Genomic DNA, 115,343 nt, shown 5'->3' with positions numbered 1-115,343 from the left:
GTCTAATTCTTCTATTCCTTCAACTACCTCTTCTACTTCTAGTGCTTCTTCTACAGCTTCATCAACTGTTTCTTCAGCTTCTTCTAGTTCTTTTTCAACTACTTCTTTAACTTCTTCTGCATCTTCAAGCTCTACAGTTTCTTCCTCTTCTGAGTAACTACTTGCCTGTAGAAGCTGTATCATGTACTTGTAGAAGAATAAAGTGTTGATCATTACGAAGTATTCTATGCCGATATTAGGATTTGCTTCCTTACTTGCTTCAAAGGCGTCCATTATACTCTTGTATATTAGATCCTTTGTTTCCTTTTGTATTCTTATAGTTAAATCTATTAGTACAAAAGTATCTTCAACAAGTATTGGTCTTGCAAGTATATAATCACCTACATTGAATTCTCCTAAAATCTTAGAGTCAAGTGTATTGAATTTTCTATTTGAGAATACATCCTTGATTATTACTTCTCTTCCATTTATGCTATCTATTTCAAACATACTTGGATAAGAATTTACACATCCATAAATTATCTGTTTTTCATCATTAGTAAATCTTTTATTATTTGCTACATATACAGCAGGAGTCATCTCTCTTCCTATAGCATAATCATATGAAAAATATGATGCAAAGAATCTATTTGCTACCATATTGTTTTCCATATTTTCATCAAAGAAAGCCTTTCTTGCTTCTTCTTCATATTTGGCAAACTTTTCATCGCCTACTATTAATTCTTCTAAGTAACCACTTAGCTTTATAATTGCACCTGTGTACTTTTTATCAATTTTTTCTTTCTTGCTGTCAAGAGCCTGCTTATTCAGCATTTCAACTTTTTCTTCTCTGTCCTTATTCATACAGCAATTTTTATATTTTTTTCCACTTCCGCAGTAACACTTATCATTCCTTTTTAACATACTTATTGCTCCCTAATATTAGATTGTATTACTCATAATAATACGATTTCTCTATTATTATACGAGTTAACCCTGTGTCTTTGTCTTTACACAGTGCTTTTATTATATCATATATATTAAGGATTGAAAACACTAAACTAGAGCTATTTTCAAAATATGTTAACTAATATGCTATATTCATCTACATTTTTGATTTTATCATAGCGTATTTTATTAATTAATATGTTAAAACCAGTTTTATCCATATCTTTTATTATTTTTCTAAAGTCGCTAATTGATGAATTAAGGACTATTGTATAGGCTTGACTATTTGAAGAATTACTTCTTTCTATCCTTTTAACAGAATCATTTTTGGAGATTTCTTCACAAAACGCTATAGCCTTATCCCTATTCCCCTTAACTTTGCTATTTTGAGAAAAGCTATCTATTTTTTCATTACTTTCATCTTCATAGCCTTCTTTATCTTGCCTACCATTAGCTTTACTATTTGTCTCACCTTCATCAAAAGAATCCTTTTTGTTAATGGAAATTTCTTGATTTTCAAGTAATTCAATTTGATTTTTCAACTCTTTATTTTTATCTTTTTCAATAGCTAAAACATTTTTCTTTAAGAAAAAAATTGAAAACAAAATCAACAGTATAATAAATATCTTTTTACTATTCATAATTAAATCTCCTCTCAAGCACCTTTTAACCCTTTGTTTTTCAGCTTTAAGTTTTGATTTTAATTTTTAAAAAGTAAAGTTTTATTTTTTTATCTGCATTTTCTTTCTTATTTTCCGCCTCTTTTTTGGCATTTTTCCCTACTTCCATCTTGCTATCTGACTTATCTTCTTGAGATTTATCCTGAGTATTATCTTCTTTTTTACTTTCTTTTGAGTTTTTTTCAAATTTTCTTCCCAGAGTTTCATCTTCCTTTTTATTATCATTTTCTTTTATTTCAGTCGAAAGATTTTCTTCATCTGAAATACTTTCTTCTGAAATATCTTCTGCATATATTCTAAAATTTATTTTATCTTTCTTATTTTCTTTACCTTTTTCTTTCCAGCTACAAATTTTACTATTTTCTTTGTTATTATTTTTTTGCCATCTTTTACTTTTATTACTTTTTTGCTTTTCACTGTTTTCCCAGATTTTATTAGCTTCTTTTTTATTACCTTCTTTGAAGGCTTTTCCTTTATTGTCCTGATTAATTTCTTCTTTGGTGTTTTCTTGATTATTTTTTTCTTTCCCGGTTTCTTTATTACTTTTTTCATTTTCTACTCCTATGCCATATGTATTTTCTGCTTCTTCCCTTGATACTATATCTGTTTTGATATATTCTATTTCTGCATTTTTGTTAATATCCAAGTCCAAAATCTCACTTACTTCTTTTCTACTTGGAAGTAAAAATTCTATTTCCATATTATTCTCATCTGCTGTCAAAGAAATTACAGAGGATCTACTTTTTTCTATTTCAGATACTAATTCTTCTATATTTACACCGTATATATTACCAAAGCCCTTAACTGCTTTTTTATCTATCTTTTTATTTTTTATTACTCTTTCATAATTTGCTTTTTCCAGTTGACTTTCAAGAACTTTGTTGGAAAATGCGTATCTAACTGATAAAAACACAGTAAATAATAAAACTATAGATAAAAATATAATTATTTTCTTATATAATTCAGAAAAATAATTGTCCTCTAAAAAATTATGTAATTTATTTTTACCTAGTTCTATTTCTAATAGTTTTTCTTTTTCTATTAAAATAGGTTCTCTTAGGCTATTTTCCAATATTTCACACTTGATATTATCATAATCTAAAATGAGTGCAGACTTTTGTTTTTTAATATGGTTTATAAAATCTTTATCTACTGCATCATTTCTTACTACAATAGATTCTTCAAGTCCATCTTTTCCCATTCTGCTATACAATAGGTCTTTTTTCCTAAACTCTATAATATAATCTATATTTGAATTTACTTCCTTTTTCCATAGATTTTCTATTAGAGAATAGTCTGTATATATTCCACTGCACTTTATTTTAGATATTGCTTCTATCTTTTTAAATAGATCTACATATACTCTTGGAAAAATTTCTACCTTTTCCTTTGCAAACTCTCCCTCTGAAACAGATGACTTTCTTTTTACAATTATATTATCTTTTAAATTGAAATTTCCAAACTTCTTCATATCTATATTAAGTACAGCTTCAAGATCTTTTTGAGATGACCTTTTTAGAAGTTCTACTTCTCTTAACATATTTTTCTCTGTTTGAATTATTCCAACTATATTTTTAATTTTATACTTTTCTTCTATAAGTCTTATTTTATCACAAATTTCATAGCATACTTCATTTATGGCATAGTTATTTTCTTTTTCCTTACTCTCTAGGGGATAGTATCTCTCCATTTCAATTTCAAGCTTATTTTTATTTATTTTACATAGAAAAATACTAAAAACTTCTGTTTCTATTTTTATATAAAGTTTACGAAGCACTACTATCCCTCCTAATATTTTATATTTTTTTATTGCTTTTTTATTTTAAACCAGCGTTTTTATTCTTGCTTTTTATTAACGTTTTTTTAATTATTACTTTTACTATTACTTTTTGTTATTATTTTAAACCAGCAAGTTCATTCTTATTTTTTGTTATTCTCTCTTATTTTTAATTAGCAATTTTATTCTTGTTCTTTTTCTTCTTTTGGATAAAAAGTTTTTGCTCCTACTTTGACTTTTAGGTCATCATCTCCTGTTTCAATACTAAATTTTTCCCCTTTTTTGCTTTGAACTTTTGGTATTCTATCAAGATATTTATTCTCTTTTAATTTTTCTGTGCTTGTATAGATTCCCTCATCATCGCCATTTTCTTTAGATAAATAGGCTGCTGTAGCTATTACAGAGGCATTTGCATAGTCCGCATTTTCTCTGGCTATCTTTTGAGCACCGCTATATTTAAGAGCTACTATACTCGAAAGTATTCCTATAATAGTTACTACTATTACCATTTCTATTAGTGTAAAGCCTTCACTCTTATGTTCATCTTCATTAATTTTTTCCCTATTTTGCCTAGAAATTTTTATATTTCTATACTTACTTTTTATGTTTTTTATATATGCTTTCATTGACTTTTCCTTTCTAATAAAATATTCATGGCATTTAAAATTTTCTTTTTTTATCTCTTTCTTATCTATTTTATTTTTTATTATCTATTTCTTTTTATTTCCTTTTTCTTTTTTATTGTTATACTTTTTATATTTTCTAAGATATGCTAGATATTACCCCCAACATTGGATAGATTAAAGATATCATTAATATTGCAACTATAATTCCCATAATTATTATCATTACAGGTTCTATCAATCTTATGAATCTGTCTATTTCTTTGTCTAGCTCATCTCCATAAAAAACGCTAATTTCCTTTAGACTATTATCAAAATTTCCTGATTCTTCTCCTGATTTGAGCATAGATATAAAGCTTTGTGGAAATATACCTGCCGCCTGAAATGACTTGCTTAGAGGATTTCCTTTTTCAATATTCTTTGCAACTATTTTCATTTTTCTTTCTGCATAGGAATTTCCTATTGTTTCCCTTGTAATTTCCATTGCTTCTGTAATATGTATTCCACTTCCTAATAATATAGATAAAACTCTCGCTACTTTTTCTGATATTATCAGCTGATTTATTTCTTTAAGCTTGAATATTTTAAATTTCATCTCATCTAAGAACATCTTTGCCTTTATATTCTTTTGAAAGCTTCTAACAATTATATATAGGATAAAGGCAATAGTTAGGTAAATATATATAAAATTATTTTTTAGTAAATCCGATATTTTAAATATCATTTTTGTCCATATTGATTTATTTAAAGTTTCAAAGTCAAATGCCTCTTTAAAGTCAGGAATTACAATTAAAAATATTATATTTAATGATATAAATGATATTGCTAGCAGTATTAGAGGATATATAGAAACATTAATTAATTTTGATTTTATCTTGTCCTCTCTTTCATAATACTGAGCAAGTCTATCAAATACATAGTCTATTTCACCACTTCTTTCGCCTGCATAAATCATATTAATAAAGAACTTGGGAAATTTGTTTGTAAGAGCAAAAGACTCAGTAAGATTTTTTCCTTTTTCTATTGCTTTTTCTACTATGCTTATAGTGTAGGCACTTTTGTTTTCTGATGATTCTATTAGAGTTTCAAATATAGATATAATATCGCAACCAGCCTTTAACATTCCAGAAATCTGCCTAGACATTATTTTTATATCTTTATCGCTCATCTTTCTCTTTTTAACTATTGAAAAGGAACGATTTCTAGTAAGCAAATCTTTTACTTCATTTAACCTCTTATTTTTATTATTAAATTTAGTGACAAAAATACTTTCTCTAAGTTTCAATATGTTTTTATATGTATTTAAGAGCTTTTTATTTTCAACAATCTTCTTTACAACCTTGGCTTTCATTCCTTTAAAATTCTCCCATTCTTTTTTGCTATTTTTTCTATTAACTTTTCATCACAAGAAGATTTTATATATTTTTTGATTTCATCATCTATGGTAAGTATTTCATAGACCAACTTTCTAGACTTTTTATCCTTTGAATCTTTTTCTTTTATTAATTTTTGATGTACTATTGCTGTTAGAGATGCTGTTATTTTATATGGCTCTAGCCCCATGTCTTTTAACCTTGTAATAGCCGATACAGCATTGGAAGTATGAAGGCTTGTAATTACTAGATGACCTGTAATAGAAGCTCTTACAGCTATTTGAGCCGTTTCTTTGTCTCTTATTTCTCCTATTACTATGCAGTCTGGATCTTGCCTCAATATAGCTCTTAAACCATTATCAAATCTCAATCCTGCTTTGCTATTTACGGGAATTTGATTAACTCCATCTATCATATACTCTACTGGATCTTCAATTGTCGTAATATTTATGTCTCTGTTTTTTATTTCATTGATTATTGAATATACTGTTGAGGACTTTCCACTTCCCGTAGAGCCTGTAATTATTAGCATTCCACTTTCTTTGTTAATTGCTGAATCTATTGTTTCGATAGCTTTTTCTGAAAATCCCAGTTCCCGTCTATTTTTAAAGAAATTATTTCTATCTAGTATTCTCATCTCTATTTTTTCTCCATAAACTACTGCTATGGAGCTTAATCTTATATCAATGTGGTAATCTTTGTTTTCAACTGTAAACCTTCCATCTTGTGGCAATCTTTTTTCTGTAATATCGCAACCTGCCTTTAATTTAATTATTGTACTTATTTCTAAATACTCTTTATTAGAATATCTTGCAAACTCTATTAATTCTCCGTTTACTCTTTTTCTTACTCTAGCATAATCTTTATAGGGTTCAATATGTATATCACTTGCCCTACTGGCTACTGCATCATCTAATATGTTTTCAAAAATTATCTCACCTCTATTTTTTTCATATTCTGCACTTCTATAATATTGGGCAATATTTTCCAAAATAGCATCTTTTTTACTTATTTTAACTTTGACATTTCTAGCCGACATAATTTTTAGTTCATTTATCAGCGATAGATTAAATGATTCCATCATAACAGTTAGGGTGTTTTCTGTTGCATCAAGTGGAAATACCTTCTTGTCATAGGCATATTCTTCTGGAATTATATTAGACAATATCTTATCCATATACTCATCTCCTTTTTTCAAAAATAATATAGCCAAATATTTTATTAAGTAAGCCTTAAATTTTTCTAGTTCTAAATATGAGCCTGCTTCAATTGATTTTTCTTCTATTGTTTTTGACTATATTTTTCATAGATATAAAATTAAAAATAAATTATTATTTTTTAAAATATATACTATTGCTATTTTTTTCATTAAAAATATATATTATTATCTCTTTATTTTTTCCTCAATGAGTTTTTAAAGGAATTTTTGAGTAAATAATCTTTTAGAGTGTCATAAATACTATTTTTAACATATATTTCTGTAATACAATTTGATTTTAAAATGAATTTTCTAGATTTGATTTTCTTTTTTCCTTGTGTTAAAATACAAACAAATTAAAAAGTAGAAGTTTTAATTTTAGTTGTAGATATTTGTATGTATGTTAAAGGAGTGATTATAATGTTAGAGAATTACGATGAAATGGCACATGAAGATGATTACATGATAGACGAAGAAGATTATTGGGATGATGACTATTATGGCGAAGATTTCTAATAAGATATAAAAAAGGAAGCTAAAGAGCTTCCTTTTTTATTTAAATTATATTTATTTTATTGTAATTTCTTGAGATAAAATGCGACTCTTTATGAGTGTATTTTCTTATTTATTATTATATTTATTGTCGACAATACTATGCATACTATCAAAGCCAAAATTAAATATGGATATATAAGTTTTTCAGAAATAGATGTTGAGTGAAGGGCGTATCCTAAAGCTCCACTCCATACTATCGCTATAAGACCTGCAAGTGCAAGTGTCTTTCTTGAATTTCTAAAAGCCTTAATTGTTATTATTAAATATAGAACAATTAATACTATAACTACTATCGTAATTAATTTTATATTTTCAGGTGTCAGATACTTACGTGTATATTCACATTTTTTAAAATATAGATGATGGTTTACACCAGCTTTTTTATATGCAAGCTTTTCTAAATAATTCATTGCCCCAATTAATACGACTTCAATAGCTAGAAATACTCCAAACAAAATATTTGCTAGTTTTTTCATAAATTTGCTACCTACTTCTTAGGAGTTCCTGTTTCTATTGGATAATGTGCATTTGACCAACCGATCCATCCATCTGAGAATAGAGATGTGTTGTTCATACCCATTACCTTAGAATACCATAGTATTTCTGCTGCTCTCCATCCACTACCACACATAAATGATAGATGGTTTGAAGTATCTATATTGTCTTCTTCCCACATACTTAGTATTTCATTTTCATTTCTCATAGTTTTATCAATATTTCTATAATAACTCATTGAACTTGAATTCTTTACACCTGCGTGTCCAAATACTGCTCCTGGTATTCTACCTTTTCTCTTGTGGTAAGAGTATCCAGTAACATCACCTATATATTCTCCCCAAGTTCTGTTATCTACAAGAGTAAAGTCCTTATGCTGATCTTTATTTGTCATAATATCTTTTATTTTGTCAAGTGAATCTATAAGTTCAGGTCTAGCAGGTACTTTTACACCAAATTCTTTTTCTGGAGTTGGCTTGTTTTCACCCTTTTCAAGATCATATCCTAGATAATTCCACTCTACAAGTCCACCATTCATTACTCTTACATCCTTTACTCCTAAGTAGTCACATATTACTGCAAACCTTGAAGCTGCCATTGGTTCTGGACTTGTTGCTATTACACAATCTTCTGAAGTTATTCCTGAATCTAAAAGAAGTTTTTCAAGAGTCTTATCGTCTGCTAACTTCCATTCTGTATCCCCTTCTTTGTTTTCCTTAGGTGGTTCAAATGAGTCAGTGTTTATATGAACTGATGTTGGAACGTGTCCGTCCATATATCCTGATTCCTTATTATCTCCCCATCTTACATCTACTATCTTTATCTTCTTAGCATCTGTAAATCCTTCTGGAGTCTTTCCCTTTACTATTTCATTTACAACACTAGGTGCTACTAAAAGCTCATAATTCTTGTATGAATCTAGCTTTTTGTCACTATCGTTGATCCATTCTTTAGCATCGTATTTCTTTGTATTTTTGACTCCCTTTTTAACTAGGTACTGAGCTACTTCGTCTGCATCTTTACCATTTATATCATAAACAATAACATTTTTATCTGGAGTTAAGCCCTTTTGTTCCATCGTTATATCAAGAACTTTTTCTCTTGATCTGCCTTCAAGATTTTCTTTTTCATCATACTCACTAGTTAACCACTGAGCAGAGAAATCAGAACTTCCTGGGAGATGTCCACCTCTTTTTGCTCCTTCTACTGCCCATCCATTGTAGGCATCGTTGATTCTAGCATCAAGTACTATACTCTTGCCATCTTTGTCATTAAGAGCTTTTTCTACATCTTCAGTACTTGCAGTCTCAATTTTAACATCCTTAGAGTCATCTGCCTTCTTTTCTGTACTTCCACAACCTGCAAGCAAAGTTACAGCTGCACAAATACTCAGCGCAACCCCAAGTTTTTTCTTGAATTTCATAATAATTCCAATCCTCCTATTAAATTTTATATATTTCTATATGAGTATAACATAATATTGAATAGCTTTTATATTGATTATATCTATGTCTACATAATAATATATTGTTTTTATTTATAGATGTTTCTTTATTTATATTTTTTTATATTTTTTTATATTTAGTTTATTTTATATACTTATTTTTATTTTTTTATTAATATATTAGGTGTTTTATTTTTTAATAAAAAAAGTTTTTTTAATTTTTTTTACTAAAAATCCCTGCTACATTATAAAAACAAGAAATAAATAATTATTTTCACACTTTATATTATTTTATTAAGAATGATTATTATAAATCTATCCTTTACTTTTTAAATCAAATAAAAAACAGCACCATATAAGTGCTGTTTTTATTCTTTTATAGCTTTAATTCTCTATATTGCTATTATTTTCTTCTGTTGTAATTTTATATCCATGTGATTCATATTCTTCTACTATTTCATCCCATAGATTTGCTATTCCTATTTTATCTGACGCAGATGTAATTACTACCTTATCATCCGGATTCATTTCTAACTTATTTCTGATTATAGAAATGTGCTTCTGATAGTTTCCTCTTGAAATCTTATCAGCCTTTGTAGCTACTACAATACAGTTATAACCAAAGAATTTGATCCAGTCATACATCATCTTGTCATCATCTGTTGGTTCATGTCTTACATCTACCAATAGAAGTATAGAGCAAAGTTCCTTTCTATCAGAAAGGTATCTTTCCATTACTTCTCCCCACTTGTCCTTCTCAGATTTTGAAACTTTGGCATATCCGTATCCTGGAAGGTCTACAAAGAAAAATTCATTATTTATTAAATAAAAGTTGATTGTTCTTGTTTTTCCCGGTGTCTGAGAAGTTCTGGCAAAGCTCTTTCTATTCAAAAGCCCGTTTATAAGAGATGACTTTCCTACATTTGAACGCCCTGCAAGTGCTATTTCTGGTATTCCATCTACTGGATACTGACTTCTGTTTACTGCACTCATAGTTATTTCAGCGCTCTTTACCTTGACTTTAGCATCTCTTTCTTCTTTTGCTTTATTCTTTCTTGTATATGGATAAGGTCTTTGTCCATCTTTCTTGAACTTTTTCGCCTTTGCTTGTCTTGCTGTTTTTTTATTTTTATTATTACCCACTATTTCCTCCTATTTTTCTAGTAGTGCTACATCTAGAACTTCCTGCATTTTTTCTACTAAAACAAATTCTATTTCTTTTCTTACATTTTCAGGAATCTTTTCTAGATCAGATTCACAATCCTTTGGAAGTATAATCTTTCTAACTCCCATTCTGTAGGCTGCAAGCACCTTTTCTCTTACTCCACCTACTGGAAGCACTCTACCTCTTAAAGTAATTTCTCCTGTCATAGCTATATTACCTGGTACTGGTCTATTTGTAAGGGCAGATATAGTGGCAAGTGTCATAGTAATACCTGCTGAAGGACCGTCCTTTGGAGTTGCTCCTTCCGGTATATGTATATGAACGTCTTTCTCCTTGTAGAAGTCGCTGTCTATTCCCAACTGGTCTGCAATAGATCTAATGTATGAAATACCTGTTCTGGCAGATTCTTTCATTACATCTCCCATCATACCAGTAAGAACTATATTTCCTTTTCCTGGAAGTACACTTACCTCTACTTCAAGTGTTACTCCACCTACTGAAGTCCATGCAAGTCCATTTACTACTCCGACCTGTGGATTTAGATCAAGTGGATCTTCCTTGAACTTTTCACTTCCTAAATATTTTACTACTTGTTCTTTTGTAAGATTTATAGCCTTTAGATCTGGATTTTCAAACATTTCCTTTACTACTTTTCTACAAATCTTAGCTATTGTTCTTTCAAGTTGTCTTACGCCTGATTCTCTTGTATATCTACTAATTATAAACTTAATTACATCATCATCCATTGTAATAAAGTCTTTTGCAAGTCCATTTTCTTTTAATTGTTTCTTTAGAATATATCTCTTTACTATTTCTAGCTTTTCTTCTTCTAGATAACCTTCTATTTCTATTACTTCCATTCTGTCATATAGAGGTCTAGGTATCTGTCTTAGATCATTTGCTGTTGTAATAAACATTACCTTTGATAAATCAAATGGCAATTCAAGATAATGGTCTACAAAGTACTTATTCTGTTCTGGATCTAGTACTTCAAGCATTGCTGAAGTTGGATCTCCCTTAAAGTCACTAGACATCTTGTCTATTTCATCAAGAAGTATTACAGGATTCTTTGTTTTCGCTTCCTTGATAGCATTAATTATTCTACCTGGGATAGCTCCTATATATGTTCTTCTATGTCCTCTAATTTCAGCTTCATCTCTTACACCACCAAGTGAAATTCTTACAAATGGTCTACCTAGAGATCTTGCTACTGACTTGGCTATAGATGTCTTACCTACCCCTGGAGGTCCAGCAAGGCATATAATAGGTGCCTTTAAATTCTTTGAAAGCTTTCTTACAGCAAGGTATTCTAATATTCTTTCCTTGACATCATCAAGCCCATAATGATCCTCGTCTAATATCTTTTCTGACTTCTTAATATTGAATCTATTTCTTGACTCCTTATTCCATGGAAGTGAGAATATTACATCAAGATAGTTCTTTGAAACATTGTAGTCTGGTGAACCCAATGGAGTTCTTTCAAACTTTTCTATTTCTTTTTCTATCTTTTCATATGTTTCTGGATCTATTTTTAATTTTTCAAGCTTTTCTCTATATTCATTGCCCTCGCTTCCATCAGGAGTATCTCCTAGCTCCTTCTGTATAGCCTTTAACTGTTCTCTAAGATAATAGTCCTTCTGTATCTTATTCATCTGCTTTCTTACGTCTAGACTGATTTTCTTGTCTATCTTTATTACTTCTATTTCCTGAAGCAAATATTCATAAAGAAGCTTCATTCTTTCCTTTATATCAAGTGTAGTTAAAACTTTTTGTCTATCTGTAAATTTAAGGAAAAGACTAGAAGCTATAATATCTGTTGACATTGAATACCCCTGTGCATCAGATATTTCCATAGATGCGTCAGTTGGCAAATCAGCAGCTATACTTAGATATTCTTCAAAGCCCTTTGAAAGTCTTCTTGAATAAGCTTCCAAGTATAAATTATCTTCTTCATCAAATTTGCTTTCATCAAACTCTATAGGTGTAATTTCTCCTACCCAAGCGTCGTTTTCATCTATTCTCATAGATTCTAGCTTGGCTCTTCCTATACCTTCTACCAATACTCTTATGGAAGATTCTGATGTTCTCATAACCTGCTTGATGCTACATATTGTACCTATTGTATATAAATCTTCTACACTAGGTTCTTCAAGTGTTGCATCAAACTGACTTGCTAAAAATATCTTTTCATCATTTATCATTGAAAGTTCAAAACTCTCTATTGAGTTAAGTCTTCCTATATCAAATGACTGAAGTATACATGGTGAAATTGATATTCCTCTTAGAGGTATCATAGGCATCTCCACCTTTTCCTTGTATACTATTACTCCATCCTCTGATCTTGAAACCTCATTTGTTTCTTCACTTACTTCTTCTTTTTGATCATTTATTTCTTCTGCTACTTCTTCGAATAAATCGTCAAGCAGGTCTTTAACGTCTTTATCGTTTGTTTTATCTGTCATAAGCTCTCCTTTCCATTGCAATAAATTGCAAGTTGTTCATTTATTTCCTTATATTCAACAGGAGCTTTTATTTTTATTAACCCGTTGAATAGTATTATACTATAATAATCTTAAATTACTCTATTCTAAAATATAATACCTTTGACTTTTTAACAGTTTACGAGCATTTTCAGAGCTTTTTCTGAAATTGTAGATTTCCATTGTATAAACTATTATATATATGTGTATACCTAAATTCAACAACTTTATAGCAAAAAAAGCAAATTAATCTACTTTTTTTGCAAATTTCTACTTCTTATTGCTTTTTTTATGTATTTTCGCTGATATTATATACATTTTTCTCTTTCTAAAGCAATTTATTCTTATGTAAATTTTTATTTTCTGAAATGGAATTCTTAAAATAAAAATAAAAAAAAGTGGTAAAATTTACCACTCTTTTTTATGTAATTTCTAATGTGTTTTATGATATTGGTTCGTCGTTTACTATTTCATGAACGTCGTTGTATACAACTAATGGTTTTGCACCATCTTCTATACATTCTTTAGTTACAACTACCTTTTCTACATTCTCAAGAGAAGGTATCTCAAACATTGCATCCATAAGAGAATGTTCTATTATACTTCTCAGACCTCTTGCACCTGTATTTCTTGCTATTGCCTTTTTAGCTATAGCTCTAAGTGCATCTTCTTCAAATTCTAGTTTAGCATCATCATATTCAAATAACTTTGTATACTGCTTTACTAATGAGTTTTTTGGCTCAGTAAGTATCTTCACTAGAGAATCTTCATCTAGTAAGTCTAATGTTGCTATTACTGGTATTCTACCTATAAATTCTGGTATTATACCAAATTTAAGAAGGTCATCAGGGATTACTTTTGAATAAAGCTTTCCTAGATCCATATCAGCCTTGCTTTCTATCTTGGCACCAAAGCCTAGAACTTTTTCATTTCCACGCTTCTGTACTATCTTTTCAATTCCGTCAAAGGCACCACCTAATATAAATAATATATCAGTTGTATCTACCTTTAAGAATTCCTGATGAGGATGCTTTCTTCCACCTGTTGGAGGAACGTTAGCTACTGTACCTTCAAGTATTTTTAGTAATGCCTGCTGTACTCCTTCACCACTAACATCTCTAGTTATAGATGGGTTATCAGACTTCTTTGAAATCTTATCTATTTCATCTATATATATAATACCCTTCTGGGCTTTTTCAATATCAAAATCTGCCGCCTGTACTAGCTTTAGTATGATATTTTCAACGTCTTCACCGACATATCCTGCTTCTGTAAGAGATGTTGCATCAGCTATTGCAAATGGTACATTTAGTATCTTTGCTAATGTCTGAGCCAACAATGTCTTACCTGAACCAGTTGGTCCTAACAATAGGATATTACTCTTTTGTATATCAATGCCTTCAGTGTTCTTTTTGCCACTGTATATTCTCTTGTAATGATTGTATACCGCAACTGATAAAGCCTTCTTGGCACTCTTCTGACCTATTACATAGTCATCAAGTATTTCCATTATTTCCTTTGGCTTTGGAAGACCACCTTCAAGTATTTCTTCACTTTCATCAATTTCTTCCTTGATTATTTCGCCGCATAACTCTACGCATTCATCACATATATATACACCTGGACCAGCTATTATTCTCTTTACTTGGTCCTGACTTTTTCCACAAAATGAACATCTGTACTGCTTGTTTTCCTGCTTTGTCACTCTCTCACTTCCTTCCACTTACATAGTATCGCATAAGCGATTATTTTTAATTATGTAGTTTACGGTAATACTGCATACATCAAATTTTAGTAATTAATATTACCTTTTTATTTCTTAATTACATTATAACACTACTGTAAAGTTTTTACAGTCTGTTTGTGATTACTTCATCTATTAGACCAAATTCCTTAGCCTGTTCTGAAGTCATAAAGTTGTCACGTTCAGTATTTTCCTTAACTATATCTAAAGGCTGACCTGTTCTTTCAGCTAAAATTTCATTTAACTTTTTCTTTGTATCCAATAAGAACTTAGTATGTATTTCTACATCTGTTGCCTGTCCTCTTGAACCGCCTAAAGGCTGGTGAATCATTATTGTACTATTAGGAAGGGCAAATCTCTTTCCTTTTGCTCCAGCAGCTAGAAGGAATGCTCCCATTGATGCCGCCATACCTATACATATTGTACTTACATCTGCCTTTATATACTGCATTGTATCGTATATTGCCATACCTGCTGTTACACTTCCGCCTGGAGAATTTATATATAGGTGAATATCCTTATCAGGATCATCTGCCTCTAAGAATAATAACTGAGCTACTACCAAGCTAGCAGTTGCATCATTTACTTCATCTCCTAAAAATATGATTCTATCTTTTAAAAGTCTTGAGTAGATATCGTATGATCTTTCACCTCTACCATCTTGTTCTACTACATATGGTACTAATGCCATTTTTGCACCTCCAATTCGCAATTTTAGATAAAGACCACAAAGTTTGTGGTCTTTATCAACATAATTATATAATACTATTTTTTCCTAAATATAACCTATACTAAATATAAGATATATGAATATTTTTAAATTATTATAAAAGTCTTTGGAATAATCTTAAATAAGAGTATTTTACTTAACTTTCTAATATTGACTAAAATAAAAATCAGATATTACTTTACTGTTGCAGCATCTAGTAGCATTTCAACAGTCTTTTCGTTCTTTAATCTGTTCTTTATTCCGTCTAGTTCAGCTTCGCCTAGAGCTTCCTTTATCTTAGCTACTTCCATGTTGTACATCTTAGCGAAGTTTTCCATATCCTTTTCGATATCTTCTTCTGTTACTTCAACATTTTCAAGTTCAGCTATCTTTTCTATTATTAAAGTATTCTTAACAAGATTTTCAGCTTCTTCTCTTCTAGCTTCTCTTATTTCGTCTATGCTCTGACCTGATAATTCAGCAAACTTTTCTAAAGACCATCCCTGATAGCTTAACTGCATGTTTATTTCATCTAACTGTCTGTCTATCTGGCTTTCTACCATTGACTTAGGTATTTCTATTTCTACCTTTTCAGCTATAGCGTTAACTACTGCATTCTTCATTTCGTCCTTAGCTTCTGAATCAGCCTTTTCCTGAAGCTTAGCCTTTATATCATTCTTTAATTCTTCTAAAGATTCAAATTCAGTTGTGTCCTTAGCGAAGTTGTCATCTAATTCTGGAAGTTCCTTCTTCTTTAGATCATGTACAAGAACCTTGAATACTACTGGCTTACCAGCTAATTCTTCTGCTGGATAGTCTTCTGGGAAAGTAACGTTTACGTCAAATTCTTCTCCAACTGGCTTTCCTATCATCTGTTCTTCAAATCCTGGTATAAATGAACCTGAACCAACTTCTAGTGAATATCCTTCAGCAGTTCCACCTTCAAATGCTTCACCATCTAAAGTTCCAGCAAAGTCTATATTTGCTATTAGTCCGTTTTCTACTGGTCCTTCTACTTCTACCATTCTAGACTGCTTTTCAAGAAGAGCATCTAATTCATTCTTTATTTCTTCTTCAGAAACTTCTTTTTCTATCTTTTCTATTTCTACACCCTTGTAGTCTTCTATTGTAAATTCAGGCTTAACATCAACATCAGCTGTTAAAACTATTGTTCCGTCTTCCTTTATTTCCTTGATGTCTAGCTGTGGCTGGCTTACTACATCTATTTCTAGAGCATCTATTGCCTGTGGGTATACTTCTGGAAGTACTATATCTAGTGCATCATTGAAAAATACTCCCTTACCATAGTTAAGTTCTATTATCTTTCTAGGTGCCTTACCCTTTCTGAAACCAGGTATATTGTATCTTGATTTAGTTTTATTGTATGCCTTATCTATAGCCTTTTCAAACTCTGCACCATCAACTAATATTTCGAATTTTACAGAATTACCTTCTTTTTTTATTAATTCAGCTTTCATAAAATTTTCCTCCTAAGTTTAATGTTCTATACTATTCTTTTAATTGTCATTATATAAAAACACAATTCAACCATTTAATTATACTATAAAACGCTTGAAATTGCACCCATTTTTACAAAAATCTAGCATTTCTTTAATTGTTTTTAGCTTTTTTATTAACACTAATAAACATAAAAATACAAATCAATGATTATTGCTTTCATAATTTTTCACAATATCTGTACTTACTTAATTACAGTCTATGTTATTTTTTATTTTATTGCAAATTTTTGTCAAAATAAATAAACTTTTAGTCTGTTTACAAGTAATTATTATTTATTATATAAATCTGTATTCATAGTTATAATTTCCATTTTCTATATCCATAATTATAAAGCTTCTGTCTCTTCCATCTCTGGGCATAGAAAGGCTTCCTGGATTAATAACTTCTACCCCATCAATAATTTGATTTTCCTTAATGTGAGTATGTCCGAATATAGTTATTTTTGCTCCTCTTTCCTTTGCTTCTTCTGCTATTGTCTCTAATCCATATTTTACCCCATAATGATGACCATGCGTTAAAAATATTGTTATGCCCTCACATTCAAGGTCAAGCTCTGTTTCAACATTATCAAAATCACAATTCCCAGCTACTGCAATAACTGGAATTCCTGTCTTTTCCTTAAAGTATATGGAGTCTCTAAAGTTATCTCCTGCATGAAGTATCAATTCTATTTTTTCTTCTTTGATAATTTTTATTGCACTATCCATATATCTTTTCACTCTGTGCGAATCTGATATTACTGCTATTTTCATTATTTCTCCTTTCATTATTTTATACTTATCTTTTTTCTAACCTTTTATATATTTTAGACAAATACTTTCATATTCCAATTTGCAAAAATAGTGTAACTATATAGTTACACTATTTTTAGATCCAAATTTTCTATATATAAATAACTCTTATTTCTAATTTATATTCACAACTTGCTTTAAAAAGAATTATCTACTCTAAAATCCATTGATAAAGCTATATTGTTCTTGATTTTATTATATTTTCAAGTTGTATTTTCATTTTTTCAAGAGCCCTAGATCTATGGCTAAAACTATTTTTAACCTCTATTGGAAGCTGACCAAATGTATAGTCGTATCCTTCAGGTATAAACATACTATCATATCCAAATCCATTTTCGCCCTTTTCTTCCATTGCTATTTTTCCATCAACTACACCTCTTGAAATAAGTTCTTTTCCATCTGGGAATACAGCTGCTATTACACATACATATCTAGCAGTTCTTTTGCTCATAGGTGTATCACCAAGTTCTTCAAACATCTTTTTTCTGTTATCTTCATCCGTTGCATTTTCACCTGCATATCTAGCTGAGAATACTCCAGGTCTTTTTCCAAGAGCATCAACTTCTATACCTGAATCATCTGCTATTGCAATTTTTCCAGTCTTTTTAGCTATTGTTCTAGCCTTAATAAGAGCATTATGCTCAAATGTTTTTCCGTCTTCTATTATTTCTATACCATCAAGACCTACATCTTTTAAAGATTCAATCTTAAAATCTATATCCTTTAAAATAGTGCCTATTTCTTCTAGTTTGTGTGCATTTCCTGTAGCTATTACTGCTTCTCTCTCATATTCGCAACCAATTGTAGCATCTGCTACTTCTCCAAGAACTTTTCTCTGAATTCTCATAAGTTCTTTATTTCCCTTTTCAGCATATTCAAGAATTTTTACAAGCTCTAACTTAGTGAAAGGTCTTTCTTCACCAGTTCCCTGTATTTCTATAAATTCTCCACGATTGTTCATTACAACATTTGTATCTACTTCTGCATTAGAGTCTTCATCGTAACATATATCTAGTCTTACATCCCCGTCTACTACACCGACACTTACTGCAGCAAGCATTGTATCCATAGGCATTTTCTTGATGTCTTTGTGCTTGTATAAAGTATATAGAGCATCTGCTAGTGCCACATATGCACCTGTTATTGATGCAGTTCTTGTACCACCGTCTGCCTGTATTACATCACAGTCTATCCATATTGTTCTTTCTCCAAGTGCAGATAGATTCACTACTGATCTAATGGCTCTACCAATTAATCTCTGTATTTCCTGACTTCTCCCGTCTACCTTACCCTTGCTTGAGTCTCTTCTCTTTCTTTTTTGTGTAGCGCTTGGCAACATAGAATATTCTGCACTTATCCAACCACTTCCAGCACCCTTCAAAAATGGTGGTACTCCTTCTTCTACAGTAGCTGTGCATATTACCTTTGTTTCACCAACTTCTATAAGCACTGACCCCTGTGAGTACTTAGTAAAGTTTCTAGTAATTCTCACATTTCTTATTTCATCAAATGCTCTATTATCCGGTCTTTGACTTCCTGCTATCTTGTTCATTCTATCCGCCCCTATCTAAAATTATAATCTTTCACTTTATTTTACAGGGGTGCAATTTGCATCCCCTTTTTATACATAACTAATAATACTCTATCTTCATAAATTTTTTAATACTTTTTATAAAATTTATATGAATTTTATTTGAAATGTTACTTTAACATATCTTCAACTTCTGCTTGCTTCCTTAAATCCAACATAGCTTTAAAAGTATCTTCATCAATTACTTTTACTCCTAGCTTTAGAGCCTTGTCTAACTTAGAGCCTGCTTCTTCTCCTGCCAGTACAAATGTAGTAGATTTGCTAACGCTTGATGTAGCCTTTCCACCTCTTGCTTCTATTAGCTCTTTTGCCTCATTTCTCTTCATTGTAGGAAGAGTTCCTGTTAGAACTATTTTCATTTTATCAAATATTTTTTCTATATCGTTGTATTTTTCGTGATCTGATTCAAAGTTCAAACCTGCTTCTCTAAGCTTTTCTATAGTTTCAATATTTTTCTTTTCTTTAAAGAATTTCACTACACTGTCGCTCATAACTTCTCCAAAATCATCTATCTTTAGAAGTTCTTCTCTATCTGCTGACATTATTTCATCAAGATTATTGAAGTTTGCTGCAAGTTGCTTTGCACCTTTTATACCTACAAACTTAATTCCCAAACCATTTAATAATCTCCAAAGTTCATTTTTCTTTGATTTTTCTAGGGATTTCATAAGATTGTCTACAGACTTTTCTCCCATACCTTTAATTGGAATTATTTTTTCTGGATCCATGTAATAAAGGTCTTCTATTTTTTCTATAATCTTCAATGTCAAAAGTGTAGTAATGGTAGATTCTCCCATGCCTTCTATATCCATTGCATCCCTTGATACAAAGTGTATTATTCCTCTTCTTATCTGGGCTGGGCAAGATATATTAATACATTTTACAGCGGCTTCTCCTTCAATTCTTACAGTTTCTTCGCCACATACTGGACAAGTCTTTGGCATTGTAAATTCCTTTTCATCGCCCTTTCTATCTTCTTTAGAAACTTCTAGAATCTGAGGAATTATTTCTCCTGCCTTTTGAACTATTACCATATCGCCGATTCTAATATCTCTTTCTGCAATATAATCTTCATTGTGAAGAGTTGCTCTACTAACTATAGTACCTGCTAATCTCACTGGTTCAAGAATCGCAGTAGGTGTAATAGTACCAGTTCTTCCTACCTCGACTACAATATCTTTTAACTTTGTCTTTTTCTTTTCTGCTGGGAACTTGTATGCTGTTGCCCATCTAGGACTCTTGGCAGTAAAACCTAGTTCTTCTCTCTGTGCTATTGAATCAATCTTTATAACCATACCATCAATATCAAAGCCCAGCTCACCTCTATGCTCAGTCCAGTAATTTATATGATCTATTACTTCCTCAATACTTTCACATAGCTTATAATCTTCACTTACTGTAAAGCCTAGTTTTTTCAAGTATTCAAAAGAATCGCTATGTCTTTCTATTCCCAATTCTTCTATATTCTCAAGATTGAAAATAAATATATCTAATGGTCTTTTGGCTGTAAGTTTTGAATCTAGCTGTCTCAAAGATCCTGCAGCAAGATTTCTAGGATTAGCATAAATCTGTAAGTTGTGTTCTTCTTGATATGCATTTATATTTTCAAAGTTCTCCTTTGAAATATATACCTCACCTCTTACAACAACTTCCCTTTCTTCATCAATCTTTATAGGTATTGATTTTATTGTTTTGATATTTGCTGTTACATTTTCACCTACATAACCGTCACCTCTAGTTGCAGCAACATCTAAATATCCATCTCTATAGGTAAGTCCTACTGAAAGTCCATCTATCTTGAACTCTACAACGTAATTTACCCTGCCTGAAGCAGACTCTCTAACTCTTCTATCAAAGTCTCTTATTTCACCTTCAGAAAATACATTTGAAAGGCTAAGCATAGGTCTTTCATGAGTATACTGCTCAAACTTAGAAAGTGCTGCCCCTCCTACTCTTGAAGATGGAGAATCCTTTCTCTTCAATGAAGGAAACTTATCTTCTAGGTAAATTAATGACTTCATCATTCTATCGTATTCATAGTCCGTAATTTCCGGATTATCTTTATTGTAATAAAGATCACTGTGATAGTTTAACTTATCTATTAAGACTGTTATTAACTCTTCAGCCTCTTTTTCATTCCACTCATTGCTTACTATATTATCATAATTTAACTCCAACATAATCTTCTCCTCAAAATTTCTCTTACCTTTCATTTTATCATATCCGTCTACTCTATTTCCATCTTTAAAAGTATTAACTACTTTAAATATACATAAGTTTTCTATACTTTAGCTTTTTAGCCTTATTTTATATATAGTCAATTTGCAATAGATAGAAACAAGAACTTTCTATTTATTTTATATTTTAATATTAAATCTTGTTTATTGTGTAGTTTTTAAATCTTGTTTGTCGAAGAGTTTATTGGATAATTTAAATTCCTGCTATTTTTTATTTTTGAAGATTACTTTTGAAATATATTATATCAATAAGTCTTTTGACCTTTAATTTTCTAGTTGGAGTTTATTTTCACAAAAAAATGCTTCCACATTTGTGGAAGCATTTTGAGTTAAGTAAATATTAGTGAATAGTTATTCTAAAAATCCAGATTTTATTACATCATCTGCATTTGTCGTTGATTTCATTCTTTTTCCGTCCATTATATCTATTATCGTTCCTTCTTCATCAATTAGAAAAGTAGTTCTCACTACTCCCATTGATGTCTTTCCGAACATCTTTTTTTCTTTCCAGACATCGTACATCTTGATAACTTCTAAATCCTTGTCAGACAGAAGAATAAATGGAAGCTCATGCTTTGCTGCAAAATTGCTGTGTGACTTCACTCCATCTTTACTAATTCCTATTACTTCTGCACCTTTTTCAGTTATTTGAGGGTAATTATCTCTGAAGTTACATGCCTGTTTAGTACAGCCCGGTGTATTATCCTTAGGATAAAAATAAAGTATTATCTTTTTACCTTTGTAGTCTGATAAAGAAACTTCCTTACCATCCTTGTCTGGTAATGTAAAATCCGGTGCCTTGTCTCCTATTTTCATATAATCCTCCTCTTAATCAATCATTATACTTAAACAATTATAATCAAATATAGTTGAATTAAAATACTTCCTGTATTGTATTAAGAATATACCCATTTAATCTAATTTTAATTATAATATTAAATTCTTTTAAAATTAGATTACTTCTGATTTTCCTTTGCTAGCATATCTCTTATTTCTACTAGAAGTTCTTCTGATTTAGTAAGTGCAACTTCTTCAACAGTTTCTTCTTCAGGCTTTGCAACCTTGCTCTTCAAACTGTTTATAAGTTTAATAAAAATAAATATAGAAAATGCTATAATTACAAAGTCAATCACTGATTGCAGGAATGCTCCGTACTTAAACTGTGCATTTCCTATTTGTAGCATAAGACCAGATACATCTGTCCCACCTGTTATAATTCCGATAAATGGTGTTATAATATTCTCAACTAATGATGATACTATCTTTGAGAAAGCACCACCTATTACAACACCGACTGCCAAGTCTATTACATTTCCTCTCATGGCAAATTCTTTAAATTCAGCTATAAATTTTTTCATATAATTTTATTCTCCTTTTTTATTATATTTATATATATACACATCTTTTTGAATATCTAAACTCAAAAATTCATTTTTAAAAAAATTATTCTTTTTTTGCGGTTATTTTTCTAATTTTTTTAGTAAAATATAGTCTTTTAACTTATATTTATATGATTTTCCACATTGTATTCATTTTATTATATACTTTAATTTTCAAAAGTTATTTCCATTATTACTAAGTTTTGTAAATCTTTTTAATTATATATTTGCATCCTCACTTTCAATATACCTTACTAATTTCTTGCAAAATAAAAAACAGCCAAGTGCTTTTAACTCTAGCTGTTTTCTATATTGTCTGTTGAATTTTTTCTTAAAAAACCTCTATATTAAAGATTAGTTTTCTTCTGTATCGTCTTCATGCATAACAAAGAACTCTTCGTAAAGTGCCTCGCTCATACTTTCTGCTGTGGCTTCTTCTAAATATGGAGCTCTGTATGTCTTCATATATAGTAAAATAGGACCGTTTATCTTGTACACATCTAGTTCTACTTCTTTTACTTCATTTTCTTCATCATTCATAATTTCTCTATACTTGAATAAGAATGTTCCTATTTGTAGTCCGTCCATTCTATATTCTTTGATATTGTATTCCTGTTCCATAATCCACCTGCTTTAAAAATACTATTACTAAGCTTCTGGCATCTCCCAATTGTGATGTACATTCTGTACGTCATCATCATCTTCTAAAGTATCAAGAAGCTTTTCCATTGACTTGATCTGTCCTGCTTCATCAAGAGCAGTTGTAGTTTGAGGTATTAGCTTTACATCAGCTACTACAAACTTGTATCCTGCACTTTCAAGACCATCTCTTACTGTATTGAAATCTTCAGGTGCTGTAACTACTTCAAATCCATCTTCATCTGTTATGAAGTCTTCAGCTCCTAATTCTAATGCTGCTTCCATAAGTGCTTCTTCTTCAGCATTTTCATTTGATATTAGTATCTGTCCCTTTCTATCGAACATAAATGATACACATCCTGGAGTACCAAGATTTCCATTATTTTTATCAAAATAATATCTTACGTTACCTGCTGTTCTATTTTTATTATCTGTAAGTGTTTCAACTATTATAGCTACTCCACCAGGTCCGTATCCTTCATAAGTTATTGATTCATAATCTTCACCTTCGCCAGCTCCTACACCCTTTTTAATAGCTCTATCTATATTATCATTAGGCATATTATCAGCTTTAGCCTTAGCTATTGCAGCCTTTAACGATGCGTTGTATTCTGGATCACCACCGCCTTCTTTCGCTGCTACTGTTATAGCTCTTGCGTGTTTTGTAAAGACGTTAGCTCTAGCTGCGTCCTGCTTACCTTTTCTTGCTTCAATATTGTGTATACGACCCATACTTTTTCACTCCTTATTATTTTATCGTCAGTGCTTTTTGCACTTGAAAATTTATGTAATATGTACTCTGTACACTGTGCCTTTAGATATATGTGAATTATTTTATTCACAAAAACCCCCAAAGCTTTATGATTTCCCTATCACAACAGTATATTTTATCATATTTCTATATATAAGTAAATATTTTGAATTTATCTATTCAAATATCGGTGGCTTTGGAGCTGGAACTCTCTTGTGTTCACTAACTCTATGAAGTCTCTCTATTATTTCAAGATCTCTTTCTGGAACTTCATCTCTCTTGCCTTCAACTACCTTATCTATATAAGCATAAGTTGTACCCATTTCATTTTCATCAGTTTGACCTTCCCATAAACCTGCTGAAGGTGCTTTGTTGATTAAATCTTCATGTATCCCTAGTTCCTTAGCCCATTCATATACTTCATACTTTGGAAGATTAGCTATAGGAAGCATATCTACTCCACCATCTCCAAACTTTGTAAAGTAACCTGTATAAAGTTCTGCAGCATTATCTGTACCTGCTACTAAATACCCTAGATTATTTGCAACTGTATATAAAGCAGACATTCTTATTCTAGCTCTTAGATTTGCATCTGTCATCTTCATTGATTCTTTGTTTAAAAGTTCTTTTTCATTTAATTTTTCTTTTACCTGATCAAGAACCATTATTTGTGGCTCATCAAGATTTAATTCAATATATTCTATATTGCATCCATTGATTACCTTCATTCCATCTTCTTTATCTTGTGGATTGCTTTTTATATTCATAATTACACCCATTGAATTATCTGGGAATGCTTCTTTAATAAGATATGCGACAACTGCTGAATCTATACCACCAGAAACCCCTACTGCAACTCCCTTACAGTGAGCTTCCTTTACCTTTTCTCTAATCCATTCAACTGTCTTGTTGATTTTTTCTCTTCTTGTTAACATATGACTACTCCATTTCCTTTTCTTATATATTTATATTTTTTATAGTATTTTTTCTATTTATATTATTTTTATATCTTAATTATATTTTCTGATACGTTATAATATTATCTTTTCTACTAGATTACTTCTATATTATCTTCAACTTCTTATATATTTACAAATCGAATCTATATTAGACCTGTATACTTAAATCAAAATCAATTTTACAATAAAATCTTACCGTCCATTACCGATAAATAGAATTCTTCTTTTTCCCTTATTTCAGCTGTTGCACTTGTTATTTCTGTGATTAAAGATGACAATGTCTCTAATCTTTCCTTTTCACAATATACTATTATATTTACACTATCTGTATACTCTATATCTTTTACAGTATACTCTCTGTTTGCTAGTTCATTTTGAATCTTGCCAAGTAGGGTATAATCAACTGAAATATCTACTTCTATAAATGGCTTTTTTTCTACTATTTTTCCAGCTTCTAGACCTATTTTTGCACCCTTTGTGTAGGCTCTTACTAGACCACCTGCGCCCAACTTCACTCCACCAAAATATCTTGTAACAACTACAACTACATTTCTTAGATCTTCTTTTTTAATTACTTCCAATGTAGGTATACCAGCAGTCCCCTGAGGCTCACCGTCATCGCTATATCTTTGAATATTCATTGTTTCACCTATGGTATACGCCCAGACATTGTGGGTAGCATCCTTGTATTTAGATTTTATTTCGTCTATGAATTCCCTTGCTTCTTCTTCTGTCTCTACTGGCTTTACATGACCTATAAATACAGATTTCTCAACTGTGAATTCGTCTCTCCCAAATTCATGAAGTGTTCTATATGATTGCACACTTTCACCTCCAAGTTTTATTACCTGTTTTTTATTATATCATACTTTAAGTGGTTTCCCATATATCTAAACATAAAAAGTCCCTCTGTCAAAGTGACAAAGGGACATACATATCTCTATAATTATTCAGCCTTCTTATAATTTTTATATTTTTTGTATGATACATCTACTAAAGACTTTTCTTTGCTGTGAGTCAACATTTCTAGAGCATCTGTTACTCTATAGAAACCTCCGTCTAAAAACTCTTTACTTATTTCAGATGCATCACTATCAGCTTCCATTACATACCACATTATAGCATTACAAACTCTTTGATTTCTGCTTCTTGAGAAGAATTCATATATAGTATCTCCTGCAATATCGAGTATTTTTACATCAGAGCCAGTTTCCAATTTCACTCTCTGAATAGCACTTTCGTGAGGTAGATTATCGCCGACTATCTTACCCTTAGGTAAAGTCCATTCACCTCTATCATTCTTAACTAATAAAACCTTATTTGCATAAAATACAACACCGCCAGAACAACGTCTTACTATCATTTAGAATCCCTCCATTTTCATAAATACTCTTCTCTGCGCACCTACGCGAGTTATTTTTAGATACTGAACTTTTGATAGAGTTTGTCCAAGGATGCTTTACACGCCCTTATAACGTACTCCTTCTCAAATCCAGCCTTGTTCTTAACAAGATTTTCAAGAATTCTTATACTATCCATGCTACCGATGTCACCAAGGTATTTTGCACAATACTGTCTGACCTGTGGATTCTTGTCCAAAAGCCCGAGTTCAAGAATATAGCTACTTTCTTCACAGGCTATTTTCCCAATGGCTGAGTATGCAATCCTCCTTAAATTCGAGTGATTTTTCTCAGTCAAGGGGTACAATATATTTAGAAACCTGCTGTCTTGAAATTCTCCAGCTGTCCAAACCAAAACCATCAGATCTTCTGCATTTTCTAGGTTTAGGATACCCTTGTAGACCTTTCTCTTAAAATCAATTATCTCCTCTTCGCCTAAGCTTTTTATAAAGGAAATTCTTTCTTCTTTAGATAGAGTAAGGTAATAATTGATAATATCCTTTTCCTTAGCGTCATTTTTCTTGCTCTTTCTTAAAGATAGCTTTGCTTTTATCAAGTCATTATTTACATCCTCAATGGACTTGTTCCTTATTCTTGATATCTGTGGAACCTTAAGAGACTTCTTATAAAGGAGATATGTAATGAAGTAATCTTCAAGGTCATCGATATTTTCCCATCCTATTACCATTTTCTCCCCCCTACAATTGTTTGTTTTCAATGTTTCTCAACAAAAGTTGCAAAAAACATCTAAACTTTGAAACTCTATAAATAATTTAAATTTATTATTTATATTGTGACTATATTATAACACTTAATATAGAGAAAATCACCATTTTTCAAAAAATTCTTTTTATTTTGTTTAGAAGTTTTAGAACTTCTAAAAGCCATTTTATACATTTTTAAAAAATACTTTCTAAGCTTTTTTCGTTATTATTTTTCTAATCCATTTTATTTTAGACTTTTTATATTTATTGTAATATCAATGTTTTCGAGTTTTTTTATTTTTTCTATATTTATTGTAATGATTTCTATTATCCTTATAATATGTGCCTTTTTTATACACATAGAAATAATTAGTAGCTTTTTTCGTTTGTTTTCTATATTAATTAATGTTATAATCAAGTTACGAGTTAATCATTTTTAACCTCTATATTAAATCGTGTTGTGATTAATTTGTAGTAAATTTTTTAATTTTTTCATTTTTAACAATATTGTTAGGTTTTCATGATTTAACATATTGTACTACCTTTCTAGACTATGAAAATAGTCACTGAATTTATTGTGTTCGTTTTTCATACACATACTAATTAATTATCATTTAAAAAAAGAAGCCTGCGGAGGCTTCTTTTTCCGTTTATTTATATATAAAGAGCTTCTAATTAATACTATTAAATTTTTATAAATATATCTATACAAAAACATAACTATATTCATAAACTCCATATAAAAATAGGTTCTTTGTCAAATAGTCTCGATAGCAATTTTATCCATTTTCCTCTTACTACGTTTATGGATTTTTGTTGCCATTAACACTAAATATTATAGAGCCTAAAACGTAATCTTGATAAAAAAACCGCTACATAAAATGTAGCGGAATATTTTTTCTTTAATTCTGATTGTAAAATCAGAGTATTTATTAAAGAGATGACTTAGAGTAGAATTCGACTACTAGTGCATCATTGATTTCAATTGGCACTTCTTCTCTTTCAGGCATTCTAGCTAATACAGCTGAGAATTCTTCCTGATTCTTAGTTAAGTATGGGCATTCGTTTAAAGCTGCTGCTTCGAAGTTAGCCTTGAAAAGTTCGTTAGTTCTTGACTTTTCTCTTAACTGTAGTTCATCACCAACACTAACGATGAATGATGGTATATCTACTTTCTTTCCATTCACTAGAATGTGACCATGGTTAACCATCTGTCTAGCCTGTCTAACAGAGTTAGCAAGACCCATTCTGTATACTAGGTTGTCTAATCTTCTTTCTAAAGTTGTGATAAGAGCTATACCAGTCTGACCCTGAACCTTCTGAGCCTTCTTCATGTATATTCTCATCTGCTTTTCGCTTACACCGTAGTAAGCTCTTAATCTCTGCTTTTCAAGTAACTGCTGTCCGTATGGTGAAAGCTTCTTGTCGCTTCTTGCAGTTCCTCTTCCAGCTCTGTTCATTGCCTTAGGATGTCCACAAACGTTTAATCCTAGTCTTCTTGATAACTTAAACTTTGGTCCTCTTGTAATTGATGACATATTTTCTCTCCTTTTTAAATAAAAAATTTTGTGTGGATGTGCCCCTTGCACATTATCCGCTTTATATGGATGTGTGAAGCAAGATACCCAACTATCTTTTGTATCATATGATAAAAGTAGTTGAAAAATCTGCTTTCAAATACTTATAATCATATTTAAAACAGTGCTTCGCTACATTGTCCATTTAAAGGATCTTCGTACTATTGGGTTCGTACGACTTATCTATTATACTATGTACTTGTTTATTTGTAAAGTGTTTTTTTCTTAATCATATATTATAATAATGGTGCAAAGAATCTTAATAAGCATTGAGTTATTCTCATAGGTGTTGTTCTATTAGTATTATGATATTTTTCAGTGACTTCCGTACTTGCTTCAAGCGTTTCAATAAAATCTTTCTTTATATCATCTATTGCGTCCATTCCATGAAGCAATACTCCATTTTCAAAATGAAGATATAAACTCCTATAATCCATATTGATTGTTCCTACTGCTGCAATATCATCATCTGATATATGCTGCTTTGCATGGATAAAGCCTGGTGTATATTCATATATTCTTACACCGCCCCTTACAAGAGCTCCATAATATGATCTTGTCATGCTATATACGAACTTCTTATCCGGTATTCCGGGTGTAATAATTCTTACATCTACTCCTCTTTTAGCTGCTGCAACCAATTCATCATTGGTATTATCATCTATTAAAAGATATGGAGTCATTATATAGAGATAGTCCTTTGCATTTTTTGCTATATTTAAATATATATTTTCTGCAAGCTGTTCCTCTATAAGTGGGTTTTCTGCATATGGGTGAACTATTCCCTTTGCATTAGGATACACTACTTTAAATATATTGATAAAGTCTTCTACTTCTTCAGTTTCCATATCCTTGTGGTTAATTGCATACCACATTTCAAGGAACATTACTGTAAAGCTATCTACAGCCTTTCCCTTTATCATTACGCCTGTGTCTTTCCAATGACCATAAGGACTGTTTATATTGAAATATCTATCAGCTATATTGTATCCACCAGTAAAAGCCACCTTACCATCTATTACTGTTATTTTTCTATGGTCTCTATTATTCATAAAAACATTTAATAAAGGCAACATAGGATTAAATACTGAGCATCTAATTCCCTTTTTAGCCAGTCTTTCTCTAAAACTTTTTCCAATAAAGCCTATACTCCCCATATCATCATAAAGTATTCTTACATCTACGCCTTCTTTTGCCTTTTCTTCTAGAATCTCTTCTATCTTTCTAAATGAGACAGAGTCTTCTATTGCGTGATATTCCATAAATATAAATTTTTCAGCTTTTCTCAATTCTATTTTTTGAGCTTCTATTCCTTCATCCGCTTCTGGGTAATATTCTACTTCGCAACCTTCATATGAGGGATAACCCCCTGTTTTGGAAATGTAGTATGTCTGACCATATACTCCTGGATCTTCTTTTTTGAGCCTTTTCAATATCTTGTCATCTGAATTTAGTTTGTTACTAAGTTGCCCTATGATGTTTCTGAATTTCTTTTTAGTAAAATAAAGCGAACCTCTTCCTATAAATAATATATACAGTATAATGCCTGTAATTGGAAATACCAGTAACAGAACCATCCAAGGAATTTTTATTGCTGCATTAGTATGCCTTCCATAAATTCTCAAAACTATAATAATAGATATCAATTTTGCAATAGCTGATGTAATAGGATAATAATCGTGTATTTTATATACTTCAAATATTATCCATGCAACTTGCAAGAAAAAACCTAGAGCAGCTATGACCGCTCGACCTATGCTGTTTTTACTTCTCTCTTCCAATATTTAGCACCCCTCTCAAATTATAATCATTTATTTATCAATATAATAATTTTCATACATTTGTATCTGCCACTTTACTTATTTAAACTTTTATTCAACAAATATGTATTTACAAATAATTTAAACAGTATTCAAGACAGTATCCTTGTAAAATTTCAACTAATATTTTATTATTTTATCTATTATTTTTTGCTATTTCTGAGATTTCATTGAATTTTTTAATTATGTAACTATAGTTTTGTTTTTTGTGAGGAAGTATACAGGAACTACAATCCTTTACTCCCTTTTCATTATAGGAAAAATTGCCTCCACATTTACTTCCTAAAGCATATAGGGGACAATAGCAAAAAAGACAATTAAAGTCTTGCTCATCTATTACTTTATGACACGGAAAAAACTCACAGTTTTTATGGCTAAAAAATTTATAATTATCTCCCATGTAAAAACTCCTTCTTGTAAATTTAGTTAAAAATACTTCATAGTATATACTTTTCTATAAGCTATATATCTATAACTCTCCATTTTCTAAAAAATAAAACTCAATATTATTTTTCATCCTACGGTATAGCCGTATTTTTAAAGAAATTTATTACTTTTTTCTAATTTTAACTACTTTATTATAACATATAATTAGGCTTCACAATATGATTTATCTAGTATTTTATTTATCAATCTATCTGTCATCATAGTCTAATAAAAGCATTTGAAATATGATATAATTAATATATAGATAAGATTAACTAAATTGAGAAAGGAGACATTCCAGTAAGGATTTTATCTTCCTTTTGGAATTAATTTACAGTTAATGACAGATTTAAATATTTATAACGAAGATATTATTAATCTTCAAGAAAAAGCACTGTGTGTGGGATTGAATATTACTTCAACAAACAAGCGTACTGATAATATTTCTATTGATGAATCTATGGAAGAATTAAAGGAACTTGTTAGAGCTGCAGGTGCAGAAGTGGTAGGAGAGTTGATTCAAAACCGTTCTTCTATTGATACAGCCACATACCTTGGAAGTGGTAAGATTGAGGAAATAAAAAATTATGCTGAAGGTCTAAATGCTACTATGGTCGTCTTTAATGACGAACTGTCAGGAGCTCAGATAAAAAATATAGAAAATATTGTAGGCAAAAAAATAATTGATAGAACTATGATTATACTAGATATCTTTGCCCAAAGAGCAAGAAGTAAGGAAGGTAAACTTCAAGTTGAACTTGCACAGCTTAGATATCGACTACCTAGGCTTTATGGAATGGGTGGTCAAATGAGTAGAACTGGTGCTGGTATAGGTACTAGAGGTCCTGGAGAACAAAAGCTTGAAAAAGATAAAAGACACATCTTAAATAGGGCTGCTGTTATTAGACGAGAACTTAAAGAAGTTGCAAAGAATAGAGATATTCAGAGAGTTCAAAGACAAAAAAACGACGTCCCTATAGTAGCTCTTGTAGGATATACCAATGCTGGTAAATCTACTATTCTAAATGAGATAATAAAGTCTCATCCTGACTATGAAAGTGAAAAGGAAGTTTTTGTAAAGGATATGCTTTTTGCAACTTTGGACGTTACACTTAGAAAGGCTCTTTTACCTAATAAAAAAGAGATTCTTGTTGTAGATACAGTTGGTTTTGTTAGCAAGCTTCCACATGACTTAATCAATGCATTTAAATCAACTCTTGAAGAAGTTAGATATGCTGATCTTATATTACATGTAATTGATGCTACAAATGACAATTCTGATATTCAAAAACTTACTACTGAAAGTGTTCTTAAAGACCTAGGAGTCGAAGATAAAAAGACGATTACAGTTTACAACAAGATTGATAAGCTAGATCTTGATATCTATCCAAAGAATCAAGAGGATTTAGTTTACGTCTCTGCAAAGAAAAATGTCAATATGGATAAGCTAATGAATCAAATTCAGGATATGCTTATGGAGGACATGTATAAGGTAAATCTTTTAATTCCTTTCAATAGAGGTGATGTATTTAGCTCTATCAAGGACAAATATGTTATCGATAGTTTTGAATACACAAATGAAGGTATCGATCTTATAGTTTCTCTCAATGAAATGGACTACAATATTTACAAAGAGTATATTAAAGAAGTATAGTTTAAGTTTTTTAAAAAGAACAAAGATATTTATTAATTTAATTTAGTTTTGAAATGTAGTTGAGGCAGAACAGATCCTTTCTTATTAATTTAAGTTAGCCTTGTGTTTTGTTTAAGTAAAGAGTTTGATATAGTTTATAAATTGGATTGATTTAAACATCCAATTAAATTAGATTTTAGTTATTTTATTAAGTTAATAAGTTTGTTTAGGAGCATTTGTTTAGGAGGTTAACATGGAAAGACTAAAAATATCAAATAAAGACGTTTCACGTTTTGATGAAGTGGCTATTGCTATCGCCGTTTGTGAAGGTGAGAAGGTACACGCACTAAGTGTTGAAGACTCTATGATTGAATTAAAGGAACTTGTTCAGGCTGCAGGTTGTGAAGTAAAGGCGGAACTTATTCTGCATCAAAAGATAGATGAAAATTACTATCTTGACAAGGAAACACTTGAATACGTAATTGGACAAATGGATAGTCTAGAGGCTACTATGCTTGTCTTTATAGATGAGCTGACAGGCAAGCAAATAAAAAATATAGAAGATTTATCAAATAAGAAGGTTGTAGATAGAACTATGCTTCTTCTTGAAATACTTTCTTCAAGATCCAACAGAAGAGAAACAAAACTTGAGATAGAAAAGTCTCAACTATTATATCGTCTTGATAGACTCGAAGGATTCCAGGGAATTTATAAGTACGGAAACGGAATCTGTGTAAATAATCCTAATGATAGAAGACTTCTTACCGATGAAGAGCAAATTAGAGAAAAGCTAGATTCTTTAGATGTAGACTTGAGTATTACAGTTAAAAATAGATTTGTTCAAAGATCTAGAAAACTAGGCAACGAACTTCCTTTAGTTGCCTTTATAGGCTACACTAACTCTGGCAAGTCTTCTATTATGAATCAACTTCTTGAGTTTGACCCAGATCATACGGAGGAAAGTGCAATTATAGTCAAAGATAAAATGCTTTCTACTTTGGATATGTCTTTAAGAAAATCTACTCTTCCAAACGGAAGAGAATATCTTCTTGTAGATACAGTAGGATTTGTAAGTGATTTACCTTGTGTTATGAAGGATGCCTTTAAATCAACATTTGAGGAACTCGGATATGCAGACCTAATACTTACTGTATACGACATTAGTTCAGAAGGTTTAGCCCTTCAAAAGAAAGTAATGGAAGATACTATGAGAAGTATCGGAATTACGAAAAAGAAAAATATTAGTGTATACAATAAAAGTGATAAGTTGGATAAAATTCCTAATTCAACAGATAAAAATATATTTATTTCAGCAAAGAGTGGATATAATCTAAATAAACTTCTTCAATTAATACAAGACACTTTGTTTGAAGATGAAACAGAAGCTACTCTTTTGATACCTTATGCTAAGTTTGAAATCTTCAATGAAATTAAGGATAATAGAATTATTGAGCTTGAAGACTTTACTCTTACTAATATTGGAATTGAGTTACATATTGTTCTTACAAAAAAAGAATTCGAAAAATACAAAGATTATATAAAATCAAATTTCTAAATATATAAACATAAAAAGCATAAAAAGGTGGTGCAATATTGCACCACCTTTTTTGGATATATACGTAGCGATTAAAATATGTTCAGTGGATTTTCCACTTAAAACTCAAAATTATTTTGATCCACATATATTCTAGAATCATTTACTTTTTATATCTATACTTATGAAATTTTAACTATACATTTAAAATATCCAGTATTTCTGTATATTTATCCCTATAAGAGTGATTCCATTTCTTACAAAGCTCTTTAGCTTCTACTTCAGAATCAACACTCATATTAATTGTCATAACATTTTTTCTTCCTTCAATTATTATAAGGGTTACGGCATATGATGAATCTCCCTGCAATGAGTAGCTAGACTGCTTCTTTATTACAGATGAGTATATCTCTTCGCTACTCTCCTTTAGATATTTGTCTATTTTTTCTATAAAGAAGTCTGGTATCCTATTTTGGAAATATACAAGAACCTCTAAACCACTCTGAGTAATAGCATAAAGAGTTCTATTATTCTTTGTATAACACATTATAAACTTAGATTCTATCATTTTTTGAAGAATAACCATTAAAGTGAAGTAATTCATAACATCTGTTTTGGATATTATCTGAGTAAGCTGTGAATCCGTTACATCTTCTTCTAAATTATTTAATATATATAATACTATTAACTTTTCAAGTATTAAATCATCAGTACTATTTGGAAACATATTTCTCTCCTATCTCTTATCTATAAACTTACTGTTTTGCAAATTCTTATTCTATACATACTAATTTTAGTTTAAATAAAAGAATATGTCAAAACTTTTAACTGTATTTTTATTTAAAATATCTATTCTAATTTTTAAAATGGATATTTATAAGTATGATTTTTTCATAAAACATTAACAAATTATAACAATAATCTAAAAAAAATTGAATTAGAACAGAAACGTGATAAAATAGTATTGGTGTTGGATTATAATAATTAGAACACTATTATGCTTTTGTATATTACATAGGCAAATATTTTTTTGCTATAATTCAATTTAAATATATAGATTTAAGGAGTTGACAAATGATTAAACTATTTAAAAAAGCCGCTATACTTTCTATGTCTGCACTGCTTCTTCTTCCTAGCTTTACTTTGGCTGCGGATACTAGATACAGTGATGGATATTCTAAATATGCTATTGTAGCAGACTATGATACTGGTAGAGTACTTTATGCTAAAGATCCGGAAAAGAAATCTGCTATGGCAAGTATGTCCAAAATTATGACCCTTTTACTAGCCTTCGATGCTATAAAAGCAAAAAAAGCAAGTCCAAATGATATAATCACTATTCAAGAAGGTGATGTTTCTAGAGAGGGAACTAATATTAAGTTAGTTCCAGGTGAAAAAATCACATTAGAAGAACTCATGAAAGGCATGATGATTGTTTCTGCAAATGATGCTGCTCTAGCTATTTCTAGACACATTGCTGGTGACTATAAAAAATTTGTCGAAGATATGAATTCCAAAGCTAAGGAAATCGGTATGAAGGATACAATATTCTACAATCCTAATGGACTACCATATAAGATTTCTGAAGATGGTACTTCAACAGAAAATACTACAACAGCAAATGATGTTTTAAAGCTTTCAAAATGGATGTATCAATATTATCCAAAGGAAACAGTAGCCATTACATCACAAAAAAAATATGTAGACAAGAAAAAAGGTATTGATGAGGAAAGTACCAATCCTCTTCTTCCTATACTTCCTAATGTAGATGGAATCAAAACTGGCTACACTACTAAAGCAGGCTATTGTCTTGCTTACTCTATGAAAATTCCAAAAGGAAATGGAAATGAATCTACAAACAGACTCCTTGGAGTAACAATGGGTAGCGGAAGCAAAGAAGCTAGAAAAGATGCAGCCTACTCCGCTCTAACATTTATAGATAAGCACTACAAAACTAAGTTTGAATATAGAAAGGATCAAAAAGTTTTATCTGCTAATCTAAACGGTAAAGATAAACTTAATTCCGATTTAATAGCTAAAGATAATATTAAGGTAGTAAAAAGAGACAATGAAAAGTTTGACCATAAAGTAAGCTATAACAAGTTATCTATAAGAGATATAAATAAAAAACCTGCAGCTAAGGTTACTCTTTTGGATAAAAACAAAAATAAGGTAACTGAATTCCCAGTATTTGTCGATACAGCAAATATGAAAGGATTTAGCAAGTTCAAGCTTTGGATAAGTGCACTTGGTGCAAGTATCAAGTCACCTGATTCAAAGGGCAACTATCCTATATTTACACTTTAATTTGAATATAATTTATAATATAAAAAGCAGCCTATATTACATATAAGTGAAACTATGTATACAATATAGGCTGCTTTTAATTTATTAAAATTCTATAATCTATTCTATTTTAATATGCTTTTAAAATATCTATCTCTATTAAGGTATTTTATTAAAGACTATCTTCTAGATAATACAAAAACTGTTTCATCTAATGTTGAAAATTTTACATCTGTTTTTTCAAGAACACCAGCAATAAATGCTCTTCTCAAAGGAACATAATACTTATTGAAATCGACATCTAGATATGTCCAGTACTTCTTAGTTGTAGGTCTATTTCTAGTCCATACTACTTCATCAAAACTTTCGCTCATTACTTGATTAAATTCTTCAGTAACTCCACCATCTAATAAAAGGTTTCTAAGTACATCATAAATATATCCTACTGGCTTACCTTCATAGTCTGGATTTACCTTCTGACCTAACTTGTATATTTCTTCTTTTAGATGATCCATCAAGCCTTCATCAGCATTTACTAGTACTTTTACTGCATACGCAAATCTGTTTTCTACTCTGGCGATAGTCTTTTCCCACCATTTAACATCCTTGCCGTGTTCTTTTTCTATCTTGTCTATATCGCCCTCTTCAACTTTTCCGTACTTCTCATCGAGAATTTCCCTTAAATTCACATCTGGTATTTGTTCTTCAGCTACTTTAATAGCTGCATCTACAAAACGCTCTTGCTCTAATATCCTAGCATAACTTTTTTTAAACTCATTAGTATTTAAATCTACCATACAACTCACCTCTACACAAGTAATTAAATTTTCTACCAAATAATATATTTCATATTTAACAATATTCAAAATATTTTAAAAAACTTTGTTACTAAATGAAATACTCCATTTACCAGTTGCTAGTATTGACTTTTTTGTAATAATCTTTAAATATTTTTTTACTTCAATTTATTATCGGTAGCTTTTTCTCATATTTTAATTATACAATATTTAACAATTTTTTTACAGTCTTTTGCAATATATTGTTCTTTTTTTTGTATTTTTTGACTTTTTCTTTATAAACTAAATAAGGCAAATGGCTAAATAGCCATCTGCCTTATTTTAATGTTTTCTATTGATATTCTTTTGTTATTTTATTAATAAGTCTATATCGTCATCTACATTGCCAATTCCTGCTATTCCAAATTCTTTTACAAGAATTCCTGCAACATTCTCTGATAAGAAAGCTGGTAGAGTTGGTCCTAAGTGTATATTTTTAACACCTAAAGCTAGTAATGCTAATAAAACTATTACTGCCTTCTGCTCATACCAAGCTATATTATACACTATTGGTAGCTCATTAATATCTTCTAACTCAAATACTTCCTTTAGCTTTAGAGCTATTACTGCAAGTGAATATGAATCGTTACACTGACCTGCATCTAATACTCTTGGTATACCATCTATATCCCCTAAATCTAGTTTGTTATACTTGTACTTAGCACAACCTGCTGTCAAAATTACTGTATCTTTTGGAAGAGCCTTAGCGAAATCAGTATAATAGTTTCTTGATTTCTGTCTACCATCACATCCAGCCATTACTACAAATTTCTTTATAGCACCAGACTTTACAGCATCTACAATCTTGTCTGCAAGAGCTAATACCTGATTATGTGCAAATCCACCTACAATGCTTCCTTCTTCTATCTGAGTTGGAGCAGGACATTTTTTAGCCTGTTCTATTATTTCACTAAAGTCTTTTTCTTCTCCAACCTCGCCCTTTATATGCTTACATCCTGGGAAACCAGCTGATCCTGTTGTATATATTCTATCCTTGTAAGTATCCTTTGGAGGAACTATACAGTTTGTTGTCATAAGAATAGGTCCATTGAAACTTTCAAATTCTTCCTTCTGTTTCCACCAAGCATTTCCATAATTACCTACAAGATTGTCATACTTTTTAAGTTCTGGATAGTAATTTGCAGGAAGCATTTCAGAGTGTGTATATACATCTACTCCTGTTCCCTTTGTCTGTTCAAGTAATTGCTTTAAATCGCTTAAATCATGACCTGATATTAATATTCCTGGTCTATTTGATGTACCTATATTTACGCTTGTAATTTCTGGATTACCAAATGTTGAAGTATTGGCATTATCAAGAAGTGCCATTCCTTTTACTCCTGCATTTCCAGTTTCCATTACTAGTGCTAACAATTGTTCTGCACTAAGTGGAAGTGTTGTCTTATATAGAGCTTCCTGAAGAAAGGCGTCTACTTCTTCATCATCAAATCCTAAAACATTTGCATGCTTTGAATATGCAGAAAGTCCCTTTAAACCGTATATTATAAGCTCTCTTAAACTTCTTATATCCTCATTTTCCGTAGAAAGAACACCTACTTTAGATGCTTTTTCATTCATTTTCTCTATGTCTCTCTCATCCCACAAAGCTGCATCTCCTAGATTTGACTTATCATCTAGCTTTTCTAATAACTTTTTCTTTAAATCAAGACTGTTATAGATTCTTTCTACAAATACATCAAAATCAAAATTTGCATTTGTAATTGTTGTAAATAGATTTAATGTAATTAAATGGTTTACCTCTTTTGAAACTTCTTTACCTTCTTTTCTCAATTTACTAGTTATTTCAGAAAGTCCCTTAGACACATACACTAGCAAATCCTGCATTCTTGCAACTTCTGGAGTCTTTCCACATACTCCCTTTACTGTACATCCAGTACATGCTGCTGTTTCCTGACACTGATAACAAAACATATTCAAATCCTTCATATTTTTTCTCCTTTATAATATAATCTTATTCCGTACCTTTAACGGAAATTTTTTTCTTAATAATTTAATTTGAGATATTTACTTTTTTTATATCTCATCTACATCTACGATTATATTACCTTATAGAAAAAAAGTCCGTTGCATATGCAACGGATTTTAATATTATTTTTATTTTCTATAATACATTTTTATATGCTTAATATCTGAGAAAGTTCTTTATAGGTCTAAGTCTATTTTTCTCTAACATAACTTCTTATATGACCTACTAAATAAAGCGAACCTGCTGCAAAAATTGCCTTTTTCTTTACTTTTTCTTTCACAGGCTTTTTAGAACTTTTCTTTTTAGATGATTTTTTTCTCGTTTTTTCATTTTGCAGTTGCTTCTCTTCCTTAGTTAGCTCTTTTACAAGCTTGTAAGCGTGTTCTACTGCACTATCTATGTCTTCTATACATATTATATCATCACAGTACATTCCTACTCTAAATGCCAATTCTCCAACTTCCATAGCCCTTGGATTATCTGGAAGAGTTATTACTACACGATCAAACTTTGGAACTAGAGTCTTTACTATTGCATCAACTTCCTTATCTCCCAAGACACCTAAAATAAGAGTTTTATCCCATTCTTCATCAAAGTGCTTTTCTATTTCTTTTGAAAGTAGGTTTGCAGCATCTATATTGTGTGCTCCATCAATTATAAATAATGGTTTTTCTGATATTACTTCCAGTCTCCCTGCCCATTTTGTTTTTAAAAGACCTTCTCTAATACTATCTTCTGTTATATTTTCAAATATATTATTTTCTTTTAGATATACAAGAGCATCTAGTGCTAGAAGGGCATTTTTTACTTGATGCTCTCCTATAAGTCTTATTTTTATGTCCTCATGTATATTTCCCAAGTAGTCTCTGCAATCGAATACTTGATTATTTAAGTTTGCTTTTTTTATTTTAATACTTTCATTGTCAGTTTTAAAAAGCTCTGCATTTTTCTCCTTGCAAACATCTTCTATTACTTTTTCTACATTTTCATCTTGGCTATATAGAAATACCTTTCCATTTTCTTTTATAATTCCTGCCTTTTCATAGGCTATTTTTTCAACTGTATCTCCCAAAACTCCTGTGTGGTCCTTGCTTATAGAGGCTACTAAACTTAAGATTGACTTATCTATAACATTTGTAGCATCAAATCTACCTCCAAGACCAACTTCAAGGACTAGGGCATCTACTTTTTCTTTATTATAAAAATAAAATGCTGTTGCCGTTACTATCTCAAACTCAGTAGGATGTTGAAGTCCTTCCCCTGCCATTTCTTCTGCTTTTTCTCTTACCTTACCAACACAATCAGCAAGTTTTTGATCATCTATTTCCTCTCCATTTATTCTTATTCTTTCATTGAATCTTTCCAAAAATGGGGATGTATAAAGCCCCGTTTTGTATCCACTTTCAACAAGTACGCTAGATATAAAAGATGCCGTAGATCCCTTTCCATTAGTACCTGCTATATGGATTATATTTAAATCTTCCTGAGGATTTCCTAATCTTTTTAATAATTCTCTTATAGAGTCTAGCCCCAATATCATGCCAAATTTGTCTACCCCGTGTATATATTCTAATGCTTCTGTATAATTCATATTTTAGTGGCTTAGCCGAACTCCTTTCTATAATGTGTATATTTACTAAATAATTAAAATTTGCTATTTAGTTATTATACTATATTATTTTGTATTATTGTACTATAGGTTAATATATTATTTTATAATTATTTCAAATACTCTTTTTATTATTATATTATAAAAACATAGAAACGATTTTTTATAGTCTATTTGCTATACTAAAAATCAAATATTTTTTATTTTTTTATTTACTCTTAATGTATTTTTACTACATTTTCTTAATTAAATTTATTTTTTCTTATAATTGATAGCTTTTCTTAGTTTCTTGATTTTAATGGTTGTTTTTTAGTAAAAAACTATGTATAATCATACTGATAGGATTTATTTCATTTTTTGATTATACATCTGAAATAAAACCAAAATTATAAAGGAGGTAAGTTGTGAAAAAAGTTGATATATATGAAGAGTTAAAGAAAAGAATAGTAAGAAATGAATATAAGCCAGGAGATGTTCTTAATGAAATAGAAATTTCTAAGGAATTTAATATTAGTAGAACACCTGTAAGAAGTGCCTTCCAAAGACTTGAAATGGATAAGCTTTTAAATATCGTTCCTAGATACGGCGTACAGGTATCTTTTATTGATTTTACAAATATGAAGTCTTTATTTGAACTTACTAGCATGCTCGATCCTATGGCTACTAGATTGGCAGTAAAAAATATTACCCCTTCTCAGCTAAAGAGATTAAAGGATGTTACAGCTGAACTAGAAAAGTTCTGTGCAGCAGATGAATATCAAAAGGCTATAGATCTTGATGAAGAATTCCATTCAATTATCATGGTTGCCTGTGGAAATACATGGCTTACATCTACTCTTAAATCTCTTCATCTTCATACGGAAAGATTATGGCACTATTGTAATGAATACTTTACTGATATGAGTATTTTTACAAAGAGATTTAATGGAATTATTGATGCTATCGAAAAGGAAGACGAAGAAGCAGCTGAAGAATGTTCAAGACAGCATATAAATGACTTCGTATCAAAGGTAAAAGAAGCCCTTTTCTAAAAAAATTGCAATTATCTATCGGTTCTTATAATTTAAGAACCGATTTTTTATTTTATCTTTAAATAGCTAGAAAAGGCTTTTAAATACTATCTTTTTTAGATGGTTTTATTTTCTATCTATAAAATATTCTTCTATCCCTCTGCTTTCCTTTAGACAATTTAAAATTACTGCCCTTTTTATTATTTATTATCAATATATTATTTTTATAAAATCATTTTTTAATTTTATATTTTTTAGAAATCTAATAAAATATATAGACTTCTTTTATACTGTAAAAATCTTTATTATTGCGTTTTTCTTATTTATATAAATAAAATATATACTTTCTTTAATTTTCCTGTATCCAAAACATATTTTTATAATTAAATTTTTAGATAAAATATCTAAATATTAATAAATTTAAATTAATTTTTACCCTTTGATTATTGTATTTTTTGCCTAAATATTGTATCATAAAAATTGAACGGCGTATGTTTACAACACTTAATTTTTAAATATTCTTATTATTGGTGGATGTACCATATTATGTTTTATAATCTTATTTATTTTAGGAGGTTTACAAGATGAACAATATTAAAGAACTTGAACCAAAGGAAGTATTTCAGTGGTTTTATGAATTAAATCAGATTCCAAGAAGCTCAGGTAATGAAAAGGAAGTTAGTGATTTCTTAGTAAAGTTTGCTAAGGATAGAAATCTTGAAGTTTATCAAGATGAGGCTTTAAACGTTATAATAAAGAAGCCTGGTACTAAGGGGTATGAAAATTCTCCAGCAGTTATACTTCAGGGACATATGGATATGGTTTGTGTTAAGACTGATGATTCTGATCATGACTTCGACAAGGATCCTATAGAAATGATTGTTGAAGGCGATATAATGAGAGCCAACAATACAACTTTAGGTGGAGATGACGGTATAGCAGTTGCATACGGACTTGCAATACTAGATGCTGATGATATTCCACATCCTCCAATTGAACTATTAATAACAACTTGCGAAGAAGACGGTATGGAAGGTGCTACTGCTTTAACTGGCGAACACTTAACTGGTACTCGTCTACTAAACATAGACACTGAAGAAGAAGGCGAATTCCTTCTTGGATGTTCAGGTGGTTCTAATATAGATATGACTTTCCCAATAGCTAAAGAAGCTGTTTCAGGTAAGGCTTGTAAGATAGAATTAACTGGATTAAAGGGTGGTCACTCTGGTTCAGAAATAAATAAGCAGAGATTAAACGCTATAAAGGGTCTTGCTAGAATACTTAACGCTGTAAAGGATGACGTTCTTCTTGCTTCTATAGAAGGTGGTATAAAGCACAATGCAATACCAAGCAAGGCTAGTGCAGTAATAGTTACAGACAACATGGAAAAGGTTACTGAAAAGATAAATGCTATAGTAGCAGACATAAAGGACGAATACAGAGTTGAAGATCCTGGTCTAACTGTTAACCTAACAGAAGTAGAAGCTAAAGAAGCTTATACTAAGGAACTTAGCATGAATATTATCGAATTCCTTATGACTCTTCCTGATGGTGTTCAGTACATGAGTAAGGACATAGAAGGTCTAGTTCAGACTTCTCTAAACAATGCTATAATAGGAGAAAAGGACGGAAACATACTTCTTATAACATCTGTTCGTTCTGGATCTACTAGCTCTCTTAGAGAAATACTAGACAGATTAAATATATTAACAAAGAGATTTGGTGGTTCTGCAAGAGAATACTCTGCATACCCAGCTTGGCCATTTGAAGCTGAATCTGAATTAAGAGATATTGCTACTAAGACTTTCGTTGAACAGTATGGCAAGGAACCAATTGCAAACTCTATACATGCTGGTCTTGAATGCGGTCTATTAAAGGGAATACTTCCTAATACAGATATGCTAAGCTACGGACCAAACATCAGAGATGCTCATTCTCCAAAGGAACATATGAGTATATCATCTGTTCAGAGAGTTTGGGAATTCACTAAGAACTTACTTGCAAACTTAAAGTAAATTATTAAATTAAATAATATAAATAAACTGCTACACAATTTTGTGTAGCAGTTTGTCTATATCAAAATAAATATATTTGAAATTTCTAGTTATCTTAATAAGTTAAAATCTACTACAAAAGATAGTCAATACATCACTTTGACTGATAATTTGATCTCATCTGTTGATAAAACTAAATTGATTTATAATAATATGAAAGCTTTTAGTACAGTTGCCTTAATATACCTGACAAACTCAGATAGCGAGTTTTATGATCCAGATGATAATGCCAATACTACTTTTGCAAAAGACCGATAAAATATACTAAAGAAAAAACACATAGAGTGTTATTGCATAAACTATTTAAAGATAAACTTTAAGCAAGTGCTATTTCTATGTGTTTTACTATATACTCTTATATTATTTTTATTTTTTCAAATATACAATTTCGAATATCGCTGCCCCAGAAATATATTTTTATTCCCAAAATAATTCATCTAGTGTTTTTCCTAGTTCTTTGCAGATTGCTATGCACAAATTGATGGTCGGATTATAATCACCTTTTTCTATTGCGCTTATAGTCTGTCTAGTAACTCCCACTATTTCTGCTAACTCTTTCTGAGATAGATCCTTTTCAGCTCTAGCAGCCTTCATTTTAAGATTTTTCACTACTCATCATCCCTTTTTTCCAACATTTTTTCTGCCTTATCTCTGATATAAATAGCCAGAAGAACTGCTACTAAAAGTATGGTTACAAGTAGGTTGATAGACTTGTATGTAAGCATTCCGTCTACTATTACACCACCAGACATAATCATCATTACAGCCGATAAAAGATTTATAGCTGTAAAGACTATCAACATAATTATATAACCTCTTTTATTCATATTAACATAAAAATATGAACCATTAAGTATTGAATAAAAAACATTTACTCCAACTCCTACTAGAACAGTTATCATAGCAAAAGATCCTCTATCGAATAATGTTCTCTCAAATAAAAATTCTATAAAACTTGATGCGGCAATCCAAATTATCATTGCATAAAATCCATATCTAAAAGCCTGTCCTCTTATTCTTTCTTGTCTTTCATCATAATATACTGACTTACCTTTTTTGTTCTTTTTGATTTTTTTCCAAAGTATAATAGAGACTACTATGGCAACAACTATCCCTATATATACTCCGCTTCTAAATCCCATATCAAAATCTTGAGTATTCATTTAAAGCACCTCTTTCTTTAAGATTATTATAATATATATATAACATAAAGTCAAATATATATTACATTTAGTTTCTTATAATTTACACCATTTTTTTACTATTAAACTTCTAATCTATTTTACTTAAATAAAATATTCTATTTTTATATACAAAAAGCCCCGATTTCGGAGCTTCTATTTATTGCATTAGTTCTTTTATTTTTTCTTTATCCATTTCATTTTTAAAGTTTCCGAGTGTCTTTTCATATACATAGTCTTTTATTTCATTTAACAATTCTATATTTTCTTCTTCTGCATTATAGGATATATTTTTTAGTGCCTTTATTATAGCCATAACCACAGATATATCTTGACCCCCATATATTACAATCTGATAAAAAGTTTTATAAATATCGTTTTTAAAATCGAAATACTGATATATTATTTCTATATTTTCTTCATCTAGTGACATTCTACAAGCATTTGAACTTTCTTTGGACATCATAGAAAGAAGTATTCCTAGAATATTTATACACTGTATAGCCGTATTTGGATCATTTATTCCAGGAGAAATAGCTCTCAGGCTTATGTCTACTATTTTTTCAATTGCATACATATAGTCATAACTTATATTTCTTGAATTATCTACTAGTATATAATCATTTATTTTGTTAGATATATCTCTTATGTCCTCTGATGATATCTCTGAGTCTGTATATATATCCAACAAAGGTTGACCTAACACAATGAAATCACCATTTCTGATCTCAAGCTTTATACTAGTATTACTATAATTTACTGACTTCATAATTGCCATGTAGTCAATACTTTGAATATATCCATTTTTATTTGAAGCTATACTAAAAAAGTTTTTTCTATTCTTTCCAATAATACTAGAATCATTGCATTTAAAAGCAAATTCATGGTGAGAGTCTACTGCTCTTTTTATTGAGTCGCCGGCTTCTTTATATAATTCTTCAATTAAATTATTTGCCTGAATAGAGGCTGATACCTTAAATATAAATAGAGCAAAGTATATCAAGCACACAACTGCATATATTACTCCTACCGTTGCTGATATAAAGGTATCGCTATTTTCTACTCCCTTTATAAAGAGAAGTGAAGTTATAAAATAAAAAAATCCACCCATAAATATGCCCAAAACTTTTAATGTCATCTTTTCAGATAAAAAATTCTGAACTACCCTCGGTGAAAACTGCGATGAATACATTGTAAGTACAACCATAGTTGTAGAAAATGTAAATGTTGTAATTGTAATTATTGCAGAAACCAAGGATGACAAAATAGTCTGAGCTAAAGATTTATTTGTCATTAAAAACTTTGGTATATATTGATGAATTGACGTATATTTATAATCCACCGATATTACTAAAAATGATATTAAACAGGCTATCAATATATATTTCAAGGGATATAGCCATATAATATTTTTCTGATATCTCAACCTTATTCTTTCTAGCAAATACTTCACCTCTTCTCTATTTTTATATATAAAAAGTGGTGATAAAAATATCACCACTTTTATTATTATCTATTTACTGAAACTTTGCAAGTCTTTCTTCGATAGACTTTAACATTTCTTCATATTTTTCTTTCTTTGCTTTTTCTTCTTCTACTAATTTTTCTGGAGCCTTATTTACAAAGCCTGGATTGTTAAGCTTTCCTTCTACTCTCTTTATTTCAGAAAGTGCCTTTTTCTTTTCTTTGTTAAGTCTTTCCTTTTCCTTTTCAAAGTCTACAAGCTCATCAAGAGGGATAAATATTTCAACTCCTTCTATAACTACTGATACTGCATCTTCAGGTATTCCTTCTGTATTTTCCTTTATTTCAACATCTGAAGCTGAAGCAAGTGACTTGAAGTAGTCTTTTCCATCTTCCATTGCTGCAAGCTTTTCAGCTGAAGGTACAAGTATTGTCTTAGCCTTCTTAGATGGTGGAACATTCATTTCAGCTCTTACATTTCTGATATTTCTAATTCCGTCCATTATAAGGTTCATCTTTTCTTCTTCAACTTCCATATTATCCTCTTCCTTGTAATGAGGATATTCAGCTCTTATAATATAGCCTTCTACTGTTGGAAGATATGAGTATATTTCTTCTGTGATAAATGGTATAAATGGATGAAGAAGCTTTAATACATTTTCAAGAACATATGTCAATGTATATAGAGCTGCTCTCTTTGCTTCTCTATCTTCACCGTAAAGTCTAGGCTTAACCATTTCTATATACCAGTCGCAGTATTCTGACCAAGTAAAGTCATAAGCCTTCTGAAGAGCCATTCCAAGCTCAAATTTTTCCATATTTATTCCAACTTCTTCAACTATCTTGTTGGCTCTTGAAATTATCCACTTGTCTGCAAGAGTGAAGTTTTCTTCTACTGCTTCTCTTGTAAGATTTTCAAGAAGTGAGTCATCTTCAAGGTTCATAAACACAAATCTAGATGCATTCCATAACTTATTGTTGAAGTTACGAGCAAATTCAACTCTCTCTGTGTAGAATCTCATATCATTTCCTGGTGAATTTCCTGTAGCTAGAGTAAATCTAAGGGCATCAGCACCATACTGGTCGATTACTTCTAGTGGATCAATACCATTTCCTAGTGATTTAGACATCTTTCTACCCTGAGAATCTCTTACTAGACCGTGAACAAGTACATGGCTAAATGGTTTTTCATTCATACAGAACATTGCACTAAATACCATTCTTACAATCCAGAAGAATATAATATCATATCCTGTTACAAGAACGCTTGTTGGATAATAATAGTCTAGTTCTTCTGTCTTTTCAGGCCATCCTAATGTTTCAAAAGGCCAAAGTCCTGATGAGAACCAAGTATCAAGAACATCTTCGTCCTGCTTGATATCTGAACATCCACACTTAGGACACTTTTGAGGAGACGTTTCAGCTACTATAACTTCTCCACATTCCTGACAATAGTATGCAGGTATCTGATGTCCCCACCACAACTGTCTTGATATACACCAGTCTCTAATATTTTCAAGCCACTGAAGGTAAGTCTTATCGAATTTTTCAGGAACAAATCCCAATTCTCCATCCTTTAACACTTTTATAGCTGGCTTTGCTAACTCTTGCATATCTACGAACCACTGAAGTGATAGTCTTGGTTCTATTACAGTATGACATCTATAGCAAGTACCAACAGCATGATCATGCTTCTTTATTTTTATAAGGTATCCAGCTTCGTCAAGATCCTTAACTATTTCTTTTCTACATTCGTATCTATCCATTCCCTGATATTTACCAGCAAGTTCATTCATTGTAGCATCATCATTCATAACATTGATTTCTTCAAGATTATGTCTCTTTCCTACCTCAAAGTCATTAGGGTCATGGGCTGGAGTCATCTTAACTGCACCTGTACCAAATTCCTTATCAACATATTCATCTGCTACTATTATTAACTCTCTTCCAACTAATGGAAGTATTGCTGTTTTTCCTACAAGATGAGTATATCTTTCATCTTCTGGATGAACTGCTATTCCTGTATCTCCTAGCATTGTTTCCGGTCTTGTAGTTGCAATTTCTAAGAATTCATCGCTATCCTTAATTGGATATTTTATATGCCAGAAGCTACCTTCCTGATCTTCATGTTCAACTTCAGCATCTGATAGTGTAGTCTTACAATCTGGACACCAGTTGATAATTCTATTTCCTCTGTATATATGACCTTCTTCATAAAGTTTTATAAAGAACTTAGTAACTGCTTTGTTGCAACCTTCATCCATAGTAAATCTTTCCTTATCCCAGTCACATGAAGCACCTAGCTTCTTAACCTGATTTACTATCTTTCCGCCGAACTCATCTTTCCATTCCCAAGCACGTCTTAAAAATTCTTCTCTTCCTACTTCATACTTACTCTTTCCAGTTTCCTCTTTTATTCTATTTACAACCTTTACTTCTGTTGCAATAGATGCATGGTCAGTTCCCGGTATCCAAAGAGCTTCGAATCCGTCCATTCTTTTCCATCTTATAAGTATATCCTGTAGTGTATCATCAAGAGCATGCCCCATATGAAGCTGTCCTGTAATATTTGGTGGTGGCATAACTATTGTAAATGATTCTTTGTCCTTGTTTATTTCAGACTTGAAACATCCATTGTCTTGCCATTCTTGATATAATCTTTCTTCAAAATCCTTAGGATCATAATTTTTGGGTAAATTTTTGTCCATAATTTCCTCCTTCTTAAAATACTGTTCTTTGTAATAAAAAAGAGCCTTTCATCCTAAAGGACGAAAAGCTCGCGTTACCACCTTAATTCCGAAAATATTTCGGCTCTCAAAGTCTTTAACGGGACTATCCGTATTGTACTACACATAAAACTTCATACAATAAACTCCGAAGCTACTTCACAGCGCGTTAATTAAAAATCTCCCAGCAATGATTTTCTCTCTTTGAACCACTACCCTGCTACTCCTCTTCATCAAAGTTTGTATATAAACTATATATCGTATAAATTATATAATAAAAAGCTTCTAATTGCAAGAAATTCCTATAATTATTTATACTTTAAGGAACTATTTTAATAAAAATCATATATTTGATTTTAATACTCCAAGAAACTAGTTAAAGTCTAGATTTTTACTTTATGGATTGAAATAAATTTATGCTTTTATCCATGGACAATTTCTATCATTTTTTTATTTACTTCTTCTGACGATTTGACCGTTGGAAGATTAATAACATTTCTTCCAATATTTAATTCAACATCCTTGTATCTATCTACTATTTTGAAAACATCTTCCCTAGATAAAGTAACATTTTCCGTATAATCTCTTATTGTGTTTATATATCCTATACTAAAGTCGTCTAGCTTAGATCTTATAGTTACAAATCTATCATCAAATAGTTCTGGATTAGTCAGATAGATTGCAGCAATAACATCCCATAGCACTATGGAGTCACATCCATATTCATCTTTAAATTCATTCATCCATTTTTCAATTTTTCTAATTACAAATTCATTTTTAAGCTTGTGTCCTTCTTCTTCAAATCTTTTTTTAAGTGCTCTAAATTCATCACCTGTAAATTCAACGTCCATACAGTTATTGCCAGTAAGTACAGATAACTTCGTAGCCTTGTTTAAAACAGTAAATGCCCCTTCTGGACATACTGAGAAGTTTAGCTCATTCATTATCTTATTGCCTACCTTTAGTGGTTTTGTAATACCACCCATAAGAACGATTTCTTTAATATTAGCAATTATACTCTGATCTATTATACTTGCATCATATAGATTCTGCATAGAGCCTGTAGCTATAATGCTCAATTCTTCTGGATACTTGTGTACCATAGAAACAATAAACTGGGCTGCTTCGTTTTTCTTTACATCTTCAATATTCTTACTTGTTTCATTAATATATACACCAGCATAATAGTCTTTCATCTTATATCCACCTCTACCTTTATATACTGGTATATCACAATTAATTTCTTTCATTAGTTCTATAGTCTGATTGTAAACATAATCTATATTATCATTTCCGTATGTACAAGTTACTCCTAATAATTCTACTTCAGGATTGTTTATAAGGTACAATAAGGCTAAACCATCATCTATATCTCTATTGGAAATCCCCATTGTATTATCACAATCGTAAATTACTTTTTTCATTTTCCACCTTCCCGATTAAATAACATTTTTTTATTTCTATTCTTTAATATATAGATTAATTATTTATATAAAGAATAGTTACTCTACAATTATTGATTATATACCTATATGAGGTATTATTTCAATTAATACTTTTTTATCAATCATTTTTTTATTTCTTGACTTAAGATTTTAAGTCATATTAGTTTTTATTTTTAATTTTAGACGACTTTGTTTTTAAAAACACTAGCAGTGAAAGTTTTATCGCTAATAAAACAAAGTGTTTTTTATTTTATTAAATTAATTACTTTTCAAGAAGTATTTTTTTTCTGTCCAATATCTTATCAATTTCTATAAATCCATCTATTAAAAAAAACTATAATACACGACTTAAATATTGATTTTTATTGTATGTTTTATTTTCTTAACAAATTATTATTTTGCCCAATATTATTTTTTTAAAGTAATTTTTAGTATGTTTTTTAACACATCTTTACAATATATATATAGCTGCCATAATTTTGGATAAAAATAAGTATTTTACTAAATTATCTTTTATTATATTAGGATTCGGAAAACATTTTTTCCATTGTTTTTGGGATATTTTTAGCACTAAAACTTATTAAATTAATTATTTTTGAAGTATTTTTTTATTTGTATCATCGTTTTCCCGTTTTTATTCGTATTTTCATTAAGTTTTACTCTTTTTTATTTAAAAAAACCTATTTTTATTATTTATTTTATACTTTTTCTGTGATATACTAAAATACGGTTATTGTAAATGAATAAATATGGTTATTGTTAAATAAAGGGAGGAAATATAATGAGCTTTAAAGGAATTTTTACTGAAATTGCGAAAGTTCGTCGTGAAGTGTTTACTGAAGTTGCTAAATTTGCATATGAAGGAAGCGATGATTACAATAAGTTAGAAGAGATACCATATACAATTATGCCAGGTGAAGTTGCTACTCTTAGAGATAGTATCTTCCTTGAAAGAGCTATTGTTGGTGAAAGAGTCAGACTTGCTATGGGTATGCCTCTTAGAAAAATTAATGAACATGCTCCACTTTCTGCCGGTATAGATAAGGATACTATAAAGAATACCATCTATAAGGCTCCATTTGTAAATATCATCAAATTTGCATGTAACTCATGTCCCGATAATATGTACAAGTCTACAGATTTATGTAGAGGTTGTCTTGCAAGACCTTGTGTTGAAGTTTGTCCAAAAAATGCTATATCTATAATAAATGGAAAATCTTTTATAGACCAAGACAAATGTATAAAGTGCGGAAGATGTAAAAATGCCTGTCCATACGGTGCTATAGCAAAGTTAGAAAGACCTTGCGCAGCTTCATGTGGAATGAATGCCATATCATCAGATGAGCTTGGAAGAGCTACTATAGATTATGATAAGTGCGTTTCTTGTGGTGTTTGCATATCATCTTGCCCATTCGGTGCAATTGCCGATAAGACTCAAATATTCCAGCTTATTGAAGCGATAAAGTCTGGTGAAAAAGTAATAGCAGAAGTTGCTCCTGCCTTTGCTGGTCAGTTCGGACCTAAGGTTACTCCTGAAAAACTAAAAAGTGCATTACTAGAATTAGGTTTCTATGATGTTGTAGAAGTTGCAATAGGAGCAGACCTTTGTACAATAGAAGAAGCTGAAGACTTTATGTCTAAAGTTCCAGATAAACTAGATTTCATGGCTACATCATGTTGCCCCGCTTGGTCTGTAATGGCTAAAAAACTTTTCCCAGAGTTCAAAGACAATATATCTATGGCTATGACACCTATGGTTTTCACTGCTAGATGGATAAAGCAAAGACACGAAGATGCAAAAGTTGTATTTATAGGTCCTTGTGTTTCTAAAAAGCTTGAAGCTACCAGAAAATCAGTAAAGAGCCATGTTGACTATGTTCTTACTTTTGAAGAAGTAATGGGAATGTTCCAAGCTAAGAATATAGATCTTGAGAATATAGAAGAAAGCGAAGAAGTAAATCAGGGTACTGGTGCTGGTAGAGGATTTGCCGTTTCAGGTGGAGTTGCAAGTGCAGTAGCAGATATAATTAAGAAGACTAATCCGGATGTGGAAGTAAAAATAGACAAGGCAGACGGTCTTAAAGAATGTAGAAATATGCTTTTACTTGCTAAGGCAGGAAAGAGAAATGGATATCTTCTTGAAGGTATGGCGTGTCCTGGTGGATGTGTTGCCGGTACAGGAACTATTCAACCTGTAAATAAGAGTACAGCTACTGTTAATCTTTATAAGAAGAATGCAGAGTTAAAAATTGCAAATGAGAGTAAATTTGCAGAAGAATTATCTACACTAGACTCAACTTGGTTTGATGACTGGTCAATAGAAAAATAATATTTTAAATTTAATAGGTAAATTGTTTGAGTAATTTTTTATTATAATAAATACCCGAAGATAGAGTTTATGATTTCATAATATAATCTTCGGGTTTAATTTTATATATTAAATTTTAATTCTACTAGCTTTATTTCTAAATTTTTACTAAATGTATTTTTAAACTATTTTTGTTGTAAAATCTTCTATATTCCATACATCATCTACTATATCCATATAGAATTCTGGTTCATGACTTACTAATAAAACAGTTCCCTTAAATTCCTTTACAGCCTTTTTTAATTCTTCTTTAGCATCTACATCTAAATGATTTGTAGGCTCGTCTAGTACAAGGAAGTTTATTTCTTTTAACATAATTTTACAAAGTCTTACTTTTGCAGCTTCTCCACCGGAAAGAACTCTCACTTGACTGGTAATATGATCATTTGTAAGACCACACTTTGCCAAAGCTCTTCTTATATCTATATTATCTAGTCCTGGGAATTCATTCCACACATCTTCTAGTGCTGTATTTGTATTTTCATGTGAACTTTCCTGCTCAAAATATCCTACTTCTAAATAGTCTCCTATATTTACTTCGCCATCAAATGGTTTAACAATTCCAAGAAGAGTTTTTAGTAATGTAGATTTACCTATACCGTTCATACCCTTTAAGGCAATCTTTTTTCCTCTTTCCAGTCTAAAATTAAGTGGCTTTGTAAGAGCTTCATCATATCCTAGAACAAGGTCTTTAGTTTCAAAAATCAACTTTCCTGAAGCTCTAGACATTTTAAATTCAAATTCTGCTTTCATCTTTTCTCTTGGTCTTTCTAGGACTTCCATCTTATCAAGTATTTTTTGTCTTGAGTTTGCCATACCTCTAGTTGCGACCCTAGCCTTATTTCTAGCAATAAAGTCTTCCAACTTCTTTCTCTCTTCCTGTTGTTTTTCATAAGCAGTTTCTTCTTGACGTTTTTTGATTTCATTTAGTCTTTCAAATTCATCATAATTTCCTTTATATCTATTTAATTCTCCATTTTCAAGATGATATACTACATTACAAGTATCATTTATAAATGGTATATCATGTGAAACAAGTACAAAGGCATTTTCAAAGTCCTGAAGATATCTTCTAAGCCAGTTGATATGATCTTCATCAAGGTAGTTTGTAGGCTCGTCTAATACCAAAATAGTAGGATTTTCAAGAAGAAGCTTTGTAAGAAGTACCTTAGATCTCTGTCCACCTGAAAGATCCGAAACATCTTTGTCTAGACCTATTTCGCCAAGTCCAAGACCATTTGCAAGCTCCTGAATCTTAGCATCTATTGTATAGAATCCACTATGTTCCAAAACTGTTTGAATCTCTGCAGTATCTTCCATATATTTTGCCATTTCATCATCTGTAGCATCTGCCATCTTATCATATATTTCAAGCATTTCTTTTTCTAGTTCAAACATATGATTAAAGGCACCTCTTAAAATATCCATTATTGTATTTCCCTTTTCCAAAATCGTATGCTGATCTAGATAACCTACTGAAACTCTGTTTGACCATTTTATACTTCCTGCATCTGGCATTAACTTCATAGTAATTATATTTAGGAAACTTGACTTACCTTCACCATTTGGACCTACTAAAGCAATATGTTCTCCCTTTCTTATTCTGAACGAAACATCTTCAAGAATCGTTCTGGCTCCGAAGCCGTGACTAACATTTTCTACTACTAACATCTTTCCTCCTGTTTTCTACTGTTTATTTATATTATTATACTCTTTAATTTATTATAGTCTTTTAGCGTATAATTCCCTATTTTACACAATAATTATTATAACATAATTACCGGAGCATAATATATAATAAATACTTTGAAATTAATTAAATTAATGTATTTTTTCAACAATTAAAAAACAGTTTATATTTGTCTTATACATTATTTTCTATTTTTATGTAGCCCTTCTTTTTGTATTCTTAATTATTGTAATAAACACATTTTTAATGTATAATTAAAAACAGTAAGGAGGTACAAACTGAAATGAAAAAAGATAATCCTGAAGCTAATAATAGAATAAGAAGAAAGCCTGCAAGCTCTTCAAATAGAACTTCTCGTTCTTCTTCTGACTCTAAATCGAGCAATAAGGACCTGACTCTTCCTTCCGAGAGAAGAAAGACAAGTCAGAGTTCTAAAAGAAAAACGAGACCGAGCTCAACTACTTCAAGAAAATCTTCGTCAACGAACCCTTCATCTAGAACTAGATCTGTTAGTGCTTCAAGTTCTTCTAAAAGCAAAACATCTAGTCAGGTAAGTAGAAATGATAAGAAAAACAAAAGAAGCAATTCTTCTAAAAATAGAGAAGGTTCTAAGGCACTACAGAAGAAACTAAGAAGTAAAAAGAAAAGAAAAATTGTCGGCGGTATTATTGCCGTCTTAATTGTATGCTGTGCATTGGCACTAGGCTTTGTTTTTGCATCACTTAAGGATATTAAACCTGTTAATGAGGCTCTTTTAGATAAGTTGACTCATCAGACTACTACTATTAAGTATGCTAACGGTGAAACTATGTCTACAGCACCGACGCTTTATAAGAAAACACCTATTCCACTAAGCGATATGTCGCCTTATCTTCGTAAGGCTATCGTATCTATAGAGGATGAGCGTTTCTATTCTCATAGCGGGGTCGATTACTGGGGACTTGGACGTTCCGTTGTTAAGACTTTACTAGGTAGTAGACAGGGTGGTAGTACAATCCCTATGCAGGTGTCAAAGATACTACTTACAAGTAGTGATCAGACAATTAGCCGTAAGATTAAGGATATTTATTACGCTCTTGAAATGAACAAGACTGTAAGCAAGGATAAGATTCTTGAAACCTATCTTAACAACTATTTCGTAGGTAAGGGACTGTGTGGTGCAGAAGCTGGTTCAATGGGTTACTTTGGTAAACATTGTAAAGACCTTACTCTTGGTGAAGCTGCTATGCTTGCCGGAGTTACAAGAAACCCTGCCAAGTATGCTCCATATACTACAGCTAGACTTACGGGAGATGAAACTAAGGAAGATTTAGATCATAGACTTCTATTCTATCTTCCTACAGAAGGTCTTGCAGAACCTAATAAAACTGAAAAAGAAATGTATGAAAAACTTTATGAGTGGGATCTTATAGATCAGGATACTTATAAACAGCTAAAAAGTGATGACTTGTTAGTTAGAAAGGCAATTAACAACCCTAATGCAAAGGCAAGACAGGAAACGGTTCTTGCAAAGATGAGAGATCTTAATGTTATAACTGAAAAACAGTATATTGAGGCAAAGAATGAAAAAATTTCTATCAGATTCCCTGATACAAAGGAAAAAATTGCCAACTCTGTTGAAAGTTTAATTGAGTACGATGTTATTGATGCTCTTATGGAACAGGGTAAAACTGAGGAAGAAGCTCGAAATCAGTACTACAACGGTGGTTTAATTATAAACTCAACTATAGACCCTAAGATTCAGGAATCTATAGAAAAACAGTATGAAAATGGAAGCAACTTCCCTAATGATACTGTTGCAGACAATGGATTAAGTCAGCCACAGTCAGCTACAGTAATAATAGACTACAAGACAGGTAATATTAAGGGGCTTATAGGTGGACGTAATATTAAGGCTAGAAAGACACTTAATAGAGCAATTACACCTTATCAGCCAGGTTCTACTATTAAACCTTTATCTGTATATACTCCAGCAATTGATACTGCAAAGGTAACACAATCTACCTTGATGTCAGATACAAGAGGAGGATATAGGTTTAAAGAAAACCAACAGGATAACCCTCAAACAACTACACAAGGTTATGGTTCTATGTGCTTGAGACACGGACTTGCATTGTCTTCTAATACAATTGCCTATAAGACTGGTGAACTTCTTGGACCAACTTATGACGACTGTATAGATGTAATGATGGATTACCTTAGAAACTTCGGAATCACTACAATTTTAGATTTCAAGGAAGAAAATAAGGCTGGTATGCAAAGAAGTGATAGGCATTTCAACTCACTTGTACTTGGTGGTTTGACTAAGGGTGTTACTCCACTTCAAATGGCTGCTGCATTTGGTACTCTTGCCAATGGTGGTGTCTATGTTGAACCAGAAATATTTACAACAATTACTTCATATAATGGAGAGCTAATTGTTAAGAATACACCTCAAACACATAAGGTTGTAGATCCTGCAGTTGCATATGTAATGACTGATATGCTTCAAGCTGTTGTTACAGAAGGTATTGGTAAAAATGCTGCTCTAAATAGTGGTATTCCAGTAGCTGGTAAGACTGGTTCTACAAATAACTACCTTGATACATGGTTTGTTGGATATACTCCATACTATGTAGGAAGTGTATATATTGGTGATGATGCTGGTATCAAAAAAGACGATGGAACTACAATGCAAAGAAGACCTATTGAAGGTGGTGGATCAATGTCCTCATCAAAACTTTGGGCAAAGATTATGAATCCAATACATCAAAACTTGGAATATAAGAAGTTCCCTAAACCAGATGGCGTTTATATGACTTCTATAAATCCTATTGATGGTGGACGTACAGCATATGGTGTAATGGCAGCATTCCTTGATGGAACTGCACCCGATAGATATAGTTCAGGCGGATATTTCCAAAGTACTCCAAAGACTCGTAGCAGTAGAACAAGCAGATATGGAAGCTCTACTCAACAGCAGGGTAATCAGCAACAGCAAGGAACTACTACAAACAGATACAACGGTACTCAGCAACAACAGGGAGCATATGGCAATTCCCAAGGTACTACTGGAAATGCTGGAACAGTCCAAGGACAAGGTCAAAGCCAAGGTCAGACTCAAGGACGATAAAGTAAATAAATAAAAAGCTATTTGTTTTAGAACAAATCTTTCACATATTAAAGGTCGGCACTTCTAGTGTCGACCTTTTTTCTACCTTATATAAAACTTCTAATATCATCTTTTTATATATCTTTTTATATATCTTTTTATATATCTTTTTATATATCTTTTTATATATTTATAGCTTATCGAAATTTTGACTTCTGTATTTTAGCAATTTAAACTTTCAAATTTTTATAAAAAAAGACAGCACTTGAAGATTGCCGCTTCATATGCTGTCATAATTATTTAGTCAATTTTTACTTTGACTTTCTATTCGCTTTTTCTATATTAAGCTTATTGCCCTTTATTTTTCTATTCTTCATTTTGTTGATTATTGTCATTGCAATTTTCTTATCAACGTCTACAAATGTATACTTATCGTAAACATCTATATTACCGATTTGCTTACCAGCAACACCAGTTTCACCTGCTATAGAACCTAAGATGTCCTTAGCCTGTATTTTTTGCTTTCTTCCCACATTAAGGAATAGTCTTGTCATATTAGCAGCATTATAATTTTTCTTTCTGCCACCATTTCTATCTCTATCTCTTTCGCGAGAAGTTTCTTCCTTTATTTCATGCTTTTCTTCATCACCTAAACTATTTTTAATAATAGCTGCACAGATATCTATAAGTGAATAATCCTCTTGGTCACAAAATTCTTCAACCCACTGAAGTTGCTTTGCAAAGCTGCCTTCTTCAAGAGTTTCTTTTACACCTTCAAAGAACTGTCCTACTTTTCTCTGTTCAACATCGCCTACAGTTGGTATTGAATGTTTTTCGATTTTAGACTTTGTATATCTTTCGATATCCTTTAGTCTTCTCATATCTCTTCCGAATGCAAATGAGAAAGCTATACCAGCTCTACCTGCTCTACCTGTTCTACCAATTCTATGAACATAGTATTCTTCATCTTGCGGCAATTCATAATTAACAACACATTCAACGTCATCTATATCTATACCTCTTGCAGCGACATCAGTTGCAACTAATATATCTATTGTTCCTGCTCTGAACTTGTCCATTACAATATCTCTCTGTGCCTGCTTCATATCACCGTGAAGTGAATCCGCACCATATCCTCTAGCCTGAAGGTTTGAAACTAGTTCATCTGCACCCTTCTTTGTATTTGTAAATACAACTGTAAGTTTTGGATTGTATACATCTATTATTCTTGTAAGAACCTCTAACTTATTTGAATTTCTTGTTTCTATATAAAATTGCTTAATATTTGAAACAGTAAGTTCTTTTCTAACAACCTTTATATGCACTGGATCCTTTTGATATTTCTTAGTTAAATCAAGTATTGACTTAGGCATTGTTGCTGAGAACAAAGCTGTCTGTCTTTCTTCTGGAACATTTGTTAATATTGTTTCAATATCCTCTCTAAAGCCCATATCAAGCATTTCATCTGCTTCATCAAGAACGATCATCTTAACATTATCCATTCTTAATGTTTTTCTGTTAATATGATCAATTACTCTACCTGGAGTACCTATTATTACTTGAACTCCACCCTTTAAAGCCTTAATCTGTCTGTTTATAGGTTGTCCACCATATATTGGAAGTGTTTTAAGACCACCCATATGTTTCGAAAGCTTTCTCATTTCTTCCGATACCTGAATAGCAAGTTCTCTTGTAGGACAAAGAACTACTGCCTGTAGCTTCTTGCTATTTACGTCTACCCTCTCTAAAAGTGGTATGCTGAATGCTGCAGTCTTTCCTGTACCTGTTTGCGCCTGACCAATTACATCGTGTCCTTCTAACATTACAGGTATGGCCTTTGCCTGGATTGGAGATGGTTGTTCATATCCAAGATCCTCGATTGACTTCATTATTCCTTCGTTTATTTCTAATTCATTAAATTTGTTTATTTCCATAAAACTTCCTTTCTTATAAAAATATCTATTTTTATAGATATCCATCTACTTTCATAGATACTTATCTATTATACTTGTAAACTGGATATTTTGCAAACTATTATTATATTAATTTTTATTTAACAATTTTAATACTTAACCTTATTTAACATAAAAATCTTAATTTACCTTATTAAGTAACTATAAAAAAAATTCCTGCTATAAATCTATACCCTATTTGCAGAGAGATACTCACAAAATAAAAAAGCAGTATTTTTTTAATAGAGCTTTAATATCATATTTCTATGATTTTTTAAGTCTAATTAACATATACTGCCTCTTTATTTTTTAATTAAATATTTTTGTATATTTTAATTGAATTTTTATATTTATATTTTTAATATTTTACTTGCATCTATTTATGATTTCTAATTTAAACAATTATATAAATTGCATTATTATTACTTACTTTAAATTTTCTATTTTTTAATAAGTTATTTGTTTTTAGCAAATAAAAATTCTTTCCACTTATCTGAATCGCTCATACCTATAACATAACCTTGTTCATAAATTTCTTCTAACTTTTCTTTGTGAGTTTCTCTATTTGTTATATCCATTTTTTCAGGATAAACTACATATGCCTTACCTTGTCTTTCCAATTCTTCGATTAAATCACATTGTCTATTGTATACTTCCGGTCTTTTTAATAATGCATCCGCAACTCCCGGATACTTTTTAAAGTGCCTTTTGTAGAAACTCGGATGCTTAACAGGCTTTTTTCTATAATCTTTTTCTTGAGTTCTTACAATAAAAAACTTTTCATATCCGTCTTCTATTGCTATATCTATTGGTATTCCACCTGTTAATCCACCATCAAAATATACTCTATCCTTTATTACTGTAGGTGGCATAAAAAATGGCAAAGATGATGAAGCTCTAGCTATTTTCATTACATCTTCAAGAGACTTTACATCTGAGTTTGTAAAATTTCTAGCTCCTCTTTTCTTTACATCATAAGAAATAATTCTATACTTAGCTGGGTTTTTCTTAAAAGTTTCATAATCAAATTCTAACCATTTTCCTGGTTTTCCAATTTCTTCATATATATATTCACTATTGAAAAAGCCCTTGCCCTTTATAAAAGACTTCCATCCTCCAAAGTTTGGGTCGTCTACTATATCTATAAATGAGTTCTTTGTTCTTTCCTTATCTCTTGATAGATAATTTAGAGTCTGGCTAGTACCTGCTGATATTCCTGCAACATAATTAAAGTAAAGTTCATTTTCCAAAAGTGCATTTACAATTCCAGCAGAAAAAGCTCCCCTCATTCCCCCACCTTCAAAAATAAGTGCTACATCATTGATATTATTTTTAAGCTCCATAATATTCCTCCTTTGGGTTAATAAATTAAAAGTATACTTGCTTTCATTATAACTGTTAAACTAAAAATTGTGCACAAATTTCTAAATGCACAATTTTTAATTTGTAAACTACTCGTAAGATATTGTTTCCATTACAGAGTTATCTATTGCAGACTTTATTAGTCCTTCAACATCTAACTTTTTTTCTGACTTTTCTATTCTTTCTAACTTAGGCTTTGTTACTGGCTTCTTTGGAGAGAATAAAGAACAACAATCTGCCTCTGGAATTATTGATGTTTCATAAGTTCCTATTTCCTCTGCTGTCTTTATAATATCTACCTTGTCCATTGCTATTAAGGGTCTAAATACTGGCATTGAAACAGAAGCATTTGTACATACTATTCCCTGCATTGTCTGAGATGCAACTTGACCTATACTTTCCCCAGTAATAAGGGCATCACAATATCTTTTCTTTCCTATTTCTTCAGCAATTCTCATCATAAATCTTCTTGAAAGAATTGTTGTTTCTTCTTCATTACAATTTTCAGCTATTGCCTTTTGTATATCAAGGGTATTTACCATATGAAGTTTTATTGGACCACAGTATTTTGAAAGTATTCTTGCAAGTTCTCTTACCTTTTCCTGTGATCTTTCATTTGTGAAAGGATATGAGTGGAAGTGAACTGCTTCTATATCTACACCTCTTTTAGCTACTAGCCATGATGCTACTGGACTATCAATTCCACCTGATAAAAGAGTCATCGCCTTACCATTTGTCCCTAAAGGCAAACCACCATAAGCTTCTACCGAATCAGCATATACTAAAATGTGTTCTTTTCTATATTCACATGTAATCTTTACCTGAGGTTTTCTTACATCAACTCTAACTTCTGGATTATTTATATTTGAAAGAACATAGCCACCGATGTCTATACTCATTTCCTGAGATGTCATCGGGAATGTCTTGTCCCCTCTCTTTGATTCTATCTTAAAAGTTCTAGCACCTTCTTCTACTTTTTCTTCTAGCATTTTTAGTGCCGTTTCTTTTAAAACTTCATAATCTTTTTCTTTTTTTATAGCAGGACAAACACCTACTACACCGAATACTTTTCTTACTTCATCAATGACTTCTTTGTAATTACTATCATCTACATCTATATATATTCTTCCATATTCCTTATATACATTGAATTTACCCATTGATTTAAGCATATTTCTAATATTTCTTATTAACTTGTTTTCAAATATATATCTATTCTTACCTTTTACTCCTATTTCACCATACTTGGCTATTAATATATTATACATACATTCTCCTTCTAATTATCAACTATTCTTTTTAATATTTTATAATCTATACAGCTTTTATCTTCTTTTTCTTCTAGATAATAATCTTATCATTTCAACATGAGATTTGATTTTTTCTACAGTATAGTCTATTTCTTCTTTTGTATTCATCTCACATAGACTAAATCTTACAGCCCCTTCTATATCTTGTGGACTTAGACCTATTGCATTCAAGACATGACTTCCTTTCTTCTTAGAAGAGCAGGCAGAACCTGTTGATACACATATTCCATCTTCTTCTAAATAATGTAAAAGAACTTCGCCCTTTACATCTCTAAATGAAACATTCAATACATGGCAAACAGATTTTTCTATGTCTGAATTAATCTTTATATCATCTATATTATCAGACAGGGACTTATAAAGATAATCTCTCATTTCTTTTATCTTGTCAATGTTTTTCTGAAGGTCTTTGAAAAGAATTTCAACAGCCTTTCCCATGCCATATACTCCAGGAACATTCTCTGTTCCAGATCTTAGATTAAACTCTTGTCCACCACCTGTTAAAAGTGCCTTGAATCTACTTGTATCTTTAATATACATAAATCCTACACCCTTAGGTCCATGAATTTTATGAGAGCTAACACTCATAAAATCTATATTTAAATCACTTAACTTAAAATCTAACTTTCCATATGCTTGAACTGCATCAACATGAAAAAATACTTCACTTTTAGACTTAGCAATTATTTCACCAGCTTCTTTTATAGGTTCAATACAGCCTATTTCATTGTTTACAAACATTATACTTACTAGGCAAGTTCTATCTGTAATAGAGTTTTCCAATTCTTTTAGATCGATATATCCTTTTTCATCTACATTTAAAATAGTAACTTCAAAACCTTCATTTTCAAGGTCTTTTATTGTATTTAATACTGCTGGATGCTCAATTGCAGTAGTTATAATATGATTTTTTCTTTTCTTGTTAAGATAAGCAACACTTCTTATAATTGCATTGTTGCTTTCTGTACCTCCTGATGTGAATATTATTGATTTATCTTCAACGCCAAGAGTTTTGGCAATATTATTTCTTATTTTTTTGATTTTTTTCTCGACTTCAAAACCATCTCTATATGCAGCAGATGGATTAGCAAAATCTTCTGTAAGAGATAAAACTACTTCATCAACTACTTCCTTGTATGGCTTTGTTGTAGCACTATTGTCTAAATAAACTTTCATACTATCAACTCCTTTACAAAACTTTATTATATCATAAAATATAGAAGTATTGAATGAAATAATGTGATTTGAATACAAATAAATATTAGACAGTATTTTATACAAACACTGTCTAAATCTATTCTATTATTTATATTTTAAAGACTATATTAAAGCCATACTTTTTAGTATGAATATCCATATTGTAAAAGTTACTGCTGAAAAAAGTGTTGTCATAACTATTGCACTAGACATCAAAACATAATCATTGTCCATACTCTTAGCCATTACATATCCAGATATGGCAGATGGTGTTCCCAACATTATCAGTATTGCTATTAAAGAATCATTTCTAAAACCGAAATATACTGCCAAAGGAATAAATATCAGTGGAAGCAATACTAATTTTATCATTGTAGAGACAAAAGAATATCCAAACTTTCCTGTCAGATCCTTTATTTCAAATCCTGCACCAAGAGATATTAGCATTAGAGCTGTAGCTGTATCTCCTACTCTAGAAATTGATTGATGAAGTACAAAAGGAAGTTTTATTTGAAATATACAAAATGGAAAACCTAATGCTATCCCTATTATTAGAGGATTGCTAACTATAGATCTTACTATATCTTTAAAACCTATACTAGTCTTTTTTCTTATTTCAATTTTTTCATTTCTATTAGAAGCTAAATTAACATCTTTTAATAATTCTCTATCTATCTTATTTTTTCTATTCTTTAAATCTTCCTTATTTTCAAAATGAGATGATACTGCTAATATTATTACAGAATAAGCATTAAATAAGGGAACTACTGCCAGTATCATTAAAGGAACCATTCCCGCATGACCATATATATTTACTGCAAAAGGTATGCCCAATATAGCTGCACTTCCTCTTACTGCAGATTGAGTAAATGCACCGACAGATTTCTTGTCTTTTAAAAACAAATATGCCAAAAGCCATGTTCCAAAAAACATAATAGTAGTTACTACAATACAAAAGACAACCAATTTAATATTTTCTCCTGGATTTATTTCCATATCTGCAATATCTATAAATAGAGTTGCTGGAAGAGCTACCCTAAAAGCAAATCTATCTGTTATTTTTATCCACTGCTCATTAATTACATTCAATTTAATAAGTATTTTTCCTAAAATTATTATTAAGAATACTGGCATGGTTGCATTAACTGCAAATATAAAATCTTTCAATAAAAACACCTCTTATCTATTTTTACAAATGAGTATTGGCTGAATTTTATTTTTGTATAATGTATATTTTATTAAGTATACTTATTAAGTCAATAAATTCCCACTACACATCTAATAAATTATATTCTCTTTCACAACTTTTATTTTAACACAGGATTTTTTTAATATACAGTATTTTTCTCAATCTATAAATGTTTTTCAATAAAAAAATACCGTAGACTTTAATTTATCTACGGCTTTTACATTTTTTAAATTTTATTTTATTTCATTGGAATGCTTTAAAATATCCGCTGCTTCTCTCTCCATATCGTCTTGAAGCTGTATATACATTTTGTATTTATTTGCCCTGTTATAAAATAATGGAAATTTATTCTTTTTTCTAAAATCATCTTCCCATTTTGTATAATCAATACTGTCGAAATTATTTCTATCAAAATAAGCATAAATAGCGTCCTCTATATTCTGATTATCTCTCATGCTTATTTTTTGAGAAAACTCTATTCCCTTTATTTCTCTATTTCCCTTTAAATCATTAAGTAAATTGGCACTCTGGTAGGCAAAGTTTCTGACTTCTATTTCACCATCCATATGAGATGTATCATAATACCTTATTTTTAGTATGCCGCTTTTTTTATCAAACTCTATTTTATCAATAGAGGCATGTTCATCTATTACACGCTCTGAATATCTTACTGTGTCTGGAGATATACTGTCAATATCGACATTTTTTGCCAAATTATCCTGATTTAGAATATCAACAGGATCATTTTTGATTTTAGAAAAAGGATCTATTTTTACTAAAGCAAATATTATAACGGCCAATACCGCCGCAACCTTTATCCAAGGTGCATATTTTTTCATACCAATAGCTCTCCTTCTCATATAATTAATCTTTTAAAGTATTGTTTTCTTTGTATGAGTGTATCAAAAATCAACTTTAAAATCTACACCCTTTAGCCTTTATTATTATAATTTATTTTTATATACATAAATACTACAAAAGTAATCAAAATTATATGATTTGTTTTGTATATTATTATAAACTTTTTTCTATAATAATTATTTTGAACGAATTCTAAAAAAGTCAACTAACACTATTATATACGATTTTATAAAAATTATAAATAGTAAACCTAACAATAAAAATATCCATTCTTCTTAGAATGGATATTTCTACTTAATTTAACTATAGTATTTTGGCAAAAAAATCTTTCGCTCTCTCGCTTTTTGGATTGTTGAATACTTCTTCTGGAGTTCCTTCTTCTACAATATATCCTCCATCTATAAATATCACTTTATCTGCAACTTCTTTGGCAAATCCCATCTCATGAGTTACTATTGCCATGGTCATACCATCTTCTGCAAGTTCCTTAATAACATCCAAAACTTCCTTTACCATTTCTGGATCAAGTGCTGATGTAGGCTCATCAAATAGCATCATATCTGGCTCCATTGCAAGTGCCCTTGCTATAGCTATACGCTGCTGCTGACCTCCTGAAAGCTGTGCCGGATATGCATCTTTCTTATCTAGTAGACCTACTCTATTTAATAATTCAGTGGCTTTTTTCTCCGCTTCTTCCTTTGTTTTTTTCTTCACCTTAATAGGTGCAAGAGTTATATTTTCCATTATTGTCTTATTGGGGAAAAGATTAAAGTTTTGAAAAACCATACCAATTTTTTCTCTTGTTTGATCTATTGTCTTGCTGTTTAATATACTTTTTCCTTCAAATATTATATCTCCACCTGTAGGTTCTTCCAACAAATTCATACATCTTAAAACTGTACTCTTACCTGATCCTGAAGGGCCTATAATTACCAGTATATCTCCCTTATCTATTTCAATATCTACTCCCTTTATAACTTCCAAATCGCCAAACTTTTTATGTAAATTCTTTACTTCAAGTAATACTTCTTTTTTGCTCATAACTTCCTCCTACTATTCTTTATATATATTTCATTGAGTAAATGCGTTTCTACTTGCTATTACCTGCCTTACTCACTATCTACCATTTGAATTTAACTTCTTTTCGAATCTTCCTATTAATCTTGATAAAGTAAATGTTATTATAAAATACAATACCATTGCTACTAAATAAGGTCCCATTGCCTTATATGTAGCATTTGCAACAGCTCCTGATACAAACATTATTTCAGATATTCCTACTGCTGAAAGAATTGCTGATTCCTTTACCAATGTTACAAACTCATTAGCCAAAGCTGGAAGTATATTTTTTATAGCCTGAGGCACAATTACATATCTCATTGATTGCCAGTAATTTAAACCTAATGAACGGCTTGCTTCCATCTGCCCCTTGTTAATTGACTGTATTCCTGATCTCATAATTTCTGATATATATGCACCTGAATTTAGTGTCAATGCAAATGCCGCTCCTGTAAAGTCACCACTTAATCCAAAGAAGCTTGGAAAGTTGATTCCAATCTGTGGAAGTGCAAATGCTATAATCATTACCTGAACAAATAAAGGTGTATCTCTTATTACCTCTACATAAATTGCTGATATTATATTTAATATTTTACTTTTTGAAAGTCTTGCAAGTGATGCCAAAAGACCTATAATAAATCCACCTATAACTGCTATAAATGATACTAGAATTGTATATCCCGCACCATGTAAATACATTCCCGAATAATTTAATAAATAACCCATTTCTTTCTCCTTTTCTCAATAAGTTTATGATTTCTAAATAATTTAATATTAATATGTCTAGCAAATAAGATTTGATACAAATTTTATTTGCTAATTTTGTTAAACACCTGCTTTGTTAAGTTTGAACAAAGCAGGTAATTAACTGTGTACATACTAACCCTTTAAGTTTAAATTACTACATTTAAATTTATATTGTCTTGCGCTTGTTTTTAATTTTCTTAAAATATTTTATTTACTGTTTTGCCTTTGATACTTCTTCTACTGCATTTGAAAGTATTTTATCGTATTCTCCACTAGACTGAAGTTCTTTAATCTCTTCATTCATAAGCTTTAATAATTCCTTATTATCACCCTTCTTGACAGCTATTGCCATTGCTTCTTCGTCTCCACCGCCTGTTAATTTTAGATCCTTTACTAACTTAACATTGTCATACTTACCTTCATTAATTTTTGCTACTTTGTCATTTAAAACTATGGCATCTATCTTTCCACTCTTTAGGTCCATAACCAAGTTTGGAACCGCCTTTAAAGCCTTATACTTTTCTATCTTTAGCTTGTCTTTAACATATGTTTCCTGAGTAGAACCCTTCTGAACACCAAGGTTTACCTTCTTTAAATCATCTTCTGATTTTATCTTATCTACATTTTCTTCCTTTACTAGTACTCCATTCACTCCCTTGAAATATATATCTGAGAAGTCTACTGCCTTTTTACGAGTTTCATCTGGAGTCATACCTGTGATAACCATATCTACCTTACCAGACTGAAGTGCAGGTAGTAGCGAATCAAAGTCCATTGATTTTATTTCAAGTTTTACTCCTATTTTATCTGCTATCTTCTGTGCCAAATCTATATCAGCACCTACAATCTTGCTCTTTCCATCTTCTGAAATAAGAAATTCAAACGGTGGATAGTCTGGAGATGTTCCTACAACAATCTTCCCTGCATCTTTAATTTTTGTAAGTGCATTTTCTTCTTTTCCACACCCTACTGCACTTATAGTAATCATCGCTACTAAAGTAATTGCTAATAATTTTTTAAATACCTTTTTCATAATAAATTCTCCTTTTCTAAAATAATATAATTTTGATATAATTTCTTTAATTTGTAACAAAAAAGTCCCTTGGTTTATTAAACCAAGAGACGAATATTCCGCGTTACCACTCTTATTGACAGATATTGTTGACCTAAGTCAGCTATTCGAATAATCGGCCGGCACCTGACTAAAGTCTATTAAGATTACTATATGGAATATTCAATCTTATCAGAATAATTCGATTTTAATAAATCATAAAACTATTCCAGTGATACTTTTAATTTTCTTCAATAACTTAAAAAATGAGTCTTAAAATTAAAATTTTTAAAAAAAGTATAAAAAAATCTCTTGGTTAAAAACCAAGAGACGAATATTCCGCGTTACCACTCTTATTGACAATAAAACTGTCCTCTCAAACCCTTAAGGCGGGAAACCTGTTAAAATACTTAGTTTCTTCTAACAACCTCAGAAGCTCTCTTCACTATAAATTTCAATATTGAGCTCACACCAAACTCTCAACTCGCTGCAAATCCATCTATGTTACTCTCTTCGTCATCGGCTTTTATTATGTTATGCTACTTATTATACTTGTCATAATTTTAATTGTCAAGGGTTTTTTAAAAATCTTTTATAAAAGTTAGACAATTCTTATTTTTTCTATTAATTTAGCCATCGGCTATTTTGTCTACTATATATCAAGATTTTTATATTCTTTCATATCCAAAAGATTTATTTCTCTAGCTCTTTTAAAATACCTATATTCCTCTATATCATGGCTTACGATTATTAGACTTTTTCCCTTGCTAGCCTCTATTACAATGTCCATTACTTTCTTTTTATTTTCAGAATCCAATCCCTTAAATGGCTCATCCATTACTAGAGTATCAAAGTCTACTGACAAAGCTCTTAAAATAGCTACTCTTCTTTTCTGTCCACCACTTAACTCTCTTACCCTTTTATTTGCCAGATCTTCTAGTCCCATCTCAGATAACTTCTTTACAATCTCTTTTTGACTAATATTGTCTGAAACTATTTTAATATTCAAAAATACACTTAGATTTTTACACAGGCTATCATCTTGAAAGACTGCACTTATTTTTCTTTTTTCCAAACCTTTAACTTGACCAGAATAATCTTTTTCTAATCCCAAAATAATTCTTACAATAGTTGATTTTCCTATTCCAGAAGGTCCCATCAAAAAGCTAGCTTTACCGTCTTCAAAGCTATAATTAAAGTTTTTAAGAACTTCTTCTTTGCCAAATTTTTTACCTACATTTTTAAACTCTATATTCATAAACTACCACCTTAGCTGCTTATTTCTAATCTATTCAATAATTTGTCTAAAAGCTTTATCACGACAGTCTTAAATAAAATACTCAAAATTACTACTGTAATTGTCCATGCAAATAAATCTGCTGTATTTAAATATACTTTTGACTGATAAAGATTTTCTCCTATTGAATTTCTAGGCATGGCTATTACCTCTGCTGCCATACCTGACTTCCAACACAAACCTATGGCAATATTGCAAGCCGATTTAATATAGGGAGATAGCTCTGAAAGATAAATATATCTTATTTTCTTTATTTTTTTTACCCTAAATACTTTTGCCATTTCTTCAAGTTCTTTAGGTATTCCCCTTATACCGATTAATATATTTCTATAAATTATTGGCAGGCACATCATAAATGATATTAAAACTGAAAGATTTTCAGAAGATACCCATATCAAACATAGAATTATAAATGAAACCACTGGTACTGCCTGTATAGTCTGCATAAGGGGTTCAAGTAATATCCTAAAAGAATTTTTTACAGTTGCAATTACAGCAAAGATACTTCCTAGAATAAGACCTAATAAAAATCCCATACTAACTCTTATAAATGAATTCTTTATACTTATCCAGAAAAAACTTTCTTGAGATAGCTCCAAAAGTCTTTTTATTGCAGAAACAGGAGATACTAAAAGTATCTCCTGACCTAATTTCATACTAAGTAATTGCCAAAGCCCTAGCCAAAAGAATATAGCTAAAATGTTATATTTGCTAATTTTTTTGAACATAGTAGAAATCTTCACCTGGCATCTTTCCTCCTATTGACTTAGGATTTGCATCATATAGTACCTTTAAATAGGCACTTAAACTGCTTTTCATTTCATTGCCAGCTATATATTTAATATTGCAATGTGGTATTGCCTTCTTAGCTATAGCTTCTGGAACAATATTGTATTCTCCAATTAGCTTGGCAGCCTCATCTATATCTTCATTGGTAAACTCTATTGATTCCTTGTATTCTTCCATAAAGTCCTTTACTTTTTCAGGATATTTATCTGCAAAATCCTTTCTTACTACAACTACACCTGTAATCATCTTGCTCTTATCCTTTGAATCTTTATTTAGTTTATCCCATTCTTCATTCAAATCAATGGCTACACTTAGATTCTTATCCTTTGACTGAGCTACTGTTACAAATGGTTGTGGAAGAACTGCTATTGCATTTTTGTCATTCATAAGTGCAGAAAGAACTTCTGTATGTTCAGACTTATATTCTACCTTTACATCTTTTTCTGGATCTATTCCATTTCCTTTAAGTATATAGTCAAGGGCATATTGTGGAGTAGCTCCCTTACCACTTGAATATATATGCTTTCCCTTTAAATCATCTATACTCTTTATAGTATTTCCATTTTCAACTATATAAAGTATACCTAAAGTATTAATTGCTAAAGTATCTACATTGCCTTCTGTCTTGTTGTATAATACAGATGCTACATTTGATGGAACCGCTGCTATATCAAATTCTTTGTTGACTATTTTAGGAACAATTTCATCTACTGAATTAGCTATAGTAAATTCATAATCCTTATCCTTGTCATCTTTATCTTTTTCGTCCTCTTTGGCTTCTTTCATCATTTTCACCATACCCATACTTGTAGGACCTTTCAAAGCAGCTACCTTTGCTACAACTTCAGCTTCCTTAGGAGCTTCTGCTTTTTTATCAGCAGAACAGCCAACTAAAGAAACTACTAGAAGTAGCGATGTTAAAATCATAGATAATTTCTTCTTCATAACGCACCTCCGACTATTTATTTAAATATTTGTAAAATTATACCTACAATCAAATAATAGCACAATGGTTTTTAAATTTCTATTCTTTTACTATATTAAGTTTAAAGTTTTTTTCATTTAATTTATTATAAAAATAAGGAGGTCTTATATCCCTCCTTAGTCTTTATTATTATGTATTTTTTTAAACTTAGAAAACACTCTAATTACTTTATTTTTTAGAGCTATCAGATGCTCTATTATTTATAGATTTATCCAATTCTTTTAAAAATCTCGATTTGGCTATACTTTTACCAAATCTCTTTGAAGGGGCACTGATAACTATATTGTCCTTTGCCCTAGTAATTCCCACATAAAGAAGCCTTCTTTCTTCTTCATAATTACTATCTTTTGGCTTTTCTTCATCTGAAGGTATAAATGGTATTACACTATCATTGACACCTGCTACATATACATTTTTAAACTCCAGCCCCTTGGCACTATGCATTGTAGTCAAAACCACACCATCTGTTTCTATATTGTCCATTGAAGTAGTTTTCTTCTCTGTTCTCTTTTTTATTTCTTCTCTTACATTCTCTATATGCTTAAAATAGTCAAATATACTTTTGTATGATTTGGCAGAAGTTTCAAGTTCGTCTAAAATTTCTACTATTTGCTTTGCCTTTATCTTTCTTTCATGGCAATATTCAAGTATATATCTATCATAGTCTAAAGTAGATCTTATATAAGAAATTCCATATTCTGGTGCAAGGCTTCTTACATACTGCAAATCATCATAGAGTTCTTCAAGATTTTTTTTTTGAAAATCTTTTATATCAGAATTATCCATAAGACTTTGAAAAAAATCATCAGACTTTAAAGCACTACTTACTGCACTTTTAGATATATATCTAAAAGGTTTATTTATTATTCTTGACCAATCTTCATTATTGCCTATATTAGCTGCGATTCTTAAATATGAAATAATATCCTGACTTACCCAATGATCATATATACTCCTTGCAGAGTCCTTGAGAACAAATGGTATTCTATTGTCCATAAATACATCTACAAAGGCTCTAGCCTGCCTATTAGTCCTATATATTACCGCAAAATCACTGTATTCAAATAATTTTTTTTCATTGTTACTAGATTTCTTTTCTTCCCTTATATTTTCAGATTCAACTAAGGATTTTATTTCCTTGGCAATAATATTAGCTTCATCATCTGTATCCTTGGGATAGATGTATCTTATTTCACCACTTTCGCTGCGATTAGAATTTATATTCTTTTCATGTCTATTTTTATTATTCTTTATAAGATTCTGAGACAATTGAACTATATTTTTTCTAGATCTATAGTTTACATCTAAAACTATACACTTGGCAGATTCAAAATACTTTTCAAAATCCATCATAAAATCTGGTCTTGCCCCTCTAAATCCATATATACTTTGATCTTCATCTCCTACTGCAAAAACATTATTTGAAGGTTCGGCTATTAGTTTTATTACTTCAAACTGAACCCTATTTATATCTTGAAATTCATCAATTAGTATATATTTATAAACCTGTCTTACAATATTAAGTACCTCTGGACTTTTTTTAAGCAAAATATATGTAAGTATCAACATATCGTCAAAATCTATTTTATTTGCAGCATTTTTAGCCTTTTCGTATAGTCTAAAAATATCTTGAAACTCACTTTGAGAAAATGTTTGAGACTCGAAATCACTTGATTTCATCATTTCATTTTTCACCAAAGAAATTTCCGACAAAACATCCGATACGTCATCATCACTATAATTACTTATTTTCAAGTGTTTTAGTATACTTTTTATAAGTTTGAATCTATCTACTTCAGATATTAAATCTTCAAGTTTAACTCCACTGTATCTTCTTAAAATCCTAAAAAAAGAGGAATGGAATGTTCCAAAGTTTACTTTCTTTATTTGTTCATTATTTGAAAGACTCATAGTTCTTTTCTTCATATCAATAGAGGATGCCTTAGTAAAACTAATTGCTAATATTCTCCTAGGAGCTACATTACAATTTTCTATCATATATATAATTCTATCTGCAATTACCCTTGTCTTTCCAGAGCCTGGTCCTGCCAAAACAAGACATGGTCCATCAAGATGTTCTACAGCCATCTTTTGATTCTTATTTAACTCCAAAATATATCCTCCCTCCAATATCAATATAGGCATTTATTTTTATATATTATTATAAATTTGCCACAATACCTATTTTACCATAAATAGATATGCCCGTACAATTTACAAATCTGTACGGGCATAGTTATCAAAATTATATTATAATTTTATTATGACTTTACTTTTTCTTTTCCTAATTTTTTACTTGTGCAGGATATCATCCCCGAGAAATAATCTAACATTCTAGATGATTCTGTCTGATTGACCATTATAAGAAGTAGATCTCCTTCTAGAATCCTCGTATTACCTCTAGGAATTATCTCTTTTTCGCCTCTATATATAGAAACTACAAGACAGTTTTGAGGCCATTCAACCTCAGATATATATTTGCCTTCTATATCACTACCTAGGTGAACTACAAGTTCAACAAGAGTCTTTTTATTTTCTTTACCCTTGTATTCCTCATGACTTTGACTCAAAATATCCTCTAAAAGATCATCATATACAGGATTTACCCCTAATAAATCTGATGTTAAAAGAGCTATAAAAACTACCACTGATAATGGTAAAAGTTGTTCAAATGAACCTGTCATTTCAAATATAAGTATAATACCTGTTATCGGAGCCTTTACTATTGCTGCAAAGTGACCCGCCATTGCTAGAATAGCAAAGTTTATAAGGTACTCAGCTGGTACTCCAAGATATCTAATACATATCATTCCAAATATAGCACCTATTATAGATCCTATTGCAAGAAGTGGAAAAAATATCCCCCCTGGAACTCCTGAGCCAAATGATATAAATGTAAAAAGATATTTTATTACAAATAACAAGAGCATCATAAATATGCTTATATGAAGAGATTCCATACTCATAATAAGAGAATGCCCTCCACCTACAAGAACAGGTAAAGTCATTCCTACTATTCCTGAACATACAAAAGGTATCATTATTTTAAATTCTTTTTTTATAGGAAGATCTCTGTATAAGTGCTTCGTTTTTAAAATTCCATTATTAAATACATAACTGCTTAGACCTACCAATATTCCTAGAATTACTAATGACCAATAATATTTTATAGGCATCTTGTTCAACATTGCAAATCTAAGAGATGGATTGATACCCAAAAATGCCTTTGTAATTACATCTGCTGTAACTGCCGATACCATTGCTGACATCAAAACAATCGGTGAAAAATTCTTATGAACTTCTTCTAGGGCAAACATAACTCCAGCTAGAGGAGCATTGAATGCTGCTGCAAGACCAGCAGATGCACCACTTGTTATTAGATATTTATGCTCATAATCCATTTGATTTGCTTTTTTTGATATTCCCTCGCCTATAGCAGCACCCATCTGAACTGAAGGACCTTCTCTACCTACAGATAGCCCTGCTGCCAGACACATAATACCACCGACAAACTTATAAATTAATACTTTTTTCCAATCTGTCTCTATTCTTCTAGTGATTATCCCTTCAACCTGTGGTATCCCAGAACCAGAAATATTAGGTTCTTTTTTTACACAGTATGTTACAAATAAAGACATTAGTATAAGAAGGACGAAAACTCCTATTACATACAAAGGCTTACCACTTACAAAGCGATATATTACTTCAAATCTTTTTAATAAAAATTCGCCCAAAATCCTATATAAGACTATAGTTGCTCCACTTAAAATACCTACTATAAGTGAATACCCTATCATCTTGTATTTCAGCCCATCGGTAGTGCCGAGAATATTTAACACATTTTCATCTTTGTCGTTTTTCAACCATGAAAAAATATTCTTTTTATTCATACTACCTCCTAAAATAAGGCTTGGCTAAAATTATAGTCAAGCTAAATAACTATATAATTAAACTTTATAGATGGTTTATTTTATGTAAATGATTTTAATTTACATACACATAAATCTGTATAAAACATTCTTTAAAGATTATTAATATTCTTACATGCTTTCACAAGATGTGAAATAAGAACTGAAGTTGTAACTGATCCTACTCCACCTGGAACTGGTGTTATTTGAGCTACAGTATCTATTACTGAGTCCATATCTACGTCACCACACATATTTCCTTCATCATCGAAGTTGATTCCAACATCTATAACTATTGATTTATCGTTTATAAACTTCTTATCTATCATTTTGGCACGTCCCATACATGAAACGATAATATCGCTGTTTTTAGTTATTTCCTCAATATTCTTTGTCTTAGAATGGCAAACTGTAACAGTGGCATCTCTATTTATAAGTAGAATAGATAATGGCTTTCCTACTACTAATGATCTCCCTAAAACAGCTATCTTTTTCCCTCTTAAATCAATATTATAATATTTTAGAATTTCTACTACCCCCATAGCTGTACATGGTGGATAAGCTGCATCATCTCCAAACATTACCTTTGCCATATTCATGGGAGAAAAACAATCTACATCCTTTTGAGGATCTATTATCTTTTCAATGATTTCTTCATCTATATGCTTTGGAAGAGGTCTAAAACACAAAATTCCATGAACTGAGCTATCCTTGTTCAAACTTTCAAGAGCTTCTATATATTCCTCTTGAGTACAATTTTCATCAAGTTCTACAACTCTAGTTTCTATATCACACTTAGAACATCTTTTTTTCGCTGCTCTTTCATATGCTTCATCATCAAATTTATGACCAACTTTAAGCATTGCAAGAAGGGGTTTTATACCATTTGATTTTATATATTTAACATCTTCTATGGCTCTTTCTGTAATAGTATCTGCAACTATTTTTCCTCTTAATAACTTATTATCTAACATCTTCCAACACTCCCCCATATATTTTATCGCACCTCTCTGTGATTTCTTCTATTAGTCTATCCATTTCTGAAGACATCTTATCCACAAATTCACAGTCTTTTATATCCTTTATGTTGATTAATACATTTAATTTGGCACTTAATGCTGATGCTTTCAACATCTGCACTCCAACTCCAACGTCACTTATCAACATTTTCGATCCTTTTATCAACAATTCTTCATGTAAATCAAGAACTTCTAAAGAAAGCCTTAATAAATTCATTGGAACTATAGCGGCATTTTTTAGACATTTTTGCATTTCTATATCCTTACTTCTTTTTTCTTCCTCACTTTCTGCTGGCATTTTGTATACTGCTGCAAGTGGAAGAAAAGCTTCAGCATCTTCATCTACCATTGCTATTGCCTTTTTAGAAATAAGTCTTGTTTTTTCAAGTATATTTTGAATATCTTCTTCAAACTCTGCATACTTCTTTTTTCCTGTTGTAAAGTTTGCAACCATTGATGCCAAAGAGTTTGACAATGTTAAAGCATATGCAGCAACACTTCCACCACCTGGCATAGATTTTTTAGAGGCAAGTTCCTCTGCAAATTTTGTCATGCTCATATCTACATATTTTGTCACTATTTTTTCCTCCTATTTAAAATCATCATGATTTATAGTATATCATTATTTCAAAAAAAATTGAAGAGATGAGAAAGTTAAGTGTATAAAAAAATAAAGGGAAGTCAATGTAATTCAAATGACTTCCCTTTTTATTATACTTAAAATTTTATTTTAACTATTAAAATAATCCTGATATTTTTCCAAATTCGTCTACATCTATTCTTTCAGCTGCAGGCTTCTTTGGAAGTCCAGGCATTTTCATAATAGCACCTGTAAGAGCTACTATAAATCCTGCACCAGCAGACACTGTAAGGTCTCTTACACCTATTTTGAAGCCTGTTGGTCTACCAAGCTTTGTTTGGTCATCTGATAAGGAATACTGAGTTTTAGCAACGCATATAGGGAGATTTCCAAAACCTAAATCTTCTAATTCCTTAATCTGCTTTTTAGCATCATTAGTATATTCTACTCCATCAGCACCATATATCTTAGTTGCTATTGAATTTAATTTTTCTTCAATTGACTCCTCTTCTTCATAGCAGTATGTGAAGTTGTTTTCGCCTTCTTCTATTAACTTTAAGACTTCTTTTGCTACTTCTTCTCCACCTTCGCCGCCTTTTGCCCAAACTTCAGATAAGGCAACATTTACTCCCAATTCATTACACTTCTTTTCTATTAGTTCTAATTCAGCTTCAGTATCCATTGGGAATCTATTAATTGCAACTACTGCCGGTAACTTGTATACTTCTGTAATATTTTCTATATGTTTTAGAAGGTTTGGAAGTCCTTTTTCAAGAGCTTCTAAGTTTTCTTCATTTAGCTGATCTTTAGCTACTCCACCATTGTATTTTAATGCTCTTACAGTAGCTACTATAATTACTGCATCAGGCTTTATACCAGCTTTTCTGCACTTGATATCCAAGAACTTTTCAGCACCAAGGTCTGCACCAAATCCAGCCTCTGTAACTACATAATCACTCATGTGCATAGCCATCTTTGTAGCTATTATAGAGTTACATCCATGAGCAATATTGGCAAATGGTCCACCGTGAATTATAGCTGGAGTTTTTTCAAGAGTTTGAACAAGGTTTGGTTTAAGAGCGTCCTTAAGAATAGCTGCCATAGCACCATTAGCCTTTAAATCTCTTGCTGTAATAGGCTTTGAATCATATGTGTATGCCACTACTATATCGCCTAATTTTTCCTTTAATTCTGCTATATTATTTGATAGACAGAAAGTAGCCATAATCTCAGATGCAACAGTAATATCAAATCCATCTTCTCTAGTTACACCGTCTACTTTTTTCCCAAGTCCATCTACTATATTTCTAAGTTGTCTGTCATTCATATCAACACATCTTCTCCAAGTTACTCTCTTTGGATTTATATTCAAAGAATTTCCCTGATGAATGTGATTGTCAAGCATAGCTGCAAGTAAGTTATTAGCTGCTCCTATTGCATGCATATCGCCTGTAAAGTGAAGATTAATGTCTTCCATAGGTATTACCTGAGCATATCCTCCACCTGCAGCTCCACCCTTGATTCCGAAAACTGGTCCCATAGATGGCTCTCTAAGTGCAGTAATAACATTTTTACCAAGACGGTTAAGAGCATCTGCTACTCCTATTGAAGTAGTAGTCTTTCCTTCTCCAGCTGGAGTTGGATTAATTGCAGTTGTTAATATTAGTTTTCCTTTTCTATTAGGAATTCTATCCAAAACATTGTAATCTATTTTTGCTTTATACTTTCCGTATAATTCAATATCATCTTCTGTTAAACCTATCTTTTTTGCTATTTCTCTTATATCCTCTGCTTTTGCTTCCTGTGCAATTTCAATATCTGATTTAAATCCCATTTTAACCTCCTACATTAACAATACAGACCTATTCGACTCAACATCAAACTCTTCATTTATTGATCTGACAAAATAAAAATCTGTAAACTAGTTATTTATTTTCTTTTATTTAAATATCATTCGTAATATAACGAACATTATTTCTTTTAATGCTACTAATAGTATATAATATTTCAAAAGAATAGTCAATAAATAAGTTGAACTTATTTTTAACCCAAGATCTTAATTAATTATAAATCAACACCCCTTGAAAAAATATTTATTTCTTTTGATACATTTTGATAGCTCTTTTATAACTTCTATTAGCTTATTTTTTATTTATTAAGTTATGTTCTAAAAAAAAAGACCTTTTCAGGTCTTTTTTGTATTTGAGTTATTTAATTATAAGGGACAAACTAAAAATTAATCTCAACTTACTAACTTATTTAATATTATCTTATCTCTCAATTTATTTTTATTCTCTATTTTTCCATACATAGAGTTTAGTATGAAAGATTATGCTCGTTTATTAATGTTTTTAATATATCTTTAAAAATCAAAAAAACATAAAATAGTTCGATAATTTTTCCTAGATTTAAATTTTAAAACTTATATATTAATCTTTTATTATTTAAAGCTTTGCAAATGAAGATGCAAATTCTTCACATCTTGCTATTGCTTCATCGTCAGGAGTTTCGTTTACGATAAGACCTTCTCCTTCAAATAGGTTAGCTCCTGCAGAACTCACTCTATCTTGCCAAGTTCTCATCCATTCTCCATCTCCCCATCCATAAGATCCAAATAGGGCAACATTCTTACCTGAAAGCATCGATTCTACTTGATCAAAAAATGGAGCAAACTCTGATTCTTCAAGTTCTTCATTTCCCATTGAAGGGCAACCAAAAATTAATGATTCATAATCTCCCACATCTTTAGTAGATTCTGAAATATTTACTAAATCAAACTCTACACCTTCCTTAGAAATTCCAGAAGCTATTGCATTTGCCATTGCCTCTGTATTTCCAGTTCCACTCCAATAAAATACTCCTATCTTTTTCATTAATTTTTCCTCCTATGCTATGCATTTATTTTGAAACTGGGCAACTATGCTGTCCAGTTTTCTACCACATTCTAACTCTGCAACTGTAAAAGCCTTCAATTTATCATATGTCGAGAACATCTCTTTTGCTTCATTGATATTTTCATAAACCTTCCAATATCCACAATATTGATAGTTCCTTCCATTATTGTCTATAAAGCCCTTTACATCTGAAAGTGGGTATCCTAAAAACAAACCTATTTCATGAGGAAATTCTTCCTTAGCCATTCTCATTTTTAGAATATGAAAATATTCATTTAAATCATCTGACTCTATATATCCATAGCTAGAAAGTATATCTGAAACATTTTTTTCTTTCAAATGCTTTAACAAATTATCCTCACTATAAACAAGAAGCAAAATTCTTTTTTCACACTCACATATATTTTCTATTTTTATTCCATGTGATTTAAACTTTTTATTGTATTCATCTACCAAAAAAGCAACCTCTGGAATTTCTTTCTTAAATACAGAAACAAGATTTGAAACCTTCTTTCCAAACAATACTGGAGAACAAAACGTCGCCAATGTATTTTCAAATTTTGCATTTGTCATATAGTCACCACCTTTTAATAATTGCACTATAGTTATTGATAATTTCAAAGGAAAAATATATAAATAGAAAAATATCTTTATAAATTCTTTCCTTTTCTTATTGATATTAATTATCATTAACTATTTATCTTAATTATAGCAAGCTGTTTTCACAATGTCAACATATTTTTGATAATTATTATTAATTAATTGTAATTTTTATCTGTAATTCAAATTTTAATCTCAAAATAAAACAAGTTATTCAAACTATAACTTTTAAAAAGTATCATAAAAAAACTGCCGGTCATTGACCGACAGTTTTTAAATCTAATAAAGATATATTACTTCAAATTCTTAGTCTCATTAACAGCCTTATCCATTACATCTCTTGTAATTCCACCTGTTACATATCCATATATCTTTCCTTCTTTATCTATTAAAAATGTTGTAGGAAGTGAATATACTTGATACTTTCCAAATACTTCACCTGTTGTATCCATCAAAACAGGGTACTTTATTCCCATTTCATCTATAAATTTCTTTACACCAGCTTCATCTTGCTCTCTACCTTGTCCAGGAGAGGCAACAGCTACTACCGCTACATCATTCTTATTAAATCCGTTATCTTCATATAACTTTTCAATATCTGGTATCTCTTGCTTACAAGGTGGACACCATGTTGCAAAGAAATTAAGAAATACTACCTTTCCCTTAAAGTCCTTTTCAATATTGACTGTGTTTCCATTTTGATCTTTAAGTTCTATTGGCAACATCATCTGCCTTTCATCTTGAGATGGATCACCATCTTCTGATTGACTACTATCCTCAGTTTCTTTTGCCTCTTTTTCCTTACTGGATTCATCGGTTTGGGCTTCTATACTTTCTTGTGTAGAAGAAGCTCCAGACAGCTTTGCTTCAAACTTATCCAAAGTTCCAAACATAAGCATTGCACCCATAACAATAAGTATTACAGCTCCTAACTTTACTATTTCATTCATTATTTTAGGATTTTTCTTTATAAAGTTTAGAGTTTCTCCTGTAAATAATCCCAAAAGTACAAAAGGAATTAAAAATCCTAGTATGTAAACAACTACAAGAAGATTGCCTTCTAAAACACTCTTAGCATTTGATGCAAGTATCAATACTGATGCGAGAGCTGGACCTACGCAAGGTGTCCATGCAAAGCTAAATCCAAATCCCATTACAAATGCTACTAGAGGATTCATTTTCTTAGTTGAAGCCTTGCTAGTCATTCTAAATTGCTTGTTTAGAAATTTTATCTTAAATAGTCCAAGTTGGTTTAAACCAAGTATTATAATTATTGCTCCACCAACTTTTGAAAGGACATCTCTATATTCCTTCAAAACTGATCCTAATGATGAGAAACCAAGACCTAATATGAAAAATGCTACAGATATTCCAAGTATAAAGAATATCGTATGAAGCAGTACTGTTTTTCTTTCGTATTTTATAGTTCCATCCGCATCTTTTTCCTTAGCACCACCGGCTAAATACCCCATATATAGTGGTATTAACGGTATTACGCAGGGTGAGAAAAACGATACTAATCCTTCTGTGAATACCATAGCAAAATTAATGCTACTCGATAATCCTAATGAATTCATAACGAATTTACCTCTTTTCCACTTATAACAGACCGAGGACAAAACTCTGACAGTACTTCTGTAGCTTGTGTATAAAAATTTACTAATTTGCTATTTGTGTAGGTATTTTCTGCTATTAAAATTACCTAAATTATTCTCTACAGCTGTCCCATACAGGCTATTGTTACCTCGTCCATAGGGTCGATTTCATATGCTCTTTCTATATAATATTTGGCATCATCATAATTTCCATTGTTTAAATATGCCATACCTAGATTACATAGTATTTCTGGATCATCTTTTCTTATCTTTGAAGCCTTAGTTAAATATTCTATAGCTCCATTTAGATTTCCTTGTTCTGCCAAACAAAGTGCCATTTCAACCAAAGTATCGACCTGCGTTGGTCTTATTATAAGTATTTTTTCTAAGTATTTTATTGCTTCTCCAATTTCACCTAATGATTTATAGGCTAAACTTATGATAAATAGAAGATTCCACCAATCTGGATTTTCATCTTCAAGGGGAAGTAATTTCTTTAAACCTTCCTCAGCCTTTCCCTGAAATACAAGATTATAACCTTCTTCATATTCAACCTTAAAGCTTATATTGCCAATATTTTCTTGAAGCTCAGCTGCTAAATCAGCATCTAATCCTAAATCCAAAGCTCTATTCCATACATAATTTGCTTTTACATACTGATTCTGATTAGAATAATGAAAACCTAATTGATAATATGCAAGAGCAAATTTATCGTCTATATCCAAAATATGTTCAAGGGCATAAAGCGCCTCCATAAGAAAATCATTCATTCCTTCTTGATTTCCATCTTTTTGATATCTTAGTGCAAGTTCTTGACAGATAATAGAATACTGATAAAGTGCCATAATATCTTCGGAATCTTTTCTTAAAAAAGATTTTATATATACAAGTGCATCTGTAACTTCACCATTCTGGTAACTTTGACTTGACATATATCCAAGATACGGGAATCTATCGAAATCTAGCTTTTTTTCAAAGGCATCGATAAATTTATCATATTCATCATTGTAAACAAAGTTTGAGTCTATTCCCTGCATATAAAGCATGGCATCCACCATAGACATCATATTTAATGATTCGTGGGCTGTATTCTCCTTGATATTCTTCACTAGAACATCGCTTTTCATAGGAGCCTTTAAACCTTCTTTTGGTACTGTATATCCATCAAGAGAAAGTTCACTATCTTCATTAATTGTAATAAAAACCAGCTCTTCTGATTTCTCTAATATATATTTTTCTATTCTGCTTTTCATAAATCTTCCTTCCTTCAATTAATATTAAAAATACATTAAATGAAAATTGGATACTACTATTATACCCAATGATCTCAAAACTGTAACATTTTTTTTTACATTTATTTATTTTCTTTCAAAAACAATATTTTTCCTTCTTATTCAAACAGGTTATTTTTTACTTAGAATATATTATTATACAGCAAATCATCTCTAATAACTACTCTTTTACATATTTTATTTATATCTAGTATACTTTATTAACATATATTCTAGCTATATTTATTTTTTGTAAAATAATTTTCTTTTAATGTATTATCTTTCTATATAATACTTTTAAGAATACTATATTTTCACCTTGTATGCCTTTGATTTTTCAAATATTTTATCAATATCATAATAAAATAAGACGGTATTTTCTTCCTCTCTTATTGTAGAGTTTATATCTTTTTTCAAATCTATTACATTAAATCTAAACTCTTCAAATTGTACATATCTAATAATATTCTTAGCAAATTCCCCTAAATGCTCTGGAGTGTACTTTCTTTGATTTTCTTCATTTTTTAAAAATTGGTGTCCCCTATTCTTGAAGTCATTTACCTCTATTCTATTAAAGAATGTTGGTATAGAAGCACTTCTTCCCAATGAAAGATAGTCAAACTTCAAAACATCTCTAAAAATTTCCAATTCCAAGATACTTTCAACTGAATTGCTATTTTCATCTAAAGTTTCTTCTTTTTCTAAAGATTTTTTTATTTTCTTTTTAAGAACAACTTCATCAAAAAATTCCAAGAATATTTCATAAAGTCTATTTTTACCATTAGATACATCAAAATAAGCATTTCTATCAAAGAATTCTGCAAAGTCTTCAAAAAACTTGAAGGGTCTATCATAATATCTTTCAATTACAAAATTAGTCGATAAAATAAAATTAGCAGAATTATAGTATGTCTCTAATATTTCTTCTATATCTTTAAGTTTCAAAATTTCGCCATATGAAATATATTTATTTGAAAGAATTTCATATGGTGGATAGTCCTTATATTTATAATCGTGTTCATCAGACCTATCTCTTATTCCAGTTCCCTTTATCATCTTTAGAAAACCCAGCTGTAAACATTCTGACTTTAAGTTGAATACATCATCAAAAGAATAGGAAAATCTCTCATAACCCTCATATGGAAGTCCTGCAATAAGATCCAAATGTTGATGTATATTTCTATAAGATGATATTGTATTTACAACCTTAGTTAATCTTTTAAAATCATCTTTTCTTCCTACAGCTTCAAGAGTTCTTTCATTAGTCGACTGAACACCTATTTCAAATTGAAAGAGTCCTGCCTTACAATTCTTCAAAAACTCCAGCATATCATCATCTATTAAATGTGCCGTTACTTCAAAATGATAACTTGTATATCCATTATCATTCTCCATTAAAAAGTTCATTACATCTTTTGCAATCTCTCTATTGGCATTGAAAGTTCTATCTATAAACTTAATTTGTGAAACTCTCGCATCTATTAGATTTTTTAAATCTCTTTTTATTCTAGGAACACTAAAATATCTCAAACCTTTAATTGCCGATGAAAGACAATACTGACAGTTAAAAGGACAGCCTCTAGATGATTCAAAGTATACGATCTTATTTTCATATTCACTTTTGTCTATATTTTCATAGGGACTTGGAATCTCATCCATATTAGCAATTAAGGGCATTGCTTCATTAGCTACAATTTCTCCACTTTCTCTGTGACATATACCACGAACATCTTCTATTTGCATTTTTCCTAGAAGTCTAAGTATTAAATCCCTATAAATTACTTCTCCCTCACCATATAAAATATAATCAACAAAAGGATATTTTTTCATAGCGCTAATATAATCATAGCTTACTTCTGGACCACCTAATGCAATCTTTACATTTGCTTTTACTTTTTTGATATTTTCACAAAGCCTTGCTATATCCTCTACATTCCATATATATACAGAAAAAACTATTAAATCTGGATCCATTTTATAAATATCCTTCATGATAAAGTCTATACTATTGTTAATAGTATATTCCTTCATAAAAAGTTTATAGTCATCTCCTTCAAGATATCTAGAATATTCTCTTATATATCTAATTGCCAAATTCGTGTGTATAAACTTTGAATTTAGCGTAGTTAATAATACCTTCATAATCTCTCCATTCAAATTTATTTCATCTTATATGTCTATCATCTTAGGAATTATCTATTATTTTGTACTCAAATTTATATTCTCCCGTTTTTGTCGATAGCTTTAACACAATTTTTCTTTCGCTATTTTCATCTACTACTTCTCTCGATTGAACTTTCACCATACTTAAAATTGGATCTGAAAATGCTTCTCCAAGTTCTCTTTTTAAAAAGTCTTTAGGTGATGACTTCAAATTGTATTTTCCAATACTTACTTTGCCATACCTTACTCTCAAAAGATGATTAGCCATAGCCTTAATAAAATCTTTATAAATATTACTTTTCATATTTATATAATAAACTTCTTCTAAATTTTCCTTGCTATTATCTATTATTTCTAAGTCTTTTACAAAAGCTGACAAAAGGTTATAGACACTTTTGCAACCAGAATCATCCTTTTTACTATAAGTTGCAAAAGAATCTTCATTAAATACATATTGTAATATATCTATTATCTCTATACTACTCTCATATACACCATAGTTTTCTTCAATTTCATAGCTATCTATGCACTTATGTACTAATTCTATATATTTTATTTTTGCCATTTGAAATTTTACATTGTCTATCTTACTTTCTTTATATGGATTAAAATCAATAATTTCATCTTTTATTTTATTTAAAATATCTAGCATATCTTTATTTCCAATAAGAAGATTTCTTATTATTATGTCATAACAAAATACATCAATTGTATACTCATACTTTTTAGACTCAAATCCATAAAATTTGCACAACTTTTCGGATAAGTCCTTGACTGTAGATTCATATCCTTCAAAATTCCTACTTGCAAGAATTAAAGGCATAAAAAAATTAAGTAAATAATCTTTACTCATTTCACTATAATATTTAAAATATACAAATTCATCATATAGTCTATCAATATCCGCTTCTACCGTTCTTTTTTCAAAGTCATACCTCAATATCTTTGTGGCAATAATTATAAGATAGTATATTTCATCACTTACCTTATTAAAAGAATTTATATATGCTTTTTTAAGTTTTTCATCTATTTTATAAGATTCTTTATCTAAATTCATTTCCACACCTCTTTATTTTCTCTTACATTATATTTTACTCTAAAAGTCTATCTATAACAAGCTAAGCATATTTATACAAAATTAATAAAAATAACGCCGACTGTAATCTTATTCAAATTAATGTAATTGAATATTTTACCGTCGACGTTATACATTTTTACAAAAAGTTTTACAAAATACTCTTAGGTATTAAATATCTTTTAAATTTATTGCTTATTTATAGTTATAAAAATACTCTACTACATCTTTTCAGGAGCATGCATTCCTAATAATGCTAGTGAGTTTTCTATTGTCTGTCTAGTACACTCAACTAAAGCAAGTCTTGCTCTTCTAAGTTCCTTGTCATCTACTAGTATTGGACTGTTGTGATAGAACTTGTTAAATGCTTGAGCAAGATCAAGCACAAATCTTGTTACTATATGAGGCTCATTCTTTGTCATAGCTAATGTTATTGACTTGTTGAAAGTTTCAAGAACCTTAATTACATCCGCTGCATCTTCATTACTTAATAGATCATAATTTATATCAGCCGTAATTTCTTCATTTGCCTTTCTCTTAACTGCACAACATCTAGCATGAGTATACTGTACATATGGTCCAGTTTCTCCTTCAAAGCTTAAAGTTCTATTCCATGAGAAAGTATAATCTTTTATTCTGCTGTTAGATAGTTCTTGGAATACTACAGCTCCAACTCCTACTTCCTTTGCTATTTGGTCTACATCGCCTGCTTCAGGATTTTTTTCTATTATTATTTCCTTAGTTTTTTCTATTGCCTGTCTTAAAACATCTTCTAGGAATACTACTCTTCCCTTTCTAGTTGACATAGTCCCTTCTTCAAGAGCTACCATACCGAACTGAACGTGTACCATATCCTTGTACCATTCATATCCCATCTTTTCAATTACACTAAATAACTGCTTGAAATGAAGTTCCTGCTGAGAACCAACAACATATATAGCTTTTGCAAAATCATATGTTTTCTTTCTATATATTGCAGCTGCAAGGTCTCTTGTCATATAAAGAGTTGAGCCGTCATTTTTCTGAATCAAAGCTGGTGGCAATTTCTTATCTTCTAGGTCTACTATATTTGTTCCCTGAGATTCTTCAAGAAGTCCTTTTTCCTTTAACTCTTCAATTACTGCTGGCATCTTGTCTGAATAGAAACTTTCACCTGCATATGAATCAAACTCTATATCAAGTAGATCATATACTCTCTGGAATTCCTTCAAACTTTCATCTCTAAACCACTGCCATAAATCCTTAGCTTCTTGATCTCCATTTTCTAACTTTGTAAACCAAGCTCTTGCTTCGTCTTCCATTTCTGGCTTCTTTTCAGCTTCTTCGTGGAATCTTACATATAGTTTTAAAAGTTCCTTAATAGGATTAGCTTCTACGGCTTCCTTATTTCCCCATAACTTATAGGCTACTATTAATTTACCGAACTGTGTTCCGTAGTCTCCAAGATGGTTAATTCTTATTACATTATATCCCTGAGAATCATATATCTTATATAGGGCATTACCTATAACTGTCGTTCTTATATGACCTATATGGAATGGTTTTGCTATATTAGGTGAAGAATAATCTATTACAACATTCTTTCCTCCACCAAAATCGCTCTTACCATAGTTTTCTTTTTCATCAAGAATCTGACTTATAACCTTCTTTGCTAAATCTTCCTTACTTACAAAGAAATTTACATATCCACCTAAATTGATTATCTTTGTAATTCCATCTTTTGCTTCTAATTCTCCTGCTATTTCTTCTGCTATAAGATTTGGAGCTTTTCTAAATATCTTTGCTAGCTTGAAACATGGAAATGCATAATCTCCCATTTCTTTATTTGGTGGTACTTCTAAAAGAGTTTTTATCTCTTCAACTGACATATCTTCAACTTTTGTCTTGATACTCTCAGCTATAATCTGCTTAAAATCTGCCATAACTTGCCTCCTGTAAATTATCTATTTTCATCTGTTCTTTAAAAAATCTATATCAAACTATCCGATTCTATCAAATAGTTAAAATCGCTGTTTTGCGCCATTTAAGCGCCTTTCTTAAAAATGGACACAATAATACATTATAATACTATACCTAATATATTATATTATAATATTTACGGATTTTTTTCAATACGTTCTTTGTTTTTTATATGTCTTTTCTAGCTAAAAGTTATTTCCCGATTCAATATCTTTTTCACTTAACATTTTTATTCCATTTTCCTTAAACAAAGCCGCTGTTACACCCATACCATTTTTTTTATTTCCATCAAACTTTCCTGCATAAATTTTATTCACACCACAAGATGGACTGGATTCCTTCATAATAACTTCTTCCACCCCATTGCTTTTTAACTTTTCTAGAGCTATTTTAGCTCCTCTTATAAATTCATCTGTAACATCTACAGCTTCTTTTGAATAAACGTGAAAGTTTTCTTTATCTTTGATGAAATCTTCACCGCTTTTGCCTTCTTCTATTTCTGATGGCACCCTTGGAGTTGGAAGTCCCCCATAAGATTCAGGACATATTTCAATACATTCCATATCTTTTACATATTCTAGTACACTTTCATTTTTATTATTTTTTCCATTATACTTACAATCTATTCCTAAAAGGCAAGCAGAAACTCCGATTTTTTTCTTTTTCATAAGATAATACCTCCTTACTCTTTTCCAAATATATCTATTTATAAATATGCTATATATAATATTGAAAATACAATATAGCTCTATATAAAATAAGTATTGTAGACTTACTTTGTAAATCTACAATACTTTTAAAATCTTATTTAACCTTTACTATTGTAACTCCGATTCCACCTTCACCGTACTGTCCATCTCTCATAGACTTAACGTGAGGGTTTTTCTTTAGCCATTCTTTAATACCTCTTCTTAGAACACCTGTACCAATACCATGAATTATAGTTACTTCATCATGACCTGCCATACAAGCATCATCAAGATATTTTTCAACCTTCATTATAGCTTCTTCTAGATTAAGCCCTCTTAGATCTACTTCTCTTGTAACATTTCCTGACTTGGATCTTATTACTTTTCTTGTAGTTCTTGTAACATGACTATCTTCTTTCTTTTCTATTCTCTTCAGAGATTTAAATGGTAAAGTCATCTTCATTATTCCAACCTGAACAACAGCTTCTTTCTTTTTATTGTCTACTGAAATAACCGTTCCCTCTTGATTAAGAGTAATGATTCTTACGTCCTCACCTGCTTTAAGGTTTTTGATTTCTTTTGAAGCAAATTTAGGAACTACCATACTTTCAACACTCGGTTGAAGTTTGCCCATTGACTGCCCTATTTCTCTTCTTATTTTCTCTATTCTTCTATCCTTGTCCTTAGATGCCTTTTCCATCTCTAGCTTTCTAAGTTCTTTTATCATCTTATCTGTAGATTCTTTTGCCTGTCTAATAACAGAAAAAGCTTCACTTCTAGCATTATCCATGATTTTTTGCTTGGAGTTTTCAAGCTTCATTACTTTTTCTTGATACTCATTTTTCATATTTTCAATTTCAGCTCTCATCTCCTCTGCCTTTTTCAGTTCTTCCTCTGTTTTCAATCTACTTTTTTCTACATTTTGAAGAATTTCTTCTATTTCTATATTATCATTTTCAAGGAAATTTCTTGCATTGTTAATTACATAGTCTGAAAGCCCTAATTTCTTTGAAATCTCAAAGGCATTTGACTTTCCTGGTACTCCAATTAAAAGTTTGTATGTAGGAGATAATTTCTCCATATCAAATTCAACTGCAGCATTTTCTACATCTTTTTTTGCCAATGCATATTTTTTAAGTTCACTATAGTGAGTAGTAGCTATACAAGATGCCCCTGCAGACTTTATATCTTCTAGTATTGCTATTGCAAGAGCTGCACCTTCTTCTGGATCTGTTCCAGCTCCCAATTCGTCAAATATTACTAGAGAATTTTCTGTTACATTTTCTAAAATACCTACTATTCTAGTCATATGTGATGAGAATGTTGAAAGACTTTGCTCTATACTCTGATCATCACCAATATCTGCAAATATGCTATCAAATACGCACATACTGCTTCCATAATCTGCTGGAATATGTAGTCCACATTGTGTCATAAGAGCAAATATACCAACCATTTTGATTGTAACTGTCTTACCACCTGTATTCGGTCCTGTAATTAGAAGAGTCGTAAAGTCCTCACCTAAATATACTGTATTGGGAACGACCGTACTTCTATCTAGTAGTGGATGCCTTCCTTCTACTATTTTAAAGCTTTGTTTTCTATTTAGTCTAGGCTCTATTGCCTTCATTTGAAGGGAAAGTTTTCCCTTTGCAAATATAAAATCTATCTTTGCAAGTATATCCTGATTAGATATCAATTCTCTACTTACTTCTCCAACTCTTGCAGAAAGTTCTGCTAGAATCCTTTCTATTTCTTCAAGCTCTTGAAGCTTTAATTGTCTTAAATCATTATTCATCTCTACTATTGACATCGGCTCTATAAATAATGTAGCTCCTGAAGACGATTGATCGTGAATAATCCCTGAAAACATAGATCTGTACTCAGCCTTTACTGGAACAACAAATCTATCACCTCTCATAGAAATAATAGCATCCTGAAGATACTTCTGATAAGTTGTAGATGAAATTATTGAATTTAACTTTGATCTAATAAGTTGATTCTTCTGTATAATCCTCTTTCTTATGCTTCTAAGTTCACTTGATGCAGAGTCTGCTATCTCTAGTTCACTTACTATAGCATTGTATATTTCTTCTTCTATATCTCTATGTATATAAAGAGAATTTGCAAGAGACTGCACTATAGGATACTTTACTATATCCTCATCATCTTCTTCTGAAACAGAGTTGGCTGCATTTCCAAATGTTTCTACCTTTATATCTCCACTTAATACATTGGAGATTACCCTTGTAGCTCTCATTGTATCTGCTATCTTCAAAAGATTTCTTGCATCTAAAGTAGCACCTATATCTGCTCTTTTAACTTGATCTGTTATATTATATATTCCCTGTAAAGGAACATGCCCCCTCTTAATAAGAATTGATTGTGCTTCCGTTGTTTCTTTTAATGCATTTTCAACCTCATCAAAATTAGAAGAAGGACTTAATTTTTCTATAATTGAAAGTCCCAGCTCAGAAGATGCCTTAGACTTCAACATTTCAATTACCTTGTTTATTTCCAAAACATTGTAGTATTTTTCGTTCATAAAACTCAGTATATATCTCCTTCCATAAATCTATATCTAAAACTAGAAATTAAATTTCTTACTAACTAATTTTTACTAATAATTATCACTTTTCTTTCTAACTCTCTTTTTATTAGAAAGAAAAAATAAATCTTTTACAAATTTCAATCTTGAAATTTTGCACACTCACTATTATATCATAAATATTTGATTACATATATTCTATCTCTATATCGTCCTATTAAATATTGTAAAATTAATTTAAATTTATACTATATTGTAGGATAATTCTGATTTTATTTGAAATTTTTTAAATAATTTCCTCTAATCATGTTATAATATAATTGTATAGATATTTATATGCAATTATACAAAAATTTATCTTCAAGGAGGTGTTAAAAATGGACTACATAACAGAAGGACTTACACCAAGCAGAGTTTTCAAGAATTTTGAAGACATATCGAGAATTCCAAGAGCTTCCGGAAATGAAAAACAGGTCAGTGATTATATAAAGAAATTTGCTGAAGACCTTGATCTTAAGGTTTTTCAGGATAGTAATTATAACCTTATTATAAAGAAAGCAGCTACTAACGGCAGACCTGATGGTTGTACGGTTATGCTTCAGGCACATATAGATATGGTTACAGAATCAACAGAGAATTCTGATCATGACTTTGAAAAAGACCCTATTGATTTAATTATCGATGGTGATATTATTACAGCAAGAGACACAACTCTTGGTGCAGATAACGGAATCGGTGTCGCATATATTATGTCAATACTCGAGTCAAAGGATATTATTCACCCAAATCTTGAGTGTGTACTTACAACAAGCGAAGAGTTTGGCCTTATAGGAGTCAACAATATGGATCTTTCTTCATTGAAGTCAGAGTATGTTGTCAATTTGGATTCAGAGGAAGACTATTGCATATTAACAGGATGTGCTGGGGCAGTTGATTCAACTATCTCACTAAAAAAGGAGTACAAGCCAGCTAATACAAAAAATGTTGCTCTTGAAATTAACATTCACGGTCTTTTAGGTGGACATTCAGGAATGGATATCGACAAACAAAGAGGTAACGCAAATGTAATAATGGGTAGGCTTCTAAACTCAATTACTCACGATTTTGACCTTTTCTACGTAAATGGAGGTTCCAAGAGAAATGTAATACCTAGAAGTGCTGAAGCTGTAATTTCTGTAAGCGACAAAGACCTTGAAAAGGTTGTAAGAGAAATTCAAAAAACAGCTGCAAAAGCTCACAAGGAAATTTACAGTGTCGATCCTAATTTAAAGGTTAGTCTAAGAAGATCAGCTCCTGCAGATTTCAAAGTTTTCTCAAATGACTGTAAGAAAAAAATAATAAGACTTTTGAACCTTATCCCAGACGGAGTAATTTCTATGTCTAATTCACTTGAAGGAACAGTTCAAACTTCTACTAACTTTGCAGTAGTAAGAGAATCAAATACTAGAATAGATTTTATAAATATGACTAGAAGTTCAATGAAATCAGAAAAAGAATTGCTTAAATCAAAGTTAGCTATGTTGGCAGAAATATTCAATGCGTCTATTGAATTTGGTGCTGAATACGAAGCTTGGGAATACAATCCTAATTCAAAACTTGAAAAAATTGCTATTGATGCTTATGAAAAGAAGTTCTCTAAAAAACCTGAAGTTGCAGTAATGCACTGTGGTTTGGAAAGCGGAATTCTTCTCAATAAACTAAATCATAAAGCTGAAGCAATTTCAATCGGTCCTAATATTTTTGATGTTCATTCCCCAGATGAATATGCTGAAATAAGTTCTATTGGAATGATTTGGGACTATTTAATCGATTTATTGAAAACAATATAGATAAAAGCACAATGGCGATGATAAATTATCATCGCCATTGCTTATGTAGATCTTATTGCTTGTTTTATTTTCTAGCTAAAATCTATTAGATTTTATATCAAGCCAATTTAATAATTGGGCTTTACTAGCATATCATTTTCGTCTATTTTTTCCAGTACTTCTTCATTCCATTTTTCTTTTTCTATATCTTCCACTGAAACTGATACTGCACCCTCTGGACAAGCTAACTCCTTAACTGCTAATTCATGAAGCTTATCTGCTAAATCCTTCTTTGTCTTTTCGTCTCTCCCTGGAAACATTTTTACTGAAATATGTGGCATATTAATACCCTCCTTATTATTTATATATTCTTGTATAGATAATTAAATCAGCACTCTGTAATTTTCTAGATGCTAAGATAATCATTATACAATTTTTATTATTTTCTTCTAATATAAATAATATATATTATATTATCATAAAATTCATTTTATGTATATACACATATATATATTTATAGATATTTCAAAAATTTTCTAACATACATACTCATCTATTCATCTATACTTTCAAACTAAAAGCCAAGATTTTTTTGTTGACTATTTATTTAACAATAGTACTCCCTTAAAGTTACTACTATAATTTGTAGTATATTATTAATTAATAATATTGTCAATACAATTCATAAAATTATTAAAATACATATTTATATCTAACTAAATTCTATATAATAACTTATATTCTACACTTAATTTTAAGTTTTTTATTATGGTTTTTATGGCAAAACTATATATTTTTATCTTCTTTTTTAATGTAAATTGCATTTTTACTAAATAAAAAAAGCCCCAGCAAAAATTGCTGAAGCCTTGTATTTTATAATTTCTATTTATTTATTTTTAAAACATATAAATCCTGTTATTCCTGGTCCACCGTGTGTACCAATTCCACAACCCACCATGAAGTATTTTACTTCCTTTGGCTTTAGTTCTTCTCTTAATTTTTCTTCTAATCTGTCTCTTTCCTTCAAATCATCTGTATAGCCTATAAATACAGTTTGATCGCTTAAATCTGTTACTCCATTTTCTTTTGCTACATCAATTAATTTGGCTGCAACATTTTTCTTTCCTCTTGCATTAGCAACATTATCTACTATTCCATCATTGATTACGCATATTGGCTTGATATTAAGTACTGTACCTATCATCGCTTTGGTGCTAGATATTCTACCACCTCTTTTTAGGTACTCAAGATCGTCACACGAAAAAGTTACATAGGCATCATTTTTAATTTTTTCTATTTCTTCTGTAATTTCATAAAGAGTTTTTCCTTCTTCTCTTAACTCTGCTGCTCTTATTACAAGAATTGCTATTCCATAACAAAGATTGTTAGAATCTACTATTCTTATATCTCCATCTTCTACATCTTCTTTTGCCATTATTGCACTTTGCATAGTACCAGTAGCTGTTGACGCTGCAGATATATATAGTATTTTCTTTCCTTCTTTAGTATACTTATCAAATACCTTGTAATAATCTGCGTATGTAATCTGAGAAGTTTTTGGCATTGCTTTTTCTTCTCTAATTCTTCTATAGAACTCTTCTGTTGTTATAGTTACTCTATCTTTATACTCCACATCATCTATTATTACATTTAATGGAATAACTTCTATATCATATTTATCTATATATTCCTGCGTGATGTCTGATAGACTGTCACACACAATCTTTATTTCCTCCATATTGTACCTCCAAATAATTACATGACGCATTTTTAATAAAAATACATCACTCAGGATCAGATTATTAGCCATTATCGGCGCTTGTAAAAAATCTTCACCAATAAACCAACTTATCTAACTAAACCAAATCCTTGAAATCAAGCTGTCTCATAGCTTCATAGACTACTATAGCTACTGAGTTTGAAAGGTTCAAACATCTAGCTTTTTCAATTCCTCTCATCGGTATTCTAATACAATGTTCTATATTTTTTTCTATTAAATCCTTGGGCAGTCCTTTTGTTTCTTTACCAAAAACTAAAAAACAGTTATCTTCATATTTTACTTCTGTATGATTCTTTTTTCCACTTGTAGTTGAATAAAAATACTGTGCATCAGGATACTTTTCCTGAAGTTCTTCAAAACTATCGTAGAACTGTATATTTGCAATATCCCAATAATCAAGACCACATCTCTTTAAATGTTTATCGTCTAATGAAAATCCCAACGGTCTTACAAGATGAAGCGTTGCACCTGTATTTGCTGCCGTTCTTATTATATTTCCTGTGTTATGTGGTATTTCAGGTTCAACTAATACTATATTTACAGCCACGTTACCTCCTCGTTTTATAAAAACTTTATAATATATCTCTTATTTACTTACTAATTTATTCTCTAACTTTTTGTGTTTTTCCCCTTTAGTCTACTCTATATATTACCATAATTTCAACATAAAATCTATATTTCAAGATTAATTGCAGACCACTATGATTAGTTTTCTAATTTATTTCGTCTTATTATTTTAATTTAATTTATAATATCGATTGCAATCATTGTTTTTTAAACAATAACTCTAGTTTATTGCAAATATTCCTTTTTTTAAAAAAATATTTGTTTAAATTTTGGTTTTATTAATTTAAATCAGGTAAAATACTTAAATTATATAAGCTGTCTTATGTGATCTTTACTTTAAATAATTTTCAACTTATTATTTTTTCTTTTTTAGAATTTTTTTTGTAAATTTATTTTTTATAAATTAAAGTTTTTATTTTGCTGTAAATTTATTTTCCCTCTACATCTGTCTTGTAAAAATTACAATACTCAGTAATATTACAATTCTCACACTCTGGCTTTCTAGCCTTGCAAATTCTTCTTCCATGAAAAATTAGTAAATGATGACTATGAGTCCATCTTTCTTTTGGAATAGCCTTCATAAGTGCAAACTCTGTTTTTTCAGGAGTTTTTTCCTTTACTATACCTATTCTATTACTTACTCTAAATACATGAGTGTCCACTGCTATAGCAGGTACATCAAAAGCATTACTTAAAACCACACCAGCAGTTTTTCTACCAACTCCTGGTAGCTTTACTAACTCTTCAAGTGTATCTGGTACCTTACCATTATACTCATCTGTAATTATAGTCGAAGTTTCCTTAATTTTTTTAGCCTTACTTTTATAAAGTCCACAAGTCTTTATTTCCTTTTCTATTTCCTTTAAAGTCAAATCCTTAAATGCCTGTGGAGTATTATACTTTTTAAACATCTCTTCAGTAACTAAATTTACCCTCACATCTGTACATTGTGCAGAAAGTATCGTGGCCACTAAAAGTTCAAATGGCGTCTTGTGAACAAGCTCACAGTGAGCATTTGGATGTATTTCAGTTAATTTGTCTAAAATTTCTATTACTTCTTTCTTTGTTTTCTTTCTCGGCAATCCTATCCTCTCCTTTCTTTTTAAATTTATAAAACTTTTTTATACTATTCTACTACCACCTATAAACTCTCTTATTATTGCTGTAGGTCCTATATCTGCTGTATCATTCAATTCATCAAAATATTGTAAAAACTTTCTAAATCTTACAGCTTCCAAATAATGTTCACTTGTATCGCTAAGCTCTTTTAAAATTTCTAATGCTGGTTTCTTTAATACAGAAAGCTCATATACACTGGCTGAGTTAAACATTACATCTGCTTCTTCTTGATATGGGAATATATTTCTCTTTTCACCTGCTCTTACCTCAGGCCAAATATCCATTGTTGTTTCAGCATCCATTCCTCTAAACTGATAATCTCTAACCATTCTTCTTAAAAATCTCAAATCTGTTGTAGGTATTCTATTATGATCATCTAGATTAACCTGAGTAATTACACTTATATATATTTTAAACTTCACATCATCGTCAATAGCTGCAGTAAGCTCTGGATTCAAGCCATGTATACCCTCTATTACTATTGGTTCATTTTCTCCTATAGAGAATTTTTCTCCTGTATGCACCCTTGTTCCATCTATAAAGTCAAACTTTATTCTTTCTATTTCTTCTCCATTTAATAATTTCCTCATATCTTCATTAAATTTTGGTATATCTATAGCCCTAATAGATTCATAATCTGGCTTGCCAAACTCATTTTTAGGAGTATCTTTTCTTTCAATAAAGTAATCATCTAAAGATATCGGCACTGCATTTTTACCGTTAACCCTCAGTTGTGTTGAAAGCCTGTGTGCAAAACTTGTTTTTCCTGAAGAAGAAGGAGCTGCAATTAATATCACCTTACTAGCTCTTTGGACTATCATATCTGCAATTTCAGCTATTTTTTTTTCATGAAGAGCCTCTACAGTTCTTATCATCTCTCCGTATTTTCCATCTTCTATTATTTTATTTAAATCTACAACAGTATCTATACCTAGGGTTTCAGACCACTTCTCAGACTCTCTATACACATCAGAAAGCTTAGGCATTTCCTTAAACTCAGTGACTGTTGACTTTATCCCCTTATCTGGACCTACTATTACAAGCCCATCTGCCATTTTGGCTAGGTCTAAATCCTTCATATATCCCGTAGATGGAAACATATGCCCATAAAAATAATCAAAATATCCGCAACATTCATAAACCTTTGTTAAATCTTCAGTTCTATACTTTAAAAGTTCTACCTTTTCATATCTATCAAGTTCTCTAAACTTTTCAATTGCTTCATCATTTGGAAGATATCTGCAAATAATTTTATGATCCTCTTCTACATACTTGAGCATTCTTTCTTTTATATTTGCTATATCCTCATTTGTAAGATTGGGTCTATCTTCTATTACTGAATACAAACCATCACCAATTGAATGTTTAATACATACCCTTGATTCACCATATAAATCTCTACAAGCCAAAACTAAAAGTAGGGAAAGTCCTCTAAAATAAAGTCTTTCACCCTCTACATTTGTAGTATCAACGAATTTTATATCGGTGCTTCTATAGAGAGTTCTGTTTAAATCATAAAATTTATTATTTATTATCCCCATACATATATGCCCACGATAATTATCCTGAACAATTTTCGCTATTTCACTTAATTTTATACTTTCTCTTTCAAATTCAAGAATTTCTCCGTCTACGTTAAACACAAGTTTTTCTATTTTTCTTGCCATAATTTTGCACCTCCAGATACTAATTTAAACTTAAAAGTTTAGCAAAAATTTTTATATTTTCTTTTTTACTTCATAGATTATTTGCAATATAGGAAATCTATAAATGAATTTATCAACTTCCTATATTACAAATAAATTCAAGGGGGACACCCTTGAATTTATTTCTTATTTAATATTATATTGTCGTTAATATTTACTATTTTACTCTTCCAATATGGTCTGTAGGTAGTAGTCTTATTAGTATGCTTCCCACTAATCTGTCCTTAGGAACAAATCCAACTTCAGGATATCTACTATCTAAACTTCTACTTCTATTGTCACCCATACAGAAATATGTATCTTTTGGAACTATAGTATCTATATTGCCTTCTGTATAGTTTCCCTTAGAAACATATGGTTCATCTAGCTTTTTACCATTTACAGAAACTACTCCATCTTTTATTACAAGGTGATCGCCTCCTACAGCTATTACTCTCTTGACAAGGTCCTTTGTATCACTATCATCTTGTAATATAAAATCTAAAACTTTCTTACTAGCTGACTTTTTAGATGTTTCATAATTATTTATTGGCATTGTACTGTCAAATACTACCACAGTCCCCCTTTTAACTCCCGTATATCTGCTTATCCTATTTATAATCAAATAGTCATTATTATCTAATGTAGGATACATTGATAGACCGTCAACTCTTGTTGGTCTGATAAATTGTACTATCACTACTGCCAAAATAATGGCCATTATAAATATCTTTACTACTTCAAAGACTTCATGGACAAAGCCTCTTTTCTCTGTATCGCCCAAATTTTTCTCCTTCCCAGCAAGCTGATGCTATTTTCTTATTACTCTCCTTAATCCCTTTGGATACTTATTTTTCATAATTCCATTAGATTCTTTACCCCATCCAATAGAAACCCCATTGATAGTTACAAGAATCCAGCCTCTTGAATTATTATCCTCTGTATCTGGTTCAGAGTACTTATATACTTCTTTGCCTTCTAGAGAAATAGATTCTCCAACAATATATCTGAATACATCTTCATCTTCAATATCAAGATTCACTGCATACTTTACATCATCTATGCAAAGAGCCATTGCAAGTGAATGTGAAGGCTCAAATCTATTTTTTTTGATTTCTCCCATCAAAAGACCATTTCTAAGAACCTTTAATCCTGTTAAGTCTAGCATATCTTTGCTAACAAGATAGACAAATCCACCCTTAACTTCTACTGCCTTTTCTGATATTGCATTTTTTCTTTTGCTACCATCTCTGATATAGTCCTTCAAAAAACTTTCATAATCCTTCAGTTTTTGAGAATCCTGTTTTCTAGAATTTGAGGATTCCTTTTTTTTCTTTTTGGATTTTTTTGATTTTTTATTGCTATTTTCTTGAATTTCTTCTTCTCTTACTTCTTCTGAAGACTTAATTATTCTAGCAGAAAAATGTCCTTCACCTCTCTGTTTGTGAGGCCATATTCTATCCATTTCAATAAGTTCTGCATTCTGATACTCATTTATAAAATCATTTATAATATCTTCATTTTCTCTCTTTGTAAAGGTACATGTTGAATATATCAGCATGCCACCTTCTTTAAGCATATCAAAACCATCTCTTATTAATTCTTTCTGGATAGAAACACATTCTTCTACTTTTTCTTCTGACCAATCATCGATTGCATGTTCATATTTTCTAAACATGCCCTGACCAGAACAAGGAGCGTCTATAAACACTTTATCAAAGAAACCTTTAAAAAACGTTAATAAACCTTTAGAATCTGAATTTGTTATTGTGCAGTTTGTAGCTCCAAATCTTTCTAAGTTTTCCCCTAAGGCTCTTATTCTTGTACTATTGACCTCATTTGAAACTAGGATTCCAGTTTCATTCAACTTAGATAGTATATATGTAGACTTTCCACCAGGTGCTGCACACATATCAAGGATTTTCTCCCCTTCTGCAATATCTGTTTTGCCTACAACACTCATTGCAGAAGGCTCTTGTATATAATAGGCTCCAGCATCATGAAGTGGATTTTTGCCTGGACTTTTGTCACTTGATACATAATATCCCAAATCTGCCCATTCAACACCGTCTTTTTCGTAATCTATATCAAAAAGATTACTCTCTTCAAAAAACTTCTTTTCTACTTTTAAATCATTTATTCTTATTGCATTTGTCCTGTCCTGATCATATGAATTAATAAAATCTTCATACTCATCTTTCAACAGTTCTTTCATTTCTTTTTTAAATTCTTCTGGTAATTTTTCTTTAATGGTACTCATAAATCTTTGTTGCCTCGCATGTAGTAATTTTTAAGCTTCCTTCAACACTTTCCTTATACCCTGCTATAATTTCATTTAACTCATCGTCACTAAAATCAACCTGCTTTTCACTAAATACAATTATCTGATTTGAATCAAATATCATAGATAGATTGTTTTTAGAATTTTCTAACTTAATCTGAGCTATTTCCTTATTTTCTATTCTATCTGAGTAATAATCAAAAAATGCCATCTTGCGTATGTTGATGCTTTTCCCATCCTCACTCTTCATAGTCTCTTCAAGTCTTTCAATTTCTTTGTCGATTTCATTTAAATCTAAATCAATTCCCATTTTGCTGAGAATCTTCTTTTGAAGTTCAATAAGTTTATCATTTGAAATATTATTTTCTCGCTGATAATCTCTCATGCTTTTTGAGAACTCAGCCATTGTAAGTTGTCCACGAAATACCAAATCCATCTTTGAGTTTAAAAATCCTTCAAACTTTTCAATTTCTTGTTCGTCCCACTTCTCTTGCAATTTATCAAAATTTATTATCTTTTCATCCGCCATTAAACTTCCTCCTATATTCATAATACATTATTAAATCTATTCTAGCATTCAATGTTTATATAAAGCTTAATTATTAAAATATTTCAAGAATCTTAATCAATACTTTTTGAAATTCTTCTTAAATACAGATTTAAATTCTTATAAAGTAACTATTTGTTCTATAAATATCTTTGATAAGTCTTAAAGTGTTGATAAAACTGATTTTTATAAACTATATTTTAGCATATCTTCTTTATAGATTCAAAACTTTATTTATATATTTAAAATTTCCCCTTTTTTCAATAAAAAAAACAGGGAAAACAACTAAGTTTCCCTGCTTAAATTCAAGTCTAAAATTTTATCTTTTGATTAATTTTTACTTTCGTCTTTTTTATCCTTATCAGCTTCATAACCTTCAATTGTTGTAAGCTTTTCAACAGTCAAAGCATTCATTGGATCTTCTTTCTTATCCTCTACACTCTTAACTTCAGTATCTGTATTTGCGAAACTATCTCTTTCATATAGACCATCTTCTTCTACAAATGTTCTATAATAAGTTTCTCTTTCTCTATCTATTATTCCCTTTTCTCTTGCATACTCTTCTTTTGCCTTTACAAGTTCAAGATAGTAATTAGCTAGTGATACTTCATAGTATGGAGCCAAGAATAAAAATCCTATTCCTGCTGTTAATACTGCTAGTATACCCCATCCTATAAATGAAAGTTCAAATAAGAATAAATTCCACTTGTATCCCTTTACAAGTTCTCTTGAGCATCTCATTGCTGAAATAGCGTCCATATCTTCATTTTTTCTAAATATTATATATGGTGTCATTGAATAGATCAAATCTATGTATATTAGGACAGCTGTAAGAGCAATATAAACTACTATTGCAATAACTACAGTACCTGTATTCATACTTGCATACACACTATCTAACATAGTAGCTGGTCCATCACTTACAAAAGATAACATCAAACCACCTGATATTACTAGGACTGCTACAATTCCTACAAGAAATTGTATTGCTATAATTAATATTTTAAATACGAAAAATCTTATATATTCACTTTTTGTTAGAGTAAATTTCTTAAAATCTAACCCTTCATTATTTGCAACTCTAAATAGCAATGCTGTTACACTTGCTAATATTGGTATCATCAAAATCTGACTTAAAAGTCCATCAATAAGTTTATATAATACCATCATTACTATAAACATCACAAGCATTGTAGCTGCAGATTTTAACCAGTTTCCTTCTAATTGTTTACGAGACTGCGATTTTATATCTGAAAAATTCATAGCTTTCCCTCCTTTTTTTATAATTATATACTTAATAATAGTTTTTTTCAACTGTTATAGCAGTTTATTTAGCTACTTAAATCTTTTTGTAACCTATTTTTTTATTTGTTAACAAATAAAAGACAGCCCTATAAGTATAGAGCTGTCTTTGTTTTATTGTTTTCATTTTATATTTTTGTCTATTGAATATTTTACTTTGAAAACGTCTTTATTTTTTATTTTAATAGTTTAAACTGTTATCTCAGCAGTTTCAATTATTTCTATATCTCTAATAGCAGGTCTTACCGTTTCTTCTAGGAATTCTTCCACCTGTATTGGCGAGCAACCTACATAAAGTTCTGGCTTTAAAACTGCAAGTATCTCTTCTTTTGTAACCCCAAAAGCTTCATCTGCTGCTATTCTATCTACAAGGTCATTTTCCTTACCTTCAACCTTAACTACCTTAGCTGCTTCTAAAGAATGTATTCTTATTCTTTCATGAAGTTCCTGTCTATTTCCACCCTTCTTAACTGCATCCATCATAATATTTTCAGTAGCCATAAAAGGAAGTTCCTTCATTAGTCTCTGTTCTATAACCTTAGGATACACCACTAAACCATCGCTTACATTTGCACAAAGATTAAGTACTGCATCAATTGCAAGGAATGCTTCTGGTACAGATATTCTCTTATTAGCTGAGTCATCAAGAGTTCTTTCAAACCACTGTCCAGCCACTGTCATAGCAGGATTGATCATATCTGCAATTACATATCTTGATAGCGATGCTATTCTTTCACTTCTCATTGGATTTCTTTTATATGCCATAGCTGATGAACCTATTTGCTTCTTTTCAAATGGTTCTTCTACTTCTTTTAGATGCTGAAGTAATCTTATGTCGTTTGAGAACTTTGTAGCTGACTGAGCTATTCCTGCAAGAATATTTATAACCTGACTGTCTATTTTTCTTGAGTAAGTCTGTCCGGTTACTGGAAATACATCATCATACCCCATCTTTCTTGCTACTGTCTTGTCTAATGCCTTAACCTTGCTATAATCTCCATCGAAAAGTTCTAGGAATGAAGCCTGAGTTCCTGTTGTACCCTTAGCTCCTCTTAATCTCTTTCTCTGAAGGAAATCCTCTATATTTTCAAGGTCAAGAAGGAAATCTTGTATCCATAAAGTAGCTCTCTTTCCTACTGTTGTAGGCTGAGCTGGCTGGAAATGTGTAAATCCAAGAGTTGGAAGATCCTTGTATTCATCGGCAAACTTGGCAAGTGTTGCAATTGTCTTTCCTAATCTCTCTCTTACAAGTTCCATTGCTTCATACATTATTATAAGGTCTGTATTATCCCCTACAAAACAAGATGTAGCACCTAAGTGAATTATACCAGCTGCACTAGGACACTGAACTCCATATGCATAAACATGGCTCATTACATCATGTCTTACTTCTTTTTCTCTTTCTTTTGCAACTTCATAGTTTATATCGTCTTGGAACTTCTTTAGTTCATCTATTTGCTCTTGTTTTATATCAAGACCTAGTTCCATTTCTGTTTCTGCTAAAGCTATCCAAAGCTTTCTCCAAGTTTTGAACTTCTTATCTGGTGAGAATAATGCCTGCATTTCAGGACTTGCATATCTCGAAGTAAGTGGTGATTCATATGTATTTTTCATCTATAATCCTCCGTTTCATACTGCCTCTAAAGCAGCCTTTTTTAAATTCCGATTCTATTTATATTATATGTTAACATCAATTTGTGTTTTATTTGAATTATTTACCAGTTGAAATTGGGTATTTTTCACATATTCTACACAAAAAACATTGTAATTCAACAAAATTCGCAGAACAAGCTGCGAATTTTGTATTATTCTATTCTAAATGCTTATGGCATTACTATGTACTGTTCTCTTTCAGCACCTACTGATACATACTTGATCTTGCATCCTACTACTTCTTCTATATACTTAATGTAGTCGATTGCTTCTTCTGGAAGTTCTTCTAACTTCTTACAGTTAGATATATCCTTCATCCAACCCTTTCTGTATTCATAAACTGGTTCAGCCTTAAATAACTTTTCTCCTATAGGGAATTCCTTTAATGCTTCTCCGTTAAATGTATATCCTACACATACAGGTATTTCTTCTAAGTATGATAATACATCAAGCTTAGTAAGAGCTATTTCATCAGCACCCTGACATCTTACTCCATATCTTGAAGCAAGTATATCAAATCCACCAACTCTTCTTGGTCTACCAGTAGCAGCACCGTATTCGTTACCAGCCTTTCTCAATTCTTCTGCCTTGTCTCCAAACATTTCAGCAGTGAAAGGTCCTTCACCAACACAAGTTGAATAAGCCTTCATTATACCTATAGACTTTCCTAGCTTTAGGTTAGGAACCCCTGCTCCTATTGGTGCATATGGAGCTATTGTTGAAGATGATGATGTAAATGGATATATACCAAAATCTATGTCTCTAAGAGCTCCTAGCTGTGCTTCAAACATTATGTCCTTACCAGCTGAGTTAGCTTCATTTAGGAATACTCCTGTGTCACATACGAAATCCTTTACTATGTCGCCATATTCCTTTAGGTATGCCCACATTTCATCAAATGATATTGGTTCCTTACCGTATCCATTAGCTATCATAAGATTCTTCCATTCTATTATTCCCTTTAGTCTTTCCTTTAGATCTTCTTCACTGTCAAGAAGTTCGCCCATTCTAAGCCCCTTCTTCATGTACTTATCTCCATATACAGGAGCTATACCTCTTTTAGTTGAACCGTAAGCTGCATCTGCTAGTCTTTCTTCTTCTAAGCAGTCCTGCTGAACGTGATATGGCATTACTATTATAGCTCTATCACTTACCTTAAGGTTTTCAGGAGTTATCTTTATTCCTCCATCCTTCAACTTATTCATTTCTTCTACAAGGTGCTTGATATCTACAACGACACCATTTCCTATAACGTTTACTACATCATCACGTAGTATACCTGATGGTAAAAGATTAAGTACAAACTTACCCTTTTCATTAACTACAGTGTGACCTGCATTATTTCCACCCTGATATCTAACAACTATGTCATAGTTTTCAGATAACAAGTCTACCATTCTTCCTTTTCCTTCGTCTCCCCAGTTTACTCCAGTAATTGCTGTTAACATAAAATCTTTCCTTTCTTTTTATATATATTTTTCAATATTATCAAAAAAATAGCGTTCTTTATGGATATGAAATTCTATATTGTAACAAACAAAATTTCCCACAAGAACACTGCCTATTACTTGTAGATTATACCATATAATATTTAAAAAGTCTATGATAATGTATATGTAAAATGCTAATTTTTTATTTGAAATTAAAAAAAATATTCGTATATTTTCCTTTTTTATGCAAAATAACTTTTATAATTTTTATTCTATCGTGAAAACGCAATCATTATTTTAAAAGTTATATTTTAAAATTTATTAGAAATAATCCCTATAAAGTCTTTAATTTTTTTTATTTCACTATTTTATCCTTAATTAAGTAAAAAACGCAGCGAAAATTCACTGCGTTTAAAAATATATATATTTTCTAATGATTTTTATAAGCTCAATAAAACACGAATTATAGGAATTGATATCTATTTTCAATTATAACTGTGTTTTCTAATATTTTATTACATCTATTTATTAATTTAAAATCTTCTTTTATACATTCTAGGACTAAATAATAATAGTATCGGGAATATTTCTAATCTACCTAATAACATATCAAAGCACAATATAATCTTTGAAAAATCGGAAAAAGATGAGAAATTTCCAGTTGGTCCAACTATTGCACCTAATCCAGGTCCTACATTGTTTATACAAGTAATTACAGATGTAAGGCTGGTTTCAAAGTCAAATTCATTGATAGATATTAATAAAAATGAAATTACTATCAATGAAAAATAAACCAACAAATATGCCAAAACACTGCTAATTACAGATGTTTCTACAGTCTTTTTATCTATTTTTACGCTTACCATAGCTCTAGGATGAAGGAGTCTTTTTATTTCACACTTAATATGTTTTACCATTATAAGTACTCTTGAAACTTTTAGACCACCACCTGTTGAACCGGCACAAGCACCTACTATCATCAATAACAGTAAAATAGCCTTTGAAAACATAGGCCACACATTAAAATCTGCCGTCATAAATCCTGTTGTAGTAATGATTGTAGCAACCTGGAATGAAGCATATCTAAATGCCTTTAAAAAGGATGGATACATTCCTCTTATATTAAATGTTATCAAAAGAGTCGAAACTGCTATTATTGCAATATATGTTCTTAATTCTTCACTCTTAAATATTCTCTTGAACTTCTTTAATAGAGCCAAATAAAATAAATTGAAATTTATTCCGAATAAAATCATAAATACTGTAACTACACCATCAACATATGCACTGTCATAATAGGCTATACTATTGTTTTTATTTGAAAATCCTCCTGTACCTGCTGTTGAAAAAGATGTCAATATGCTATCAAATAAAGGCATTTTACCAGCAACAAGGAATATCACCTGTAGTATTGTTAAACCTACATATATAAAGTAAAGTATTTTTGCTGTCTGTTTAGTCTTGGGAACCAATTTGTCAACTGTTGGTCCTGGAACCTCAGCCTTCATTATATTCATAGACCTACTTCCTGCAAGTGGTATAATGGCAAGAACAAATACCAAAACACCCATTCCACCTATCCAATGTGTAAAAGATCTCCAAAATAGTATTCCATTTGGAAGACTTTCTATATCTGTAAGTATAGTAGAACCTGTTGTTGTAAATCCAGACACCGTTTCAAATACTGCATTTACATAGCTATTAATACTTCCTGTAAAATAAAATGGAAGTGCCCCCAACAAGGAAAATGTAATCCAAGCTATACCTACTATAAATAAACCATCTTTTGCAAAAATATCTAGTCTTCTAGGCTTTTTAAGGGTAAATATAAAACCAAAAGCCGCAAGTAATATAGCTATAGTCAATATAACTTTTGCAGTATTATACTCACCATATATTAAAGATACTATTCCAGGAATCATCATCAAAACTCCTTCTATCTTTGCTATATTCAGAAGAACGTAGACTACCATTTCATAATTCATACTTTCCTCCTACTCTGCAACTATATCTTCTATATCACTTATATTAAGTTCTTTTGAAATTATTATAATATTATCCTTAACCCTCATTGAGTCATTACCATTAGGTATAATAATTCTACCTTCTCTGACTATACAAGCAACTAAAATATCTTTCTTTAGTTTCAAATCAGAAAGTGGAATGTCTACAATTTTACAACTATCCTTTACAGAAAACTCCAATGCCTCAACCTTATCATCTACCATTCTATAAAGGCAATTCAATTTACTTCCATATGAGTTATTCATCGCCTTTACATATCTTAGAATAATATTTGCAGTTAAATCCTTCGGAGATACTACTGTATCTAGATTAAAACTCTCTGTTAAATCTCTGAAAGACGACTGACTCAACTTCGTAACTATCTTATTTATATCTTTAGTATTAGCATACATTGATAATATTATATTTTCTTCATCTATTCCTGTTAAAGAAACAAATGCATCTGTATCGTCAATCCCCTCTTCTTCCAAAAGCTGTTTATCTGTACCATCACCATATATTACGTCTACATTTGGTAAAAGATCTGACAATGTCCTACAAGTTTCATAGTCATTATCTATTATTTTTATTTTTACATTTATATGCTCAAGACTTTTGCATAGATAATAGGCTATTTTTCCACCACCTATTACCATAACTGTCTTAATCTTTCTTTTCCAACCTCCAGCTTTTTTTAGGAATTCTTCAAGATTGTCATGCGATGCTGCAATATTGATTTTGTCTCCAAGTTTTAATTCGACATTACCATCTGGAATAATAACGTCTCCCTCTCTCTGAACTGCACATATAAGAAGCTTCATCCTTAAAGCTTTTGTTATTTCATTTATTTTCATCCCTATAAGTGGTGAGTTTTTATGAATTTTAAACTCTAATAATTCAACTTTCCCCTTAGCAAAAGTTTCTACTTTTATAGCCGATGGGAATCTCAAAATTCTAGAGATTTCATTTGCTGCAACATACTCTGGATTTATTGCCATACTAAGACCTAAATCTTCCTTTATATACTTTAGCTGATTATAATACTCTGGATTTCTTACTCTTGCTATAGTATTTTTAGCTCCTAATTTCTTGGCAAATAAACAAGAGAACATATTGATTTCATCAGAAGACGTACATCCTATCACAAGATCTGCTTCTTCTACTCCTGCTTCTTTTTGAACTTCATAATCTATAGCGTCTCCGTTAATACACGCTACGTCTTGATGTGAATTGATTTTATTTATTACATTTGTATTTTTCTCAATTACTGTTACATCATGCATTTCTTTTGACAGCTCTTCGGACAATTTTTTACCTACTTTACCGCCACCTATTATTACTATTCTCACGGAACTTCCTCCTATAATACCTTATAAAAACATTCTAAAATACCACCTGCTGAGACGAATAGCTTGTCATACAGATGTTTTGAATATTATGATTCTTAATAGCGCTATTTAAACTAAATACTTTCTAATTAAGATTATATTTTTATGACTTTATTACTATTTATTTAGTAAAGTTTCTCCTAATAAAAACAGTTAATTTAGTTAGGTTTTTATTTCTTTTTTATGATTTTAAAAACCCGTCTTATTAGTTTAACACCTTTTATAGTATTATACAACTATTATATTACAATGTACTTAAAGAGATTACCTTTAAATATGTATCTATATTATAGTATTAAAAAAGCCTTGTTAAGAATATATATTCTTAACAAGGCTTTTTTATTTTATCTATACTTTATTTTGATTTAATTTTTTTATATTTTCATCAGAATTAAATAGTTCAAATTTACTAGAATATATTACTGTTTTGTAAAATACTCTTCTGGTTTTTTCTCTGGAGCATCTTCTGGTAATCCCTTTTCCTTATCTTCACTATCTGGCATTTTGCTCCACTCATACCAACCACCTTCATATACTCCTACATCTTTCCAGCCTAAAGCCTTAGCTATATAATAAGTTTCTGCTGCTCTCCATCCTGTACCACAGTGGAAAGAAACCTTCTTTTCTGGTGTAATTCCCCATTTCTTCCATCTATCTGCACAAAGATTGTAATTAAACATAGTATTATCTATATTTCTAAAGTCTTCCATAGCATATGGATTAGATCCAGCATAGGCAAATCTTGCATTTTTAATATCTCCAGCCTTGTCTATATATGTATATCCACTCATCTTTCCTAAATATTCATCAAAACTTCTAACAGATGCTACTACTGAATTCTTAGGATCATTGGCTATTTTCTTTTCATCTTCATAATTAAATATAATAGAAGGATTCTGTGGTACACTTGTTCCAAAATCTACTTTTTCAGTTTTTACATCTTCTTTATCTAAAGGTCTTTTTTCAAGATTCCAAATAACTTTTCCACCATTTATAAACTTAATATTCTTTACACCTGCATAGTCCATTACTAATCCCGCTCTAGCTGCAGCAGTTGTCGCCTTATCAGTTCCATAAAGTATTACAGTGGTATCCTTGTCAATACCTGCATTTTCTAGAACCTCTTTTATTTTATCATCTGGATAGAAATTCCAGAAAGTAATCTGTTTTTCCATAGTTATTCCCTCATATTCCTGTACAGTTCTAGGACCTGGAACATGATTTATTTCATCTGAATTAAAGTTTATTGCACCCTTTATATGACCGTTTTTGTATTCATCCTTTTCACTTGGTAGAGATATTTCTACAATTTTGTATTTTTCTCCATTATATCCTTCCGGTTTCTTACCATTTACAAGGTCTTCTACCCACTCAGGAGAAACATACATTTCGTAGCCTTCCAATCTTTCTAACTTACCACCATCTTTTGCATAAGAGTCAATTCCACCTTCTAAAGAATGTATATCCTTAAATCCAAGCTTTGCAAACTTGTCAAAATCTTCTTTTTCAACATCCTTATCAGAATAAATTACAGTTTTTTTATCCTTATCAATGTGTCTTCTCTTTAGTTCTGTTTCTATATTTTCAGGTTTCTTTTCATAGCTAAGCCATTCAACTGGAAAATCAACTGCATTAGCTATATGTCCACTAACACCATCTTCATTTTTCCAACCTAAAAACTTATCCGGATGTCTAATATCAATAATCTGAACTGAATCATTCAAATCCGATGACTTTAACATTGTATCTTCCACACTTACACTTTCTTTTTCATTACCTTTGTCTGATTCATTAGAACCACAACTAGACAAGCAAACTGCTAGAGCAAAGCTTCCTAAAATCAAACCAGCCTTTTTAAACTTCATAACTTCCCCCTAAATTATACCCATTTCGAGTTTTATTTTTAAAAAACATTTTCCCGTCTTTTAAATTCATACTCTCTCTCACAAAATATAGATTCTTTTCCATTTATATGCTTGCTTTTTCATGCAAACTTTAATAAAAATTATTTTTTATAGTGATTTATTATTTTCTAATACTTATTATTTATTAAACATCAAACCTATTAAATATTTTGTAGAATATAAATGTTACTATCCCTGATAGTCCAAATATTTTTAGTTGTTCTATTATAAATTCTTTATTAATAAATCCTTCAAAACTTCTTCCACCACCTTGGATCCAATTAAATGCTGCAACTGAAACTGGCTTAGAAAGTATCGCCATTAAAACTACTGAAGCTACTATAACTGCTATTAAATTATAGTTTCTATTTTTAGCAATTCTTTTCGGAATTCCACCTTGAGCAATTTTTATAATCAATACATTTGTAACCCAAAGGACAAAAGAGTAACTTAGAAATTCTGTAGCAAGTCCTGTTTTCATCATTATAATCTGCATTATACAAACAAATACTAAAGATTGAGCTGTTCCAAAGTAAAGTGAGAATATAAATAAACCAACCATATTAGAATATACATAGCTAGGTACATTGAAAAAAATCAAAGAAGAAGACGTTGCTATTATCGCTATTGCAGATACAAGAAATATCAAGATCTTACTGGCTATTCCCCTCTGTCTAGAATATTTACCTTTTCCCAAAATCTCACCTCCTTATAGAAAATTCACTCTTTTTATGATACCATACTGTTATTGTATATACAATTTATTTACATTTTCTTTTTTATTCTAATTTTTTATAATTATTCACACGATTACTTATCCACATATTTAGGAGATTTATCTATGAATTTTGTCACTTTTTTTGTAAATTTCAGAAAATTATCCACTAAGTCCACAGACTTCTCAACATAATAGCTATTTTTATTTTTAAAGCCCACTTTTTTTGGATTTTTTGTCACTTTTATAGATTTTTTTCTGCTGTATGGATACTTTTTATTACAATATAGTTAAACTTATAAATTTTATTTATATACTCCTATATTTGATGTATAATATATGTTGTGACTGTGCAATTCATTCTCGAATTGCTTTTTGTTAAGGAGGAAATAATATGAAAAAGAATATAAAAAAGGGACTCATTTTGTCTAGTTGTATGCTTATGTGCCTTTCAGCTGTAGGATGTGGTTCTAATAAAGATCAAAAATCAGATAAAAAGAATGTTGAAACTTCAGAAAATATTATGGATGTAAGAACTGCTAAAATAATCAATCAGCAACAAGCTATTTTACAATTTACTACTGCTAACAAGGCAGGAAGTGTTATTTCAGTAGAACTTGTGCCTTCTAAAGATAGTTATATCTATACTCTAGATGCAGTTGATAAAAAGGGCATCGAGCATATTTATACAATAGATGCCAAGTCTGGAAACATCTCTAAGAAAGAAGAAAAAGGTCCTATAGACAAAGCTAATCCACCTGAATATATCGACTTTGTTCCAGTTTTAGATATTCAAAAAGCTGGAAAAGCAGCTATTCAAATAGCAAGCAATCCAGATTTAAATCAAGTATTAGCATATAAGCTTTATAGTGATGGTGGAAAGAATATTTACCAAATCACTTTAACCGATGGTGGCAAAGGCGATTCTGCTAAAAATGAAAAAGTTCTGATCGATGGTATTTCTGGTAAAAAATTAACTGAAGAAGAAATCAAAAATGCTGAAAATACTAAGAAAGAAGAAGATGCAAAAAAGGTTGCTGAAAAACAAAAAGCCGCGGAAGCTTCACAAAATAAAAACACTACACCTAGTGTTGAATAAAAAGTCTCTTTAAAGACACTTTTAAAAATCAAAAATATATATTTATCATTTAATTCTTCATTATGATATATTTTTATTATATAGATTATTTGATATATTTATTGTATAATAATATATAGATTTTTACTCCGCCTATTAGGTGGAGTTTATTTTTATAAGGAGATAACTATGTCATTTTTTAATTTAATTAGTATAGGTGTTGGTTTGAGCATGGATGCTTTTGCTGTTTCTATATGCAAAGGTCTCTGTCAAAGAAAAATGAATTGGAAAAAAGCTATTATCATAGCTTTATATTTTGGTGTTTTTCAGGCAGTAATGCCTCTTATAGGCTATTTTTTAGGATCTCAATTCGCAGGTTTTATATCTTCATTTAGCCATTGGGTTGCATTTTCCCTTTTACTATTTATCGGTCTTAATATGATCAAAGAATCAAGAGAGGTGAAACAAGAAGAAGAAATTTTATGTGATATAAAGGGTGAACTAGAAATAGATTTTAAAAATATGATTGTTCTAGCTGTAGCTACAAGCATAGATGCTCTAGCAGTAGGTATATCATTTGCTTTATTAAATATAAATATATTCTCTGCAGTTTCAATTATAGGTATTACAACTTTTATAATTTCTGCAATAGGAGTTTTTATAGGATTTAAATTCGGTTCAAAGTACAAAAGCAAATCTGAAGTTTTAGGTGGTCTAATACTTATTCTAATCGGTCTTAAGATTCTTTTAGAATCTCTTTTGAAATAAAAATATAGAAATAGTAAAAGGCATCTCAAGTCTGTATAAAACAGATTTTAAGATGCCTTCTTTCTTTGAGTCTTCATCTTCTAGATCATTTGTATTAATTGACATTCTTACTTTCCTTTAACTTAGATATAAACTTTGCAATAAATCCAGAAGCAAAAAACTCATCTTCTGTTTCCACTTCGTCTGGAGATATTTCGAATATACCTATTACTTGAGAATCTTCCACTATAGCGTTTTCATAAATTGTTTTCTCAACTAGCATTCCACTCTTTGGAGCTTTAACTTCGTGTTTTTCACTGAGATTATTAATTACACAAACTACGTCTCCAGATTCAAAGCTATCCCCTAGATCGACTTTCCATTCCTGCAATTTGCTCACACAGCAAAAGTCATTTACCTTAGGCACTTTAATCTTTCCTCTCAATCATATCACCCCTATATAAAATCCAAATATAACCCTTATTTCTAGTTTACCACAAATGATTCTTTTATTAATGTATTATTAATTTTTTATCAGAGTATTTTTATTTTATTTTTATAACTTCTGAACATAGAAATATTTTATAATATCACTTTATGAATTAATACTTTATTTTTTATCATTATTTTTATTAATATATATTTATATCTATTTTTTTTATGTTTTTTTAAGATTTATTTTTATTTTTTATAATTACATTACTTATATTTCTAATATATATATTCTTATAGATTTAATCAAGCATAACTATAGTTTTTTTATATAGTTTATATAACTTCTTTGATAATATATAAACATTATTCTTTCTTGACTAGAAGTTTTTTATTAGTAATTAAAATTCACACCAACTTTTCAACTACACAAATACTTATTTAATTTATAATTTCACTTTATGCTATATTTTGAAAATATTGATACTTTAAATAAATAACAATATAAATTGAATTAATAGATATTAATAAAGTTCAATAAAAAATAGCTACTGGTCTTTATATACAGCAAGTTTTATATGTGCATAGTCAGTAGCTATTTTTGGCTCTATAATATTTAGTGTTGATGGCAATAAATAATCCATAAACGTCGTAAGACGAAAATGGATAAAATTGCTATCAACACTATTTTTTCAAAAAAAAGATGAACACATACGAAATCCATTGTATAATTTAATCACCACAAAAAAATAAGAAAGGATTAATCATATGTGTTCAAATAATAGTATAACAAAAATTTTAGGAATTAGCGATAAAAATTTAAAAATTATAAGCAGTGACTACAAAAATATAAAAGGTATTAGATATATGGTTATAGATGCTCAAATTACTTATATTCCAAAAGTTTGTACTAAGTGTGGTTGT

The 115,343-nt window shown here is 30.6% G+C and carries 89 protein-coding genes and 2 other annotated features (1 of these 91 running past the window's edge); of the genes, 10 read left to right on the top strand and 79 right to left on the bottom strand.

Going from position 1 to position 115,343, the window contains the following annotated elements:
* From BMY82_RS05205 to BMY82_RS09705, 27 genes are all read right to left on the bottom strand, one after another.
* Positions 1-903, bottom strand: the 5' portion of a protein-coding gene (locus tag BMY82_RS05205) for an SEC-C domain-containing protein (protein ID WP_091975419.1). The gene continues 258 nt to the left of window position 1, outside the view; 903 of the gene's 1,161 nt are visible here — the first part of the coding sequence; the start codon lies at positions 901-903; its stop codon lies off the left edge, out of view.
* Between the two features lie 149 nt (positions 904-1,052).
* Positions 1,053-1,568: a hypothetical protein gene (locus tag BMY82_RS05200; RefSeq protein ID WP_091975417.1), complete on the bottom strand. Its 516-nt coding sequence runs from the start codon at positions 1,566-1,568 to the stop codon at positions 1,053-1,055.
* A gap of 46 nt (positions 1,569-1,614) precedes the next feature.
* Positions 1,615-3,384: a ring-infected erythrocyte surface antigen domain-containing protein gene (locus tag BMY82_RS05195; RefSeq protein WP_091975415.1), complete on the bottom strand. Its 1,770-nt coding sequence runs from the start codon at positions 3,382-3,384 to the stop codon at positions 1,615-1,617.
* A gap of 182 nt (positions 3,385-3,566) precedes the next feature.
* Positions 3,567-4,010, bottom strand: coding sequence for a type II secretion system protein (locus BMY82_RS05190; protein ID WP_091975412.1), 444 nt, complete (start codon positions 4,008-4,010; stop codon positions 3,567-3,569).
* Between the two features lie 136 nt (positions 4,011-4,146).
* Positions 4,147-5,358 (bottom strand): type II secretion system F family protein, encoded by a 1,212-nt coding sequence (locus BMY82_RS05185; RefSeq protein ID WP_091975410.1) that lies wholly within the window; start codon positions 5,356-5,358, stop codon positions 4,147-4,149.
* Positions 5,355-6,578 (bottom strand): GspE/PulE family protein, encoded by a 1,224-nt coding sequence (locus BMY82_RS05180; protein WP_242938922.1) that lies wholly within the window; start codon positions 6,576-6,578, stop codon positions 5,355-5,357. The genes BMY82_RS05185 and BMY82_RS05180 overlap by 4 nt, the downstream gene beginning before the upstream one ends.
* A 605-nt stretch (positions 6,579-7,183) precedes the next feature.
* Complete coding sequence (locus tag BMY82_RS05175; protein WP_091975406.1) at positions 7,184-7,609, bottom strand: hypothetical protein; 426 nt, start codon at positions 7,607-7,609, stop codon at positions 7,184-7,186.
* A gap of 11 nt (positions 7,610-7,620) precedes the next feature.
* The gene (locus tag BMY82_RS05170; protein ID WP_091975404.1) at positions 7,621-9,051 is read right to left on the bottom strand and encodes a rhodanese-like domain-containing protein; all 1,431 of its coding nucleotides are present in this window, start codon (positions 9,049-9,051) and stop codon (positions 7,621-7,623) included.
* Between the two features lie 405 nt (positions 9,052-9,456).
* A complete protein-coding gene (gene yihA, locus BMY82_RS05165; protein WP_242938925.1) occupies positions 9,457-10,065 on the bottom strand; it encodes a ribosome biogenesis GTP-binding protein YihA/YsxC in 609 nt (202 codons plus the stop codon).
* Between the two features lie 159 nt (positions 10,066-10,224).
* A complete protein-coding gene (gene lon / locus BMY82_RS05160; RefSeq protein WP_242938924.1) occupies positions 10,225-12,537 on the bottom strand; it encodes an endopeptidase La in 2,313 nt (770 codons plus the stop codon).
* Positions 12,538-13,159: 622 nt separating this feature from the next.
* Positions 13,160-14,422 carry an ATP-dependent Clp protease ATP-binding subunit ClpX gene (gene clpX / locus BMY82_RS05155; RefSeq protein ID WP_091975398.1) on the bottom strand — a complete coding sequence of 421 codons (1,263 nt, stop codon included), beginning with the start codon at positions 14,420-14,422 and terminating at the stop codon, positions 13,160-13,162.
* Positions 14,423-14,567: 145 nt separating this feature from the next.
* Positions 14,568-15,152, bottom strand: a complete 585-nt coding sequence (gene clpP, locus BMY82_RS05150; protein ID WP_091975396.1) for an ATP-dependent Clp endopeptidase proteolytic subunit ClpP — start codon at positions 15,150-15,152, stop codon at positions 14,568-14,570.
* 212 nt (positions 15,153-15,364) lie between these two features.
* Complete coding sequence (gene tig, locus BMY82_RS05145) at positions 15,365-16,648, bottom strand: trigger factor (protein ID WP_091975394.1); 1,284 nt, start codon at positions 16,646-16,648, stop codon at positions 15,365-15,367.
* Between the two features lie 318 nt (positions 16,649-16,966).
* Entirely contained in the window at positions 16,967-17,443 is a 477-nt protein-coding gene (locus tag BMY82_RS05140) for a metallophosphoesterase family protein (RefSeq protein ID WP_091975392.1), read from the bottom strand.
* A 214-nt stretch (positions 17,444-17,657) separates the two neighbouring features.
* Positions 17,658-19,034, bottom strand: coding sequence for a ribonuclease PH (gene rph, locus BMY82_RS05135; RefSeq protein WP_091975390.1), 1,377 nt, complete (start codon positions 19,032-19,034; stop codon positions 17,658-17,660).
* A 149-nt stretch (positions 19,035-19,183) separates the two neighbouring features.
* The gene (gene ligA / locus BMY82_RS05130; RefSeq protein WP_091975388.1) at positions 19,184-21,253 is read right to left on the bottom strand and encodes an NAD-dependent DNA ligase LigA; all 2,070 of its coding nucleotides are present in this window, start codon (positions 21,251-21,253) and stop codon (positions 19,184-19,186) included.
* A gap of 408 nt (positions 21,254-21,661) precedes the next feature.
* Entirely contained in the window at positions 21,662-22,126 is a 465-nt protein-coding gene (bcp, locus tag BMY82_RS05125; RefSeq protein ID WP_091975376.1) for a thioredoxin-dependent thiol peroxidase, read from the bottom strand.
* Positions 22,127-22,266: 140 nt separating this feature from the next.
* Complete coding sequence (mscL, locus tag BMY82_RS05120; protein WP_091975374.1) at positions 22,267-22,668, bottom strand: large conductance mechanosensitive channel protein MscL; 402 nt, start codon at positions 22,666-22,668, stop codon at positions 22,267-22,269.
* 375 nt (positions 22,669-23,043) lie between these two features.
* Positions 23,044-23,310: a hypothetical protein gene (locus tag BMY82_RS05115; RefSeq protein ID WP_091975372.1), complete on the bottom strand. Its 267-nt coding sequence runs from the start codon at positions 23,308-23,310 to the stop codon at positions 23,044-23,046.
* A 27-nt stretch (positions 23,311-23,337) separates the two neighbouring features.
* Positions 23,338-24,060: a YebC/PmpR family DNA-binding transcriptional regulator gene (locus BMY82_RS05110; protein WP_091975370.1), complete on the bottom strand. Its 723-nt coding sequence runs from the start codon at positions 24,058-24,060 to the stop codon at positions 23,338-23,340.
* 195 nt (positions 24,061-24,255) lie between these two features.
* Positions 24,256-25,014: an NAD(+) synthase gene (gene nadE, locus BMY82_RS05105; protein ID WP_091975368.1), complete on the bottom strand. Its 759-nt coding sequence runs from the start codon at positions 25,012-25,014 to the stop codon at positions 24,256-24,258.
* A 203-nt stretch (positions 25,015-25,217) separates the two neighbouring features.
* Entirely contained in the window at positions 25,218-25,862 is a 645-nt protein-coding gene (locus tag BMY82_RS05100; protein WP_091975366.1) for a YigZ family protein, read from the bottom strand.
* Between the two features lie 122 nt (positions 25,863-25,984).
* Positions 25,985-26,401, bottom strand: coding sequence for an NUDIX domain-containing protein (locus BMY82_RS05095; RefSeq protein WP_091975364.1), 417 nt, complete (start codon positions 26,399-26,401; stop codon positions 25,985-25,987).
* Positions 26,402-26,457: 56 nt separating this feature from the next.
* Positions 26,458-27,126, bottom strand: a complete 669-nt coding sequence (locus BMY82_RS05090; protein WP_091975362.1) for a HEAT repeat domain-containing protein — start codon at positions 27,124-27,126, stop codon at positions 26,458-26,460.
* Positions 27,127-28,074: 948 nt separating this feature from the next.
* Complete coding sequence (gene rpsD, locus BMY82_RS05085) at positions 28,075-28,680, bottom strand: 30S ribosomal protein S4 (protein WP_091975360.1); 606 nt, start codon at positions 28,678-28,680, stop codon at positions 28,075-28,077.
* A gap of 275 nt (positions 28,681-28,955) precedes the next feature.
* Positions 28,956-30,500, bottom strand: coding sequence for a cardiolipin synthase (gene cls / locus BMY82_RS05080; RefSeq protein WP_242938921.1), 1,545 nt, complete (start codon positions 30,498-30,500; stop codon positions 28,956-28,958).
* A gap of 175 nt (positions 30,501-30,675) precedes the next feature.
* Positions 30,676-30,939, bottom strand: a complete 264-nt coding sequence (locus tag BMY82_RS09705; RefSeq protein WP_091975356.1) for a cysteine-rich small domain-containing protein — start codon at positions 30,937-30,939, stop codon at positions 30,676-30,678.
* Positions 30,940-31,305: 366 nt separating this feature from the next.
* Between BMY82_RS09705 and hflX (BMY82_RS05070) the strand changes: the two genes are divergently transcribed.
* Both hflX (BMY82_RS05070) and hflX (BMY82_RS05065) read left to right on the top strand, forming a co-directional pair.
* Positions 31,306-32,619, top strand: coding sequence for a GTPase HflX (gene hflX / locus BMY82_RS05070; RefSeq protein ID WP_091975354.1), 1,314 nt, complete (start codon positions 31,306-31,308; stop codon positions 32,617-32,619).
* A 232-nt stretch (positions 32,620-32,851) separates the two neighbouring features.
* Positions 32,852-34,153, top strand: a complete 1,302-nt coding sequence (gene hflX / locus BMY82_RS05065) for a GTPase HflX (RefSeq protein ID WP_091975352.1) — start codon at positions 32,852-32,854, stop codon at positions 34,151-34,153.
* Positions 34,154-34,328: 175 nt separating this feature from the next.
* On the opposite strand, the gene BMY82_RS05060 is transcribed toward hflX (BMY82_RS05065), so the two are convergent.
* Positions 34,329-34,859: a DUF4364 family protein gene (locus BMY82_RS05060; protein WP_091975350.1), complete on the bottom strand. Its 531-nt coding sequence runs from the start codon at positions 34,857-34,859 to the stop codon at positions 34,329-34,331.
* 347 nt (positions 34,860-35,206) lie between these two features.
* Between BMY82_RS05060 and BMY82_RS05055 the strand changes: the two genes are divergently transcribed.
* Entirely contained in the window at positions 35,207-36,439 is a 1,233-nt protein-coding gene (locus tag BMY82_RS05055; protein WP_091975348.1) for a D-alanyl-D-alanine carboxypeptidase family protein, read from the top strand.
* Between the two features lie 158 nt (positions 36,440-36,597).
* Here BMY82_RS05055 and BMY82_RS05050 read toward each other — a convergent pair whose 3' ends face one another.
* The 3 genes from BMY82_RS05050 to BMY82_RS05040 form a co-directional block, all read right to left on the bottom strand.
* Positions 36,598-37,215 carry a hypothetical protein gene (locus BMY82_RS05050; RefSeq protein ID WP_091975346.1) on the bottom strand — a complete coding sequence of 206 codons (618 nt, stop codon included), beginning with the start codon at positions 37,213-37,215 and terminating at the stop codon, positions 36,598-36,600.
* Positions 37,216-37,563: 348 nt separating this feature from the next.
* Positions 37,564-39,201: a hydroxylamine reductase gene (hcp, locus tag BMY82_RS05045; protein WP_091975344.1), complete on the bottom strand. Its 1,638-nt coding sequence runs from the start codon at positions 39,199-39,201 to the stop codon at positions 37,564-37,566.
* A 230-nt stretch (positions 39,202-39,431) separates the two neighbouring features.
* Entirely contained in the window at positions 39,432-40,832 is a 1,401-nt protein-coding gene (locus tag BMY82_RS05040; protein WP_091975342.1) for a bifunctional folylpolyglutamate synthase/dihydrofolate synthase, read from the bottom strand.
* Between the two features lie 422 nt (positions 40,833-41,254).
* Between BMY82_RS05040 and BMY82_RS05035 the strand changes: the two genes are divergently transcribed.
* Entirely contained in the window at positions 41,255-41,881 is a 627-nt protein-coding gene (locus BMY82_RS05035; RefSeq protein WP_091975340.1) for a GntR family transcriptional regulator, read from the top strand.
* A 563-nt stretch (positions 41,882-42,444) separates the two neighbouring features.
* Complete coding sequence (locus tag BMY82_RS05030) at positions 42,445-43,875, top strand: aminoacyl-histidine dipeptidase (RefSeq protein WP_091975338.1); 1,431 nt, start codon at positions 42,445-42,447, stop codon at positions 43,873-43,875.
* A gap of 456 nt (positions 43,876-44,331) precedes the next feature.
* Here the strand turns inward: BMY82_RS05030 and BMY82_RS05025 are convergent, their stop codons facing one another.
* From BMY82_RS05025 to BMY82_RS05005, 5 genes are all read right to left on the bottom strand, one after another.
* Positions 44,332-44,508 carry a helix-turn-helix transcriptional regulator gene (locus tag BMY82_RS05025; protein WP_207719052.1) on the bottom strand — a complete coding sequence of 59 codons (177 nt, stop codon included), beginning with the start codon at positions 44,506-44,508 and terminating at the stop codon, positions 44,332-44,334.
* Between the two features lie 14 nt (positions 44,509-44,522).
* On the bottom strand, positions 44,523-45,077 hold the full coding sequence (locus tag BMY82_RS05020) for a hypothetical protein (protein ID WP_091975333.1): 555 nt from the start codon (positions 45,075-45,077) through the stop codon (positions 44,523-44,525).
* 178 nt (positions 45,078-45,255) lie between these two features.
* On the bottom strand, positions 45,256-46,548 hold the full coding sequence (locus tag BMY82_RS05015) for a DUF2254 domain-containing protein (RefSeq protein ID WP_242938923.1): 1,293 nt from the start codon (positions 46,546-46,548) through the stop codon (positions 45,256-45,258).
* A 64-nt stretch (positions 46,549-46,612) separates the two neighbouring features.
* Entirely contained in the window at positions 46,613-49,267 is a 2,655-nt protein-coding gene (locus BMY82_RS05010; RefSeq protein ID WP_180366736.1) for a valine--tRNA ligase, read from the bottom strand.
* 53 nt (positions 49,268-49,320) lie between these two features.
* Positions 49,321-49,531 (bottom strand) — a binding site (T-box leader).
* A 176-nt stretch (positions 49,532-49,707) separates the two neighbouring features.
* Positions 49,708-50,709, bottom strand: coding sequence for a nucleoside hydrolase (locus tag BMY82_RS05005; RefSeq protein WP_091975326.1), 1,002 nt, complete (start codon positions 50,707-50,709; stop codon positions 49,708-49,710).
* An 802-nt stretch (positions 50,710-51,511) separates the two neighbouring features.
* Here BMY82_RS05005 and BMY82_RS05000 point away from each other — a divergent pair.
* A complete protein-coding gene (locus BMY82_RS05000; protein ID WP_091975324.1) occupies positions 51,512-53,059 on the top strand; it encodes a 4Fe-4S dicluster domain-containing protein in 1,548 nt (515 codons plus the stop codon).
* 159 nt (positions 53,060-53,218) lie between these two features.
* Here the strand turns inward: BMY82_RS05000 and BMY82_RS04995 are convergent, their stop codons facing one another.
* On the bottom strand, positions 53,219-54,769 hold the full coding sequence (locus BMY82_RS04995) for an ABC-F family ATP-binding cassette domain-containing protein (RefSeq protein WP_091975322.1): 1,551 nt from the start codon (positions 54,767-54,769) through the stop codon (positions 53,219-53,221).
* A gap of 302 nt (positions 54,770-55,071) precedes the next feature.
* Here BMY82_RS04995 and BMY82_RS04990 point away from each other — a divergent pair, with 302 nt between their 5' ends.
* Positions 55,072-57,900 (top strand): transglycosylase domain-containing protein, encoded by a 2,829-nt coding sequence (locus BMY82_RS04990; RefSeq protein WP_091975320.1) that lies wholly within the window; start codon positions 55,072-55,074, stop codon positions 57,898-57,900.
* A gap of 290 nt (positions 57,901-58,190) precedes the next feature.
* On the opposite strand, the gene BMY82_RS04985 is transcribed toward BMY82_RS04990, so the two are convergent.
* From BMY82_RS04985 to BMY82_RS04860, 26 genes are all read right to left on the bottom strand, one after another.
* Entirely contained in the window at positions 58,191-59,813 is a 1,623-nt protein-coding gene (locus BMY82_RS04985) for a DEAD/DEAH box helicase (protein ID WP_091975318.1), read from the bottom strand.
* 473 nt (positions 59,814-60,286) lie between these two features.
* Positions 60,287-61,174 (bottom strand): patatin-like phospholipase family protein, encoded by an 888-nt coding sequence (locus BMY82_RS04980; RefSeq protein ID WP_091975315.1) that lies wholly within the window; start codon positions 61,172-61,174, stop codon positions 60,287-60,289.
* 108 nt (positions 61,175-61,282) lie between these two features.
* The gene (gene thiI, locus BMY82_RS04975; RefSeq protein WP_091975313.1) at positions 61,283-62,461 is read right to left on the bottom strand and encodes a tRNA uracil 4-sulfurtransferase ThiI; all 1,179 of its coding nucleotides are present in this window, start codon (positions 62,459-62,461) and stop codon (positions 61,283-61,285) included.
* Positions 62,462-62,518: 57 nt separating this feature from the next.
* On the bottom strand, positions 62,519-63,679 hold the full coding sequence (locus BMY82_RS04970; protein ID WP_091975311.1) for a cysteine desulfurase family protein: 1,161 nt from the start codon (positions 63,677-63,679) through the stop codon (positions 62,519-62,521).
* A gap of 144 nt (positions 63,680-63,823) precedes the next feature.
* Positions 63,824-64,876 (bottom strand): AEC family transporter, encoded by a 1,053-nt coding sequence (locus BMY82_RS04965; RefSeq protein ID WP_242938920.1) that lies wholly within the window; start codon positions 64,874-64,876, stop codon positions 63,824-63,826.
* 246 nt (positions 64,877-65,122) lie between these two features.
* Entirely contained in the window at positions 65,123-65,728 is a 606-nt protein-coding gene (locus BMY82_RS04960; RefSeq protein WP_091975307.1) for a hypothetical protein, read from the bottom strand.
* Between the two features lie 325 nt (positions 65,729-66,053).
* Positions 66,054-66,791, bottom strand: coding sequence for an amino acid ABC transporter ATP-binding protein (locus tag BMY82_RS04955; protein WP_091975304.1), 738 nt, complete (start codon positions 66,789-66,791; stop codon positions 66,054-66,056).
* Between the two features lie 75 nt (positions 66,792-66,866).
* On the bottom strand, positions 66,867-67,535 hold the full coding sequence (locus BMY82_RS04950) for an amino acid ABC transporter permease (protein WP_091975302.1): 669 nt from the start codon (positions 67,533-67,535) through the stop codon (positions 66,867-66,869).
* A 232-nt stretch (positions 67,536-67,767) separates the two neighbouring features.
* Positions 67,768-68,589, bottom strand: a complete 822-nt coding sequence (locus BMY82_RS04945; protein ID WP_091975300.1) for a transporter substrate-binding domain-containing protein — start codon at positions 68,587-68,589, stop codon at positions 67,768-67,770.
* A gap of 341 nt (positions 68,590-68,930) precedes the next feature.
* Positions 68,931-69,136 (bottom strand) — a binding site (T-box leader).
* A 123-nt stretch (positions 69,137-69,259) separates the two neighbouring features.
* A complete protein-coding gene (locus BMY82_RS04940) occupies positions 69,260-69,865 on the bottom strand; it encodes an ATP-binding cassette domain-containing protein (protein WP_091975298.1) in 606 nt (201 codons plus the stop codon).
* A gap of 11 nt (positions 69,866-69,876) precedes the next feature.
* Positions 69,877-70,560 carry an ABC transporter permease gene (locus BMY82_RS04935; protein ID WP_242938919.1) on the bottom strand — a complete coding sequence of 228 codons (684 nt, stop codon included), beginning with the start codon at positions 70,558-70,560 and terminating at the stop codon, positions 69,877-69,879.
* A 55-nt stretch (positions 70,561-70,615) separates the two neighbouring features.
* The gene (locus BMY82_RS04930) at positions 70,616-71,638 is read right to left on the bottom strand and encodes an ABC transporter substrate-binding protein (RefSeq protein WP_091975295.1); all 1,023 of its coding nucleotides are present in this window, start codon (positions 71,636-71,638) and stop codon (positions 70,616-70,618) included.
* A 208-nt stretch (positions 71,639-71,846) separates the two neighbouring features.
* Positions 71,847-73,790, bottom strand: a complete 1,944-nt coding sequence (locus BMY82_RS04925) for an ATP-dependent helicase (RefSeq protein WP_242938918.1) — start codon at positions 73,788-73,790, stop codon at positions 71,847-71,849.
* A gap of 149 nt (positions 73,791-73,939) precedes the next feature.
* Positions 73,940-75,568, bottom strand: coding sequence for a ClC family H(+)/Cl(-) exchange transporter (locus BMY82_RS04920; protein WP_180366735.1), 1,629 nt, complete (start codon positions 75,566-75,568; stop codon positions 73,940-73,942).
* Positions 75,569-75,699: 131 nt separating this feature from the next.
* The gene (locus tag BMY82_RS04915; protein WP_091975293.1) at positions 75,700-76,560 is read right to left on the bottom strand and encodes a bifunctional 5,10-methylenetetrahydrofolate dehydrogenase/5,10-methenyltetrahydrofolate cyclohydrolase; all 861 of its coding nucleotides are present in this window, start codon (positions 76,558-76,560) and stop codon (positions 75,700-75,702) included.
* On the bottom strand, positions 76,550-77,182 hold the full coding sequence (locus BMY82_RS04910) for a cyclodeaminase/cyclohydrolase family protein (protein WP_242938917.1): 633 nt from the start codon (positions 77,180-77,182) through the stop codon (positions 76,550-76,552). The genes BMY82_RS04915 and BMY82_RS04910 overlap by 11 nt, the downstream gene beginning before the upstream one ends.
* A gap of 160 nt (positions 77,183-77,342) precedes the next feature.
* Positions 77,343-79,019: a formate--tetrahydrofolate ligase gene (locus BMY82_RS04905; protein WP_091975291.1), complete on the bottom strand. Its 1,677-nt coding sequence runs from the start codon at positions 79,017-79,019 to the stop codon at positions 77,343-77,345.
* A 610-nt stretch (positions 79,020-79,629) separates the two neighbouring features.
* Positions 79,630-80,058, bottom strand: coding sequence for a flavodoxin (locus tag BMY82_RS04900; RefSeq protein ID WP_091975289.1), 429 nt, complete (start codon positions 80,056-80,058; stop codon positions 79,630-79,632).
* Positions 80,059-80,070: 12 nt separating this feature from the next.
* Positions 80,071-80,652, bottom strand: coding sequence for a DUF3793 family protein (locus BMY82_RS04895; RefSeq protein ID WP_091975287.1), 582 nt, complete (start codon positions 80,650-80,652; stop codon positions 80,071-80,073).
* A gap of 320 nt (positions 80,653-80,972) precedes the next feature.
* Positions 80,973-82,256, bottom strand: a complete 1,284-nt coding sequence (locus BMY82_RS04890; protein ID WP_091975285.1) for a redoxin domain-containing protein — start codon at positions 82,254-82,256, stop codon at positions 80,973-80,975.
* Positions 82,257-82,393: 137 nt separating this feature from the next.
* Positions 82,394-83,527 (bottom strand): tetratricopeptide repeat protein, encoded by a 1,134-nt coding sequence (locus BMY82_RS04885; protein ID WP_091975283.1) that lies wholly within the window; start codon positions 83,525-83,527, stop codon positions 82,394-82,396.
* Between the two features lie 324 nt (positions 83,528-83,851).
* The gene (locus BMY82_RS04880) at positions 83,852-85,687 is read right to left on the bottom strand and encodes a B12-binding domain-containing radical SAM protein (protein WP_091975280.1); all 1,836 of its coding nucleotides are present in this window, start codon (positions 85,685-85,687) and stop codon (positions 83,852-83,854) included.
* Positions 85,688-85,730: 43 nt separating this feature from the next.
* On the bottom strand, positions 85,731-86,765 hold the full coding sequence (locus tag BMY82_RS04875) for a hypothetical protein (protein WP_091975278.1): 1,035 nt from the start codon (positions 86,763-86,765) through the stop codon (positions 85,731-85,733).
* A 239-nt stretch (positions 86,766-87,004) separates the two neighbouring features.
* Entirely contained in the window at positions 87,005-88,705 is a 1,701-nt protein-coding gene (argS, locus tag BMY82_RS04870; protein ID WP_091975276.1) for an arginine--tRNA ligase, read from the bottom strand.
* Between the two features lie 222 nt (positions 88,706-88,927).
* Positions 88,928-89,410, bottom strand: a complete 483-nt coding sequence (locus BMY82_RS04865; RefSeq protein ID WP_091975274.1) for a 2-thiouracil desulfurase family protein — start codon at positions 89,408-89,410, stop codon at positions 88,928-88,930.
* A gap of 136 nt (positions 89,411-89,546) precedes the next feature.
* Positions 89,547-91,976, bottom strand: coding sequence for an endonuclease MutS2 (locus BMY82_RS04860; protein ID WP_091975262.1), 2,430 nt, complete (start codon positions 91,974-91,976; stop codon positions 89,547-89,549).
* Positions 91,977-92,356: 380 nt separating this feature from the next.
* On the opposite strand from BMY82_RS04860, the gene pepD reads away from it, so the two are divergent.
* A complete protein-coding gene (gene pepD / locus BMY82_RS04855) occupies positions 92,357-93,808 on the top strand; it encodes a beta-Ala-His dipeptidase (protein ID WP_091975260.1) in 1,452 nt (483 codons plus the stop codon).
* 107 nt (positions 93,809-93,915) lie between these two features.
* Here pepD and BMY82_RS04850 read toward each other — a convergent pair whose 3' ends face one another.
* The 15 genes from BMY82_RS04850 to BMY82_RS04780 all read right to left on the bottom strand — a co-directional run bounded on the left by BMY82_RS04850 (position 93,916) and on the right by BMY82_RS04780 (position 112,144).
* Positions 93,916-94,128 carry a tautomerase family protein gene (locus tag BMY82_RS04850; RefSeq protein WP_091975258.1) on the bottom strand — a complete coding sequence of 71 codons (213 nt, stop codon included), beginning with the start codon at positions 94,126-94,128 and terminating at the stop codon, positions 93,916-93,918.
* A gap of 545 nt (positions 94,129-94,673) precedes the next feature.
* The gene (locus BMY82_RS04845) at positions 94,674-95,525 is read right to left on the bottom strand and encodes a DegV family protein (protein ID WP_091975255.1); all 852 of its coding nucleotides are present in this window, start codon (positions 95,523-95,525) and stop codon (positions 94,674-94,676) included.
* A gap of 118 nt (positions 95,526-95,643) precedes the next feature.
* Entirely contained in the window at positions 95,644-96,114 is a 471-nt protein-coding gene (gene trmL / locus BMY82_RS04840) for a tRNA (uridine(34)/cytosine(34)/5-carboxymethylaminomethyluridine(34)-2'-O)-methyltransferase TrmL (RefSeq protein WP_091975252.1), read from the bottom strand.
* A 448-nt stretch (positions 96,115-96,562) separates the two neighbouring features.
* Positions 96,563-97,216 carry an endonuclease III gene (gene nth / locus BMY82_RS04835; protein WP_091975250.1) on the bottom strand — a complete coding sequence of 218 codons (654 nt, stop codon included), beginning with the start codon at positions 97,214-97,216 and terminating at the stop codon, positions 96,563-96,565.
* A gap of 39 nt (positions 97,217-97,255) precedes the next feature.
* Positions 97,256-98,920: a nucleoside kinase gene (locus BMY82_RS04830; protein WP_242938916.1), complete on the bottom strand. Its 1,665-nt coding sequence runs from the start codon at positions 98,918-98,920 to the stop codon at positions 97,256-97,258.
* Positions 98,921-99,116: 196 nt separating this feature from the next.
* Positions 99,117-99,722, bottom strand: a complete 606-nt coding sequence (gene lepB, locus BMY82_RS04825) for a signal peptidase I (RefSeq protein WP_091975248.1) — start codon at positions 99,720-99,722, stop codon at positions 99,117-99,119.
* Positions 99,723-99,749: 27 nt separating this feature from the next.
* Positions 99,750-101,198 carry an RsmF rRNA methyltransferase first C-terminal domain-containing protein gene (locus BMY82_RS04820; protein WP_091975246.1) on the bottom strand — a complete coding sequence of 483 codons (1,449 nt, stop codon included), beginning with the start codon at positions 101,196-101,198 and terminating at the stop codon, positions 99,750-99,752.
* Positions 101,185-101,748 (bottom strand): DUF3867 family protein, encoded by a 564-nt coding sequence (locus BMY82_RS04815; RefSeq protein WP_091975244.1) that lies wholly within the window; start codon positions 101,746-101,748, stop codon positions 101,185-101,187. Before BMY82_RS04815 ends, BMY82_RS04820 begins: the two co-directional genes overlap by 14 nt.
* A 348-nt stretch (positions 101,749-102,096) precedes the next feature.
* Positions 102,097-103,029 (bottom strand): DUF975 family protein, encoded by a 933-nt coding sequence (locus tag BMY82_RS04810; protein WP_091975242.1) that lies wholly within the window; start codon positions 103,027-103,029, stop codon positions 102,097-102,099.
* Between the two features lie 228 nt (positions 103,030-103,257).
* Entirely contained in the window at positions 103,258-104,682 is a 1,425-nt protein-coding gene (gene purB, locus BMY82_RS04805) for an adenylosuccinate lyase (RefSeq protein WP_091975240.1), read from the bottom strand.
* Between the two features lie 209 nt (positions 104,683-104,891).
* Positions 104,892-106,169, bottom strand: coding sequence for an adenylosuccinate synthase (locus tag BMY82_RS04800; protein WP_091975238.1), 1,278 nt, complete (start codon positions 106,167-106,169; stop codon positions 104,892-104,894).
* 515 nt (positions 106,170-106,684) lie between these two features.
* On the bottom strand, positions 106,685-108,136 hold the full coding sequence (locus BMY82_RS04795) for a TrkH family potassium uptake protein (protein ID WP_091975236.1): 1,452 nt from the start codon (positions 108,134-108,136) through the stop codon (positions 106,685-106,687).
* A gap of 9 nt (positions 108,137-108,145) precedes the next feature.
* The gene (gene trkA / locus BMY82_RS04790) at positions 108,146-109,504 is read right to left on the bottom strand and encodes a Trk system potassium transporter TrkA (RefSeq protein WP_091975234.1); all 1,359 of its coding nucleotides are present in this window, start codon (positions 109,502-109,504) and stop codon (positions 108,146-108,148) included.
* Positions 109,505-109,962: 458 nt separating this feature from the next.
* Positions 109,963-111,408: a sulfurtransferase gene (locus tag BMY82_RS04785; protein ID WP_091975232.1), complete on the bottom strand. Its 1,446-nt coding sequence runs from the start codon at positions 111,406-111,408 to the stop codon at positions 109,963-109,965.
* 184 nt (positions 111,409-111,592) lie between these two features.
* A complete protein-coding gene (locus BMY82_RS04780) occupies positions 111,593-112,144 on the bottom strand; it encodes a hypothetical protein (RefSeq protein WP_091975230.1) in 552 nt (183 codons plus the stop codon).
* A gap of 412 nt (positions 112,145-112,556) precedes the next feature.
* On the opposite strand from BMY82_RS04780, the gene BMY82_RS04775 reads away from it, so the two are divergent.
* Together BMY82_RS04775 and BMY82_RS04770 are read left to right on the top strand one after the other, a co-directional pair.
* Positions 112,557-113,261 carry a PepSY domain-containing protein gene (locus BMY82_RS04775; protein WP_091975229.1) on the top strand — a complete coding sequence of 235 codons (705 nt, stop codon included), beginning with the start codon at positions 112,557-112,559 and terminating at the stop codon, positions 113,259-113,261.
* 168 nt (positions 113,262-113,429) lie between these two features.
* Positions 113,430-114,008: a manganese efflux pump MntP gene (locus BMY82_RS04770; protein ID WP_091975227.1), complete on the top strand. Its 579-nt coding sequence runs from the start codon at positions 113,430-113,432 to the stop codon at positions 114,006-114,008.
* A gap of 94 nt (positions 114,009-114,102) precedes the next feature.
* On the opposite strand, the gene BMY82_RS04765 is transcribed toward BMY82_RS04770, so the two are convergent.
* Positions 114,103-114,432, bottom strand: a complete 330-nt coding sequence (locus BMY82_RS04765; protein WP_091975225.1) for a biotin/lipoyl-containing protein — start codon at positions 114,430-114,432, stop codon at positions 114,103-114,105.
* Positions 114,433-115,343 lie beyond the last annotated feature (911 nt).

Origin of the sequence: Peptostreptococcus russellii (assembly GCF_900110295.1) — a bacterium.
Taxonomy (GTDB): Bacteria; Bacillota; Clostridia; order Peptostreptococcales; family Peptostreptococcaceae; genus Peptostreptococcus; species Peptostreptococcus russellii_A.
This window is presented reverse-complemented; position numbering and strand designations above follow the sequence as displayed.

Coding starts and splice junctions, on each gene's coding strand:
- BMY82_RS05200 (WP_091975417.1), bottom strand. CDS start 1,568: ATGAATAGTAAAAAGATATTTATTATACTGTTGATTTTGTTTTCAATT.
- BMY82_RS05190 (WP_091975412.1), bottom strand. CDS start 4,010: ATGAAAGCATATATAAAAAACATAAAAAGTAAGTATAGAAATATAAAA.
- BMY82_RS05185 (WP_091975410.1), bottom strand. CDS start 5,358: ATGAAAGCCAAGGTTGTAAAGAAGATTGTTGAAAATAAAAAGCTCTTA.
- BMY82_RS05175 (WP_091975406.1), bottom strand. CDS start 7,609: ATGAAAAAACTAGCAAATATTTTGTTTGGAGTATTTCTAGCTATTGAA.
- BMY82_RS05170 (WP_091975404.1), bottom strand. CDS start 9,051: ATGAAATTCAAGAAAAAACTTGGGGTTGCGCTGAGTATTTGTGCAGCT.
- yihA (WP_242938925.1), bottom strand. CDS start 10,065: ATGAGTGCAGTAAACAGAAGTCAGTATCCAGTAGATGGAATACCAGAA.
- lon (WP_242938924.1), bottom strand. CDS start 12,537: ATGCCTATGATACCTCTAAGAGGAATATCAATTTCACCATGTATACTT.
- clpP (WP_091975396.1), bottom strand. CDS start 15,152: ATGGCATTAGTACCATATGTAGTAGAACAAGATGGTAGAGGTGAAAGA.
- tig (WP_091975394.1), bottom strand. CDS start 16,648: ATGAAAGCTGAATTAATAAAAAAAGAAGGTAATTCTGTAAAATTCGAA.
- BMY82_RS05140 (WP_091975392.1), bottom strand. CDS start 17,443: ATGAAAATAGCAGTAATATCAGATTCGCACAGAGTGAAAAGATATATG.
- rph (WP_091975390.1), bottom strand. CDS start 19,034: ATGAACAAGATAGCAGGAAGTCAAAGACCGGATAATAGAGCATTTGAT.
- ligA (WP_091975388.1), bottom strand. CDS start 21,253: ATGTTGGAGTTAAATTATGATAATATAGTAAGCAATGAGTGGAATGAA.
- bcp (WP_091975376.1), bottom strand. CDS start 22,126: ATGAAAATAGGAGACAAGGCACCGGATTTTACATTACCAGACAAGGAT.
- mscL (WP_091975374.1), bottom strand. CDS start 22,668: ATGAAAAAATTTATAGCTGAATTTAAAGAATTTGCCATGAGAGGAAAT.
- BMY82_RS05115 (WP_091975372.1), bottom strand. CDS start 23,310: ATGGAACAGGAATACAATATCAAAGAATATAGAATGGACGGACTACAA.
- BMY82_RS05110 (WP_091975370.1), bottom strand. CDS start 24,060: ATGGGTCGTATACACAATATTGAAGCAAGAAAAGGTAAGCAGGACGCA.
- nadE (WP_091975368.1), bottom strand. CDS start 25,014: ATGTTAACAAGAAGAGAAAAAATCAACAAGACAGTTGAATGGATTAGA.
- BMY82_RS05095 (WP_091975364.1), bottom strand. CDS start 26,401: ATGATAGTAAGACGTTGTTCTGGCGGTGTTGTATTTTATGCAAATAAG.
- BMY82_RS05090 (WP_091975362.1), bottom strand. CDS start 27,126: ATGGTAATAGGATGGGAAAATATCGATGACCTTGAAGATTACTTCATT.
- rpsD (WP_091975360.1), bottom strand. CDS start 28,680: ATGTCATCAATTACAAGAGGACCAAAGTTTAAGTTATCAAGAAGACTA.
- BMY82_RS09705 (WP_091975356.1), bottom strand. CDS start 30,939: ATGGGAGATAATTATAAATTTTTTAGCCATAAAAACTGTGAGTTTTTT.
- hflX (WP_091975354.1), top strand. CDS start 31,306: ATGACAGATTTAAATATTTATAACGAAGATATTATTAATCTTCAAGAA.
- hflX (WP_091975352.1), top strand. CDS start 32,852: ATGGAAAGACTAAAAATATCAAATAAAGACGTTTCACGTTTTGATGAA.
- BMY82_RS05060 (WP_091975350.1), bottom strand. CDS start 34,859: ATGTTTCCAAATAGTACTGATGATTTAATACTTGAAAAGTTAATAGTA.
- BMY82_RS05055 (WP_091975348.1), top strand. CDS start 35,207: ATGATTAAACTATTTAAAAAAGCCGCTATACTTTCTATGTCTGCACTG.
- BMY82_RS05050 (WP_091975346.1), bottom strand. CDS start 37,215: ATGGTAGATTTAAATACTAATGAGTTTAAAAAAAGTTATGCTAGGATA.
- hcp (WP_091975344.1), bottom strand. CDS start 39,201: ATGAAGGATTTGAATATGTTTTGTTATCAGTGTCAGGAAACAGCAGCA.
- BMY82_RS05040 (WP_091975342.1), bottom strand. CDS start 40,832: ATGAATTATACAGAAGCATTAGAATATATACACGGGGTAGACAAATTT.
- BMY82_RS05030 (WP_091975338.1), top strand. CDS start 42,445: ATGAACAATATTAAAGAACTTGAACCAAAGGAAGTATTTCAGTGGTTT.
- BMY82_RS05025 (WP_207719052.1), bottom strand. CDS start 44,508: ATGAAGGCTGCTAGAGCTGAAAAGGATCTATCTCAGAAAGAGTTAGCA.
- BMY82_RS05020 (WP_091975333.1), bottom strand. CDS start 45,077: ATGAATACTCAAGATTTTGATATGGGATTTAGAAGCGGAGTATATATA.
- BMY82_RS05010 (WP_180366736.1), bottom strand. CDS start 49,267: ATGGACAAAAATTTACCCAAAAATTATGATCCTAAGGATTTTGAAGAA.
- BMY82_RS05005 (WP_091975326.1), bottom strand. CDS start 50,709: ATGAAAAAAGTAATTTACGATTGTGATAATACAATGGGGATTTCCAAT.
- BMY82_RS05000 (WP_091975324.1), top strand. CDS start 51,512: ATGAGCTTTAAAGGAATTTTTACTGAAATTGCGAAAGTTCGTCGTGAA.
- BMY82_RS04995 (WP_091975322.1), bottom strand. CDS start 54,769: ATGTTAGTAGTAGAAAATGTTAGTCACGGCTTCGGAGCCAGAACGATT.
- BMY82_RS04990 (WP_091975320.1), top strand. CDS start 55,072: ATGAAAAAAGATAATCCTGAAGCTAATAATAGAATAAGAAGAAAGCCT.
- BMY82_RS04985 (WP_091975318.1), bottom strand. CDS start 59,813: ATGGAAATAAACAAATTTAATGAATTAGAAATAAACGAAGGAATAATG.
- BMY82_RS04980 (WP_091975315.1), bottom strand. CDS start 61,174: ATGGAGCTTAAAAATAATATCAATGATGTAGCACTTATTTTTGAAGGT.
- thiI (WP_091975313.1), bottom strand. CDS start 62,461: ATGTATAATATATTAATAGCCAAGTATGGTGAAATAGGAGTAAAAGGT.
- BMY82_RS04970 (WP_091975311.1), bottom strand. CDS start 63,679: ATGAAAGTTTATTTAGACAATAGTGCTACAACAAAGCCATACAAGGAA.
- BMY82_RS04960 (WP_091975307.1), bottom strand. CDS start 65,728: ATGAAAAAATATGCACCTTGGATAAAGGTTGCGGCGGTATTGGCCGTT.
- BMY82_RS04955 (WP_091975304.1), bottom strand. CDS start 66,791: ATGAGCAAAAAAGAAGTATTACTTGAAGTAAAGAATTTACATAAAAAG.
- BMY82_RS04950 (WP_091975302.1), bottom strand. CDS start 67,535: ATGGGTTATTTATTAAATTATTCGGGAATGTATTTACATGGTGCGGGA.
- BMY82_RS04945 (WP_091975300.1), bottom strand. CDS start 68,589: ATGAAAAAGGTATTTAAAAAATTATTAGCAATTACTTTAGTAGCGATG.
- BMY82_RS04940 (WP_091975298.1), bottom strand. CDS start 69,865: ATGAATATAGAGTTTAAAAATGTAGGTAAAAAATTTGGCAAAGAAGAA.
- BMY82_RS04935 (WP_242938919.1), bottom strand. CDS start 70,560: ATGAAATTAGGTCAGGAGATACTTTTAGTATCTCCTGTTTCTGCAATA.
- BMY82_RS04930 (WP_091975295.1), bottom strand. CDS start 71,638: ATGAAGAAGAAATTATCTATGATTTTAACATCGCTACTTCTAGTAGTT.
- BMY82_RS04920 (WP_180366735.1), bottom strand. CDS start 75,568: ATGAATAAAAAGAATATTTTTTCATGGTTGAAAAACGACAAAGATGAA.
- BMY82_RS04915 (WP_091975293.1), bottom strand. CDS start 76,560: ATGTTAGATAATAAGTTATTAAGAGGAAAAATAGTTGCAGATACTATT.
- BMY82_RS04905 (WP_091975291.1), bottom strand. CDS start 79,019: ATGGGATTTAAATCAGATATTGAAATTGCACAGGAAGCAAAAGCAGAG.
- BMY82_RS04900 (WP_091975289.1), bottom strand. CDS start 80,058: ATGAAAAAGATAGGAGTATTTTATTGGAGTGGAACTGGAAATACAGAG.
- BMY82_RS04895 (WP_091975287.1), bottom strand. CDS start 80,652: ATGACAAATGCAAAATTTGAAAATACATTGGCGACGTTTTGTTCTCCA.
- BMY82_RS04890 (WP_091975285.1), bottom strand. CDS start 82,256: ATGAATTCATTAGGATTATCGAGTAGCATTAATTTTGCTATGGTATTC.
- BMY82_RS04885 (WP_091975283.1), bottom strand. CDS start 83,527: ATGAAAAGCAGAATAGAAAAATATATATTAGAGAAATCAGAAGAGCTG.
- BMY82_RS04880 (WP_091975280.1), bottom strand. CDS start 85,687: ATGAAGGTATTATTAACTACGCTAAATTCAAAGTTTATACACACGAAT.
- BMY82_RS04875 (WP_091975278.1), bottom strand. CDS start 86,765: ATGAATTTAGATAAAGAATCTTATAAAATAGATGAAAAACTTAAAAAA.
- argS (WP_091975276.1), bottom strand. CDS start 88,705: ATGGCAGATTTTAAGCAGATTATAGCTGAGAGTATCAAGACAAAAGTT.
- BMY82_RS04865 (WP_091975274.1), bottom strand. CDS start 89,410: ATGAAAAAGAAAAAAATCGGAGTTTCTGCTTGCCTTTTAGGAATAGAT.
- BMY82_RS04860 (WP_091975262.1), bottom strand. CDS start 91,976: ATGAACGAAAAATACTACAATGTTTTGGAAATAAACAAGGTAATTGAA.
- pepD (WP_091975260.1), top strand. CDS start 92,357: ATGGACTACATAACAGAAGGACTTACACCAAGCAGAGTTTTCAAGAAT.
- BMY82_RS04850 (WP_091975258.1), bottom strand. CDS start 94,128: ATGCCACATATTTCAGTAAAAATGTTTCCAGGGAGAGACGAAAAGACA.
- BMY82_RS04845 (WP_091975255.1), bottom strand. CDS start 95,525: ATGGAGGAAATAAAGATTGTGTGTGACAGTCTATCAGACATCACGCAG.
- BMY82_RS04830 (WP_242938916.1), bottom strand. CDS start 98,920: ATGGCAAGAAAAATAGAAAAACTTGTGTTTAACGTAGACGGAGAAATT.
- BMY82_RS04820 (WP_091975246.1), bottom strand. CDS start 101,198: ATGAGTACCATTAAAGAAAAATTACCAGAAGAATTTAAAAAAGAAATG.
- BMY82_RS04815 (WP_091975244.1), bottom strand. CDS start 101,748: ATGGCGGATGAAAAGATAATAAATTTTGATAAATTGCAAGAGAAGTGG.
- BMY82_RS04810 (WP_091975242.1), bottom strand. CDS start 103,029: ATGAATTTTTCAGATATAAAATCGCAGTCTCGTAAACAATTAGAAGGA.
- purB (WP_091975240.1), bottom strand. CDS start 104,682: ATGAAAAATACATATGAATCACCACTTACTTCGAGATATGCAAGTCCT.
- BMY82_RS04800 (WP_091975238.1), bottom strand. CDS start 106,169: ATGTTAACAGCAATTACTGGAGTAAACTGGGGAGACGAAGGAAAAGGA.
- BMY82_RS04795 (WP_091975236.1), bottom strand. CDS start 108,136: ATGAATTATGAAATGGTAGTCTACGTTCTTCTGAATATAGCAAAGATA.
- BMY82_RS04785 (WP_091975232.1), bottom strand. CDS start 111,408: ATGAAGTTTAAAAAGGCTGGTTTGATTTTAGGAAGCTTTGCTCTAGCA.
- BMY82_RS04775 (WP_091975229.1), top strand. CDS start 112,557: ATGAAAAAGAATATAAAAAAGGGACTCATTTTGTCTAGTTGTATGCTT.
- BMY82_RS04770 (WP_091975227.1), top strand. CDS start 113,430: ATGTCATTTTTTAATTTAATTAGTATAGGTGTTGGTTTGAGCATGGAT.